Origin of the sequence: Anaerococcus senegalensis JC48 (genome assembly GCF_000321005.1) — a bacterium.
In the GTDB taxonomy this organism is placed as follows: Bacteria; Bacillota; Clostridia; order Tissierellales; family Peptoniphilaceae; genus Anaerococcus; species Anaerococcus senegalensis.
Map to the genome: position 1 here is coordinate 1,281,072 of NZ_HE578907.1, position 86,670 is coordinate 1,367,741.

General features: G+C 29.4%; 80 protein-coding genes and 1 riboswitch (1 of these 81 cut by a window edge). Of the genes, 31 read left to right on the forward strand and 49 right to left on the reverse strand.

The annotated features are described in order from the left end of the window. Positions 1-1,139 carry the 5' portion of a threonine--tRNA ligase gene (thrS, locus tag ASHG_RS06140; protein ID WP_040398224.1) on the reverse strand. Its footprint begins 787 nt before the window's first position, so 1,139 of the gene's 1,926 nt are visible here — the first part of the coding sequence; the start codon lies at positions 1,137-1,139; the stop codon falls past the left edge of the window. Between the two features lie 338 nt (positions 1,140-1,477). Next, positions 1,478-1,717, reverse strand: a complete 240-nt coding sequence (locus ASHG_RS06145) for a hypothetical protein (protein WP_040398225.1) — start codon at positions 1,715-1,717, stop codon at positions 1,478-1,480. Positions 1,718-1,967: 250 nt separating this feature from the next. Here ASHG_RS06145 and ASHG_RS06150 point away from each other — a divergent pair, with 250 nt between their 5' ends. The 5 genes from ASHG_RS06150 to ASHG_RS06170 all read left to right on the forward strand — a co-directional run bounded on the left by ASHG_RS06150 (position 1,968) and on the right by ASHG_RS06170 (position 5,839). After that, positions 1,968-3,518: an AbgT family transporter gene (locus ASHG_RS06150; RefSeq protein ID WP_040398226.1), complete on the forward strand. Its 1,551-nt coding sequence runs from the start codon at positions 1,968-1,970 to the stop codon at positions 3,516-3,518. Positions 3,519-3,590: 72 nt separating this feature from the next. After that, complete coding sequence (locus ASHG_RS06155; RefSeq protein WP_004817502.1) at positions 3,591-3,842, forward strand: type II toxin-antitoxin system Phd/YefM family antitoxin; 252 nt, start codon at positions 3,591-3,593, stop codon at positions 3,840-3,842. 60 nt (positions 3,843-3,902) lie between these two features. Beyond that, the gene (locus ASHG_RS06160) at positions 3,903-4,850 is read left to right on the forward strand and encodes a 2-keto-3-deoxygluconate permease (RefSeq protein ID WP_040398228.1); all 948 of its coding nucleotides are present in this window, start codon (positions 3,903-3,905) and stop codon (positions 4,848-4,850) included. Positions 4,851-4,944: 94 nt separating this feature from the next. Further along, positions 4,945-5,025: riboswitch (THF riboswitch) on the forward strand. 40 nt (positions 5,026-5,065) lie between these two features. Then, on the forward strand, positions 5,066-5,614 hold the full coding sequence (locus tag ASHG_RS06165; RefSeq protein WP_040398230.1) for a folate family ECF transporter S component: 549 nt from the start codon (positions 5,066-5,068) through the stop codon (positions 5,612-5,614). A 9-nt stretch (positions 5,615-5,623) separates the two neighbouring features. Then, the gene (locus ASHG_RS06170) at positions 5,624-5,839 is read left to right on the forward strand and encodes a hypothetical protein (RefSeq protein ID WP_040398231.1); all 216 of its coding nucleotides are present in this window, start codon (positions 5,624-5,626) and stop codon (positions 5,837-5,839) included. 387 nt (positions 5,840-6,226) lie between these two features. On the opposite strand, the gene ASHG_RS06175 is transcribed toward ASHG_RS06170, so the two are convergent. The 5 genes from ASHG_RS06175 to ASHG_RS06190 all read right to left on the reverse strand — a co-directional run bounded on the left by ASHG_RS06175 (position 6,227) and on the right by ASHG_RS06190 (position 9,818). Next, positions 6,227-6,904, reverse strand: coding sequence for a PepSY domain-containing protein (locus ASHG_RS06175; RefSeq protein WP_040398233.1), 678 nt, complete (start codon positions 6,902-6,904; stop codon positions 6,227-6,229). A 137-nt stretch (positions 6,905-7,041) separates the two neighbouring features. After that, the gene (locus ASHG_RS06180) at positions 7,042-7,812 is read right to left on the reverse strand and encodes an AIM24 family protein (RefSeq protein WP_040398234.1); all 771 of its coding nucleotides are present in this window, start codon (positions 7,810-7,812) and stop codon (positions 7,042-7,044) included. Further along, complete coding sequence (gene nagA, locus ASHG_RS06185; RefSeq protein WP_244264262.1) at positions 7,805-8,743, reverse strand: N-acetylglucosamine-6-phosphate deacetylase; 939 nt, start codon at positions 8,741-8,743, stop codon at positions 7,805-7,807. Before nagA ends, ASHG_RS06180 begins: the two co-directional genes overlap by 8 nt. Further along, positions 8,697-8,933, reverse strand: a complete 237-nt coding sequence (locus ASHG_RS09390; protein WP_244264263.1) for a hypothetical protein — start codon at positions 8,931-8,933, stop codon at positions 8,697-8,699. Before ASHG_RS09390 ends, nagA begins: the two co-directional genes overlap by 47 nt. A 171-nt stretch (positions 8,934-9,104) precedes the next feature. Then, positions 9,105-9,818, reverse strand: a complete 714-nt coding sequence (locus ASHG_RS06190; protein ID WP_040398235.1) for a putative ABC transporter permease — start codon at positions 9,816-9,818, stop codon at positions 9,105-9,107. A 142-nt stretch (positions 9,819-9,960) separates the two neighbouring features. On the opposite strand from ASHG_RS06190, the gene ASHG_RS06195 reads away from it, so the two are divergent. Continuing rightward, positions 9,961-11,613: an FAD-dependent oxidoreductase gene (locus tag ASHG_RS06195; protein ID WP_040398237.1), complete on the forward strand. Its 1,653-nt coding sequence runs from the start codon at positions 9,961-9,963 to the stop codon at positions 11,611-11,613. A gap of 20 nt (positions 11,614-11,633) precedes the next feature. On the opposite strand, the gene ASHG_RS06200 is transcribed toward ASHG_RS06195, so the two are convergent. From ASHG_RS06200 to glpX, 11 genes are all read right to left on the reverse strand, one after another. Next, positions 11,634-13,004, reverse strand: a complete 1,371-nt coding sequence (locus ASHG_RS06200) for a hemolysin family protein (protein WP_040398239.1) — start codon at positions 13,002-13,004, stop codon at positions 11,634-11,636. Positions 13,005-13,097: 93 nt separating this feature from the next. Continuing rightward, positions 13,098-13,739 (reverse strand): V-type ATP synthase subunit D, encoded by a 642-nt coding sequence (locus ASHG_RS06205; RefSeq protein WP_040398241.1) that lies wholly within the window; start codon positions 13,737-13,739, stop codon positions 13,098-13,100. Between the two features lie 3 nt (positions 13,740-13,742). Continuing rightward, positions 13,743-15,134, reverse strand: coding sequence for a V-type ATP synthase subunit B (locus tag ASHG_RS06210; protein ID WP_040398242.1), 1,392 nt, complete (start codon positions 15,132-15,134; stop codon positions 13,743-13,745). Beyond that, entirely contained in the window at positions 15,134-16,900 is a 1,767-nt protein-coding gene (locus ASHG_RS06215) for a V-type ATP synthase subunit A (RefSeq protein ID WP_040398243.1), read from the reverse strand. The genes ASHG_RS06210 and ASHG_RS06215 overlap by 1 nt, the downstream gene beginning before the upstream one ends. A 13-nt stretch (positions 16,901-16,913) precedes the next feature. Further along, positions 16,914-17,225 (reverse strand): V-type ATP synthase subunit F, encoded by a 312-nt coding sequence (locus tag ASHG_RS06220; protein WP_040398244.1) that lies wholly within the window; start codon positions 17,223-17,225, stop codon positions 16,914-16,916. Further along, positions 17,218-18,213: a V-type ATP synthase subunit C gene (locus ASHG_RS06225; RefSeq protein WP_040398246.1), complete on the reverse strand. Its 996-nt coding sequence runs from the start codon at positions 18,211-18,213 to the stop codon at positions 17,218-17,220. Before ASHG_RS06225 ends, ASHG_RS06220 begins: the two co-directional genes overlap by 8 nt. Before the next feature lie 10 nt (positions 18,214-18,223). After that, positions 18,224-18,775, reverse strand: coding sequence for a V-type ATP synthase subunit E (locus ASHG_RS06230; protein WP_040398248.1), 552 nt, complete (start codon positions 18,773-18,775; stop codon positions 18,224-18,226). Between the two features lie 9 nt (positions 18,776-18,784). After that, positions 18,785-19,252 carry a V-type ATP synthase subunit K gene (locus ASHG_RS06235; protein ID WP_040398250.1) on the reverse strand — a complete coding sequence of 156 codons (468 nt, stop codon included), beginning with the start codon at positions 19,250-19,252 and terminating at the stop codon, positions 18,785-18,787. After that, positions 19,245-21,185, reverse strand: coding sequence for a V-type ATP synthase subunit I (locus tag ASHG_RS06240; RefSeq protein WP_040398251.1), 1,941 nt, complete (start codon positions 21,183-21,185; stop codon positions 19,245-19,247). The genes ASHG_RS06235 and ASHG_RS06240 overlap by 8 nt, the downstream gene beginning before the upstream one ends. Continuing rightward, positions 21,172-21,495 (reverse strand): ATP synthase subunit G, encoded by a 324-nt coding sequence (locus ASHG_RS06245; RefSeq protein ID WP_040398428.1) that lies wholly within the window; start codon positions 21,493-21,495, stop codon positions 21,172-21,174. Before ASHG_RS06245 ends, ASHG_RS06240 begins: the two co-directional genes overlap by 14 nt. Before the next feature lie 283 nt (positions 21,496-21,778). Continuing rightward, the gene (glpX, locus tag ASHG_RS06250; RefSeq protein WP_040398252.1) at positions 21,779-22,741 is read right to left on the reverse strand and encodes a class II fructose-bisphosphatase; all 963 of its coding nucleotides are present in this window, start codon (positions 22,739-22,741) and stop codon (positions 21,779-21,781) included. A gap of 187 nt (positions 22,742-22,928) precedes the next feature. Between glpX and ASHG_RS06255 the strand changes: the two genes are divergently transcribed. From ASHG_RS06255 to ASHG_RS06270, 4 genes are all read left to right on the forward strand, one after another. After that, complete coding sequence (locus tag ASHG_RS06255) at positions 22,929-24,155, forward strand: hypothetical protein (protein WP_040398254.1); 1,227 nt, start codon at positions 22,929-22,931, stop codon at positions 24,153-24,155. Between the two features lie 708 nt (positions 24,156-24,863). Beyond that, on the forward strand, positions 24,864-25,649 hold the full coding sequence (locus tag ASHG_RS06260; protein WP_040398257.1) for an ABC transporter permease: 786 nt from the start codon (positions 24,864-24,866) through the stop codon (positions 25,647-25,649). Beyond that, positions 25,627-26,313, forward strand: coding sequence for an ABC transporter ATP-binding protein (locus ASHG_RS06265; protein ID WP_040398259.1), 687 nt, complete (start codon positions 25,627-25,629; stop codon positions 26,311-26,313). Before ASHG_RS06260 ends, ASHG_RS06265 begins: the two co-directional genes overlap by 23 nt. Beyond that, on the forward strand, positions 26,303-27,292 hold the full coding sequence (locus ASHG_RS06270; protein ID WP_040398260.1) for an ABC transporter substrate-binding protein: 990 nt from the start codon (positions 26,303-26,305) through the stop codon (positions 27,290-27,292). The genes ASHG_RS06265 and ASHG_RS06270 overlap by 11 nt, the downstream gene beginning before the upstream one ends. Before the next feature lie 937 nt (positions 27,293-28,229). On the opposite strand, the gene ASHG_RS06275 is transcribed toward ASHG_RS06270, so the two are convergent. The 25 genes from ASHG_RS06275 to rpmH form a co-directional block, all read right to left on the reverse strand. Then, positions 28,230-29,288 (reverse strand): ribonucleotide-diphosphate reductase subunit beta, encoded by a 1,059-nt coding sequence (locus ASHG_RS06275; protein WP_040398261.1) that lies wholly within the window; start codon positions 29,286-29,288, stop codon positions 28,230-28,232. Between the two features lie 417 nt (positions 29,289-29,705). Further along, complete coding sequence (locus ASHG_RS06280) at positions 29,706-32,234, reverse strand: ribonucleoside-diphosphate reductase subunit alpha (protein ID WP_040398262.1); 2,529 nt, start codon at positions 32,232-32,234, stop codon at positions 29,706-29,708. 554 nt (positions 32,235-32,788) lie between these two features. Continuing rightward, positions 32,789-33,283 (reverse strand): RDD family protein, encoded by a 495-nt coding sequence (locus tag ASHG_RS06285; protein WP_040398263.1) that lies wholly within the window; start codon positions 33,281-33,283, stop codon positions 32,789-32,791. Between the two features lie 8 nt (positions 33,284-33,291). Next, entirely contained in the window at positions 33,292-34,293 is a 1,002-nt protein-coding gene (gene sppA, locus ASHG_RS06290) for a signal peptide peptidase SppA (RefSeq protein WP_040398265.1), read from the reverse strand. A 337-nt stretch (positions 34,294-34,630) separates the two neighbouring features. Beyond that, positions 34,631-34,939 (reverse strand): hypothetical protein, encoded by a 309-nt coding sequence (locus ASHG_RS06295; RefSeq protein ID WP_040398266.1) that lies wholly within the window; start codon positions 34,937-34,939, stop codon positions 34,631-34,633. Between the two features lie 43 nt (positions 34,940-34,982). Next, positions 34,983-37,043: an ATP-dependent zinc metalloprotease FtsH gene (gene ftsH / locus ASHG_RS06300; RefSeq protein WP_040398268.1), complete on the reverse strand. Its 2,061-nt coding sequence runs from the start codon at positions 37,041-37,043 to the stop codon at positions 34,983-34,985. Further along, on the reverse strand, positions 37,044-37,511 hold the full coding sequence (locus tag ASHG_RS06305) for a MarR family winged helix-turn-helix transcriptional regulator (protein ID WP_040398269.1): 468 nt from the start codon (positions 37,509-37,511) through the stop codon (positions 37,044-37,046). A 229-nt stretch (positions 37,512-37,740) separates the two neighbouring features. After that, positions 37,741-38,592 carry an NAD(P)/FAD-dependent oxidoreductase gene (locus ASHG_RS06310; RefSeq protein WP_040398270.1) on the reverse strand — a complete coding sequence of 284 codons (852 nt, stop codon included), beginning with the start codon at positions 38,590-38,592 and terminating at the stop codon, positions 37,741-37,743. After that, a complete protein-coding gene (locus ASHG_RS06315; protein WP_040398271.1) occupies positions 38,592-38,894 on the reverse strand; it encodes a thioredoxin family protein in 303 nt (100 codons plus the stop codon). Before ASHG_RS06315 ends, ASHG_RS06310 begins: the two co-directional genes overlap by 1 nt. Positions 38,895-38,927: 33 nt before the next feature. After that, a complete protein-coding gene (locus ASHG_RS09545) occupies positions 38,928-39,215 on the reverse strand; it encodes a P-II family nitrogen regulator (RefSeq protein WP_316244690.1) in 288 nt (95 codons plus the stop codon). Between the two features lie 119 nt (positions 39,216-39,334). Continuing rightward, positions 39,335-39,724, reverse strand: coding sequence for a DUF1538 family protein (locus ASHG_RS06325; protein WP_040398429.1), 390 nt, complete (start codon positions 39,722-39,724; stop codon positions 39,335-39,337). 111 nt (positions 39,725-39,835) lie between these two features. Next, entirely contained in the window at positions 39,836-40,822 is a 987-nt protein-coding gene (gene pta / locus ASHG_RS06330; protein WP_040398272.1) for a phosphate acetyltransferase, read from the reverse strand. 65 nt (positions 40,823-40,887) lie between these two features. Further along, positions 40,888-41,358 carry a DUF4446 family protein gene (locus ASHG_RS06335; RefSeq protein WP_040398273.1) on the reverse strand — a complete coding sequence of 157 codons (471 nt, stop codon included), beginning with the start codon at positions 41,356-41,358 and terminating at the stop codon, positions 40,888-40,890. Then, complete coding sequence (locus ASHG_RS06340) at positions 41,346-41,951, reverse strand: cyclodeaminase/cyclohydrolase family protein (protein WP_040398275.1); 606 nt, start codon at positions 41,949-41,951, stop codon at positions 41,346-41,348. Before ASHG_RS06340 ends, ASHG_RS06335 begins: the two co-directional genes overlap by 13 nt. Continuing rightward, a complete protein-coding gene (locus ASHG_RS06345) occupies positions 41,938-42,783 on the reverse strand; it encodes a ParB/RepB/Spo0J family partition protein (protein WP_040398276.1) in 846 nt (281 codons plus the stop codon). The genes ASHG_RS06340 and ASHG_RS06345 overlap by 14 nt, the downstream gene beginning before the upstream one ends. A gap of 2 nt (positions 42,784-42,785) precedes the next feature. Next, entirely contained in the window at positions 42,786-43,829 is a 1,044-nt protein-coding gene (locus ASHG_RS06350; RefSeq protein WP_040398278.1) for a ParA family protein, read from the reverse strand. Then, on the reverse strand, positions 43,807-45,015 hold the full coding sequence (locus ASHG_RS06355; protein WP_040398280.1) for a CinA family nicotinamide mononucleotide deamidase-related protein: 1,209 nt from the start codon (positions 45,013-45,015) through the stop codon (positions 43,807-43,809). The genes ASHG_RS06350 and ASHG_RS06355 overlap by 23 nt, the downstream gene beginning before the upstream one ends. A gap of 53 nt (positions 45,016-45,068) precedes the next feature. Beyond that, positions 45,069-45,698, reverse strand: a complete 630-nt coding sequence (rsmG, locus tag ASHG_RS06360; protein ID WP_040398281.1) for a 16S rRNA (guanine(527)-N(7))-methyltransferase RsmG — start codon at positions 45,696-45,698, stop codon at positions 45,069-45,071. Further along, entirely contained in the window at positions 45,691-47,592 is a 1,902-nt protein-coding gene (gene mnmG / locus ASHG_RS06365; protein WP_148334119.1) for a tRNA uridine-5-carboxymethylaminomethyl(34) synthesis enzyme MnmG, read from the reverse strand. The genes rsmG and mnmG overlap by 8 nt, the downstream gene beginning before the upstream one ends. Next, positions 47,579-48,943 (reverse strand): tRNA uridine-5-carboxymethylaminomethyl(34) synthesis GTPase MnmE, encoded by a 1,365-nt coding sequence (mnmE, locus tag ASHG_RS06370; protein ID WP_040398284.1) that lies wholly within the window; start codon positions 48,941-48,943, stop codon positions 47,579-47,581. Before mnmE ends, mnmG begins: the two co-directional genes overlap by 14 nt. A 104-nt stretch (positions 48,944-49,047) precedes the next feature. Then, positions 49,048-49,896 carry an RNA-binding cell elongation regulator Jag/EloR gene (jag, locus tag ASHG_RS06375; RefSeq protein ID WP_040398285.1) on the reverse strand — a complete coding sequence of 283 codons (849 nt, stop codon included), beginning with the start codon at positions 49,894-49,896 and terminating at the stop codon, positions 49,048-49,050. Beyond that, positions 49,862-50,620 carry a YidC/Oxa1 family membrane protein insertase gene (locus ASHG_RS06380; RefSeq protein ID WP_040398286.1) on the reverse strand — a complete coding sequence of 253 codons (759 nt, stop codon included), beginning with the start codon at positions 50,618-50,620 and terminating at the stop codon, positions 49,862-49,864. Before ASHG_RS06380 ends, jag begins: the two co-directional genes overlap by 35 nt. Positions 50,621-50,661: 41 nt before the next feature. Then, a complete protein-coding gene (gene yidD, locus ASHG_RS06385; protein ID WP_004815749.1) occupies positions 50,662-50,874 on the reverse strand; it encodes a membrane protein insertion efficiency factor YidD in 213 nt (70 codons plus the stop codon). Beyond that, on the reverse strand, positions 50,864-51,214 hold the full coding sequence (gene rnpA, locus ASHG_RS06390; protein WP_040398288.1) for a ribonuclease P protein component: 351 nt from the start codon (positions 51,212-51,214) through the stop codon (positions 50,864-50,866). Before rnpA ends, yidD begins: the two co-directional genes overlap by 11 nt. Positions 51,215-51,265: 51 nt before the next feature. Beyond that, positions 51,266-51,400, reverse strand: a complete 135-nt coding sequence (gene rpmH, locus ASHG_RS06395) for a 50S ribosomal protein L34 (protein WP_004815746.1) — start codon at positions 51,398-51,400, stop codon at positions 51,266-51,268. A gap of 767 nt (positions 51,401-52,167) precedes the next feature. Between rpmH and dnaA the strand changes: the two genes are divergently transcribed. The 9 genes from dnaA to ASHG_RS06440 all read left to right on the forward strand — a co-directional run bounded on the left by dnaA (position 52,168) and on the right by ASHG_RS06440 (position 61,964). Continuing rightward, positions 52,168-53,544 (forward strand): chromosomal replication initiator protein DnaA, encoded by a 1,377-nt coding sequence (gene dnaA, locus ASHG_RS06400; protein WP_040398290.1) that lies wholly within the window; start codon positions 52,168-52,170, stop codon positions 53,542-53,544. A gap of 232 nt (positions 53,545-53,776) precedes the next feature. Continuing rightward, on the forward strand, positions 53,777-54,889 hold the full coding sequence (dnaN, locus tag ASHG_RS06405; RefSeq protein WP_040398291.1) for a DNA polymerase III subunit beta: 1,113 nt from the start codon (positions 53,777-53,779) through the stop codon (positions 54,887-54,889). Positions 54,890-54,897: 8 nt separating this feature from the next. Further along, positions 54,898-55,107 (forward strand): RNA-binding S4 domain-containing protein, encoded by a 210-nt coding sequence (locus ASHG_RS06410; protein WP_040398293.1) that lies wholly within the window; start codon positions 54,898-54,900, stop codon positions 55,105-55,107. Then, on the forward strand, positions 55,107-56,180 hold the full coding sequence (gene recF, locus ASHG_RS06415; protein WP_040398295.1) for a DNA replication/repair protein RecF: 1,074 nt from the start codon (positions 55,107-55,109) through the stop codon (positions 56,178-56,180). The genes ASHG_RS06410 and recF overlap by 1 nt, the downstream gene beginning before the upstream one ends. Before the next feature lie 14 nt (positions 56,181-56,194). After that, positions 56,195-58,099 (forward strand): DNA topoisomerase (ATP-hydrolyzing) subunit B, encoded by a 1,905-nt coding sequence (gyrB, locus tag ASHG_RS06420; protein WP_040398296.1) that lies wholly within the window; start codon positions 56,195-56,197, stop codon positions 58,097-58,099. An 8-nt stretch (positions 58,100-58,107) separates the two neighbouring features. Beyond that, on the forward strand, positions 58,108-60,549 hold the full coding sequence (gyrA, locus tag ASHG_RS06425) for a DNA gyrase subunit A (protein ID WP_040398298.1): 2,442 nt from the start codon (positions 58,108-58,110) through the stop codon (positions 60,547-60,549). Position 60,550: 1 nt separating this feature from the next. Next, the gene (locus ASHG_RS06430) at positions 60,551-60,859 is read left to right on the forward strand and encodes an STAS domain-containing protein (protein WP_040398300.1); all 309 of its coding nucleotides are present in this window, start codon (positions 60,551-60,553) and stop codon (positions 60,857-60,859) included. Next, the gene (locus ASHG_RS06435; protein WP_040398301.1) at positions 60,859-61,191 is read left to right on the forward strand and encodes an ATP-binding protein; all 333 of its coding nucleotides are present in this window, start codon (positions 60,859-60,861) and stop codon (positions 61,189-61,191) included. The genes ASHG_RS06430 and ASHG_RS06435 overlap by 1 nt, the downstream gene beginning before the upstream one ends. Positions 61,192-61,193: 2 nt before the next feature. After that, entirely contained in the window at positions 61,194-61,964 is a 771-nt protein-coding gene (locus ASHG_RS06440; protein WP_040398303.1) for a SigB/SigF/SigG family RNA polymerase sigma factor, read from the forward strand. 552 nt (positions 61,965-62,516) lie between these two features. On the opposite strand, the gene ASHG_RS06445 is transcribed toward ASHG_RS06440, so the two are convergent. Continuing rightward, on the reverse strand, positions 62,517-63,497 hold the full coding sequence (locus ASHG_RS06445) for a hypothetical protein (RefSeq protein WP_040398304.1): 981 nt from the start codon (positions 63,495-63,497) through the stop codon (positions 62,517-62,519). Positions 63,498-63,863: 366 nt separating this feature from the next. Here ASHG_RS06445 and ASHG_RS06450 point away from each other — a divergent pair, with 366 nt between their 5' ends. The 8 genes from ASHG_RS06450 to ASHG_RS06485 all read left to right on the forward strand — a co-directional run bounded on the left by ASHG_RS06450 (position 63,864) and on the right by ASHG_RS06485 (position 73,290). Continuing rightward, positions 63,864-65,993 carry an ABC transporter substrate-binding protein gene (locus tag ASHG_RS06450; RefSeq protein ID WP_040398305.1) on the forward strand — a complete coding sequence of 710 codons (2,130 nt, stop codon included), beginning with the start codon at positions 63,864-63,866 and terminating at the stop codon, positions 65,991-65,993. A gap of 884 nt (positions 65,994-66,877) precedes the next feature. Continuing rightward, a complete protein-coding gene (locus ASHG_RS06455; RefSeq protein ID WP_040398306.1) occupies positions 66,878-67,840 on the forward strand; it encodes an ABC transporter permease in 963 nt (320 codons plus the stop codon). Between the two features lies 1 nt (position 67,841). Further along, on the forward strand, positions 67,842-69,737 hold the full coding sequence (locus ASHG_RS06460; protein WP_040398308.1) for an ABC transporter permease subunit: 1,896 nt from the start codon (positions 67,842-67,844) through the stop codon (positions 69,735-69,737). 8 nt (positions 69,738-69,745) lie between these two features. Continuing rightward, positions 69,746-70,750, forward strand: coding sequence for an ABC transporter ATP-binding protein (locus ASHG_RS06465; RefSeq protein WP_040398309.1), 1,005 nt, complete (start codon positions 69,746-69,748; stop codon positions 70,748-70,750). Beyond that, the gene (locus ASHG_RS06470; protein ID WP_040398310.1) at positions 70,737-72,353 is read left to right on the forward strand and encodes an oligopeptide/dipeptide ABC transporter ATP-binding protein; all 1,617 of its coding nucleotides are present in this window, start codon (positions 70,737-70,739) and stop codon (positions 72,351-72,353) included. Before ASHG_RS06465 ends, ASHG_RS06470 begins: the two co-directional genes overlap by 14 nt. Beyond that, positions 72,350-72,538 carry a hypothetical protein gene (locus ASHG_RS06475; RefSeq protein WP_040398311.1) on the forward strand — a complete coding sequence of 63 codons (189 nt, stop codon included), beginning with the start codon at positions 72,350-72,352 and terminating at the stop codon, positions 72,536-72,538. Before ASHG_RS06470 ends, ASHG_RS06475 begins: the two co-directional genes overlap by 4 nt. A 72-nt stretch (positions 72,539-72,610) precedes the next feature. Next, the gene (locus ASHG_RS06480; RefSeq protein WP_040398313.1) at positions 72,611-72,856 is read left to right on the forward strand and encodes a glutaredoxin family protein; all 246 of its coding nucleotides are present in this window, start codon (positions 72,611-72,613) and stop codon (positions 72,854-72,856) included. A 47-nt stretch (positions 72,857-72,903) separates the two neighbouring features. Next, positions 72,904-73,290, forward strand: a complete 387-nt coding sequence (locus ASHG_RS06485) for a hypothetical protein (RefSeq protein WP_040398314.1) — start codon at positions 72,904-72,906, stop codon at positions 73,288-73,290. Positions 73,291-73,911: 621 nt separating this feature from the next. Here the strand turns inward: ASHG_RS06485 and ASHG_RS06490 are convergent. Next, the gene (locus tag ASHG_RS06490; protein WP_040398315.1) at positions 73,912-74,361 is read right to left on the reverse strand and encodes an NINE protein; all 450 of its coding nucleotides are present in this window, start codon (positions 74,359-74,361) and stop codon (positions 73,912-73,914) included. Positions 74,362-74,496: 135 nt separating this feature from the next. Between ASHG_RS06490 and ASHG_RS06495 the strand changes: the two genes are divergently transcribed. Further along, positions 74,497-75,003, forward strand: a complete 507-nt coding sequence (locus ASHG_RS06495; RefSeq protein WP_040398318.1) for a helix-turn-helix domain-containing protein — start codon at positions 74,497-74,499, stop codon at positions 75,001-75,003. Positions 75,004-75,068: 65 nt separating this feature from the next. On the opposite strand, the gene ASHG_RS06500 is transcribed toward ASHG_RS06495, so the two are convergent. The 4 genes from ASHG_RS06500 to ahpC all read right to left on the reverse strand — a co-directional run bounded on the left by ASHG_RS06500 (position 75,069) and on the right by ahpC (position 82,308). Continuing rightward, positions 75,069-78,032: a type III restriction-modification system endonuclease gene (locus ASHG_RS06500; RefSeq protein ID WP_040398319.1), complete on the reverse strand. Its 2,964-nt coding sequence runs from the start codon at positions 78,030-78,032 to the stop codon at positions 75,069-75,071. A gap of 2 nt (positions 78,033-78,034) precedes the next feature. After that, positions 78,035-80,050, reverse strand: a complete 2,016-nt coding sequence (locus ASHG_RS06505) for a site-specific DNA-methyltransferase (protein WP_040398321.1) — start codon at positions 80,048-80,050, stop codon at positions 78,035-78,037. Between the two features lie 162 nt (positions 80,051-80,212). Beyond that, positions 80,213-81,739 (reverse strand): alkyl hydroperoxide reductase subunit F, encoded by a 1,527-nt coding sequence (gene ahpF / locus ASHG_RS06510; protein ID WP_040398322.1) that lies wholly within the window; start codon positions 81,737-81,739, stop codon positions 80,213-80,215. Beyond that, positions 81,739-82,308 carry an alkyl hydroperoxide reductase subunit C gene (gene ahpC, locus ASHG_RS06515; RefSeq protein WP_040398323.1) on the reverse strand — a complete coding sequence of 190 codons (570 nt, stop codon included), beginning with the start codon at positions 82,306-82,308 and terminating at the stop codon, positions 81,739-81,741. The genes ahpF and ahpC overlap by 1 nt, the downstream gene beginning before the upstream one ends. 358 nt (positions 82,309-82,666) lie before the next feature. On the opposite strand from ahpC, the gene ASHG_RS06520 reads away from it, so the two are divergent. Genes ASHG_RS06520 through pepF form a run of 3 tightly spaced genes read left to right on the forward strand, consistent with a single transcriptional unit; the run spans position 82,667 to position 86,251 of the window. Further along, positions 82,667-83,779, forward strand: coding sequence for a glycerate kinase family protein (locus ASHG_RS06520; RefSeq protein WP_040398324.1), 1,113 nt, complete (start codon positions 82,667-82,669; stop codon positions 83,777-83,779). Between the two features lie 12 nt (positions 83,780-83,791). Further along, positions 83,792-84,457, forward strand: coding sequence for a rhomboid family intramembrane serine protease (locus ASHG_RS06525; protein WP_040398325.1), 666 nt, complete (start codon positions 83,792-83,794; stop codon positions 84,455-84,457). Positions 84,458-84,466: 9 nt separating this feature from the next. Continuing rightward, complete coding sequence (gene pepF / locus ASHG_RS06530; RefSeq protein ID WP_040398326.1) at positions 84,467-86,251, forward strand: oligoendopeptidase F; 1,785 nt, start codon at positions 84,467-84,469, stop codon at positions 86,249-86,251. Positions 86,252-86,670 lie beyond the last annotated feature (419 nt).

The following is an 86,670-nucleotide window of genomic DNA, read 5'->3' on the forward strand; positions in this document are numbered from 1 at the left end:
AATGTTCTTACTCTGAAAAGTCCGTGAAGGGCTCCTGATAATTCGTGTCTGTGAACTTGACCGTATTCTGCAAGTCTAATTGGAAGATCTCTGTATGAATGTGGTTCTTCACCATAAACTAAAACAGATCCAGGGCAGTTCATTGGTTTTACTGCATAATTTTCACCATCAATTTTTGTAAAATACATGTTTTCTTTGTAATGATCCCAGTGACCTGATCTATGCCACAATTCTTCGTTCATTATAAGTGGAGTTTGGATTTCACCATAACCATTTTTAGCTAAAACATCAGTCCACCAATTTAAAAGCTCATGTCTTAAAATCATTCCGTTTTCTTTAAAAAATGGGAATCCTGGAGCTTCTTCGTGGAAGGAGAATAAGTTCATTTCTTTACCAATTTTTCTGTGATCACGTCTTTTAGCTTCTTCTTGAAGTTTTATATATTCATCTAATTGTTTTTTCTTTTCAAAACTTATTCCATAAATTCTTTGAAGCATTTTTCTATCAGAATCGCCTCTCCAATAAGCTCCTGCTATAGAATTTAATTTTACAGCTTTTATAGATTTTGTTGAAAGAAGATGAGGACCCTTGCAAAGATCAATAAATACATCATCACCCATTTCATAAAGAGTGATTAATTCATCTTCTGGTAGATCTTCAATTAATTCAACCTTATATTCTTGGTTTTCCTTTTTGAAATATTCTAAAGCATCAGCTCTTGAAATTTCTTTTCTTACCATTTTCAAATCTTTTTTTGCAATTTCTTTCATTTTTGCTTCGATTTTTGGAAGATCTTCTGGAACAAATCTATGTTCAAGATCTATATCATAATAAAATCCACCATCAATTGCAGGTCCAATTGCAAATTTTGCTTCAGGCCACATTTCTTTAATTGCAGCTGCCATAACATGGCTTGATGTATGCCAGAAAATTTCTTTTCCTTCTTTATCTTCAAATTTTACAACCTTAAAATCTGAATCTTCATTTATAGGTTCAGCATAACCCATAACTTTTCCATTAACAACAGCTCCAACAGCTGATCTAAATAAGCCTTCAGAAATATCTTTTGTAACATCCCCAACGCTTACACCTTTTTCGTATTCTTTTACACTTTCGTCAGGTAATTTAATTTTAATCATCATTTACTCCTTATAATTTTTTCTATTAGTAACATTTTTTTAAATAAAAAAGACACACCATCCCAAAGGACGATGTGTCGTGGTTCCACCTTAATTTTTACTCATTGATGTTTTAAGGCAGGTCATGCCTTTCGTATTAACGAAAATATCAGGGGTGGTCTTGGGGATAATCTTTAATAAAAGCTCTCAGCTAACACTTTTTCTCTGTAAAAAAAGTAAAATCCTTACTCTTCCCGTCATCTAAAACTATTTTTCTTATAGAATTATATTACTTGCAAAATATTTTTTTGCAAATAATTTTTTAAAAAATTTATTTTATAAATTTCTTTATATTAAAATTAAGCTTTTTTTGCAAAAAATTCCATTATTTCCTTTTCTTCTTTTAGGTTTGTCCACCTATTTTCATCTTCATTCACTAGAAAATATTCATTAGGCCCTATTAGGGCAGCCTTATTTTCTACAACTGGTTCGTAGACATTATAATCTTTCCAAACGCCCAATTTTTTTATATCCTTATAAGAATCATATCTTCTTGTAACTATAGCTAAAGCTTTTTGGTATTCCTTATTATTTTCCATAATTTCTCCTTTTTATTCTTTTTCTATTGAAATTTATTATAAAGCTAATTTTCGTTTTGTCAAATTAAAGTAATAAATATTTTTACAAAATACTTTTTTCTGTCTTTTAAATTTATAGTTTGAAAATCATTGATTTTTTTATAGTAATCTTTAAAGTAACCTTATAATTTATAACAATTAACTTGCAATAATTATTTGTTTTATGGTATAATTATAAAGTATTTTTTAACATAAATTAAAAGGAGGTTTTATGTCGAAAAAAGATAAAAAAGTTAGAGATGCCAATGACGTTGGCGGATTTTTAAAATCTGTAGAAAAAATTGGTAACAAGATGCCTCATCCTGCTATTATATTTTTATTTTTAAGTATTTTAGTTGTTATTATTTCTCATTTTGCAGCAAAAGCAGGTCTTAGCGTTACTTATTTTGATGCAAAGGAAGGAGAAGAAGTTACAAAAAAAGCTATTTCTCTTCTAAATCTTGAAGGTTTAAGATATATTTTTAATTCTGCAACTGATAATTTTATGGGGTTTGCTCCTATTGGAACTGTTTTGGTTGCTATGCTTGGAGTTGGAGTTGCTGAAAACAGCGGACTTTTCGCTGCAACTTTAAAAAATTTACTTTCTGATGTTTCCCCAACTCTTTTAACTATTGCTGTAATTTTTGCAGGGATTATGTCAAATATTGCATCTGATGCGGGATATGTTGTAGTTGTTCCTTTGGGTGCTATGATTTTTGCAGCTGCTGGTAGAAATCCATTAGCTGGAATTGCTGCAGCTTTTGCTGGTGTTTCTGGTGGATTTTCTGCAAATTTACTTTTAGGAACAACTGATCCACTTTTGACAAATATTACTAACGAAGCTTTAAAGGCTGTAGGAATGGATCTTAAAATTGCTGTAACTTGCAATTATTATTTTCTTTTTGCTTCAACATTTTTAATTACTGCTGTTGGTACTTTGGTTACTACAAAAATCGTAGAAAAAAACCTTGGAGAATACAAAGGAACTTATAAGGCAGATCATAAGCCTTTAACAGATCTTGAAAAAAAAGGACTTAGAAATGCCCTTATTTCTTTAATTATTTTTGTTATTATAATGGCCCTTATGATGTTTCCTAAAAATGCTCCTTTAAAGAGTATTGATGAAAAAACTGGTCTTTTAAATTTGAATAAATTTTTGGAATATGGACTTATTCCTGCCATGATGCTTTTATTTTTAATCCCAGGAATTGTCTACGGAAAAACTGTAGGAACAATTAAATCTAGTCATGACTTGATTGATGCTATGACAAAGTCAATGGCGAGTATGGGTGGATTTTTGGTTCTAGCCTTTTTTGCAGCTCAATTTGTTGAATATTTTTCAAAGACAAATCTAGCCTTAATTTTAGCTAAAAACGGTGCAGAATTTTTACAATCAATCCACTTAAAAGGACTTCCACTTTTATTAATGTTTATTTTATTAACAGCATTTTTAAATTTATTTATGGGATCAGCCTCAGCAAAATGGGCAATTATGGCTCCAATTTTTGTTCCAATGATGGCAGAGCTTGGACTTTCTCCTGCCCTTACTCAAGTTGCTTATAGAATTGGTGATTCTTCAACAAATATCATAACCCCACTTATGTCTTATTTTGCAATGATTGTTGTATTTATGCAAAAATATGACAAGGACGCTGGCCTTGGAACCCTTACTTCAATGATGCTTCCATATTCTCTTGCATTTTTGATATCTTGGTCAGGACTTATGATTGTTTGGTATCTATTAGGACTTCCACTAGGACCAGGGGCTCCTTTGATGCTTTAGTTTTAAAAGACCCAGACGGGTCTTTTGTTTTAATTTTTTTGAAAATGGCTATAAATAGGATAGGAGGCTATGATGAAAATTGATGGTGATAATTTAGTTTCTATATCCGAGGCTAATAAAAATTTTTCAAAAATTGCAAGGATGGCTGATAAAAAAGGATCGGCTGTTATTTTAAAGAATAACAAGATTTCTTATGTGCTTTTACCATATAAGGAAATTGAAAAAGAGGAAATTTTTCCTGATGAAAATATGGAAGAGATAGCCCAAAGGCTTATTGAAAAAATCAAGGATGAATATAATATTCAATTGAAATTGGACCTTTAATTTTTTCTCACCCCAAGGGGTGTTTTTTTATGGGTATAATTATAAAAAGGAGATGGTTATATGTTAAAATTTATGAAAAAAATCCCTGGAGGGCTTTTGTTAATTCCCATGTTAATTTCTGCGCTTTTTGCAACATTCGCACCAAATTTTTTTAAGGTAGCGGGAATTACAGAGGCTCTTTTTACAACAAAAGGGATTAATTATATAGTAGGACTCATTTGTTTTTTATCATCTACAGCCCTAGATTTTAAAAAGTTAAAAAAGGTTATTAGAAAACAAGGATCTATTCTTTTGCTAAAGGTTATTCTTTGTTTTGGATTTGGAATTTTATTTATAAAAATATTTGGTCTAGGTGGAGTTTTTGGCATTTCTGCCCTAACTTTTATCACAGCCATTTGTTCTTTAAATCCCTCACTTTATCTTGCCCTATCCCACGATTATGGGTCAGAAGATGATGAGGCAGCCTTTGGACTTACAGGAATTTTGTGTGTGCCTGCCTTTCCAATTTTAGTATATTCAATTGCAAAAGCATCAAAAATTGATTGGACACCTGTAATTTCTGTTTTGATTCCAATAATTCTTGGAATAATTATTGGGAATTTAGATAAGGATATGGCAGGATTTTTTGGACCTGCTGTAACCATCCTAACTCCTTTTATGGGTTGGGCCTTTGGGGCAGGAATTAATATAATTGATGCGGTAAAAGCTGGTTTTCAAGGAATAATTTTAACCCTTATTTTTTACCTATTAATGTTTCCAATAATATTTTTCTTCGAAAGAAAAATATTAAAAGAAAACGGGATTACGACTTTTGGAATTTCATCCATAGCTGGACTTTCAGTTTCAGTACCAGCAATAATAGCAAATTCAGACCCTTCTGTTGCAGCAATGTCCCAAACAGCAATAGCCCAAATAGCCCTAGGAGTTGTCCTTACCAGTATAATAACACCAATACTTACAGGAATTTATACAAAAAAAATGGGGATAGAAAAAAATAAAAGAGCTTAATTAGCTCTTTTTTTATTTTTTTCAATTCTTTTTATAAATTTTTAATTTCTACTTTCTTCCAACAGATGATATAATTATAAGGTAAAATTTAATAGGTAGAGTAGGGCTAAGGCGTTAAGTGCTGGAAAATGGGATGTTGTTTTCAGACGAAAGATTTTAGTCCGCATCCGCTACATCATTTCCTATGATGGCAGACTACCAAATAGGAGGAAAAAATGAAAAATTTAAAAAACATCAGAACCTTGATTTTGCTATCATTTTTTATAGCATTATCCATTGTAGTTTCAAGATTTTTTTCTATAACTACAGTAAGCAGAAAAATCGGTCTAGGATTTATAGTAACAGCAGCTATGTGTTCAATTTTTAACCCATCTCTTGCTGTTCTTGCATCAATAATTATTGATGTGGTATCAAATCTTATATTTCCAACAGCTGGAGGATTTTATTTTCCCTTTATCACAACAAAAATTGCAGCTGCTTTGATTTATACTTACTTTTTTTATAGAAAGGAAATTACAAGAAAAAATATTGTATTTTGTACTATTTTAAATTCACTTGTCACAAGTTTATTTTTAAACACCCTATGGACAAGCCAGCTTACTGGCAATCCTTTTATGGCACAATTTATGCTAAGAGTTCCAACAATGGCAATAAATTTTGTATTTCATACCATAGTTTTGATAGTAATCCTTCCAAAACTTGCAAAGATTTTAAGGATTGAAATCAAAAAATTAGGAGCCCAACCAGAAAACGCTCCTTACTAGGAGAATTTTATGAAATTATTAAAAATAATAAGTTTAATTTTAGCCCTTGCCTTTATATTTTTCGGCTACAATATCTATTTTAGGGAAAAATATAAGCTAATAAATAACTTTGAAAAAGATTATAAAAATGGATTAAAGGATGAAAATTATGCAAAAAAAGTGGGTATGGTTGAATTAATACTCGGTATTTTATTCTTTCTAATTTTTTTAAAAATTTCTTTATGATAAAATATACTTGATATTTTGCAAACATCTCTATACCTTGTGTAGGGAGGTGATAAAAATGCATATAGAAGACTTGTTAACTACTATTGCTCTTAATATAATGGCAAATGCAATTTATGATTGCATTAAGATTCTAATTGAAGTTAAGAGTAGAGCAAAACATTAAGAAAAAAGACAGGAGTTGCAGCTCCTGTCTTTTTAAATGCATATAACTTGTTAACTTCTATACACTTTCATTATACAAGCTAAAATTTTAAAATCAATATTTAAAAATAAACAAACAAAAAGCAGGAGTTATCCTGCCTTTTGCCAATGTAATAGCATATCATATAAATATTATATACTAATTTTTTTAAAAAATCAATAACTTTATAAATATTTATAAAATTATTTTTGAATTATATCTAGTGTCTCAGCGTCAAGCTCTACATCATCTCCGCCAACTACGTCGATTTCGTAAACTGTTTTGCCTTGATCGTTTACATCTAATTCATAAGATTTTACAAAACCTTTGTTGTTTTCTAAGGCTTTTGCTATTGCTTCTTTTGGAGCTTTAACTTTTGTAAAGTCAATTGCCTTATCTTCTTGGTCATCGTCTTTATCTTGTTCTTTTGATATAACTTCTCCACTTTCAGCATCTATTTTTGCTTCAAATTCTTCATTACCTTTGAATCCACTGATGTCATAAGAATATTTATCGTTATCTTTGTCAAATTCTACTGATGAAACTTCAATTCCGTCAACTTTAAAAGCTTCTTTGAATTTATTTACAGCATCATCAAGAGATATAGCAAATTCTTTTTCTTCTATTCCTGTTGTAGCTTGGTCAACTTTTTCTTCAGCTTCATCTTTTTTGTTAGAAACATCGCTTTTTATTTCTTCTTTTTTATCTTCAGCTTTTTCTTTTGTTGAAGCAACTTCTTCAGATACAGCTGCCTTTGCATTGCTTGCTGCGTCTTTTGCATCTTCTTTTGCTTGTTTAGCATTTTCTCCAGAACATGCTGAAAGTAAAAGAGCAAGAGCTAGTGCTGATGCACCATATTTTAAATTTTTTTTCAATTTCATAATTCCCTCCGATTATTTTAAATCTTTACAATTTAAATATACTACTTTTATTAAATTAAACAAGTATTGATATTTTTTAAATAATATTCACTTTTGCATTAAGTTTGTTTATTAATTTTAAATTAATAAATATTCCTTTATTTTTCCATATAATTTAAAGGAGCAAGTAAAATTTTCCCACTTCCCTTATATACATTTACAAATCCTTCTTCAGTCATAGCTGATGATACTAGGGATTTGGATGCTTTTTTCACTGAAAAATCTAGGCTATCTGACCAAGCTATGGCGTAAGATCCGTCAATTTTAATTTGGTCATTTTCAAGTTCTATTTCTATCAAGTCATCTTTTGCTATGGGACTTTCTAAGGCAAGGATTCCCTCTCCTTCTAATTTTAAATTAAATATGCCCTCGTTTCCCATCAAGGACGATGAGAGGTTAGTCCTTGTTTTTATTTTTTGTTTTAAATTTGATGTACATGCTAAAAAATATCCATCTTCTAGGACAATGGAATTATTCCACTCAGCTAAATCTATTAAGATTATATGCTTGTAGGTAGGTTCTAAAATAACCCTTCCACTTCCCCTGTATTCTGGTTTTACGGCACTTTCTTTTGTCACAGATCCTTTGATAGATTTTGAAAAGAAATCTCCTATTCCTTTTATACCACTTGTTAATTCTACATCTCCAACCATCCATTGCATGGCACCTGTTTGGCTTGTCACAGGTGAAATTGATAGGTCACAGGATAATTGTCTTTTTCTAATTTGCATTTTTGATGAAAAATATTCGCTCATGGCAAAATTTTTGTCGACTGAGAGATTTTTTTGGTATTCTAAAACCTTAAAGGGTCCTTTTTCTTCTTTGATTTCTATATTTGGGTTGTCATAAAAATTATTTATTTTAAACACTGTATTTCTCCTGTCCATTTAAAAATGTTTTTAGTAAGTTTAAATCATAGTCTAATAAAATAAAGTCAGCATCGTATCCTACTTTTATTTTCCCACAAAGATTGTCTATTCCTACAGATTTTGCAGGGATTAAAGATGCCATTTGAACTGCTTCAAATATATCTGCTATATCCCAATCAACCACATTTTTGACAGCTTCTTTTAATTTTAAAATTGATCCTGCAAGATTTCCAGACTCAAGCCTTGCTGTCCCATCTTTAACTTCTACTGGAAAATCTCCCAATTTATAGGCCCCATTAGGCATTCCTCCTGCCATCATGCAATCGGTAATTAGGGCGATTTTTTGGTAGCCTTTTTTATTTATTAAAATTTCACAAGCGATAGGATTTACATGGTGGCCATCACAAATTAATTCTGAAATTGCATCAGAATTCATGGCAGCTCCTACCATACCAGGATTTCTATGATGAAGGCCACTCATAGCATTAAAGGTGTGGACAAATATATTTGCTCCATCATCTACTGCTTTTATCGCCTGGTCATAAGATGCATCAGAATGGCCAAGGGCCACATAAACTCCCATGGCATTTGCTTTTTTAATAAATTCTTCTGTATTTTTTCTTTCTGGTGCTATGGCAATTTTATTTACCAAACCCTTTGACAATTCTTTCCATTTTTTTAATTTTTCTATATCGGGATCGGACATATATTTTTCGTTTTGGGCCCCCTTGTATTTTTCTGTAAAAAATGGACCTTCCAAAAATATTCCCCTAACTTTTGCACCCTTTACATCTTTATATTCTTCTCCAACTACTTCTACTGCCTTATTTAATCTATCGGTTGAATCTGTAAGAGTTGTTGGTAAAAATGATGTTACTCCTGTTTCAAGTAAACCCCTTGAAATTATATCCAAAGCTCCTTTTTTTGGCATTCATTATATCCTCATTTTTATATCCGTGAATATGGGTGTCCACAAGTCCTGGAGCTAAAATTCCTTCTAAGTATTCAAATTCTTCTGGCTCATTTTTAGAAAATGATTTTACTTTTCCATCTTCCACTTCTACAAATAAATCCTTTTCAATTTTATCTTCTAATATTACATAATCTGCTTTGTAAATCATAGATTCTCCTTTTCTTTTCTACTTTTTACAATACCGAATTAAAGATATTTTTTCAATATATTTTTGGTGAAAAAATATTTTAGAATCTAGTTTCAATCTAGGTCTTAATATAAATTAAAAGAGACGGGAAATATCCCGCCTTCTTACATTTTATAGTCTTGATTTTCTTTTCTATCTGCTTCTATTTTTTCTATTTTTTTCAATTATCTTCTTGGCAATTTTATTTCTTCTTTCACTCATCTTAAATGATACTACACTTCTTAGTAACTTTGGATTGAAGGATTTCTTCTTTTTATAAAAATTATCCACTCTTTGAGTCATTCTTTCTTGAAAGTTTTCTTCAATTTCATCTAGTTCTTTTTGGAAATTAGTTAAGTTTATTACTGTGAGTGTTAAATCTGATGAATGAATTCCTATCAAAATAAAAGGTAGAATTATAACTAAAATTTCTGGCAAAAGAAAATACAAATCCTCTGCCATAGGAATTAAATAATTCATAACTAAAATTGCCGCAAGTCCAAATCCAATAGAAGTTGGAACTGATGTTCTCCCATTTAAATTTAAGGGAACATCTGTATAATCCCACCATCTTGAATGAAATAGTTTTTCAAGAATATATGATGTAGGATATTCCAAAATCATGGAAACTATAAAACCAACAATAAAAATTTGTAACGAAGAAAGTCTTTCAAGTATTCCTTCATTTACTAAATCATAAGCAAAAAGAGCAAAAATAGAACCAAAACCATAAATTGGACAAAGTGGCCCGTACAAAAATCCTCGATTTTGCCATTTTTGATTTTGAGCTGTGCAATAAATACTTTCCCAAACCCATCCCAAAAGAGCAAAGAAAAAATAAAAAATTATATATCTATTAATTATCATAAATCACCTATTTCTAAATTTTTAATTCTTTTACTAATATTATAAGCTATTTTAATAAATAATAAAAATTTATGAGTGATTTTCCTCAAAATTTTAAAACACTAATTATTATCATTTGGGTAAAAGTATAAGGAGGTGAATTATGAAAATAGTTATAATAGGAGCAGTTGCAGCAGGAGCAACTTGCGCAACTAATTTAAGAAAACTTTCAGATGAAAACGAAATAATTTTACTTGAAAAAGGTAGGGACACTTCTTTTAAAAATTGCGAAATTCCATATTATCTTTCCTACATGGTAGAAGATAAGGAAGATTTGATAGCAAGAAGACCAAAAGAATTTAAGAAAAAAAACAATATAGATGCTAGAAATTTTTCAGAAGTTGTAAAAATAAATAGAAACGAGAAATTTGTAGAAGTTAAAGATTTAAAGAAAAATGAAATATACAAAGAAAAATACGACAAATTAGTCATAGCAACAGGAGCATCTCCTTTTATTCCAGATTCTATTAAAGGCTTGGATAAAGAAAGAAAAAATGTCTTTAAGGTTGAAAATGTAGTAGACGTTGAAAATATTAGAAAATATATTAAAGAAAATAAGGCAAAAAAAGTCATTGTAAATGGTGCAGGTTTTATAGGAATTGAAAGTGCAGAAAACTTAAATGAACTTGACCTTGATATATCTCTTGTTGTAAGAACTAGAGTTTTGGGAAATATTGATGAAGAATTGGCTGGATTTGTAGAAGAAAATATTTCTAAACATATAAATTTAATAAAAAACGATGAAATTGTAGAAGTAAAAGACCAAAAACTAATATTTAAAAGCGGAAAAGAACAATCTTACGACGTTTTGATAAACGCAATTGGTGTAAGACCAAATTCAAAACTTGCAGAAGAAGCTGGTCTTAAACTTACAAAATCTCATGCAATAGAAACCGACAGAAATTTAAAAACAAATGACCCAGATATTTATGCCATTGGCGATGTAATAGAAGTTTATAATAAAATTACAAGAACAAAATCAAAATTAAATCTAGCATGGCCAGCTCACAGACAGGCAAAATTCGTAGCAAAACATATAATGGGAAAAGCCAAAAAATCCCCATCATTTATAGGATCATTTGCTCTAAGATCATTCGATATGAATATTGGCTCAACAGGACTTAGCAAAAAACAATTAGATACGGCAAAAATCCCTTACAAATCAACCCTAATAACCCATAACGATTCAGTAAATATCCTTCCATATTCAAAGCCTATGAATATGAAAATTTCCTTCGATCCTTACACAGGGAAAATTTATGGTTTTCAAGCAGTAGGACCTGGAGATGTAGTAAAAAGAGTCGACATTGTAGCAGGATTAATTGGAATGGGAGCTGATATTTATGATCTTTATAATACAGAAATATCCTATCAACCAATATTTTCTACCCCAGAAGATGCTCTAAACACCCTTGCAAGTCAAGCTATAGATGTTTTTGAAGAGAAAATAAAAAACATAGAAATACCAGAATTAGAAAATAAAAAAGATGAATTTATTATAGTTGATATTAGAGAAAAAGAAAAATATGACAAATCTCATATAAAAAACGCCATAAATATTCCTACAAATCAAATAACCCCCCATGATTTTAAAAATAAAAACAAATACCTAATCTATTGTCAAAGTGGAATAATGGCAAAATCTGTTGTAAATAAATTACAAAAACAAGGACTAAATAATATTTACTACCTAGAAGGATCAATGAATTACCTTGAAAAATACCAAAAAACTATGGGGGTAGATATTTTAGAATAAATAAAAAACACTACTATGTATTAATTAGTAGTGTTTTTTTCTGTCTTTTTTTTATTCTCATCCAAATTTTTTTCGGACTTATTTATTTTTTTAACTCTTACAATTTTTATCCTAGTTTCTTCTATATAAAGGATTTTAAATTCATAATCCTTATAAATTACAGCTTGGTCGCAATCATCATCTGGTATAAAGCCTAACTTATCAATTATAAATCCACCAACTGTATCGTATTGGACATTTTCTTCATCAATATCTAGTCCCAAAATATCATTTAAATCTTTTATTGAAGTTGAACCCTTTACTATATAAGAACCTTTTGTTGAAGTTCTAATATCTGGAAGGTCCTTGTCGAATGTGTCGTCCATATCTCCAACAATTTCTTCTACCAAATCTTCCATGGTAACAATACCTGAAAATCCACCATACTCATCAATCAAAATCGCCATATGTGTATGGTCTTTTTGCATTTGGGAAAATAATTTATCAGTTTCAATTTTTTCTGGTACAAAAAATGCTGGTTTTATCAATTTTCTTATATCAACACTTGCTATTCCAACATCTATGGCCTCTAAAAGATAATCTTTTGTATAAATTATTCCAAGAATATTATCGACTTCATCATCATAGACCGGAATTCTTGAATGTTTTAATTTAATAAATTCATCCAAATATTTCCTATCCCTATCTTTTATGTCAATCATAAATACTTCAGGCCTTGCTGTCATTATTTCTTCAGCCCACACATCATCAAATTCCATAATCGAATTTATCATTTTTGATTCCAAAGGTCTCAAAACTCCTTGGTCTTCTCCGACTTGGACAATTGATTTTATTTGTTCAGCTGTAACTTCTTTTTCAATAGCCTTAGATTCTATTCCAAAAATATTCATTATAAGATTTGTACTTTTGTTGACAAAGCTTACAAAAGGTTTTGTCAAAAACAAGATAAATTTTGCAAATCCAGCTGTTTTTTTGGAAATTATATAGGGATTTCTTATTCCAATTCTTTGTGGAATCATATTTGCGAAAATTCTTTTTATAATTACAAATACAATTATCATAAAAATAATTATAAGAATTTGCATAAAATCTGATTCTCTATTTAAAAATCTCCTTAATGACTCTTGTATATTTAATAAAAGATAAGCCATTGTAAAAATTGACAAAACTGCATCTTGAAAATTTTGACTTAACATTAGCCTTTGTTGATCTTGGGATATTTTTAATACATCTTTTGCTTTTTCATCTCCATTTTCTACCATATCTCTTAATTTTTGATGATTTAGGGAAGTTAAAGATGAAAATATCATATTTATAAGAGCATTTAAAATAATAAGTGCCAAAACTATTAAAAAAATTGTTAATTTCGCGTAGGGTCCTTCCGTATCCATTCATTTCTCCTTTAAAATTTATGTATTAAAAGGACGCTTAACACGTCCCTTTTTCCTTTATTACTAAACTATGAATTTTTCTATTTTCAAGACTTAAGCTTCGGATATAATATCTTTGACTTTCATTAATCTTGAAATAGTTGCTCTTTCATTTTCTTCTAGCTTAGCTCTAATATATTTTATTGTTTCTTCCAAATCTGGAATTGTCCTATATTCTAGGGCATTTACCCTTCTTCTTGTTCCTTCAATTTCATCTGCCATAAGTTGAGTTGATTTTTCAAGTTCTGCCAAGGTTAGAAGTTTATCCATCACCTTATTTAATCCATTAATGGCAAGATCCAAATCAGCTGATGTTTGGGCAAGTCCATAAGGATACATAGAGGCATTTTCATTTCCTCCCTTGTCAATTTTAAATTCCATTTTAGGAATTCTAACACTCATGACATTTTTAACTTTTATATCTACCCCAATTTTTTGAGTTGGAAAACTTACAGCTTCTTCCAAAAATTCTGGGCTCATAAAAGATGATGCCATCAAAAATCCTTTTGAAGAATCTTTCAAATCAGTCTCAACTTCTTCACGAAGTCTTTTATTTTCCCTAATTTTTTCAAGAAATTGTCTCATTAGCTCATCTTGCTTATCTTTTAAAAGTTTATATCCTCTTTTTGATGTAGCAAGTCTTTTCTTTAGGGTATTTAAATTCATCCTGGTTGGAGTTACATTAAGCCTTGCCATAGCCTAAGACTCCTTTTTGTTTTCGTCTTTATCCAAATATTTATCGATTAATTCGTCATCGATTCTCTTAAGTTCAGATTTTGGTATGATTTTTAATAATTCCCAACCAAGATTTAGGGTATCTTCTATGGTTCTATTTGTGTAGAAACCTTGATTTATATATTCTTCTTCAAATCTTTTTGCAAATTCTGCAAAGGCAAGGTCTGCTTTTGATAGGGCAGAATCTCCAAGGATTTTTTGAAGCTCTCTTGCATCAACTCCTGATGCGTATGCTGCATAAATTTGGTTCATTGTATCAGCATGATCTTCTCTTGTTTTTCCCTCACCAATTCCCTTATCTTTAAGTCTTGATAGGGATGGAAGAATTGAAACTGGTGGTTGAACACCTTGGTTATACAATTCATTTGAAAGAATAATTTGTCCTTCTGTAATATATCCTGTCAAATCTGGAATTGGGTGAGTTATATCATTTTCTGGCATGGTTAAAATTGGAATTTGGGTAATGGTACCTGGTTTTCCTTTTAATTTTCCAGCTCTTTCATATAAAGTAGCAAGGTCTGTATAAAGATATCCTGGATATCCACGACGACCTGGAACTTCTTTTCTTGCTGCTGAAACTTCACGAAGGGCTTCTGCGTAGTTTGTCATATCTGTCATTATAACCAAAACTTGCATATTCTTTTCAAACGCCAAATATTCTGCTGCTGTAAGAGCCATTTTTGGTGTTGATAAACGTTCGATTGCAGGGTCATCTGCAAGGTTTATAAACATTACTGACCTGTCCAAAGCTCCTGTTTTTTCAAAATCTTGTCTAAAAAATTGAGCTTCTTCAAAGGTGATTCCTATAGCTGCAAAAACTACAGCAAAGTCTTCGCTATCGTTTAATACTTTTGCTTGTCTTGCAATTTGAGCTGCAAATTTGTTATGTGGAAGTCCTGAGCCTGAAAATATTGGAAGTTTTTGTCCACGAACAAGGGTATTTAATCCGTCGATTGTTGATACACCTGTTTGAATAAATTCTGATGGATAATCACGGCTTACAGGATTTATTGCAACTCCGTTTACATCTCTTTTTTCTTCAGGAATTATTGATGGACCATCATCAATTGGTCTTCCAAGTCCATCAAAAGTTCTTCCAATCATATCTTCGCTTACGCCAAGTTCTAGTGGTCTACCTAAAAATCTTACTGCAGTGGATTTTAAGTTAATTCCAGAAGAACCTTCGAAAAGTTGGACAACAGCGTTATTTTCATCAACTTCTATAACTCTTCCTCTTCTTCTTTCTCCTGTTTGAAGTTCTATATCTACTAGTTCTTCAAAGTTAACTCCACTAACATCTTCTACAAGCATTAGGGGTCCAACTACTTCTGATACGCTTTTATATTCTTTTAGCATTATTCATCCTCCCCCTTTGCTACAGCTTCTTTACATTCCCTGTCTATTTGTTCTTTAACTTGGTCAAATTCTTCCAAGTTTTCATCCTTTATCAATTTTAATCTTGTGATTTTTTCTTTAACTTCAAGTTCTTCAAGTTCGTCAAGATTTGCCCCATCTGATAGAGCCTCTAGACTTTTGTCATAGAAGTAGAGTATTGTATCAAGCATTAAATCTTGTTTTTCCATTGGACAGAAAGCGTCTGTTTCATGGAAGGCATTTTGTTGTAAGAAATCTTCTCTTAGTGATTTTGTTACATCAAGTTTTAATTTATCATCATCACTTAAGCCATCACGACCAATTAATCTTACAATTTCTTGTAGAGATGATTCTTGTTGAAGCAGACTCATTGCTCTCATTCTATTTTTTGAGAATTTTTCATCTACAGTTTTATCTATATATGAATCCATCTTGTCTTGGTAAAGTGAGTATGAATTTAACCAATTTATAGCTGGGAAGTGTCTTTGGTAAGACAAATCATAATCAAGTCCCCAGAATACTTTTACTATACGAAGAGTTGATTGGGTAACAGGTTCTGATAAATCTCCACCTGGAGGAGAAACTGCTCCTATTACAGAAAGTGATCCTTCTTTTTCTACTTGTCCATTTACTATAACTTTTCCACTTCTTTCGTAAAAATCTGCTATACGACTTGCAAGATATGCTGGGAATCCTTCGTCTCCTGGCATTTCTTCCAAACGTCCACTCATTTCACGAAGGGCCTCTGCCCATCTTGATGTAGAATCTGCCATTAGGGCAACTGAATATCCCATATCTCTGTAATATTCTGCCAAGGTGATTCCTGTATAAACACTGGCTTCTCTGGCTGCTACTGGCATATTTGATGTGTTCGCTATAAGTACAGTTCTTTTCATGATTGATTCGCCAGTTTTTGGATCGATTAATTCTGGGAATTCATCAAGTACGTCAGTCATTTCGTTTCCACGTTCTCCACATCCTACATAAATTACAACGTCAGCATCAGCATATTTTGCAATTTGGTGTTGAATAACTGTCTTTCCTGAACCAAATGGTCCTGGTATTGATGCAGCTCCTCCTTTTGCAACTGGGAAGAAAGTATCAATAACTCTTTGTCCTGTTATAAGTGGAGTATCTGGGTCAAGTTTTCTATTAAATGGTCTTGGAGTTCTTACTGGCCATTTTTGAATCATATTTATTTCTTTATCGCCATTTTCTGTTTCAATTACAGCAACTGTTTGATCTACTGTAAATTCACCATCCTTTATTTCTTTAACTTTTCCTTTTATTCCATTTGGCACCATAATTTTATGGTTAATTACTGAAGTTTCATCAACACTTCCTAAAATATCTCCAGGAATTACTTGGTCTCCAACTTCTTTTTCTTTATTAAATTCCCATTTTTTTTCTCTATTTAGTGGTGGAGCTGTAACTCCTCTTTTAAGGAATTCTCCTGCCAATAATTCAAGTTTTTCTAGTGGTCTTTGGATTCCATCATACATTCTTTCAAGTAGTCCTGGTCCAAGTTCAACTGAAAGTGGGCTTCCTGTAGAAACTACTTCATCTCCAGGTCCTATTCCAGTTGTTTCTTCGTAAACTTGAATATTTGCAACATCCCCTCTCATCTCAATGATTTCTCCGATGAGCTTATCTTTTGAAACTTCGACCACATCATAGATATTTGCATCAGATAGTCCCTTTGCTTCTACAAGTGGACCTGATACTTTTGTGATTTTACCTTTATTCAAATTTGGTCTCCTTTTAGTTCAAAATGTTAGCTCCAACAGCTTTTTCTACACTCTTGTTTATATCTGCCATTCCAAGTCCAAGATCTTCTTTGTTGGATGGTATAAGTATAATTGCTGGAGTCATTTCTTCTCTGTATTTGTCTATAGTATCTTGGATTTTTGCTGCAAAATCTTCTGTAATAAATATTATGCCTACATTTTCTTTAGCAAGTTTATTTACAAGTTTCTTTGCAACATCTCCATCTACTGCTGTATATACGTCAACCCCCAATGCTTTAAACATTAGGACTGAATCTTTATCTCCTATTACGGCTACCCTATGCATATAGATCACGCAACCTTTCTTCCATAAATTCACGAGATAGTGAATTTAATTTGGCTGTTAGGATAATTCTTAGATTTTTAATTTCCATTTCACGACTTATAAGATAACCCATAATAACTTCTGGACCATAGCTTACTTTTTTACTTTCTTTGGCAAAGTCCATCAAGTGATTATCTATTACTTTTTCAAGATTTTGCATAGATTTATTCAAATCACTTTCTTCCATAGATTTTTTTACTTGTGGGTAACTTTTTTCTTTGAAAAATAGGTTTGAATAGGAATTTTTGTCGGCATTTAGTGAATCTCTAAAGAGATTTTTGTCGATATTTCCTCCATCTATTAGGGCTTTTTCCAATAAGTCCACACTTTGTCCTTGACCTTTTATTCTTAAAAGTGTTTTTAAGTTTGTAAGATCAATTCTTTCTTTGGTGAAATTTATCAAACTTTCATAGTCTAGATTTTCGCTATCTTCTAGAAGTTTTTCATAAAAATCTTTGTCTAAGGATAGGTCTATATCTTGAGGATCCTTATTTTCTTTATATAAATCTAAGGCTTTTTTGGCATAGGATAAATACCTATCATCATCAATTAAATCTTCTTTTAGATTTCTTTTGATCTTTACAAGGTCAATTTTTCCTATGTCTATATAAATTGAGCTATAGTCAGCATCTTGAATTAGTTCTTTTACTAGAACTTTTAAATTATGAAAATTATATTTTTCTTCCAAATAATGCACCAAATTTTCATCAGGGCTAATTTTTATCATAGCCTTGTATGAATCTAAAAGCATTTGAGATAAGACTTTTTCATAATCTTCAGGTCTGTCTATTTTTTGTATAAGTTCACCATATTTTGTATCGTTTAATGATGATAAGGCCTCTTCTAGATTGTCTGTATCTATTATCCTTTTTAAGTTTTCTGAAGTAAGGAGATTTTTTTCATATACTCTTGTTGTAATGGATGCTCGAATAAATTTTTCTCTATCCACTTAAATCACCTCACTTAAATATTTCATCAACTATTATTTTTTCTAAAGAATCTTTTTCGAAATTTACCAAGGATTTATAGGTATTATCGTAAGAAATTTTCCCATCTTTTACTATAAATCCACCATCTACGAATTCATCTGATATTTTAAGGCCGTTAAAATCATCTTCTTTAAAATGATATTTCATATCTTTTTGTAAAAGAATCTCTCCTTTTTCTATTTTTGAATCTTTTAATCTGTTCAAAACAAAGGATTTGTATGAGTTTGGACCTAGTTTTTCTAATTTTTCTACTAATTTTTCCAAAATATCTTCTACAACTTGATTTTTTGCTTCAATTTTTATATCTCTAGCTTGTCTATTTGCAGTAACTTTTGAATTATCTTTTATTCTTCCTGCTTCTTTTTGAGCATTTTTTATAATATTTGAAGCTTCTTTTTCGGCCTTTTCTTCTGATTCTTTTATTATTTCTTCTTTTCTTTTTTGACCATTAGATAGGATATGATCGGCTTCTTTTTGCCCATCTTTTCTTATTCTATCTAACAATAAATCAAGATTGTTCATAATAAGGCCTTATATATTGTTTACTAGAAGTAGGGAAATTACAAATCCTAAGATTGCATATAACTCAACCATTACTGAATAAACTATACCTTGTACGAAATTATCTTCGTTTTTAGCTAAAATATTCATACCTGATACAGCAACTTTTGCTTGAGCTACTGCTGAGAAATATCCAACTACTCCGATTGGAAGTGCTGCAAATATATAATAAAGTCCTTGTTGGAAGTTAAGGTCTCCACCTAATTTTCCTAAAATCATAAATCCAATTACAAATCCGTAAAGTCCTTGTGTACCTGGTAAAAGTTGTAGTACAAGTGCTTTACCAAATTTTGCTGGTTCTTCTACAGTAAGTCCTGCAGCTGCTTCTCCTGTCATTCCTGTTCCTTTTGCAGATCCCATACCTGATAAGAATACTGCTATAGCAACAGCTACTGCTCCCATTATGTTTCCACCATTTTCAACTAAAAAATCAACCATTGTATCCTCCTGTGATTATATTTATAAATTTACTATTTTCTATCATTTGTCTAAATTTCTTACCGCCACCTTCATAGAACTTGTTAAACATTTCTACATAAACAAGTCTTAGAGAGTGAACATATGCTGATAGGGTTGATAGGAATAGGTTAAATAATTGGAAAATTACAAAAACTATAATAGCTCCTATCTTTCCTAAAATTCCTGCAGGCCATAACATTCCTACAATCAAGTTTACTGAATAAGCTACAAATCCTCCTGAAAGAACAAGGGCCATGAGTCTTAAAAATGATACAAAATCTCCAATCCAAGAACTCATACCATATAAAGAATATAAACCACCAGCAGCTTTTCCACCGATTGATTTATTTTCACGTCCTCCAGTAAGAACAATTCCTACCATTGCAACTATCATAATAATTTTCGCAATGTTTTTTTGAGGTTCATCTAATAATATTAAAGCTATAGCTCCACCTACAGCCATATACCAGAATAATACATCAAATATTGCCCCTATTGGATCACCATCACGAATTAGCATATAGGCTTTTACGCCCAAAGCTGTAAATAATGAAATTCCACCGATTATAAGTGAAATAACCATTAGGGTGTTGAAATCTTTTTGTGTATCAATTAATCCTGGTAGAGGAATTATTCCTCCAAAAAATGAACCAAATATTAATCCAAACACACAACCTGAAAGTCCTACTCTTGTAAAAAGTCTTACCATCTTGTCAGTTGACTCTGGTAAATCTTTGAATTTTCTAAGTAAAATTGTTCCAATAAAAAGTATTAATCCATAACCCAAATCTCCAAGCATAAAACCTGTAAATATTGTATAAAAAATTGAAACTAATAATGTTGGATCAATTTCGTTATATTTTGGTAGAGAATAAGTTTCTACTACTGATTCATAAGGTTCAATAAGCTTGTTATTATCAAGAATTATCGGAACATTTGGATCATCTTTATCTGCTTCATCTACATCAAGTACAAATTCTTCTCCTAAAACTTCCTTCAAATCACTATTAAATTTATCTTTTAAATTGTGAGGAATATAGCCTTCTATAAAGTCTAATCTTTTTGTTTTTAGGAAATATTCGCTACTTGCTTCTTTTCTTCTTAAATTTTCTAGATAAGCTTGGTAAAGGTAAAAATCTTTTAAGAATTTTTTATTTTCTTTGATTTTTTCTTCGCTTTCTTCTAGATTTTTCTCGTATTTTTCAATCTCTTCTAAATTTAAGGCTATTTTTTCACTAACTTTCTTTTTGGTCTTGATATTGGCTTTTGAAAAACCATGATCTCTTAGAAATTCTCTAAATTCATCTTTTTTTTCAAGACTTGAAATAGCTATAACATAATTTAAGCTATCTTTTTTGTTAAGATCTATAATCATTGCAGTTTTAAAGTCTTTTTTTACAAAATCTGTATCAAAATCATTATAAAACTGGTCAGCTATTGATCCTACTTCTACGAAAAATCTGTGAGAATTTTCTATAGATTCAATATCTAAATCCAAACCTTTAAAAACTTCTAACTCATCATTTGAAGCCTTTAAATTTTTGATTTTTTCTTGACTTTTTTCCCTCAAATCTATTTGTTTCTTTAATTGAGGATAAATTTCGTCAAATCTGAAATTCTCGCCTTCTTTGTATAAAAGATCAAGGCTCATATCCTTTTTTTCTATAGAATTTAGTTCATCTTCTTCTAAAAACTTTTCTATAGAATTAATAGCATATTCAAGTTTTGACCTTTCTTCATCAATTCTTGCGAGTTTTTCTTGATTTTTTACCTTTTTTACATAATCTTCCTTATCATCGACCTCAAGATTGTTAAAATGAACATAGTTAAACTTTTGTAAAATATCTAGAAGGCTAGCTCTATCATTTTCAAAAGAGAAAAGATTAAACTTATCCATTTTAACTATCGCCATTATTTACAATCCTTTCTGTTAAAGAAGATAGAAGTGATTCAATTTTTCCACCATCTTGGTTTGAAATTTTCTTACTTTCTTCTTTTGCCTTGTCAATAACTGGAATTTTTTCATCATTTGCTTCTTGTTTTGCTTTTTCAATTAAATCTTGGCTTTCTTTTTTTGCCTTTTCAATTTTTTCTTTATAGGTATTTGAAGCTTCGATTTTTGATGACTCAATTATTTCTTTGGCTTTCTTTTTGGCATCGTCTACAAGTTTATCTGCAGCAATTTCTGCATCTTTAACTTGGTTAATTACATCACTTGCCATCATTCACCTCCTACTGTATACAGTTTATTATAACATATTGACCGTATAATTATATTTTACCCAATTTGATCAATATTTATAGAGATTTTGAAAAGATAATTATTTTTATTAAAAAGATTTTAATTAAAAATATTTAAACTTTCATTTTTTTATTTTATTTTAAAATTTTATTATTTTTATGTAATACTTAATAAACTTTGTTTATTTTTTTGGGGATTATAAGTTTATATTTTTATAAACTTTAATAATCCCCGAAATTTATTTTAAAATTTTATATTAATTTTTATTTTTGATCTAATTTTTGATCAAGTTTGTGAACTGAGTCAATGTATCTGATTGTTCCTGATGGTAGCCTTAATAAAAGGGATTGTGTTTTTGCCATATTATTTTTGGTATAGGATACTCCTTTTAGAAATGTTCCGTCAGTTATTCCTGTTGCTGCAAATATAACATCTTCACCTTTTACCAAATCATCTATTGTATAAACTTTATCAAAATCTACTCCCATTTTTAGGCATCTTTTTACTTGTTTTGAATCTGATGGGGCAAATACTCCTTGGAAATCTCCACCCAAACATTTTAAAGCTGCGGCTGCTATTACACCTTCTGGAGCTCCACCTATTCCCATTATAAGATCAATTTTTCCATCGGATAATTCTGTTGCTATGGCTGTTAGGACATCTCCATCTTCTACCATAGAAATTCTTGCTCCAGCATCCCTTATTTCTTCAACTAATTTTTCGTGTCTTGGTCTGTGCAAAACAGAAACTGTTATGTCTGAAACTTTTTTGTTTAAAGCCTTTGCAACATTTTCAATATTTTCTTTAGCAGATTTTTTTATATCTATTACTCCTTTTGCCTTGCTACCTGTGGCAATTTTATTCATATAAACATCTGGAGCATTTAACAAACAACCTTCAGGTGCAACAGCAATTACTGAAATTGAATTACTTGTTCCATTTGCAAGTGATGCTGTTCCGTCTATTGGGTCAACTGCAATATCTACTACATCATCTTGGTTCATATCTCCAATTTCTTCACCAATGTATAACATAGGTGCTTCATCAATTTCACCTTCTCCAATAACAACTCTTCCGTTTATTCCCAAATAATTAAACATTGCTCTCATTTGATCTACAGCGATATTATCAGAATCGTTTTTCTTTCCTTTTCCTAAATATTTTCCACTAGCAAGTGCTGCTGCTTCAGTAACTCTACATAAGTTAATACCTAAATCTCTATTCATTTTTTCTCCTTTAAATAAATTCATTTAAAACGAAATGATAAAACCATTTCCTACATTTTTATAATACCAAGAAGTGAGCAATTTTTAAAGACTTTTTTATAGTTTCATAAGTTACTTTATATATGCATTTAAATTTTAATGATTTATGATATAATCAATAGGTAAAATAATTATTTTGGAGATTTTTATGAAAAAGTTTTTGATTTTTTTGTTTATTTTAATTTTTTCATCATGCAATAATAATGAAGATAGTAAAATAAATAGCGAAAATTTAAGTATAAAAGAAAATAAAATATCAAGTGAAAGTATTTCTAATGAAAATGAAAAGAAAAAAAGATTAGAATACAAACATGATAATATGGAAGGTTTTATTAGGGATGATTCCTTGCTTGTAGATAGAATGCTTGGAGATTATCCAGCAAATATTTCTAGTGATTCAAACGACCCTTACAAGAAAAACGAGTTGAAAAATCTTGACTATGATAAAAATCTTTCTATTTCAGCATTTAATATTAGGATTCCTAATAGATGTATGGTTTATAAAAAAGATGATAATTATCTTATAGATTTTCCAAAAAATGACCAATATGATCTTGAAATTAATATAAAAAAATTATTCAAAGATGGCGAAAAATCTGAAGGTGAAATTAAGGATGAACTTTATAATATAGCCGATAAAGAAACTTATAATTCTTCAATTAAAAATGCAAATGTTATTCAAAAACCTGTAATTATCGATAGCGATTATAAAAAGTCAGCATACTCAATAATTGAAGATAATAAATTTTCCTACACAAATATATTTATGGCTACCCCTAGCAATGTACTTTCTTTTCAAATTGTTGAAAATAAAGAAAAATCATCTGCATCTGAGTATATAATGGCAGATTTACTATCAACAACTTATCCAGAAAGTGAAGATTTTGATATGGTAGCAAAATCATTTAAATCTTTTAACAAAAATATGGATCTTTACGCTACAGAAAAAGTTGATATGGGAGATTTTTCTTTTAATATTCCAAAAAACATGAAAAAAACTCAAGATGGTGAAGCACTCACTGTTTATGAGAGTCAAATTTCAGGAAAAACTATAAACCAAGTTTTAATTTCAAAAACCAAAAAAGACAAAGACCTAGATTTAAACAAAGCTTTCACTCAAAGCCAAGGCACAAAAATTCCACCAGCATTTATAAGCCCAATGGGAGAAATTAGAGAAGAAATGGTTCACGATAAATTATTTATGAAATCAAAAGTAAGAATTTACACAGAACAATTTACAAATGAAGGTGAGAAAATAGCTTTTGAAACTAAAGATTATTATGTAAATATGATTCTTACAGGGCCTTTAAAAAACACAAATAAAACTGAGCTTTTAAATGAAAATATTATAAATTCCTTGAAATTTAACCAATAAAATCTATAGCAAAAGGCAGGTATAATTCCTGTCTTTTTTAATTGTAGAAATTGAAAGATCTAAGAAAATAGACTAATTGAAAAATCTAGAAATAACTTTAATTCTATATAAATTTAATAAAAGAGATCTCTCCATGCACTCACCTCGTTCACTAAAACACGTTTCTTAGCAAACTTTTTCGTGCTTATGAAAACTCATTTACTAGGTAAATTCTTCTGTGCTCTCGCACTAGTTTTCATGATTTATAACCGAAATCAACGGTTATAAATCTGCACTCAGTTTTAGGGATGATTGTGCCAAATCAAGGCACAATCATCTAGTCGAGATTGGTAGAAGACTTATTTATTTAATAGCAAAAGTTATATAATTTTTATATTTTAAGAAACTAAGTTTTCCATTAGCCATTGGAAAAATATAAATTTAATCTATCTCGAGTTTGCCGATAGACCTCTTGAATTTATTTTAAACTTATATTTTTAACAAATGAGCATTCTTCACACATTACACTTTCTTTTCCTTTAGTTATCAGAAAAATATATACTTACCCCATCTCGAGCTAAGTCGAGAGATCTCTTCATTTACTTTGCTTTTATAGCTAGTTCCTTCCTTGATATAAAAACTAGCTTAAATTTATTTAGAAATTGTAATTTTATTTTACAAATAATTGATAAACCTTCTCATTTTCTGATAGAATGTTAGGGGGTTTTTATGAAAAAATTTAGCTTTACTTACAAATTGTGGAAAAATTTTCTAGTTTTTTTCGCAATTCTTATTATTTGGCAAATCATTTATAAAATGGGGATTTTTTCGCCAATTTACCTACCTGGACCCTACAAGGTTTTACAAACTTTCCTTGCTATGGTTTATGATGGGTCGATTTTTGAAAATATTTTCGCTTCCCTTTATAGGGTTTTAGTGGGATATTTTTTGGCTTTTGCCCTTTCCTTTCTTTTGGCTTTGATTTTTTATTTAAAAGCTGATATTTTCCCATATTTTTCAAATATTTTAGATTTTTTAAAAAATATTCCTCCCCTAGGTCTAGTTCCACTTTTGATTTTATGGGTTGGGATTGGTGAATTTAGCAAAATCTCCATAGTTTTTATGGCTTCTTTTTTCCCGATTTTTTTGAATATTCAAAAAGGTTTTATGGAGGCTGATAAGGATATGGTAGAAATGGGCAGGGCCTTTTCTTATAATGATAAGGAAATTTTTACAAAAATCGTACTTCCTTCAAGCTTAAAGGATATTTTTGTGGGAGCAAGGATTGGTCTTGGTTATGCCTATAGATCAATTATTGCCGCAGAAATGCTTGCTGCATCCAAGGGATTAGGATATTTGATTAATTTTTCAAGGCTTATGTCAAGAACCGACAAGGTCATTGTTGGAATTTTAATAATTGGATTTATAGGTATGATTTCTGATAAAATTTTTGTAAAAATTGCAAGCTTATTTTTGAAAGGAGATTTGAAAAATGACTGGTATAAATCTATCTAATCTTTCAAAAATCTATGAAATCAACGGCAAAAAAATCAAAGCCCTGAATAATTTAAGCCTAAATCTTGATATTAAAAAAAGAAATGTCTTGATTGGCCCTTCAGGCTGTGGAAAATCTACCCTGCTTAGGACAATTGGAGGACTTTTGGAAATTAACCAGGGAGAAATTTTAAAAGATAAGGTTAAAACTTCCTTTGTTTTTCAAAATCCAAGACTTTTAGCCTGGAAAAATGTTGAAGAAAATATAAAATTTTCAAATAATGACCCAAAACTTTGCCAAAAATGGATAAAAATAATGGGCCTTGAAGGATTTGAAAAAGCCTATCCTTCCCAACTATCTGGAGGAATGAAGGCAAGAGTATCCCTTGCCCGCGCCCTAATTTTTCCAAATAATTTTATGCTTTTAGATGAACCTTTTGCCTCTTTGGATGAAATTACAAAGGAAAAATTGGAAGTAGAGTTAATTAATTATATGAAAATCAAAAATTCTGGCTTTTTATTTGTAAGTCATGACCTAGAAGAAGCCCTCAATGTGGGCCAAAGACTTATAATTATGAAAAAAGGAAAAATAGTTTATGATTTTGACCTTGAAGATAAAAAAATCTCCAAGGAAATTTTGAGAAATAAATTTAAAAAAATAATAGGAGAAGAAAATGAAAAATAAATTATTAAAAATTTTATCACTTTTTGCCCTAGTTTTTGCAATTACTGCTTGCTCAAACAAGGATAATAAAGAAAATAATTCAAATGAAAATATTTCAAATCAAACATCACAAAGTAATGAAAAATTATCAATCGACGAATTAAACATAACATACGTAACAGCACCCTTAAATGTTCCATCAATAATTGAAAAAAACAAGGAAATTTTCAAAAAACACCTACCAGGTGTAAAAATCAATTACAAGGAAATAACTAGTGGAGCTGACCAAACTGCTGCTCTTGCAAGTGGGGATGTTGATATTTTATATGCTTTAGGAGGATCTTCTGCAATTCTTGCAAAAGCAAACGGCCAAGACATAAAAGTTTTAAATATGTATTCAAGAGCACCAAAAGCTTTCTCACTTTTTTCTAAAGATGATTCGATAAAAAGTCCTAAAGATTTAAAGGGCAAAAAAATTGGAGGCCCTGCAGGAACAAACCTTCACCAAGAACTTTTAGCATATTTAGATAAAGAAAATTTGACAGAAAAGGATGTAGAATTTTCAAATATGTCAATTCCAGACGCAGCAACTGCCCTTGATTCTGGAAATTTAGATGTAGCTCTTTTGGGAGGCCCTGCTGCTTATAAGGCAAAAGAAGCAGGACTTTATGAAGTTACAAATGGAGAAAATTTGATAGATGCCATAATTTGTGTGGCAAGTTCAGAAAAATATTCCAAAGATCATCCAGACGTAATAAAAGCCCTAAATGATGCCCAAGCTGAAATTTCTAAATTTATGGAAGATGATAAAGACCAAACAAAAGAAATTGTAAAAAAAGAACTAGACCTTGATGATAAGGCCTATGATTATATGTTCCCAATGTATGATTTTTCAACAAAAATCACAGATAAAGACAAAGAAGGATTTGAAAGAACTAAGAAATTTATGTTAGATAACAAAATGATAGAAAAAGATTTTGATATCAATCTTTTATTTTAATAAATTCTAATTTAAAACCAGCTCAATTAAGAGCTGGTTTTTAAATTTGTATAATAATTTTAGATTTAATATTTTTGCTTATTAGTCTTTTCTTAGCATATACTATTCAACGAGATCTCTCCACAAGGTCGAGATGGGTAATTATCTAATTATTTTCATTGCTAAAGTATAGTTTTATTTTCTATATTTTAGAATTCTTTATAATTTTTTAAGTTTTTTCTTTAGTCTTAGAAAAATATATATTTAACAAAATCTCGAGCTTTACGAGAGATCTCGTGAATTAATTTTAACCCTATATAAACTTAGTAAAAGAGATCTCTCCATGCGTTCGTTTCGCCCACACTAAAACACATTTACTTCGTAAACTTCTTGGTGCTTATGAAAACTCATTTACTAGGTAAATTCTTCCGTGCTCTCGCACTAGTTTTCAGGATTTATAACCGAAATCAACGGTTATAAATCTGCACTCAGTTTTAGGGATGATTGTGCCAAATCAAGGCACAATCATCTAGTCGAGATGGGTGATTTTTGAATTGACATTAATTTCTAAAGTTTATGGTGTTTTTATTTTTATGATTTTATAAGATTAAATTTCTTCTTTAGTATTAACAAATTATAGAATTAACCCCATCTCGAGCCTGTCGAGAGATCTCTTAAATTGATTTTGATCATTTATATAATAAATATTTGAGATCTCTCCACGCACTTTACTTTGTTACGTTTGGTCGAGATGGGTGATCTATTTATTTAATAGCTAAAGTTTTATAGTTTTTATATTTTTAAATTTATTTTCTTCTTTAAGTAATAAGAGAAATACAGAATTAACCCATCTCGAGCTTTCCGAGAGATTTCTTTAATTTTCCAAGCTTTATAAAATCTTATCTTTTGTTTTTTTAAATTTACCCACAAAAAAATCAGAGTCTTTAAACTCTGATTTTTATAGGTCATCCTCAATAACTGAAGATTTGGAATAAGCTGAAACTTTTCCTTCAAAGAAGTCTGTTTTTACTTGGTTTGGATCAGAATATTCGCTAACCCATTTCATTGATTGGGGTTCGTCTTCATATCCTTCATAAATTATTCCAAGTCCAAGGCCTTTTGCTCTAAGATTTCCCAGATATTTTATATAATCTTCAATCATTTGTGCATTTAATCCTTGGATTTCATCTCCAATGGCATATTTTCCCCAGGCAATTTCTTGTTCTACTCCTTCTTTTAATAGTGATAAGTAGAATTCTTTTAATTCATCAGTAAATAAGTCTGGTCTTTCTTCTTTTAAATCATTTATCATTGACCTAAATAGCCACAAGTGGGTGTTTTCATCCCTATTAATATATCTAATTTCTTGGACAGTTCCTGGCATTTTTCCGTTTCTTCCAAGATTGTAGAAAAATGAAAATCCTGAATAGAAATAAATTCCTTCAAGTATATAATTTGCAATCAAAACTCTCATCAAATTAAATTCACTATCATCTTTTATAAATTCATTGTATTGGTCGCCGATAAATTTATTCCTTTTTAAAAGATGTTCGTCTTCCTTCCACAAATACAAAATTCTTGTCCTCTCATCAGGAGAGCAGATTGTATCTAGTATGTAGGAATAAGATTGGGAGTGGATTGCCTCTTGGTAGGTTTGGATTGCAAGGCAAAGATTTATTTCATTTGCTGTTATATAGGTTTGAAGATTTGGCAAATTTGCTGTTTGAATTGAATCAAGATAGGTTAGAAATGACAAAATCCTATCATAGGCCTTTTTTTCAGCCTTATTTAAATTTCTATAATCTTTTATATCTTGGTTTAAATTAATTTCTTCAGGAATCCAGAAGTTATTCATAGCTTGACGGTACCAATCATTTGTCCATGTATATTTTACATTGTTAAAATCATTAAGATTTGTTGTATTTCCATTTATTATTCTTCTTTTAGAAAGGTCAATATCCCCATCTTCATTAAAAATTCCTCTTTTAGAAACTTCTTCATTATATTTTTTTTCCATGTATTATTGCCTCCTATCTTATGGGAAATAATTTTTTTAAACTAACATTTTTATTTTTATACCCTATTTTTAATATTGAACTTATTCTTTTACCTTTAGAGAATTAAAATATTTAAATTCATTTTTATTATCTAAATATTTTATCTCAATTAATATAATACTTCGTTAAGTTAGGGCGGAGGAAATGGGGGAGTTTCGAATTCTCCCCCTTTTTCCTCCCCCTAACAACCCCTACTTTTTTACCCCCCTACAAACGACCGCTGCGCGGGCTAAATTTGTAAGAAGCTTCGCTTCTTTCAAATTTTTATAAGGGTGATAAATTATCATGCAAAGAATATGCTACGGAAAAAATTGTTTTAATTTAAAATCTTCCCCCAAATCCGAAGTAATTAATTTTATATTATTTTAAAAATAAATTTATGACGCACATGAATCACAATCTTCTACTTCAAGAGATTTTCCTCTTACATAATATAGGGATTTTACTCCTGCTTCCCATGCTGTTAGGTAAATATTTAAAATTTGTCTCATTGTGTATTCTGTTGTTATATAAACATTTACTGATTGGGCTTGGTCGATGTGTCTTTGCCTTACTCCGCATGCTCTCATTGAAATATTTTGGTCAATATTGTAGGCATTTTCATATAACCAGAAGGTTTTTGTATTGAGTCCTGGGGCAACTCTTGGTACTATTGCTCCTTTTTTTTCTTCTAGGAAATATTTGTTCATTATTGGGTCTACTCCTGCAGATGTTCCTGAAATTATTGAGGTTGATCCTGTTGGAGCAATTGCCAATAAATATCCGTTTCTAAGCCCATTTTTGTGAACTTGGTCTTTTAATTTTTTCCATCTTTCGCTTTCATATCCTCTTTGTGTGAAATAATTACCATTATCCCAATCACTTCCTTCAAAGCAAGAATATGATCCTTTTTCCTTGGCTATCTCATTTGATGCCTTGATGGCAAAATAGTTTATATCTTCATAAACCTTGTCCACAAAATCAAGATGGGCCTCTTCTTCTGACCATTTTATATCATTTTTTACAAGCATATGGTGATAGCCACTTGTTCCAAGGCCGATTGCCCTGTATTTTTTGTTGGTTACTTTTGCATATGGAGTTGGGTAATAATTTAAGTCTATTACATTATCCAAAGCTCTTACTATTGTTGATACAACTTCTTCTAGTTCTTCTTTGTCATTTACATCAATATTTCCAAGAGTTAGGCTTGCTAGATTACATTCTACAAAATCTCCAGGTTTTGTTGTATTTACAATTACAGTTTCTCCATCAATAGTTTTTATCTCTTCGCTAACTGTCTCTGATGGGCCCATATTTTGGGCAATTTCTGTACAAAGATTTGAGGAATATATAATTCCCTTGTGTTTGTTTGGATTTGCCCTGTTTACTGCATCTCTATTAAATACAAAAGGTGTTCCTGTTTCTGTCCATGATTTTATCAATAGTCTAATTAAATCTTTGATTGCAATTACTCTTTTTGAAATTTCTTTGTCATTTACAAGTTTTTGATAAAATTCTTCAAATTCTTTCCCGTAGGTATCTTCGATTGATCTTCCATATTTTACCAAAACTTCATGAGGATCAAACATATACCAATCTCCACCAATATTATCCCTACATTCTTTCCAGAATAAATCTGGCATACAAACTGCTGGGAAAATATCGTGGGCTTTCATCCTGTCATCGCCGTTATTTGTTTTTAAAGATAAAAATTCTGGTATATCCTTGTGCCAAATATCCAAATAGCAAGCCACAGCCCCTTGTCTAACCCCTAATTGGTCAACGGCAACTGCAGTGTCATTTGCAAGTTTTATCCATCTTATAACTCCACCTGCTACGTTTTTTATTCCCCTAATATCAGAACCTTGGGCCCTAACTTTTCCAAAATAAAGTCCCATTCCACCACCGTGTTTTGAAACTTGGGCAAAGTTTGTAATTGAGCGGTAGATTCCTTTTAAAGTATCTGGAACTGTATCTATAAAACATGAAGAAAGTTGATTGAAAGGCTTTCTCGCATTAGTCATGGTTGGAGTTGCCATAGTTGCCTTTAATTGGGATAAGATATCATATAATTTTTTGGCAAAAGATACCTTATCTTTTTCACCAATAGCAAGGTGCATTGAAATTCCCATAAACATTTCTTGGACGCTTTCAATGTATTCACCTTCAAAAGTTTTTATTAAATATCTTTTTGCAACTAAATCAAGACCTGAATAGGTAAATAATTTATTTCTTTCTTCTTTTAAATAAGCTCCCAATTCTTCTAAGTCTTTGTTATTATAATTTTCTAAAATATATTCTCCATAAAGACCAGCTGAAGTTAGATATTGGATTTTTGATCTAAAATCAACAATTTCATATTTTTCTTCGCTAAGGCTAATTTTCAAATTAATCAAATGAATCATAAATCTTGCAGCAATAAATTCCCAATCTGGAGCTTCCTTACTTGTAAGCTCACTTGCAGCCTTGATAAGGGCGTTTAGCAAGGCTTCTTTGGTCATATTTGCCTTTGTAAATGATTCAAACTTTAAATACAAAGACTCGATTGGATATCTTTGATTATCATATTCATCGTTAATATCCCTTATAATAGAAAGGGTGTATTCATCATCAATAAAGGCTTCAAAATCTGTTAAGACTTTCCTATCCATATTGTGTTTTGCCCTATAAAGAATATAAGATTTTACCTCCTTATAGTAATTATTTTCAATTAATTCAAGCTCAACCAAGTCTTGAATTTCCTCAACTGTAACCACATGATCTTTGGGATATCTTTCTCTAATTGTATCTTCTATATTATGGGAAATTTTATCCAAATTTTCTTCACTAATTACAGAATCTACAGACCTAAAAGATTTAAAGATTGCACGATTTATCTTTTCTCTTTCAAAGTCAACAACTTTTCCGTCTCTTTTTTTAACTTCCATGTTCACCCCTAAATATTGTTATTTTTATATCTAATACACAACATATTGTGTTAATCTGAAAAATTCTACCTAACAATCATACCACAAGATAGGTATTTTAAAAAGTATAAAATACTTATAATTTTTGAAAATATAATAATATTTTAAAACAAATATTTTCAAAATTTCCACAAAAAAAGATATATCTTGAAAAATCAAAATATATCTATATATTTCATGCTGTTGATAAAATTTACAAACCTTCATGCTAAGAATATCATACGGAAAAAATTGTATTGATTCCAAATTTAAAAATTCGTGAAAAAATTGCACTCTAAAATTTAAAGCTATGATAATTTATTAAATAAATTAAATTCAATTAGATTTTAATTCTTCGTTTTATTCCGAGGGATAAATATTAAAATCGTGCCGCTGGCACAATTTTAAGCTATTTATCTGTCATCGCGTAAGCGAGTTTACGATTTTAGAATTTTGAGATTTAGAAATCAACAATTTTTGAAGTCCGATATTCGTGACTTTGGATTTGTATAAATATAATATTTCTTAATTATTATTTAATTTTCAAAAAGATAATCTACAACATCATCTTTTATTACTACAGTATCCACAAGCATATCTGCCAAAGATTGTTTGTTTGGGCTAAATCCTACTATTAAATACAAAATTTTTATGAAATTTTGTATATATCTTGCAAAAACTTCTCTTACCAAACAATCAAAAAAACTAAGTTTTTCATCGTTTAAAGAAATGACCCTAATTCCTACAGCCATTTTTCCTAGGGTTTGACCATTATTCAAATATGTTAGGATTAAAAAATATAATAGGCAAATTCCTGTTTCTATCAGTGGATTTAATTCTATACTCATAAAAGTTAAATCTGGACTTATTTGAAAAATTTTCAAAATGATATTTGAAAATGAATAAGCAACTATAGAATCTATAGTAAAGGCTACAAGTCTTAGGAAAAAACCTGCATAGGCAAATTTGGGTATGGATATTGTTTTTTGATTATTTAAAGTATTATTTTCAATTACTTCCATATTTTCCATTTTATCACCTATTTTCCGTAATAATACATTGGTAGTGGGGAATCTTTTTCCATCAATTCTTTCAAAACCCTAAGATCAGACGATGAATTTTTATCTAATAAATTTTCTGCTTTTGAGAAAAATCTTGTAAAATTACTTGATTCATCATCATATTCATAAACTTCAGGATTATCAATTTTGAAATCTTTTTTCATATCTTCTAATGCCAAATCCATGTCACCAATTTTATCTACTAATCCATTGCTTTTGGCTTGAGATCCGTCATAAACTCTACCATCTGCAAGTTTTCTTACCTTATCTTCTTTCATAGATCTTCCTTGAGATACGACTTTTATAAATCTATCAAATGATGAGTTTATAAGATCTTGGAAATATTTTTTTTGTTCATCACTCATATCTTTTCCAATAGATCCTGCATCTTTCATTTTTCCTGTTGTTATATTTTGTTCTTTGATTCCATATTTTTCAAACAAACCTTGGAAAGATTTTGATGACATAATTACACCTATTGAACCAGTTAGGGTTTCATTTGATGCATAAATTCTATCAGTTGGTGCTGAAATATAATATCCCCCACTTGCTGCCATTGTTTTCATAACTGTAAATACTGGGATTTTTTTATCTTTTTGAATTTTTTTGATTTTGTTTGCAATTTGTTCAGAGTTATATACAGCTCCACCAGGAGAATTTACTTGCATAATTACTCCTTTTACTGAATCATCATCATAAACATCATCAAGTCGAGCCATAAAATCATCATAAACTTGTCCGTCTCCGATTGCGCCCTCATAAGATAAAACAGCTATTTTATTTTTGCTATCTCCTTTTTCTAATGTTTTTTTATTTGCAGTTGGTGAAAAAAGATTAAATTGTTCAAAATATTGATTTTTCAATTCTTCACTCTTCTCTTCACTCTTAGTTTCATCCTTATTTGATACAATAGTAGATGCCACAAATAAAAGTAAAGCAATAGCCACAGCTATCCATCTTTTGCTATTGTTCTTTTTCATATTTACTCCTTTAATTTTTATTTTATTAATAATAAATTATCCTAATATTAATACTATATTATTCTAAATTTAAAGATTCAAGGAATTTACAAATTTCTTTTGATTTTTTTTCTCAATTGAGTACAATGTAAAAGCAAGACAATTATCGTTAACACTAGAGAAATTGTTTTTGTATAGTCTCTTTACTGAGACTATTTACATAAAGGATTTTTACCATAAAGCTTAAATGGGCAGGTGAAAATCCATTTTTTGTATAAATTTTTTTTAAAAAAACAAGAAATTTTAAAAATTAATTTTACTTAATTTAAAAAATCTCTTGCTTTAAATTTTTATATTTTTATTTCTTATTTTTAATACCTAGATTTTTTCTCGTTTCATTCAAATTCATAAGTATAAGAGCTATAAATACCCCAAAAAAATTCTTAGAAACTTTTCCAATAATAAAATGATTAATCAAAATTACAAGTAAAATTGGAATAAAAACCCATACTAAATTTGATAAATAAGGATGGTTTTTCTTAAAATTTGTAAATTTTTCAATAATAACAACTTGAAAAACCAAAGTAATCAAAAGCACCACAAAAACTTGCAAAATCAAAAATACCATCCTATAATTTTGGTATAAATTTCTAAAAAATTCAATCATATAAAACTCCCAATAATAAAAAGAGCCAATTAGGCTCTTTTTATTATTTATCTTCTTGATTTGATTTTTCACTTGAGCCTAAGGCTATTGAATCATCTGAATTATCATTAGAAGAATTTTGATCATTTTCTTTTAATGTTTCTTCCAAGTCTTTTTTCAAATCCTCATTTGTATTATCTGAAGAATTATCTTTATTATCATCTGATGATTTTATTTCATCATCAATTGCTTTTTCTTCTACAAGATTTCTTTTATTTTCTACAGGCTTTTTATTTAATATTTCCATAAATTGTTCGCCTGTAATTGTTTCTTCTTTTAAAAGGAAATCAGAAATTTCATGAAGTTTATCAAGATTATCTTTTAAAATTTCTATTGCTCTCATATGAGCTTGAGCTATAATTTTTCCTACCTTTTGGTCAATTTTATCTCCAGTTCCATTTGAAACTATCATTGATCTTTGTCCACCAAGATATTTTCCTTGAATTTGTTCAAGTTGCATGAAATCAAAGTCATCATCCATACCATAAATTGTTACCATATTTCTTGCTATGGCAGTAGCTTTTTCTATATCATTACTTGCTCCAGTAGTTTTTGCATTAAAGATTAATTCTTCTGAACTTCTTCCACCTGCCAAGGTTACTATTTCATCGAACAATTCTTGTTTTGTCATGATGAATTTTTCGTCTTTGTCGACTGTCATAGTATAACCCAAAGCACCACCAGTTCTTGGAACAATTGTGATTTTTGTAACCGGTGTTTTTTGTGTTTGAATTGCTGCAACTAAAGCGTGTCCTACTTCATGATAAGCAATAATTTTCTTTTGATCATCTGAAATAACTGCATTTTTCTTTTGAGCTCCTGCTATAACTGTTTCGATTGATTCTTCAAGATCTATTTGAGTAAGTTTGTTACGTCCTTCTCTTACAGCCCTCAAAGCTCCTTCATTAACAATATTTGCAAGGTCAGCACCAGAAGTTCCTGCAGTTCTTTTTGCTATTTCTTCATAATCAATTTCATCTTCACGTTTAATTTTTTTTGCGTGAACTTTTAATATATCTTCACGACCCTTTAGGTCTGGTAATTCTACTTGAACTCTTCTATCAAAACGTCCTGGTCTTGTTAGAGCTGGGTCTAGAATTTCTGGTCTATTTGTTGCAGATAATAAAACTACTCCTTCAGTAGCATCAAATCCGTCCATTTCGTTTAGCAATTGGTTTAAAGTTTGTTCACGTTCATCATTTCCAGAATATCCAGAAACATCACGTTTTTTACCGATAGCATCTATCTCATCGATAAATACAATACAAGGTGCTTTTTCTTTAGCTTGTTTGAAAAGATCACGAACCTTGCTAGCTCCCATTCCTACAAACATTTCTACAAATTCAGAACCTGAAATTGAGAAAAATGGAACATTGGCTTCCCCTGCAACTGCTTTTGCAAGAAGAGTTTTACCTGTTCCTGGAGGGCCTACAAGTAGTACTCCTTTTGGTAAAACCGCACCGATTTCCTTATATTTTTGAGGTCCATGCAAGAAATCTACAACCTCATTTAAGCTATCTTTTGCTTCTTCTTGACCTGCTACATCAGCAAAAGTTTTTCCAGTTTTGTTTTCCATATAAATTTTGGCATTTGATTTTCCAAAATTCATAAAGTCTCCGCCACCACGGCCTCCCATGGTTTTTGATAGGGACCTATTTGCCATATAAAAAATTAAAAACAAAAATAAAAGTGGAAGTATGCTTGTAATAAAAAGTGTAAGCCATGGGCTCATTTTTGTTTCAACTTCCTTTGTAAAGGTTAAATTTTTGTGTTTTTTACTAGCTTCTAATAATCTTTCAGTAAGATCTGTATCTGGCCACAAACCTGTAATGAAGTTTTGCTTATCTCCATCAACTACTGCTGTAAATGTATAGTTGTAATCGTCTTTTTTAACTTCTCTAACTTGTCCATTATCAATCATTGAAACAAATTGAGAATATGTTATTTCTTTTGGTTTTCCTTCTGCTCTTATTGGTTGCAAAATTTGCTGAATAACCAAAAAGGCAACAATGGCAATTATCCAATAGTAAACTAAAGGTCTTTTACCTTTTTTAAATGATGGCATCTATAAACCACTCCTAACAATATAATCATCTAATAAATTATCTAATGAACTTAATTCGTCTATAATAGTTTTTAAATTAGTGTTGATATTTTTTTCATCAACTTCTGGTTTTATTTTATCGAAATACTTGCTAACTTTATCAGCTGCATCATTTCCTTTTTGAGTTAATTTAACATTAACTACTCTTTCATCTTCATCAGACCTATTTCTATCTACAAAACCTTGTTTTTCTAATTTTTTACAAATATTAGAAATATTTCCACCATTAACGCCAATGGATTTTCCAAGATTTCCAATAGATACTGAATCGTTTGAAGCAGATAAAGTCATAATCATCTTTAATTGAAGAGTTGTAACTCCTAACTCTTGAGCTGTTTCTTGTAAAAGTAAATCTATTTTATGTGATATTTCTCTAATCATTGAAAAAATAGAGTTATTAAATTCAAAAAAATCTATGTGTCTTGTCATATAAACCTCCTTAAAATTTATAGACTTTAGTAATAGATATATAATCTACTTAAATATTATTCTACATATATTATTTCAATTTTCAAGTAAAAAGAAAGAATATTTTTGATAATTAATTTTAATTATGTATTAATTATGTCTTTAATAATTTTTACAAATAATATTGTTAATTTTCAAAAAATAATGTCATACCAGTTGGTATGACATTATGTGTTTCACGTGAAACATTTTAATTATTTTTACTAATATAGCTTGCTGCATTTAAACCTGCAACTTGTCCTTGACCTACTGCCTTATTTATTTGATAAGGTCTCCCAACTATATCTCCACAAGCAAATAAACCTTTCATATTTGTTTTCATATCTAAATCAACTTTAATGTGATTTCCTTCCATCTTTACTGATGGAACTAAACTTTCTGGTTTTGAAGAATTTTTTATAACAAAAAATCCATCTGCCTCAATTTTTTCTCCATCATCTAAAATTAAACATGATGCTTTCATATTTCCAGTAAATTCTTTTGGTTTTTTGTTTATAATTTTAATTTCTTGATCAAGTTTTATATCTTTATTTTTTGGATTTATAAAAATAGTTTCTTTGGCAACTTTATTTATAAAATTTGCTTCTTCTATTGCTTCATCATTTAAACCAATCAAGACAACTTTTTTTCCTTTATATAAGCTTGCATCACAAGTTGCACAATATGAAATTCCTTTGGAAAAAAATTTATCTTCACCTTGGATAGATTTTCCCATATCAATACCTGCGGCTATTACGCAAGCTTTTGATGTGATCATTTCTTCTCCAAGGTCTACTGAAAAATATTCGCCCATGGCATATACCGCCTTTATTTTTCTATCCATTATATCTATAGGATAGTTTTTTATGTGGTCAATAAATTTTTTATATAAATCTTTACCTTCTATATCAGTAAAGCCCAAATAATTTTTTATTGAAGGACTCTTTTCTATAGCTTTTGATTTTTTTCCAATTATTAAAACTTTTTTCTTTCTTATACTTGCATTTAGTCCTGCAGCTATTCCTGCTGGACCAAATCCAACAATTATTAGATCGTAATCCATTATTTAAGCTTTTCTACTTCTTCAAGTATAACTTCTTTTGCTTGGAAACCTACAAGGGTATTTTTTAATACTCCACCTTTAAAAAACATCAATGATGGTACTGCATTTACATTATATCTTCCTGCAAGTTCTGGACTTTCGTCTACATCTACTGAATATATTTCTAATTCATCTTCCAATTCTTCAAGAACTGGTTTTTGCATCTTACATGGTCCACACCAAGTTGCTGAAAAGTCTACTAAAACTATTCCGTCATTTTCTAAAACTTTTGTATCAAATTCAACTGTATTTATTTCTTTCATAATATCCTCCATTTATCTTATAATTATACCTTCTTACATTTGCTCAACAAGTCCACGAACGTCTGAAACAGGTAAAGAAAAAATTATACCTTGAGAGTTTTCATCTAATTTCATACTTTCATAATTTGCAGATTTTACATCTTCAGATATTTCTTTTTTTATTAACATTATTACTATGTCTTTTTCAGGCTCAATTGTCATATTTAAAAAGACAGATTTTTTTTGTATACCTGATCCTCTTCCATGAACAACGGTTGCTCCCTTTGCTCCTTTAGCTTGAGATATTTCTATTACCTTATCTGCATTTTCTTTATTAACTATTACATATAAAGCTTAGTACTCCATATTGATTTCTCCTTTAAAATCTACTGGTGTTGTAAAAATAATAGATGAATTTTTCTTATCAAATTTATTTTCTAAATCATCTAGTAATCCATTTACTAAATCATAAGTCCAAATCCTAATGAAATTATTGCAACTATTATTAAGGAAGGAAGTCCAATTGCACTTCTTACTTGATTTGCTAAAATTAAAAGCTCTGGTTCTGCAATGGAAATAATAAAGCCAATAAATATTCCAAATATTATTACCTTTAAAAGATTTTCTGATTTTGCTATAAAATCTCCCATAAAGTATCCAATTTTTGAAATAGAAAGATCAACTCCAGTTAAAAATATAGAAAGTCCAAAAATAACTCCTATACATCCTATAAGGAAATTCACTATCAATTTATTATCTACTGGTCTAAATAAATTGAGTACCAAAACTAAAACAGCTATAGTAATTACTGCCTTAGAGTTTTGTTTTGTTTCTTCTTTAAATATATTCATAAATCTATTTATTGTAATTTAATATCTATATGTTTTATATATTATTTTTTTGTATAACAAAAGAGGCAATCAATTGACTGTCTCTTTTGTTTATTTTAATTTATAAATTTATTAATCTCTAACTTGATTTGCTGTTAGAATTGTTAATTTATATACGTCTTCTTCGTTACATCCTCTTGAAAGGTCGTTAACTGGTTTATTTAATCCTTGAAGTATTGGTCCTAAAGCTTCGTAACCACCAAGTCTTTGGCCAATTTTGTATCCTATATTTGCAGCTTGTAGGTCTGGGAATATAAATACTTTAGCTTTTCCAGCTACATCTGAATTAGGAATTTTCTTTCTAGCTACTTGTGGTGATATAGCTGCATCAAATTGCATTTCTCCATCAACTTTAAGATTTGGATCCATTTCTTTAGCAAGTTTTGTAGCTTCTTCTACTTTTCTTGCAAGTTCATGTTTTGCAGATCCCTTTGTTGAGAATGATAACATAGCAACTATTGGATCAATTCCGAATTCTTCAGCTGTTTTTGCAGCTTCAACTGCAACTTCTGCAAGTTCATTTGATTGAAGAGTAATATTTATTGCTGTATCTGCAAATAATAATTTTTCTCCGTTAGGTCCAAGCATAATCATAACACCAGATACCCTATTAACACCTTTTCTTGTTTTAATAAGTTGTAGAGCTGGTCTTACAGTATCTCCTGTCGGATTTGATGCACCTGATACCATTCCGTCTGCTTTCCCTGTTTGAACAAGCATTGTTCCAAAATAGTTGTTATCTTTTTTTAGTATATATTCACCATCTTCTCTGGTGTTTTTACCTTTTCTTAATTCAACATATTTATCAACTAATTCATCAAGTAGTTCGCTTTCTCTTGGGTTTATTATTTGTATATCACCTAATTTTACCCCTTCATCGTCTGCTACTTTTTGAATTTCTTCTTTGTCACCAAGTAGTATTGGAACTATAAGTCCATCATTATTATGTCTAATAGCTGCTCTTAATACTCTTGAATCATTGCCTTCTGGAAATACTATTCTACGATTTTTCCCTTTAATATTTTCAGTAGCAAGTTCCATAACTCCATCGTTTGCCATAATAACCTCCTAGTTATAATTCGATTTTAGCATTACTATTATACCCTATTTAAAGAAATTTTCTTCTATAATTTTGCTTTTTCTAAGCATTCCTTTTCCCTATCTGATAATTCAATTTCACTATCACCATTTACTATCTCTTTTAAGTAGGTATTTGAGCCATCTTGAGAATAAAGATTTGTTAGGATGATTCCATTATGGTAGGAATCAAGAAGTGTTAAGGAAAAAGAATTTCTTCCTCTTTGACTATTAAATGCATCATAATGAACTACAGCCATCTTACTTACAGCACCCATAGAGGTATTTTTTGTATCAGATGCTCTTTGATCAAGTGATTTAATTTCTCTATTTGACTCTTCTATTTGAGCATTTAATTCAAGAATTAATTCTTCCATATTAATATCAGGATTTTTTCCTCTAAGTAAATGATCGTATCTTCTTTTTTGTCTTTTTAATTTGTTATTATTAGCCTTAATCATTGAATATTCAAATATTACAAGAATAAAAAGTATAACTATGGCAATTATTTGTCCCATTTCTTTTCCCTCTCTTTGATAATTTTTATATTTTCATTATATAATTTATCACAAAATTTTATAATAGATTCATAATTAGTTTTTTCAATATTTTTATCTAATAAATCATCTTCATTCATAGTAAGATTAATAAAAGAAGAATGAATGGCTTCTTTAACAAGTCTAAGTCCTATTTCACCATCACTTATAGCTTCTATTTTTCCATATTTTAAAATAAAATCACAATCTTGTAAAATAATAATCATAAGTTCAATTGTTCTTTTAGGAGCTATGTTAGCCTTTATTATTAAATCATCATAATCTTTAACTTGATCATTTTTATAAGCTCTAAGCAGATTGTTAACATTATTAATATCTTCTTGCATTAATTCTTCTAATTCTTTAGAATATTTTTTGAATTTTTCTTCAATCTTTTTTGATTTTTTATTTAATTTTTCATCACCATAGTCTTTTTTTGCCATCATCAAAATAAGATTTAAGCCAAGATTTCCAACTAGACTAGTAATAGCTCCACCACCAGGATTTGCTGTTTTTTTTCTGGTATTTTCTATAAGATTTCCAACAGTAAAATCTATCATTTTATTCTTTTCCATTTTTTATTCTCCAATATAAACTTTCTATATCATCGATAGAAAAACAATCAATACTTACCTTATATCCTTCATTGTTTTTCTTGATTTCTACTTTTGAATTTAAAAGATCAATAAATTTTTCTTCAAAATCTTCAAATAATATTTTATCTAAATTATTATCATTATTAATATTATTATTAGGTTTTATTTTTCTCGATTTTTTTTCAACTTTTCTTATATTTGTTTTTTTATTTTTAAGGTCATCTAATGATTTCTTTCTATCTTCCTCGTCTTTTATTGAAAGAAGAGTTCTAGCTTGAGAAGAAGAAATATTTCCTTCTTGAAGTTCCTTTTTTGAATTTTCATCAAGTTTTAATAACCTTAGAGTGTTTGCTATATATGATCTTGATTTACCAACAGTTTTTGCAATCTCATCTTGAGTCATATTGTAATTTTTACACAACTCATTATAAGCATTAGCTTCCTCAAGACCTGTCAAATCTTCTCTTTGAACGTTTTCTATAATTGAAAGTATATCTATATTTTTATTATCAACATTTTTAATAATTGCATCAATTTCTGTAAGTCCCAAAAGTTTACTAGCTCTATATCTTCTTTCACCAGCAATTATTTCATATTTAATGCCATTTTTTCTAAGGACAATAGGATTTAACAAACCATATCTTTCTATAGATTCACTAAGACCTAGAAGAGATTTGTCGTCAAAACTTTTTCTAGGCTGATCATCTCTTGTATATATTTTTTCCATAGGAATTCTTACTATGGACTTATTTCTCTTATTATTTTCTGGTATTAGAGATCCTAGACCTCTTCCCAAAGATTTTTTTGTCATAGCTAATCCCTCTTTTCGTTATTTTGTAGTTTGTTATCGTTAAAAGAAAATTTATTCTTATGAATTAAGCTTTCTTCAGATTTTTTTGAATTATTTTGGATATTCTTTTCTTCTTTTTCTTTTTTCAAATCTTTACTTTTTTCTTCTTCAATTTTTTTAGATTTTAAATCTTCATCTTCATTTTTACTTAAAGAATTATTTTGTGAAACATTTTCTGTTTTGGATTCATTATTTGAATCTGATACTTCTTCTCTTAATTTTTTTTCATTTAAATCCTCGGTAGGCTTTTCTAGATTTTCAATAAGTTCTTTTGCAAGATCAATATAGGCTCTAGCTCCTTTTGAATTTTCATCATAAACTATAGCACTTTTTCCAAAAGAAGGTGCCTCGGCGAGTTTTATATTTCTTGGAATCATTGTAGCAAAAACTTTATCATTAAAATAGGACTTGACTTCTTCTACTACTTCGTAAGATAAGTTTGTATCTTTATCAAACATACATAATAAAACTCCCTCAATTTCTAAATCATCTTTTATAGAATTTTTGATAGAATTATAAGTTTTTAATAATTCACTTACTCCCTCCAAAGCATAATATTCAGTTTGTATGGGAATTATTATTGAATCACTTGCAACAAGAGCATTTAAAGATAAAAGTCCTAAAGAAGGAGGACAATCAATTAAAATAATATCAAAATCTGATTTTATTTCATCAATTATTTCTTGTAACATTTTTAGTCTTTCCTCTTCGTCTAAACTTACAAGCTCGACTTCAAGTCCAGATAAAGCATTTTCGCTTACAATCAAATAAGGTCCATCATCTGTTTTTATTATGTAATCCTTATAATCTTCTTCATAAAACATTTTATAAATTGATTTTTCTACCTTGTTTCTATCTAAACCCAATCCTGTTGTAGTATTAGCTTGAGGATCAAAATCTATTACAAGGACTTTTTTATCTAATTTAGAAAGTGCAACAGCAAGATTAACAACGCTAGTTGTTTTTCCTACCCCACCTTTTTGATTAAATATCGATATCGTCTTCATACTTACCTCTCATAATTAAAATAGCAAGATCCATAGCTCTATTTTTTGCAAAAAGTCTTGCCTTATTCCTATCAGCCGAAAATTTGAATTCTTTAATTACTTTTTTCTTTCCATATTTAATTCCTAAGAATATTTCCCCTTTATTAGCATATCCTGTAGAAACTATACAAAGATTAGAATTTGTAATATCATACAAACCATCAAGCATTTCTAAAGCACATTCATAGCTAACAGCTCCATATTGTTCTAAAGTTTCACGTGAAACATTTAGAGTTTTCTCTTTTACTCTATCAGAATATGTTATAAACGATTCTTCTATTACTTCACTTGCACCTGATATATCAATAATAGATGAAGCAATTAAGCCACCAGTAACAGATTCTGCAGTAGAAATTTTTTCATCTCTTTCTTTTAATAAATTTATTAGTGTTTCTTCTTTTCTAAGACTATCATCAGAAATTAAAAGACTTTTGAAAACTTCTTTTACTTCTTTTTCTTTTTTATCTAAAAGACGATCTGCTTCTTCATGACTTTTTGCCTTAGCTGTTATTCTTAAATATCCACCTTGATTATCAAAATATGGGGATATTGTTGGATTTTTGGATGTCAAATCAATTCTATTTGCCATATCCCATTCACCTAATAAAGCAATTTTTAAATTTCTAGATTTTATTACAGAATTATAGTTTAAGTGTTTTACAAGTTTATTTTCAAACATATAATTCATCTCTCTAGGCGGACCAGGCAGAAGAATTATTTTATTTTTTAAAATACAACCTGGTGCAGTACCTCTATCATTATCCAAAATTATTGCATCTTTTGGAAACATAGCTTGTTTTATATTTACATTCATTGCCTTTTTTTTATTAGAAAAATTAGATTCAAGTCTTTGTTTTGATCTTTGATCTACACAAACTTGATCTTCTTGTCTCAAGACTTTTATTGCTATTTCTTTTGTAATATCATCTTCTGTTGGTCCAAGCCCACCTGTTGTAAAAACATAATCGACTTCTTTCACTGCTTCTTTCATAGCCTTAAATAATCTATCAGGATTATCTCCAACAGTAGTCATTTTAAAAACATCTATGCCTAATTCGGTAAGCTTATTTGCTAAATATTTAGAATTAGTATCTGTAATATTTCCTAATAAAATTTCTGTTCCTACAGAAATAATTTGTGCTTTCATAAAACCTCTTTTCTATAAGATTCAATAAAAAAATGTTTCATGTGAAACATTTTTTATAATGGTTTTTTCTTTGGTAAGTTTTTATCTCTTGGATATTTCTTTTTTGTAGATCTTACTTTTTTTATCAAAATATTTTTTCTTGTATTTCCATAAAGATCTAAAGAATCTATATTAATTAATTCTCCACCTAAAATCTTCAATGCATTTTGAGCATATTCATATTCTTCTTCTGCCTTCGGACCTTTCATAGCTATAAATATTCCACCAACTTTCAAAAATGGAAGTGCATACTCAGAAAGTGTTGATAGATTTGCTACTGCTCTTGATACTACCATATCAAATTCTTCTCTGTGCTCTTTTGCGTAATCTTCTGCTCTTACATGAATTGCTCTAGCATTTTTTAGATTTAACTGATCTATAACTTGATTCATAAAATTAACTTTTTTATTAACTGAATCTATTAAGGTTAAGTCAAATTCTTTTTCTATTCTTAGAGGAATACCTGGAAATCCAGCACCAGAACCTATATCCAAAACTTTCATTCCATCATTAATATATGATTTTATGGTCAAAGAATCTTCAAAATGTTTAATTCTTATTTCCTCTGGATCATCTATACTTGTTAAATTAAATTTTTTGTTAGTTTCTATAAGCATTTGCTCATATTTTTCAAACTTATCCATTTATATCTCCTGCTTTTAATCTAATAAGCAAGACATTAATGTCCGCTGGTGAAACTCCAGAAATTCTTGAAGCTTGTCCTATTGAATCTGGTTTTATTTTATTTAATTTCTCTGCAGATTCTTTTTTAAGTCCTTTTATCTTACTATAGTCGATGTCATGGTCAAGCCTTTTATTTTCAAGCTTTTTAAACTTACCAATATCTGCCATTTGTTTTTTAATATATCCTTGATATTTTATTTCAGTTTGCACTTGAATTTGTTGGAATTTTGGAAGATTTGGTCTATCTGGATCTAAGATTTCTAGTTTTTCATATGTTAATTCTGGTCTTTTTATAAGATCAAATAAACTATAACCAGTCTTTAATGGGCTAGATCCAATTTCTTCCATAATTTTATTATTTTCTTCATTTGGACTTATCATTACCTTTTGAAGTCTTTGTATCTCATTTTCTATGTTTTGTCTTTTTTCGATCATTTTTTCAAAACGTTCATCTGTAACTAAGCCTATTTCGTGTGCTTTTTCTGTAAGTCTAAAGTCAGCATTATCTTGCCTCATTGTAAGTCTATATTCACATCTTGATGTCATCATCCTGTATGGTTCATTAGTTCCTTTTGTTACCAAATCATCAATCAAAACTCCTATATAAGCATCAGACCTGTCTAAAATTAATGGATCATCTCCTCTTAATTTTAGTGCTGCATTAATTCCTGCAATAAGTCCTTGACCTGCTGCTTCTTCGTATCCGCTTGAACCATTAATTTGTCCAGCAAAAAATAAATTTTCAATTTCTTTTGACTCTAAGCTTCTTTTTAGATTAGTAGAATCCAAGCAATCATATTCAATTCCATATGCAGGTCTTATAATTTTACAATCTTCAAGTCCTTTTATAGTTTTATAAAATTCCTTTTGAATTTCTTGAGGAAGAGTTGATGATACTCCTTGAATATACATCTCATCAGTTGAAAGACTTTCAGGTTCAATGAAAACTTGGTGGATATCCCTATCAGGAAATCTTACCATTTTATCTTCTATTGATGGACAATATCTTGGTCCAATTCCTTTTACAAGGCCACCATACATAGGAGATCTATCCAAATTATCCATAATAATTTCTTTAGTTTTTTCAGTAGTATAAGTCAAGTAACAAGCTTCTTGTTTTTTATCAGAAAAATCTTCGCCTTCATTTAAAAATGAAAAAGCTACAATATTTTCATCACCTTTTTGAATTTCAGTTTTTGAAAGATCTAGACTTTTTTTGTCAACCCTAGCAGGAGTACCAGTTTTAAAACGTCTAAGTGAAAAACCCAAGTCTTCTAAACTATCTGAAAGATGGGTTGCTGCTGAAAGTCCATGAGGACCTGATGTTTTTTGAAAATCTCCCATCAAAATTTTCCCATTTAAGTATGTTCCTGTACAAACTACGCAAGCTTTAGTTGGAAAAATTGCTCCTTGAACAGTTTCAACACTTTTTACTTTTCCATCCTCTACATTAATCTTATCTACCTCTTGTTCAAACAAATCTAAATTTTCTTGATTTTCAAGAGTTTTTTTCATCTCTTGGTGGTACTTTACTTTATCAGCTTGTACTCTAAGAGAATGAACTGCAGGGCCTTTAGATGTATTTAACATCCTTGATTGAATAAAGGTCTTATCAATATTTATTGCCATCTGTCCACCAAGAGCATCAATTTCTCTAACTATGTGTCCTTTTCCTGTTCCACCAATATTTGGATTACAAGGCATATCAGCCACAGATTCCATACTTGTTGTTAAAACCAAAGTTTTAAATCCAAGCCTAGCACTACTTAAAGCTGCCTCACATCCTGCATGACCTGCTCCTATAACTACAATGTCATAAGATTCATCTATATATTTTTTATTATTTTCCAACACAAAACTCCCTAAATACTTTATCCATTATTTCATCTGAAACTGTATCTCCTATTATTAGACCCAAATCATCATAAGAAGATCTCAAATCAACTTCTACACAATCTATAGGAACAAAAGATTTTATATCACTTAATGAAGATTGTAATTTTTTCTTTGAGGAATTTAAGAGTCTTTCATGTCTTAAATTTGTAATCATCAAGGACTCTTTATTTAATTCTTTAGAATCAAAAATTTCAAAAATTGCCCCTTCTAGTTTATCAATTCCATCTCTAGAAATCATAGAGGTTTCTATTATTTTAAAATCTTTACTAAAATCTTCTTTTGAAATTTTAGAATCTAGATCTATCTTATTTAAAATAATAATGGCATTTTTCCCCTTTAATAAATCAAGAATAATCTTATCTTCATCATCAAGCTCTCTTGATCTATCAAAGATAGCAATAATCAAATCAGCACCTTGAGCCAATTCTTTTGATCTTTTAACGCCAATTTTTTCAACTTCATCGTGTGTTTCTCTAATACCTGCTGTATCATTTATTTTTAAAGTTAAGTTACCAAGATTTATATATTCGGTTATAGAATCTCTAGTAGTTCCTGGTATATCTGTAACAATTGCTCTATTTTCATTCAATAAAACATTTAATAGTGAAGATTTACCTACATTAGGTTTTCCAATAATTGTAGTTTCTATTCCACCTTTTACCAACTTTCCCTTATTAGCAGTTGATAAAAGCTTTGTGATTTCATCATTTGCCTTGTCCATATAGTCAATAATATCATCAAGAGGAAGGTCTTCTCCATCTTCTGTAAAATTGATTGAATATTCTATTCTTGATAAGGCCTCTAGTTCAATTTTTCTGATTTGTTCAATTTTTTCTCTTAGCATACCAGATAATTGCTTTAGACCTTGTTTTTGTGAAATTTCATTAGTTGAATTTATAATGTCAAGAACAGCCTCTGCTTGGGAAAGATCAATCCTTCCATTTAGAAATGCTCTTTTTGTAAATTCACCTCTATCTGCAAGTTCACACCCTAAATCTAAGAGTAAGTTTAAAATATCTCTTACAGAAATCATAGATCCATGACAATTTATTTCGCAAATATCTTCTCTAGTATAAGTATATGGTCCCTTCATAAAATTAACCATTACTTCATCATAAATACGTCCATCTTTTTCTATATGACCATATCTCATCATCCTATTATCTTTTTCTATATCTAAAGCTTTATTGTTAATTGGCTTAAAAATCTTTTTAATAATGTCAAAAGATTTACTGCCACTCATACGAACTATAGATATACCGCCAGTTCCTTGCGGAGTAGAAATTGCTGCTATTGTAGATTCACTCATAATTCATCCTTTCTTAAATGACTGTTTACCTTTGACATAAACATTCTTTCAATATTATACATTAATTTTACCAATAAAAAAAGATGTTTCACGTGAAACATCTCTTATTTATAATCAACTACTACAAATCTTTTTGGTTCAACACCCTCTGAATGAGAATCAAGTTTATCATATTTTGCAATTTGTTCGTGGGCAAGTCTTCTTTCATATGAATTCATATATTTTAAATTCCAACTTTTTCTGGTTTTTAAAACTTTTTTACAAGCCTTATCTGCAAGCATTACTATCTTTTCATCTCTTCTTTTTTTGTAGTTATTTATATCAATATTAAGCTTAACTTTATTTGATCTAGCTTTAATAATTTTTCTTATAACAGTTTCGATAGCATCAAGTGTTTTTCCACCTTTACCAATTACTATTCCTGTATCTTTTGGATCAATCTTTGCATCAAGCTTAATTATATTATCTTCAAGATTTCCTATTACTTTAACATCTTCAAAGTGCATTTCTATAAGAATTTTTTCTAAAAGATCTTTTGCTTTATAATAAAGACTAACTTCATCTTCTTTTTGTTCATCATCAATCAATGACTCCAAAGATTCTTCTTGATCACTATTTTCTAAAACTTCTTGGTTTTCAATAATTTCTGATTCATGATTGATATTTTCTTCCTCAATTTTTTCTGAAATTTCTTCGACATCAAATTCTTTTTCAAGATTTTTTTTGCTATCTTCTTCGATTTCTTTAATTAAAGAATCAATACCTTCATTTATATCTTCTTCATAAGATACTTTTACAACAGCATCTTTTTGACCAATTAGTCCTAAAAAACCTGTTGATTCTTCTTCTAGAACATCAACTTGAACTTCATCTATTGATTTATTAACCTCTTTTAAAGCTTCTTTTATAGCTTCATCTTTAGTTTTTGCTGTTTTTACTATTGATCTTTTCATTTTCTTCCTCTTTATCTCTTTTGCTTAGACCAATTATATATTGACCACCTAATATTATAAGCCTTGCAAGTGAACTTGTTGTCCAATAAAGTGGCAAACCTGCTGGTAGGTTTCTAAATACAAAATAATAAATAATTGGCATAATCATAAGCATATTATTCATAGAACCCATGCCTGGTGTATTTTGAGCCTGACTTTGTGGTGAAGTTTTCATAGTAAAAACTTGAACCACTAATTGACTTATACTTGTTAAAAGTGGCAAACCATAAAATAAAGGATCTGCTTTTGAAAGGGTTGGTACCCATAAAAAATTATCCTTTACTTGATGCATTGATCCTGAAAAAATATACTTATCAGGACTTTGTATAACCCTATATAAGGATAATAGTATCAATAATTGAAAAATCATTACAAGACATGAAGAAAGTCCTGGTCCAACTCCTTCTTCTTTATACAATTTTTGCATTTTTTGTTGCATAATTTGAGGATCATAAGCATATTTTTTCTTTATTTCTTCAATTTTCGGTTGAATTTCCCCACTTTTTGCAGCTTGTTTTTGTTGATTCATAGTCATTGGTATAGTAATTAAAGATACCAATATTGTCATTAAAATAATTGAAATAGCATAAAAACTTATATTAGATGGTTCAGCAAAATTATTTACTAAAGAATCATAAATAAATTTCATCAAGCTACCCAATAATTGTGCTATAAAATTTAACATTATTTCTCCTAATCTCTAGTGTAATTTAAAAAAATCAATTGTTAGGCTGGATCATATCCTCCTTTAGAAAAAGGATTGCACCTTAAAATTCTCCAACTAGCCTTAAAAAAGGCCTTAAAAAAATTATACTTTTTAAAACAGTCAATAGCATATTGGCTACAAGTAGGATAATATTTACATTTTCCAGAGCCTAAGAGTGGAGAAATAAACAATTGATAAAATCTAATAATTATTAGAAAAAGTTTATTTAACATATCTAATTTTCTTGTCCTTAAAGGCTTTACTAAGTACATGGCCTAAAGAAGATTTAAGTTTTTGGTAAGTGAAATCTGTAGTGTGTTTTTTTGGAATTATAATTATATCAACATTATTAATATTTCTATAATTTTCATAAACTATTGACCTAAGTCTTCTTTTAAGTTTGTTTCTTTGATTTGCCTTTCCTACCTTTTTTGAAATAGAAAAGCCAAACCTTGGCCTATTAACACCGTTATTTTTAATAAAAACGGTAAAATCTCTATTGTAGTAGTGCTTAGATTTTCTATAAACCCTTTCAAAGTCTACATTCTTTCTTAAACTAAATTGTTTTTCCATAAGAATAAAACCTAACTTTATCTACAATATAAAAAAGCCGCAGCTTTTTTATTATGCAGATAATTTCTTTCTTCCCTTTTGTCTTCTGGATTTTAAAACTCTTCTTCCAGCGGGAGTTGACATTCTTTTTCTAAAGCCATGGTCTTTTTTTCTTTTTCTTCTATTTGGTTGATAAGTTCTCTTCATGTTATCACCTCCTATTATTTTACGCTGTCTTTTATTATATTTAAATAATGGTAGAAAGTCAAGGTTTTATATATAAATTTATAAAAAAAATGACTAATTTAAAATTTAAAAAATAATGTTTAAAATTTCCTTAATTTTCTACAAATTTAAAATAGTAAAAAATAATAATAAATATAAATAGATGCAAATATAAAATTCAAAATAATATACAAATATTCATTGATTTTAAATTTTTATTTATATGTATATAAGTTTTTTTATTTATATTTTATACACATAAGTAATTGATAACTTTTTGTATGTATATTTTTTAAATTTTTTGTAAATTATTTTTTAATTACTCGTAAAATTGCAAATGTAAATATTAAAATATTAAAAAAATTTAATATTTTACCAACTTATCCACAAAATCCACATAGATTTAATATTACTAAATTTTTTATTTTTAATCTTATCCCAAAATTATCAACAATTTGTGGATAACTTTACAAGATGGCTATATTAGTGTATAATCTCTTGTGTAAAAGATGAAGATAAGTCAAATTTTAAATAATTTTTTGATTAATATTGTGGATAATTTTTTTTAATACTGTTATTTTTTTAAGATTTTTTCAAAATTTATTTAAATTTCAGTATTTATTATATCCACACTAAACTTATCCACAACTTATCCAAATTTTGGGGATAAGTCATAAAACTTATGTAACCTCTTGTAATTTACTTATTTTTTATTTGTGGATAATATTTTATGAAAGTGAGCCAATAAGATGAATCTAGAATACATAACTAATGAATTAAAAGAAAAAATGAAAATGAATGTTCCAGATCTTCAACAATATGAAACTTGGATTGGTATTTTAAAACCTTTAAATAAGTACGATAATACAATTTATTTAGAAATACCTAAAAATGATACCAAATTTATTTTTGACCAAATATGGGTTCCCCAATTGCAAAGTATCTTAAATGATATTAATCAAAGGGAAAACACTACTTATAAAATTGAAATTGTTGCAAAAGATGGGCCTAATTATGAGGATATTTTAACCCTTGGTAGAAATGTTGACGATAATGGACAATTAAGGCTTAATAATGTAAATAAGTATCCTAAACCACTTTTGGAAAAAAATAATATTTTTGAAAATTTTGTCCAAGGTAAATCTAATCAATTAGCCCTTGCAGCTAGCCAATCTGTTGCTGAAAATATGGCAAACTACAAGGTATCAAGAGTTTATAATCCTCTTTTTATTTATGGATCTAGTGGGCTTGGTAAAACTCATTTAATGCAAGCTATAGCACATGAAATTCTAAAAAAAAGAGATGACTGTTATGTGATGTATCTTTCTAGTGAGAAATTTACTAATGAAATGATTTCAGCTGTTAGAAATAATACAAATGAGGAATTTAGAAAAAAATATCGTTCTGTAGATATGCTTTTGATTGATGATATTCAATTTATAGCAAATAAAACTGGTACACAAGAAGAATTTTTCCACACTTTTGAAGATTTATATAATCAGGGAAAACAAATTGTGATTTCTTCTGATAGACCCCCAAAAGAGATAAAACACTTAGAAGAAAGACTTGTTTCCAGGTTTGGTTGGGGAATTATCGTTGATATTTCAAAACCTGATTTTGAGACAAGGGTTGCAATTTTGCAAAAAAAACAAGATGAGCTTGGAGCTGTTGTTGATTATAAAATTTTGGAATATATAGCAGAAAATATTGAAACAAATATTAGAGATCTAGAAGGAGCCCTTGCAACTTCTATTGCTTGCGCTAAATCAAATAATAGATCTTACGTAAGTCTTGATGATGCAAGACTTGGTGTTAGATCTAGAGTTCATAAAGATAGCAAAAAAATTACAGCTGAAGATATTCAAAAAAAGGTTGCAGAAAGGTATCATGTAAAATTAACAGATCTTAGAGGTAAATCTAGAAAAAAAGAAATAGTTATGCCTAGACAAATTTCAATGTATCTTTGCAGACACCTACTTTCTATATCTCTAGTAAGCCTTGCAAATGAATTTAACAGAGACCATACAACAATTATGCATGGTCACGATAAAATTGAAGCAATGATAGAAGAAGATCAAGATTTTAGACAAGAAATAGAAGAAATAATAAAAGAAATAAAATCTTAGTTATCCACAAAATGTGTATAAGTTTGAGGATAAGCTTGTTTATAAGATTAACATTTAAAAATCTTTATTTTATCTTGTGGATTATGTGTAAAAGTGGATTACTTATAAAAAAATATCCACATTTTATCATTTAAATTTTTTGTTCAAATATAAATATAAAAAAGACTTATCCACATATCCTTGTCACCTATTACTAATACTACTAAGTTTATATAATATGTTAGGAGCAAACATGAAAATAGAAATTCAACAAAAAGACTTATCAAATAAAATCTCCATAGCACTTAAAGCTGTGTCAAGAAAAACCAATATACAAATTCATGAATTAATATACTTTGAAGCCAAAAATGATACCCTTAGTCTAACATCATCTGATGGAGAAATATCTATTCTTACAAAAGTTTCTTGTAATGTAATAGAAGAAGGTGAAATGGCAATAAATGCTAATATCATTTCAAATATAGTAAGAAAATTACCAGATGAATTAATAAAAATAGAAGTAGACGATGCAAAAATAAAAATAACATGTAATGGATCTAAATTTAATATTTTAGCTTTTGATTATTATGAGAAAAAAGATTTGAAGGTTCCAGATGTAGATTATTTGGAAATTCAAAATGATAAATTAAAAAGATCTATTTCTCAAACAGAATTTGCAACAAGTATGGATGAAACAAAGCTTGCCCTTACAGGAATCTTGTTTGAATTAATGGATGGATATATGAATTTTGTTGCCCTTGATGGATACAGAGTAGCTCTCAAAAAATTAAAATTATCCTATCCTTCATCAATGGATAAATCTAGGCTAATAATTCCAAGAAAATCTATATCAGAATGGACTAGAATAATTGACGATGAAAAAATTACAAAAATTTATAAAGATGATAAGGATATAATTTTTGAATCTGGTGATACTACAATGTATTGCAAGGTAATAGATAAAAATTATATTGACTATACAAATATAATTTCAGATATTTCTACAACAAGTCTTGTAGTTGATAGGCAAGAGTTAATAAATTCTTTGGAAAGAGCCCAATTATTAAACAATACTCAAAGAGCAAATCTTATAAAAATTAATATAGAAGATGATAGATGTCTAATAGAATCAAATTCTGAAATTGGAGATTTAAAAGAGACAATACAAGTTCAAAAAGAAGGAGAAGATGTAAAGATAGCCTTTAATGCTAGGTATTTAATAGAGGGAGTAAAGGCTTGTGATACAAAATCTATAAAAATGAACTTAAAATCTTCATTAAATCCTTGCTTAATTTATCCAAACGAATCAAAATATGAGGACGAAGAATTTACTTATCTTGCCCTACCAGTTAGACTTGCAGAATAGGAGTTGTTATGGAAAAAATAGAATTTAAAACTGAAATGATTCTTGCAAAAGATTTATTAAAAGCGACAGATATTGCTCAAAGTGGGGGCGAGGCCAAACATTTGATAAAAGAATATGGAATTATTGTAAACGGAGATGAAATCTTTCAAGCTGGTAAAAAACTTTATAAGGGTGATCTTATAGAATTTAACAATCAATTTGAAATAAGTCTTGTATAATGTGGATTCAAAGTTTAAAACTAAATAAATTTAGGAATTATCTTTCTCAAAATATAGAATTTAATGAAAATATAAATATATTTTTGGGAGATAATGCTCAAGGTAAAACAAATTTACTTGAAAGTATATATTATTTGGCAAATGCAAAAAGTTTTAAGTCTTTTAGAGACAAAGATATTATCATGTTTAATGAAAAAGAAATGTCCCTTGATGGGATTATAAGAAAAAATGAAGCCTTCAAAAATGTTAAGATAAAAGTTAATGAAAATAATAAAGAAATTTTTGTAAATGACATAAAATATAACAAAAATAAGGATTTAAAATCACTTTTCAAATTAGTTTTATTTACTCCAGAAGACTTAACTATAATAAAAGATGGTCCAAATTTTAGAAGAAAGTTAATTGATGATATAATAATTAGTGTTAACTTTAGTTATAAGGCTTTGAAAAAAGATTTTGACAAGATTCTTAGTCAAAGAAATAAATTACTTAAAAATCAAAGGTCAAAATATTTTAAAACTGAACTTATGGCCTTTGACCAGCAAATTATAAGGCTAAATTATAAAATTTATAGGTATAGGGAAAAATATATTTCCCTAATAAATACCTATGCTAATAAAAATCACCTAAATCTTACAGAAAATAAAGAAAATTTGTCTATAATATATAGGCCAGATGTTGTGGCAAAAGATATAGAAGAATATAGGGAAAAATTTTCAAAAAATTTATCTGATGACTTAAAATATTATAGGACTACATCAGGCAGTCAAAGAGATGAGATAGACATTTTTATAAATGGAAAAGATACCAAAAAATTTGGATCACAGGGTCAACAAAGGTCTGCTATTTTAAATATAAAACTTGCAAATGTTAATTTAATTGAAAATACTAGCCAAGATAAGGCTATAATTTTATTTGACGATGTTTTTTCAGAACTTGATGAAAAAAGATCTAATTTTTTGTTGGAAAATTTAGGAAGATTTCAAACAATAATTACAGCTACAAATACAAAAAGTTTGGATAAAGTAGATAAATCTAAAATTAGAAAAATAAAAGATGGCCATATAAACTAATAGAAAGGAATTTTATGGAAAATACACAATATAATGCTTCGAACATTAGGGTCTTAAAGGGTCTTGAACCAGTTAGACTTAGACCGGGAATGTATATAGGATCAACAAGTGAAAGAGGACTCCATCATTTAGTTTACGAAGTTGTTGATAACTCAGTAGATGAGGCTCTTGCAGGTCGTTGTGACTACATAAAAATAAGTATTGACGAAAATAATATAGTAACAGTAGAAGATGATGGATCAGGAATACCAATTGAAAAGCATCCACAAACAGGAAAATCAACTTTAGAAACTGTTCTTACGGTTTTGCACGCTGGAGGAAAGTTTGATGATAAGGCCTACAAAGTATCAGGTGGTCTTCACGGTGTAGGAGTATCTGTCGTAAATGCTCTAAGTGAATATCTAATTGCAGAAGTAAAAAGAGAAGGTCATATTCATAGAATGACTTTTGAAAGAGGAAAACCTACAAGTGATTTGGAAATAATTGGAGATACAAAAGAAACTGGTACAAAAATTATTTTTAAAGCAGATCCTGAAATTTTTGATGTAACTGTTTATAACAAAAAAACTCTAGAAGATAGATTTAGAGAAATGGCCTTTTTAAATAAGGGTGTAAGATTAATATTTGAAGACAAAAGAGATGAATCTGAAGTTGAATTTAAATTTGATGGAGGAATTAAAGAATTTGTTGAATACTTAAATAGAAATAAAACTCCAATTTTTAAAGAAGTTCCATATTTTGAAGGGCGCCAAGAATCTACAGAAATTGAAATATCTTTTCAATACACAGATGGATATAGCGAAAATATCCTAACATTTGCAAATAATATTTATACTGTAGAAGGAGGAACTCATTTATCAGGATTTAGGTCAGCCCTAACAAGAAGTGTAAATGATTATGCTAGAAAATATAATCTTTTAAAAGAAAATGAAGATAATCTTCAAGGTGATGATGCCAGAGAAGGAATTACTGCAATTATTTCTGTAAAAATTTCAAATCCTCAATTTGAAGGACAAACAAAGGGAAAACTTGGAAATAGCGAAGTAAGAGGAGCGGTAGATGCCTTTTTCTCAGAGCATATGGGAAATTTCTTAGAAGAAAATCCAAAAATCGCTAAATCAATAATTCAAAAAGCCCTAGCGTCAAGAAGAGCAAGAGAAGCTGCAAGAAAGGCAAGAGATTTAACAAGAAAAAGATCAATTCTTGACTCAACAACTCTTCCTGGAAAACTTGCTGATTGCCAATCTCAAGATATAGGAGAAAATGAAATCTTCATAGTCGAGGGTAATTCAGCTGGTGGATCTGCAAAAGGTGGACGTGATAATAGAATTCAAGCTATTCTTCCTCTAAGAGGAAAAATAATGAATGTAGAAAAGGCAAATCTTGATAGGATTTTAAATTATGAAGAAATAAAATCAATGATTACAGCTTTTGGTACAGGAATTGGCCAAGAATTTGATATAAATAAACTTCGTTATGGAAAAATAATAATCATGACCGATGCCGATGTAGACGGAGCTCATATTAGAACCTTGCTTTTAACATTTTTCTATAGATACATGAAACCACTTGTAGATAATGGTCATATTTATATAGCTCAACCACCACTTTACAAAGTTTCAAGTGGAAAAAAAGAAAGATATTGTTACACAGATAAAGAGTTAGACGAAATTGTAAAAGAATGGAAAGCAGATAAATACAAAATTTCTAGATACAAGGGTCTTGGAGAAATGAATGCAGAACAATTGTGGGAGACAACCATGGATCCAGAAAATAGGGTTTTACTTCAAGTATATGAAAAAGAAGATTCCCAAATGTCAACTGACGCAACATTTTCAATGCTAATGGGTGAGAAGGTAGAACCTAGAAGAGAATTTATTGAAGAAAACGCCCAATATGTTGAAAATTTAGATGTCTAGGAGGATAAATGACAGAAGAAAATTATCAAAACATCATAGAGGTAGAACTCGAAAATCAAATGAAAACTGCTTACTTGGAATACTCCATGTCAGTTATTGTTTCAAGAGCTCTACCAGATGTACGTGATGGATTAAAACCAGTTCATAGAAGAATTTTATACGGAATGGAAGGACTTGGACTTGATCCAAATAAACCAACCAGAAAATCAGCCAGAGTTGTTGGTGAGGTTATGGGTAAATTCCACCCTCATGGAGACTCTGCAATCTACGATGCTCTTGTAAGACTTGCCCAAGATTTTTCAACTAGATATCCTTTGGCAAACGGTCAAGGTAACTTTGGTTCAATAGATGGAGATGACGCAGCAGCAATGCGTTATACAGAAGTTAAAATGAGTAAAATTGCCAAAGAAATGCTTAGAGATATCAACAAAGATACAGTTGACTTTATGCCAAACTTTGACGAAGAAGAAAAAGAACCAACAGTTCTTCCATCAAGATTTCCAAATCTTTTGGTAAATGGATCAAATGGTATAGCAGTAGGAATGGCAACAAATATGGCTCCTCATAATTTAAGAGATTCAATTGATGCTTGTATTGCCTATATGAATAATCCAGAAATTTCCATAAAAGAATTGGCAGATATTATAAAAGGACCAGATTTTCCAACAGGAGCCCAAATTCTAGGAAAAGCTGGAATCAAAAAAGCCTACAAAACTGGACGTGGAAAATTAAAACTTCGTGCAGTTGCAAGAATTGAACCTTTCAAAAAAAATAGGGAAAGAATAATAGTTACAGAAATTCCTTATCAAGTAAATAAGGCAAACTTGATCAAAAAAATTGCTGAATATGTAAAAGATAAAAAACTTGAAGGAATTTCAGATATTAGAGATGAATCCGATAGAAAGGGAATGAGAATTGTAATTGAGGTAAAAAGAGATGCTAATGCAAATATAGTCCTAAATAATCTCTACAAACAAACTCAACTTGAAACAACCTTCGGAATTATAAACCTTGCCCTTGTTGACGGGGTTCCAAAAGTTCTTGATTTAAAAGAATTAATAAAATATTATGTAAAACACCAAAAAGATGTAGTAAGAAGAAGAACAAAATTCGACCTTGATAAGGCTCAAAAGAGAAAACACATAGTTGAAGGTTTAATTATTGCCATTGATAATATCGATGAAATTATAAAAATAATTAGATCATCCTATGATAATGACCAAATCAAAAAAATATTTAATGAAAGGTTTGGCCTAACAGATCCTCAATCTCAAGCTATTCTTGACATGCAATTAAAAAGACTATCAGGTCTTGAAATTGAAAAATTGCAAGCTGAAGATAAGGAACTTGCTGAAAAAATTGAATATTTCACATCAATATTAAATGATGAAGAAAAATTAATTGGCGTTATCGAAGAAGAAATTCTAGAAATAAAAGAAAAATATGCTGATGACAGAAGAACAAAAATTGTTCCGGATGAGGGAGAATTTGATATAGAAGAATTAATCGAAAAAGAAGATGTATTAATTTCACTAACTCATGATGGATATATAAAAAGACTTCCAATAAATACTTATAAGGTACAAAATAGAGGTGGCAAGGGAATTTCTGCTGGAAATACAAAAGAAAATGACTTTATTCAAAAAATTCTTACAACAAATACTCACGAATCTTTACTTTGTTTTACAAACTTTGGAAGAGTTTATTCATTAAAATGTTATGAAATTCCAGAAGCAAGCAGACAATCAAGAGGACAAGCTATCATTAATTTAATTTCCCTTGCAAGTGATGAAAAAATTACTGATATTATGGAATTATCAGAATTAAATGAAAAAAGCCAATTGGTATTTCAAACAGCAAATGGAAAAATCAAAAAAACTGATGCAGAATTATTTACAAATATCCAAAGAAATGGAATTATAGCAATTTCACTTGAAGATGGGGACAGACTTGTATCAATTAGGCAAATAGATAAATCTTGTGATATAATTGTAACAACCAAAAAAGGAATGGCAATTAAATTTGCCTCATCAGACATTAGGTCTATGGGCAGAAATGCCAGAGGAGTAAGGGCTATTAGACTTGGTGAAGATGATAAGGTTGTGTCAATGAATATTGTTGAGGATGAAGTTTATTTGGTAGTTGTAACTGCAAATGGTTTTGGTAAAAAAACATCCTTCAATAATTTCAATAACCAAAATAGGGGAGGAAAAGGAGTAAGATGCCACAAAATTACAGAAAAAACTAAAGATGTGGTAGCTACTCTTCCTGCTAATTTGGATGATGACATAATGATGGTTTCCTTAAAAGGTGATATGATAAGAATATCTACAAGAGATATTTCAACTACAGGTAGAAATACTCTAGGTGTTAAATTAAAAAATCTTGAAAATACCGAAGATTTTATCGTTTCTGTAACCAAATATTATGAAGAAACTAGTGAGGAATAAGATGTTTAAGGCAAATATAGAAGAAAAAAATGATCACTTATTGGTAAAACTTATCGGTGATTTAGACGTTTATTCAAAAGAAAATTTTTCAAAATTTTGCGATGAGTCACTAAAAGATAAAAATGAAAATTTGATAATAGATCTTGAAAAACTTGATTATATAGATTCTACAGGACTTGGTATGTTTATAAATATATATAAAGACCAAAAAGAAAAAAACAAGACTGTAAAAATAATAAATGCCAAAGAAAATATCAAAAAATTATTTAAAATAACTGATATAAGTGATTTATTTGAGATGGAGGAATAATGGATACAATAAGTTTAACAATTCCACCAAATACAGTTTACCTAAAATCTATGAGACTTTTGGCAGCAAGTCTTGCAAGTGATATGGGCTTTGATATAGAAGAAGTTGAAGATATTAGAGTTGTTGTTTCAGAAGCAATAAATTATAAAATGAGCGATGAAGACATAAAAATAAATTTCTATATAAAAGAAAAGCTAATGAAAGTAGAAGTAATAGGAAAAGATAGGGAAATTGAAGAGGAAAATCTAAAAATTAAACAAATTATCCTTGAGCAATTGGCAGATAGGGTAGAAGTTGTTGAAGATAAGATTATACTTACAAAAGAGAAATAATTATGGCAAAAACAAAAGCTTCTCTTGAAAGAAAAAAAGAGATCAAAGAAAAATTTGAACAATTTTATAAAACAAGGGACAAGGACCTAAGAAATGAGCTAATAGAAGATCATATGTATATAGTCGATATTCTTTCTAATAAATACATTGGAAAAGGAATAGAAAAAGATGACCTTTATCAAGTGGCATCTCTTGGCCTAATCTATGCCATTGATAGGTATGATCCGTCAAAAGGATACGAATTTTCATCCTTTGCAACCCCAACAATAATGGGAGAGCTCAAAAGATACTTTAGGGACAAAGGTTGGGTTATAAGAGTTCCAAGAAGAATTCAAAATTTGTATAAAAAAATAAATGTAGCAAAAAAAATTCTCCCCCAAGAACTCCAAAGAACCCCAACAATAAAAGATATTGCAGCCTATCTTGGAGAAGATGAAGAAACAATTCTAGAAACAATAGAAGCAAGTAAGGTCTATACTCCTCAAAGTTTGGATATGAAATACCAAGTTCAAAAAGGGGAAAACTCTGTGGATTTATCCGATATGATTGGAGAAGATGATAAAAATTTTGATTCCATAGAATTAAAAGATTTGATAGAAAAATCTACAGAAAGACTAAATGATTTGGAAAAACAAATTTTAGAATTAAGATACTATGAAGGAAGAACCCAAATAGATATAGCAAATAAACTCTCAATCTCACAAATGACAGTATCTAGAATTGAGAAAAAAATTCTTCAAAAATTCACATTAGAAATGCAAAAAATGCAATAAATTAAAATCACCTATTGAAATAAATAGGTGATTTTTTTATAAAAATAAATTTATTATAAAAAAAATAGTAAATATAAAAATCTATCAGACTGTTGACAAACTAAAAATTATCCCATTTCGACCAGATAAATAACCGTTGATTTCGGTTGTTTATACCGATTCATCGTGTGCAAGAAGCGAAGAAATCTCATGAGATCTCTCCGTGCGTTCGTTTCACTCACACTAAAACATGTTTGCTTTGCAAACTTCTTCATGATTTCTCACTTAGTTTTAGGGATGATTGTGCCAAATTAAGGCACAATCATCTAGTCGAGATGGGCTGTAGCGTAATTTTATTTTTAAATTAACAATGAATAACTAAACTGACTTTGTCTACGCTCTGATCTATTTTTTAGTTTTAAATTGATAGAATTTAAAATTAACTAATTAATCAATATAAATATAAAAATTAAAAATAAAAGCTAAAAAATAAATTGCACTCATAATATAGAAAATGTATGGATTTTATTTATTTTATACCAAAAAATCCCCCTTATTTTTAGGGGGATAATATTATTTGTCATCTCCTGGATACATTGATGATGAACCTGGATACATTTTTGCAATTTCTTTTATAACAAGTTCAATATCATCTAAACTTTTTTCATCTAATTTCTTTTGAGCTCTTAGATAAGCTAAGTCAATATCGTTGTTTGTAATTTTTTCAATAGATTTTTTTGAAAATTTATATTTATTTTTTAGTTCTTTTCTAAAAGAATCATATTCTTCTTTATTTTCAGAAAATTTATCTATTGGTCTATTTTTGATATCTATACTTGTTTGTTCTTTAGAATTTTCTTGTGTATATTTTTTTTCATTATTTTCATTATTTTGGTTTTCTTCATATCCATTTGGATATTTTTCCTTTAATTTTTGGCTAGCTTTTACAATATTTTCGTTATATGTTGCGTATTTATCATCGTTATATATTTCAAAAAATATATTTTTGAGCTCTTTATTTGGAACTTGTGATGCATCAAAACCATTTTGACCAATATAAGTTCTAGCATTTGTGTAATGATCAACTCCTTCATCATTACTGTAAATCCAATTATTTACAACATCTTCTACAGTAGTTTCTGGATAGAACTTACTAGTGTTTGGATTTTCTCTAGCAATTTGATTAAACATTAAGGTTAGTTTATTCCAAAATCCAGTTTTTTCGCTTAAATCATTTGCATCCTTTTGATATTTTTTAATATCTTCATCACTTAATCCATCAACAAAACTTTGATCAAATCCTCCTAAATCTATCATAGCCTTTTTTATGTCATCTATAGATAATTGGTTAGAAGAATCTATATTACTTGTATTTGATGATGACAAATTATTAGATTTGTAATCAACACTCTCGCCAATTAGTAAATTGTTTTTGTTATTAGATTCACTACTAACACTACTATTTGATGAATTACTTTTATTATCTTTGTCAAAAATACCACATGATGTTAAAACAAGTGATAAACAAAGAACAAGTCCTATTTTCTTTTTCATAAATCCTCCATATTTTTCTTGTTATTTATACTTTACCCTTTTTATATAAAATTTTAATATATTTCTTATGTATAAGTATTTTAAATAAAAAAATTTCATAATTTATAACTTTATCCTATTAGTATGCAAATAGTAAAAACCTTATCATTCCAACATTAATCTAAGATATTCATTAAAAAATAAATTATAAAAAGTGGAAATTTCTGGTAATAAATGTATAAATATAAAATTAGAAAAAATATTATTTCTCAAAAAAATCTATTGTTGTTGAAGTTTTAAGAAATAAATAAGAATTGACAAAAATATAAATATAAATTATAATGAATCCATATAAATCAAAAAATAAAAAGAAAAGAGGAGAGAAGGATGAATGTAAAAAAAGTTTTCTCACAAGCTTTTGCTCTTGGATTGGCTTTGACACTTACAGCTTGTGGCGGTAATAATGACAAAGACAATAACGGATCAAATGCCGGAGCAGACAATAATGCTAGTAACGAACAAGCTAAGGGTGAAGAATTTAAAAAGCAAACTAATGATGATACCCTTGTAGTAGGGGTTGATTCACTTGGTGGAGAATTCATCCAAGGTTTTAATAACAGCCAAAACGACGTAAGAGCTAGAGAATTTATGGGAATTCAAGGTGCTGTTGGTTATGACACTTATGTTAAAGATAGAAGTGGAAAATATGTAATCAACAAAACTGTTCTTGATGGTGAACCTCAATCAAAAGAAAATTCTGATGGATCAAAGACTGTTACTTTTAAAATTAAAAAAGATTTAAAATGGTCTGATGGTAAACCTGTAACTGCTGATGATTATTTATTTACAGCACTTTTACACTCACCACAAGATTATTCTCTTATAACAGGATCTACTGAAATTGGTGGAGATTCTCTAAAAGGTTACAACGAATTTAGAGAAGGAAAAACAGAAGAATTTGAAGGTGTTAAAAAAATTGACGACCAAACATTTGAAATAACAATTTCAAATGATTTCTTACCATACTTTGAAGAGGAATCTCTAAAAGCAATGAACCCAAGACCAATTCATTATATAGCTCCAAACTTAACAGTTGATGGATCTAAATTTGCTCTTAAAGATGGCTATAAATTATCAGATGATGACAAAAAATCTTTTATTGAATCACTTGATAAGCAAATTGAAACAGAAAAATCTTCTTATGATGAAGAAGTAAAAGAAGCTGGAGAAGAAGATCCAGAATACAAAAAAGAACATGAAGAAAAATTAAAAACTCTTGAAGATAAGAAAAAATCTGCAGAAAGCGGAAATGATATAGATCCTACAGAAATGCTTGTAGAACAAGCTATGCTTTTTGATGCAAATGACTACAGAAAAGCACCAAAAGTTACTTGTGGACCTTACAAATTTGTTTCATTTGAAAATAATATGGTTAAAATGGAACTTAATGACCAATATGCTGGAGATTTTGAAGGAAACAAAGCCACAATTCCAAATGTTATTATACAAGTTATAAATCCAGAAATATCTGTAGACTTAGTTAAAAATGGGGATATAGATGTATTCGAAGAAGAAATGAATGGTTCAAGAATTGACCAAATAAGAAAAGCTGCTGACGAAAAGAAATTACAATATGTAGCTTATGACAGAAATGGTTATGGATGTTTATCATTCTTAGACGATAGAGGACCTACTCAATATAAAGAAGTTAGACAAGCTATAGCATTCTTGATGGATAGAAACGACTTCGTACAAAACTATGCAGGTGGATACGCAGTAGTAACAAACGGAATGTATGGTTCAAGTCAATGGATGTATAAAGAAAGAGGAGCTGACGTAGAAGCTAAACTTACAAACTATACATTAAATATTGACGAAGCTAATAAGAGATTAGATAATTCTCCATACAAATTTGAAAAAGACGGAAAAACAGCTTGGGATGCTAATAAAGCAGCTGAACAATATAAAAATAATGCTGACAAATTTGATTATTACAGATACGATGAAAATGGTAAAAAATTACAAGTTAACCAATTTGGTGCAAAAGAATCTGAAATTACAACACTTCTTTCAAACCAATTACCAGACAATGCTAAACAAGCAGGGCTTGAATACAACGTTCAAGCAGGTGACTTTAATACCCTTCTAAACTACAGAGAAAATCCAAAAGAAGGAGATAAGGCAGAATATACAGCATTTAACATGGGACTTAGCTTTGGATCACCATTTGATCCTTTCTACCAATATAATAGTAAAGGATTTGACAATAAAACAAAAACAAATGACCCACAAGCTGACAAAATAACAGAAGAATTAAGGAGAGTAAAACCAGGTGAAAAAGAAGCTTACCTAGATAAATGGGAAGAATTCCAAAAATGGTACAATGATTACCTACCAGAAATTCCACTTTATTCTAACCAAATCCACTCATCAGCATCATCAAGAGTTAAAGGATTTGATGGCTTAACACCAGAATGGGCAACATCTTGTCAAATAAACCAAATGAGTCTTAAATAATAAAATTTTTAAAAAGAAGTCATACTAAGTGTGGCTTCTTTTTTATATGAAAAATTACTTTTTAACAAAATATATTTTTCAATATATTCAAACCTAGCTAAGCCCATCTCGAGCGGATGCAATGAGTCGAGAGATCTCTTTCTTATATTTAGATAATAATTTATTTTTCCCTTGGTTTTTACATAGATTTTTTTTACCTACTTTATTTCTAGATTTGCTTAATCCATGAGATCTCTTGACTTAGCTTGAGATTGGAGTTTTCTACATTAAATTTCAAACTAAAGAATTATTTTTTATTTTAAATTAAGATTTTTTAAAAAAAGTGAAAATTTAAATAAATTTGAAGAAACAAATAAAGGATAAATTCCTAGTCATTTCTAGCTTGTCGTAAAATCTCTTTGTTAACCTTGGCGTAAAATTTGTTTTATTACTAATTAATAGTGAATTTATTTTTTTGTATTTCTAGTTAGAATATGGTTTTCTTTATTTTCTTTTTTTATAAATTCATTATTTTTTATTTTTATTAATTTTTAAAAAATTGTGTAAATGTTATAAACATTAGAGTGTTAATGTACTATAGAATGAATATTCTATTAATATTCATAGAAGTGATTTATTTCTCATTATTAATGAATCTTTAAAAATAATTATCAATCTTTATAAATTTAAGAAAAATTTTACATTGACAAATTGTTGATATTATATTATTATTATGACTATGATATGATAAGTTTATTCTATGCTGATTTTTTATATTTATTTATAAAATTTTATAGTTAATGTTTTCCTTTGTATAATTTATGGGAAATTATTTCATATTTATCAAATTAAAGTGAAAAATAAGTAAATGAGTAAATTTAAAAACATTTAAGGAAGGGATGAAAATGTTAAAATACATAATAAAGAGAATCATTAATTTGATTCCAGTAGCCATAATTATTTCTATCTTGGTTTTTGTACTTTCTAAATCTATGCCTGGCGATCCTGTTTTGGCAATGATGCCAAAGGATGGAAGAATGACCAAGGCTCAACAAGAACAAATGTATAAAAATCTTGAAAAACGTTATGGTTATGACAAATCGTTGCCAGAACAATATTTTATGTGGATGGGAAGAAGTTTGAAGGGGGATTTTGGTGAATCTACCCAAGTTAAAAGACCTGTTAAGGAATATCTTTCTGAACCACTTAAAAATACTATTTTACTTAATATTGGTTCAACCCTAGTTTCTTTTATACTTTCGGTTTTAATAGGAATAAGGTCAGCTGTACATAAGGGTGGGCCTTTTGATAAATTCTTCCAGGTATTTACCTTGGTTGGTATTTCCTTGCCTACATTTTTTATAGGTTTATTTTTGATATTTTTATTTGCCTTTAAGTTAGGATGGTTTCCAGCAAATGGTATGCCTAGAAACAATAATTTTGGTGAATGGTTAAAATATTTAATTTTACCAACTTTAACTTTAACTTTTGGATCTATGGCTTCTATTTCTAGGTATGTTAGAAATTCAATGCTAGATTCACTTAATGAAGATTATATTAGAACTGCAAGAGCAAAGGGATTAAAAGAAAAAACTGTAATTTATTCTCATGCTTTTAGAAATGCTCTTATCCCAGTTGTAACTGCTATGACTTGGGCAATTCTTTCTATGTTTTCAGGTTCAGCTATAACTGAAACTATTTTTGCATATAGGGGAATTGGAAATATTCTTATAAAATCTGTTTTGGCTCAAGATTATAATGTTATTCTTGCTTTAACTATGTTTTATGCAATTTTGACACTTCTTGGAAACTTGATTATGGATATTGCTTATGCACTTGTTGATCCTAGAGTAAAATTGGAGGCTTAGTATGAAAGATGAATTAAAAAAATCATTTAAATCTTTTGGGAAATTAGTTCTTTCTTTATTTACTTTTGGAACAAATGCAAATGAAAGTGAAGAAGTTTTGGCAGATGTTAATCCTAAAAATGAAAATGAAGCTTTGAAAGAAGATGCTATTACATCTCCTGGAAAAATGGCTGTAAAAAATTATTTTAGAAACCCACTTGGAGTTATAGGTCTTGTATTACTTCTTGGAATTATTCTTGTCGTTTTTATTGGATCAGCAATAATTCCTTTTAATCCTTATCAATCTGAAGGTAATCTTATAAATGTATCTCCAGGTTCTGGGTATATGGATTTTCCTTCTGAAATGCAAAAAGAAGGCGTTGAGAAAGTTTCTGTAGGAAATACTTTTGGTGTTGGTCTAACTAAGGAGAAAAATTATTATATCTGGGGAAAAAATAACGAAGATAATGTTATGAAAATTCCAGAAGATATTAAAGAAAAACTAGATGGTAAAAAAATAAAAGATGTTGCAGCTGGAGATAGACACATTCTTGTTGCAACTGAAGATGATGAAGTTTATGGTTGGGGTAATGATTCCTTCCAACAAACAAAACTTCCACCAATGCAAGAAAGTCAAATAAAAGAAGAAGGAATTAAAAAACTTGGTGGTGGAGTTCAATATTCTGTAGTTTTAACAGAAAAAAATAATATATTTGTTTGGGGTTCTACAATGAACTCAAGGCTTGATCTTATTCCAAAAGAAGTTCAAGGAAAAGTTGTAGATTTTGATACAAGTGGTTCAAATATTTTGGCTGTATTAAAAGATGGATCTACAAAACTACTTGGTGTAAGAGGAGCTGAAATTGATGTTGGAGCTCCTGATGAAATTAAAAATGATAAGCTTAAAATTAAAAAAGTTGCCCTAACTACAAATTCTGCAGCAGCCCTTGATAAAGATGGAAAACTTTATGTATGGGGTCCTTCTAGAGATAATTTATCTGGAAAAAATGTTCCTGAATTTAAAGGAAAAGTTAAAGATATAGTTGGAGGCACAAACCATTTTACAGCCCTTGATGAAAATGGAAAACTTTATTCTTGGGGAAATAATAATTATGGTGAAGCTTCTTGTCCTAATGGAAAATATGAAAAAATATTTTCAGGATATTTTAACAACTATGCTGTAAATAAAGATAATAAAATAGATACTTGGGGACTAAAAGGATTTAAATTTGGTTCTGATGATCAAGGTCGTGATATCTTTACAAGATTAATTCACGGTGGAAAGATGACTATAATAATTTCTTTCGTATCAGTTATTATCCAAGTTGTTCTTGGTGTAATTATAGGTATGGTATCAGGTTATGCTGGAGGAAAAGTCGACAATGTTCTTATGAGAATTACAGAAATTGTTCAGTCTTTCCCATTCTATCCATTAATTATTACACTTTCTGCCCTACTTCCTGTAAATACAAGTCAAAACACAAGACTAATGATGATTATGGTTTTACTTGGAGTTATTGGATGGACAGGAATAGCAAGGCTTGTTCGTGGACAAATTTTAGCTGAAAGAGAAAGAGATTATGTAATAGCGGCAAAAGCTTTGGGTGTTACAAATTCATCAATTCTTGTTAGACACATACTTCCAAATATTCTTTCAATAATAATTGTAAATGCTACTCTTGGTTTTGCTGGAAACCTCCTTACAGAAGCAGGACTTTCTTTCTTAGGTTTTGGTGTCCAAGAACCAATGCCATCTTGGGGAAATATGATGACAAGTGCCCAATCATCTGATGTAATTAATATTTATTGGTGGAGATGGGTAATACCAGCACTTGCAGTATTTTTGGCAGCATTTTCAGTAAACTTAATTGGAGATGCCCTAAGAGATGCAATAGATCCAAGATCAAATGAGAGATAGGTGTAAAAATGAAAAATTTACTTGAAATAAACAAACTCCATACCTACTTTAAAACAAGACGTGGTCTTATAAAAGCTGTAAATGGAGTATCATGTACAATTGAAGAAGGGAAAACTTTGGGCCTTGTTGGAGAAAGTGGATCAGGAAAAAGCCAAACTGCTATGAGTATTTTGCAACTTTTTGAACCAAACCAAAAAATCTATAGTGGAGAAATTATTTTTGATGGCAAAAAAATTTCTGACTTTAATAGGTCTCAAATGGAAAAAATAAGGGGAAATGATATTTCCATGATTTTCCAAGAGCCTATGAGTTCACTAAACCCAGTTTTTACAGTTGAAAAACAAATTTCAGAAGTTTTAATTCTTCATAAACATATGAATAAAAAAGAGGCTGCAAAAAGAGTGGAGGAATTACTTGCTCAAGTTAAAATTCCTAATCCACATGTTGTTGCCAAACAATATCCTTTCGAGCTTTCTGGTGGAATGAATCAAAGGGTTATGATTGCCATGGCCCTTGCTTGTGAACCAAAATTATTAATAGCAGATGAGCCAACAACAGCTCTTGACGTAACAATCCAAGCTCAAATTCTAAAATTAATGAATGAATTAAAGGAAAAGAAAAATACATCAATTTTATTTATAACTCACGATTTGGGAGTAATAAATCAAATGGCAGATGAAGTTGCTGTAATGTATTGTGGACAAATTGTAGAACAATCTCCAGTCGATTATATTTTTAAACACGACATAACAGATTATAACCACCCATATACAGTTGCTTTATTAAATTCTATTCCTGCAATTACAAGTGATAGAGATGAAAGACTAGATATAATCCCAGGTTCTGTTCCACATCCACTTAATCTTCCAGACGGATGTAAATTTGCAGATAGGTGTAAATATGCAACTGACAAATGTAGGTCTGAAATGCCAGAGCTTGTAGCAATAAATGAAAATCAAAAAATAAGATGCCACTACCCAAATAGAAAGGAGAGAGAAGATGGAGAAGAATAATAAAAAAGTCTTATTTAAAATAAGAAATCTTAAAAAATATTTTCCAATCAAGAAAAAATCTATCTTTTCTAGGGGAGCAAATGAATACGTTCATGCAAACGAAAATATTTCCATAGATATATTTGAAGGTGAAACATTTGGTTTGGTTGGAGAAAGTGGTTGTGGAAAATCTACCTTTGGTAGGACAATTCTTCAAATTTATGAACAAACAGAAGGAACAACCCTTTATTATGGAACAACTCTAGATAGACTTGCCCCATCTTATATGGGAAAAGATATACTTGATATACCAAAGAAGTTCCCTAGCTATGACAAAGAAGTTGAAACTCTTCATATAATTTATGATGGACTAGAAAGAACAGATGATGAGGAGAAAATAGCTGAACTAAACGAAGCTGCTATGCATCAAAGAAGACTTCTACAAGAAGAATATGAAAATATGATGAGAATTGCAGGAGGTCTTCTTGCTAGTGACAATTTAGAAGAAATTACAAGTATTCTAGATGACTATTATAAAAAAATTAAAGAAAGATCAAAAATTTTACTTCAAATCAAAAAAATTAAAGAAAAAGATGAAGTAAGGATTAGAGATAAAAAAGAATTAAAAAATGCTATCCTAAACGATCCAAAATATAAGGAGCTTTTAAATAAAAAAGAAGTTCTTGATAAGGAAGTTTTAGAAAAAGAAAAAGTTATATCTTCTAAAAAAGAAGAGTTAAAATCAAAAGAACTTTTTGAAAAATTCGAAAGTTTTGTTGATGATGGAATAGATTTATCAAGACTAACAAATGAAGAAATGAGAGAGCTTAGAAAAGATCTTCAAATAATTTTCCAAGATCCTTATGGTTCTTTAGATACAAAAATGACAGTTGGAAATATAATTGGAGAAGGTGTCTTGGGTCATGGACTTTTTAAATCTAGAAAAGAAGCGGGCTATAACGAATACATTCAAGATGTAATGAATCAATGTGGGCTTGCTCCATATTTCATTCACAGATATCCTCACCAATTTTCGGGAGGACAAAGACAAAGAATAGGAATAGCTAGAGCTCTTGCTTTAAATCCAACCTTTATAGTTTGTGATGAAGCTGTATCAGCACTTGACGTTTCAATTCAATCTCAAATTATAAATTTATTGCAAGATTTAAAAACAGACTTAAACCTTACCTATCTTTTCATAACTCACGATCTTTCAGTAGTAAAATATATATCTGATAGAATCGGGGTAATGTATTTGGGAGTTATGGTTGAACTATCTGATTCAGATAGAATTTTTAAAAATCCACAACATCCTTATACAAAAGCACTTTTACAAGCAATTCCAAGAACAGATGTTGATAAAGGACAAGAATTGCAAACTATAGATGGAGATATACCATCAGCCGTTAAACCACCAAAAGGATGTAGATTCCATACAAGATGTAAATATTGCATGGATATATGCAAACAATTTGAACCAGAATTAAAAGAAGTAGAAGAAGGTCATTTTGTAGCTTGTCACTTGATGGATGTATCAGAAAAAACAAAACAAGAAGCCTTCGAAAAAAACGAAGAAAAAAGGCTTAAAGAAGAACATGAATTAGCTAAGGAAGCTAATCTATGAAAAGACCAGTAGATCCTTTCAAAGGAAAAACTAAAGAAGAAATCTATGAAAAAGAAGAACTTTTAGAAAAAGATAATCTGGAAAAACACGACAGATTTGCCATGTTTTTGGCAGCTATGAAAGTCTTTATGCCACCAGTATTATTAATACTTCTACTTTTTACATCCTTAATATTTTTCTTTTAAGTTTATAAAACAAAATTAAGGGTAATAAACTAAAAGAGGAAATAGACGAATGAAACTAGGAAAGGAAGTATTATGAGTAAATTTGAATTATATTTTAAACCAGATTGTCCATATAGTTTAAAAGTTTTAAATTATATGAAAGATAATAAAATATTAGATTTTACATCTTATAATATAGAAGATGGAAGATGTGGAGAAGAAAATAAAAAAGCCCTTGAAGAAATAGGTGGCAAAGTCCAAGTTCCATTTATGGTTTTTGGTGATGAAAAAATGTATGAATCTGATGATATAATAGAATATCTAAAAGAAAATTATTAAAATTATGCCAGCGGCTTATACTGCTGGCTTTTTTATTGGAGAAAAAAATGAAAAAATTAATATATAGAGATGACAAAATTTTTGAAAATGAAAGAATGACTTATAAATTGGATGGCAAGTACAATGTATTGTGTCCTAGTGGTAAATTAGTTGCAAGATTTAAAATAAAAAATTTATTTAGCCTAAGAGGAAAAAAACAAGCTGTAATAGGAAACTTAAAAATAGAAAAAATGAAAGATGAACCTATAAGTGAGGCTAAAATTATAAATAGACAAATGAAGTTAATAAATCATGAAAATGAAATTTCCCTAATAAAAGACGATGAATTTCTAGGAAGTTACGATTTTGAAAATAACACAATAGAAGTATCAGAAGACGAAGGACTTGTAGTAAGCGTGTTTTTTGCCCTTAAAAAATTGGAGGAAAATAGATAAATTAAAAAAATAGAGATAAAAACTTTAGCAATAAAATAAGTCTCACCCTCACCCATCTCGACTAAATGAGCGAAGCGAGTGCATGGAGATATCTCATGGATTAAGTAAATATTGAGAAAATATTAAAACCAAGAGATCTCTCGACTACGCTCGAGATGGGTTTAGCTACGTTTTAATATTAGAAATTAATTATTAAATCAAATAAAAGAAAGAATAAATTCTAATATATCTAAATTTTCTAGTGTAAATAAAAAAATAGAAATAAAAACTTTAGCAATAAAACAAGTCATACCCTCACCCATCTCGACCAGATGATTGTGCCTTGATTTGGCACAATCATCCCTAAAACTAAGTGCAGATTTATAACCGTTGATTTAGGGTATAAATCCTGAAAACTAGTGCGAGAACACGGAAGAATTTACCTAGTAAATGAGTTTTTATAAGCACGAGAAAGTTTGCCTAAAAAACGGGTTTTAGTATGAGCAAAGCGAATGAGTGGAGAGATCTCATGGATTACATAAAAATAGATAAAATATCAAAACAAAGAAATCTATACATTTTAAAGAAATAAAAAATCGATTAGGAAAATTTTAAGTTTTTCTAGTCGATTTTTTTATTTTTTTATAAATATATATTTCCAAATTTATCAGCAGGTTTTGTAAGACCTATTATGAATTCAATAAAAGCTATAATTCCTGGTATAAATGTCCAGCAGAAAATTAAATAAACTATTCCAGCACCAGTTTTACCTGCATAAAACTTGTGAGCTCCAATTCCACCTAGGAAAAATGCCAACAATACATAAGCTAATTTGTTTACAGGTCTTCCTTGATTATAATAATTATTAGTTACATTACCATTTCCATCCATAGTTATAGCTCCAATCATATTATCTTGTGTTTTATCTTCTTTTAATTTACTAACTAAGTATCCGTTTTCGTCCTTAAAGGTTCTTACCTTATCTCCTATTTCAGGAATAAAATCTACATCTGAAAGATTTACTCTTACAACGGAACCATCATTAAGGCCTACAACAACACTATCAGCTTCGATTTTGATTATTTCGCCCATAATTCCCCCTTATTTTCTATAATTATATCATTATTTACAAGAAAAAATAAGAATAAATGAAAAAATCCCCCAAGTTGCCCTATAGTTGCTAGCTTTTTTTGAAAAAATCTTTAAAATAATAGAAAAGGAGGAAATATGATTGGAGAAAAAATTAAAAATAAAAGAAAAGAATTAAATTTAACCCAAGAATATTTGGCAAAAGAATTAAATATTTCAAGACAAGCCGTATCGAAATGGGAAAAAGGAACAAGCGAGCCTTCCATGGAAAATCTTGTGAAATTATCTGGAATTTTTGGAGTAGATATAAAATATTTTAAAAATAATGATGATAAAGAAAATGAATCTCTTATTTCAAAAATTTTTTGGAATTTTTTATATGCAGCTATAGGCCTTGTTTTTTATTTAATATATTATTTTGGAATAATGGAGGGGGTCTTAAATAAAGATCCAAAACAAATGCCCTTTTTAATACTTACAATTTTTCTAGCATTTTCAGTAATAGCCTTTCCTCAAGCTATTAAAAATATGGGAGATAGATTAGAAAAAATAGATTATTTTACATTTTCAAAATTAGTCTTGCCAGTAATTTTTATAATTTCACCCCTTATTGTTTTTTATTATATTTTTAAAAATGAAGAATAAACTTTAATTTTTAAATTTAAAAGGCGATTGCAAAATTATTATCACATTTTGCAATCGCCAAAATCTTACCTATCTAATTCATTAATCATAGCTACAATATCATCATTTTTTAATTGCTTTTTAAAGACAACATTGATTCCATTTTCTTTCATTGTTTCAAAAAATTTTTCAGCCGATTTTATACGGATTTTTTCATCATATCTTAAAGATTTCTCGTCTTTCATATCCTTAGTTTCCACAATAAAATTAATTTGTTTTGCCCCATCCTTTGAATCAATCACATACATAAAATCTGGACTTGTTGTTCCTCCATTAAATAAAGGAATTTGAATTGATCTTCTAGGAATTTTCCCAAAAACTCTGACTTTTTCAATATCACTTTTAATAAGAGTTTCTTTTTCTTTATCACTGTCATAAATAACAGCATCATAAAGAAATCTTTTTGGAACATCAACATTTTCGTCCCTATAAACTCCCAAAACTCCCTGAACCAATTCGTCCAAAACATTTCCATTTCTATCTGTCAAGCTTGTTTCCTTAACATCAATATTAAGAGCCCTATAAGAAAAATTCTTTATAAGCTTTTTATCAAGCCAAATATTAAATTCATTTCCTATCGAATTAATAGCAACTTTTGAAAATAATCTATCATCAATAAAGCCCTTATCTTGATTAATCTTGCACAAAACTTTGTGAATTGTTTTTATACTCAAGCCTGTTTTCTTATTGACCTCTTTTAAAAATTCATTATAAGGAAGTTTATCATTAGTGACAAAATAATTTGCCATATTTTCTCTCAAAACAATCCTATCATCTTCTTTTTCAGTTCTTTTTGAAATTATTTCAACATTAGTATCTCTGTAAATATCTTTTTCTAAAATTTTATAAAAAGCATCTTCTAATTCATTTTCTGGAATTTCTTCAAACTTTAAAAAGTATTTTTGATTAACCGTCTTCCACAAGCTTTTAATTTCTGAAAATTTATCCTTGCGAATTTTTACATAGGCTTTCTTCTTGTTACCATCTATAAGCTTGTTAGGCTTCAAGTTATTAATAGCCTCAGGATAATCTTCATATAACTTAGATAAATTTTCAAGATTTATCTCGCCCTTACGGTTGATGTATTTTTTAGATAACATATCAATAAAAATATCATCTTCAGAAATTGCTCTCAACTTTGAAATTTTTGGAAGAATTGAATTGATATTAGAAATTTTATTTGGCGTATCATTATTTATTTCCCCAAGCAATTTATTAGCAAAATCTTTTTCAGAATAATCAATTAAGTATCTCAAATAAAATTGATCATCAGAAATCCTATAACCATTTTCATTTACAGGAAGCCTTAGGCCCCTGCCGACTTCTTGAAGTTTGCTAGTTTCTGAACCCGAAGATCTTAATTTTACAATTTGAAAGACATTTGGATTGTCCCAACCTTCTTTTAAAGTCCATTTTGAAAAAATAAAACGCATTGTATTCCAATTTTCATTCTCATCCTTAAAATTTAAAAGAAATTCCTTGTCCCTCAAAATCTTATCAACTTCATTTTTAATATCTTCTTCAGAAGTAGAATTATCCTCGCTAAAATAACCACCACTTGTCTTGGAAATATCACAAAGAGAACTTTCCAAAAAAGATTTATATTCCAAAAGTCCCTCATCACTATCGTCATTGATATTTTGAATTTCTTTTTTAATATGGTCTTCTAGTATTTTTTCAAATTTAAGTCTTAAATGTCCGGATTTTCCATTTTCATCACGAAAAGATCGAACGGAATCAATAAAAAATAAGGATAGAGTTTTTATCTTGTCTTTTCTTAAAAAATTTTTCTTTTCAGTTTCAAAATGGTTGATGATAGCTTGCTTTAACATCATTTCCTGATAAGTTTCAGTATAAATTCCCCCATAAATAATATCGCCCTTAGATAAAACTTGACCATTAGACAAAGTTACACCACGATTAATATTTTCATCATTAGTTTTTCCAATTTCTTCAACAAAAATACCAGAAAATTCCTCACCCAAAACAGAAAGACTATCTAATTTTGCAAGCTCCTCTACTTTTTTTGTTTTTTCATCACGAATATAGCAAAGCTTTGGATTTTGTTTGAAATCCATTAGCTTAAATTTTGTATCATTTTCCTTTTCAGCATCAATCATAAAAGTTTCCACGCCCTTAACCAAATTTTGATTAAAAGCTTGGCTAGAACCCAAATTAAAAATTAAATTATTAAAGTCTTTTTCCTTTGATTTTTTCTTTTCAGGAAAAGTTGCACCAAAACGAATAATACATTGAGGATTAATTTCCTTAATTAAAGTTTTGTAAGCCTTATTTTCTTTTTTAAACCTGTGAGGCTCGTCAATAATTACAATAGGCCTAGTAGCTTTAATTGCCCTATAAGGTTGGGTAAAATTTCCCATCAAAGTTTGATCATAATCGTCTTTGCTCATGGTTGCCTTTGATAAAAGCATGCCAGAGCTTAATAATAAAACAGAAAACCTATTTTTTTGCAGATTTGTTCCACGCACATATTCAGATACAGCATAAGGAAAATTTTTTCGGCCACTCTTTCTTTTTTGCGCCTCCAAAACAGAAAGATCCAAAGATTTGTTAGGATAAAGATCCGAAAAATGTTTTTTGCTATAATCAGCCGACAAAAAACTTTTTGCCCCCTCTCTAATAGGAGTAGAAGGAACAAGGACAATAAATTTATTAAAACCATACCTTTGATTTAGCTCATACATCATCCTCGTATAACAATAAGTTTTTCCAGTACCAGTTTCCATTCGAATATCAAGACCCAAATAATTTTCATCATCAGACCCCTTCCATTTACTTGGAATAGCCTGTAAATTTTCATAACCTTGCCATAAATTTTCAATATTTTCCCTGATTTTTTCATCAGCCAAATCAATCAGAGGATTAGAATAAGGATCTTTGCTGTCAAAAATCCTAATACCATCAAAAGCTTTTACAATAGCCTTCAAAAAATCTTCTTGGTGGGGAAGAATAGTAAGTTCAATACCCATAACTAAAACCTCTCAATCAAGCTTACATTTTTGTTGTTTCTAAGAACAGATAGATTCGTTCTAAGCTCTTGAAGAACACTAAAATCAATAGAATGAAGATAAACAACAATCCTATTTATAAGAAGACTATCATCTTCTATCCTTCTAATAAGCTCCATTACGTCACTTGAACCCAAACCGGAATCAATAATATAAAGAGATTTTCCAATCAAATTCGCCCTATATTCATCCAAAACATATTCATCAGAAGATTGAGATAAACCATACCCATCCTCATTTAGCCAAGTAGACAAAATATTTTCCTTGCCACTTGCATGGTCATTATCAAAAATTGAAACCATATCATCCAGTGGAAATTTAATTTGTGGAGAAAATTCCTCCAACTTGTCCAAAGTTTTTTCCTTAGGTTTTTCAAGATAGAAAAGCTTAAAACCATAATCAATATTCGCACCAGTTTCATTTTTAATTTTTTTGCCGGCCCTTTTGATTCTTTCCCTTCCGATTTCATCAATAGTTTTATATCCAGACTTAAAAGCAGGCTTCTTTTTATCAATTTTTTCAGGAATTTGAACCATAATATATTTACGCTTTCCACCATCTTCAGCATTTAATTGCATAAGAGCATCAGCAGTTGTGGCGGAGCCGGAGAAGAAGTCTAATATAATATCATTATTATTTAATGATATATTTATAAAGTCTTCAATAAGTTTAATAGGTTTTGGATTATCAAATAATCTTTCAATACCAAATAGATTTTTTACTTCATTTGTTCCGTTCCCACTTGAATATTCAGGCTTATATAATAATGTTTTAACTTTTTTACTAGGCAAATCTGACAATTCGGGTCTTTGTTTTTTATTCAATGAAATTCCATTTTTTGTTTTGGTTATTATCACTTCGTCAAGTTGGCTTTGGAGTTTGGAATAACTCCAACGCCAACTTGCCTTTTTTTTATTAACAAAAGGCAATATGGGTAGATATCCTTCTGATTTTTTATCATCTATATATTTTTCCAAATAAGAATCATTAAACACTTTTTTTTCTGAATCATATAAAGAATTTAAAATATGTTTTTCGGGTAACTTTAAATTTCCATTTTTATAAAAAATAGGAAACCGTAGTTTAGGTCTATGGTCTCTAGGTGCATTTTGACCTGTAGAAATCAGTGATGCTCCTTTTTTATAATATCCAATATCGTCAATCATCCAATCTGAAATTATTTCATCATCATCAATTTTTAATCCTTTAATAATTAAATTTTCTTTATGTTTAGCGTATACTATCGTATATTCATGAGTTCCTGCAAAAGCAAATTCATCTTGATTTCCTTTTAAATTCATGATGGTTGGCAAATTACCTACTTTATTCTCTTCCCCAAAAATCTCATCACAAATTAATTTTAAATTAGCCTGTTCATTATCATCAATAGAAATAAAAATAACCCCATCATCAGCTAATAAGTCCCTTGCCAATAAAAGCCTAGGATAGATAAAAGTAAGCCAAGCCGAATGGGTACTTTTTCCAGAAAGATTCAAAATTCTTTCTGCCTCTTCTTCTGTAATTCCAATAGTTCTTGCAAGTTCCTCGCTATTAAAATTAAAATTATCAGGATAAACAAAACCGTCAGAGCCTGTATTGTATGGAGGATCGATATAAATACATTTTATTTTCCCACTATATGATCCTAACAAATGTTTTAGGGCGTCTATATTATCCCCAACTATATAGAGATTTTCACTGTTTTTATTTTCATCCTTTTCGTTATGTTTTAAATCTGGAGAAATATAAGTTTCGCTTTCCAAAGAACTCAAGTATTTAGCATAAGATTTTCCCAAAAATTCAAGGCCATAGCCTTCCTTTGAAAGTTCGATTTCTTCTTCTTTCAAAAAATCTTTGAAATTATCAATTTTAAATTCACCGTCCTTGGTAAAAAATTGTGGAAATTCTTTTTTTAATTTTTCCATCTCCCTGCTATTGGGTTTTTTATCTTGATTACTTTTAAGATTTTGACCAATCATTTACTCCTCCATTTAATTTTTATATATAAAATTTAATAATTTTCTTTATTTTATTATAACGTATTTGCATTTTTCTTGTTGGTATTTTTTATTTTTCCCTATTATTTTAAATTTAAGTAAAAAAAAATAATGTGCAAATTTTCATTATGCACATTATTATTATTATTTTCTTATTAAATAGTTAAAGGCTGATAGGGCTGCTGTTGCTCCTGAGCCTGCTGCTATTATTATTTGTTTATAAAGGGAATTTATTGCATCGCCTGCTGCAAATATTCCTTCTATATTTGTTGAACCATCTTTTTCTACTTCGATTTCGCCCCTATCTGTGAGTTTTATTTTTCCTTCTAGCCATTCTGTATTTGGAATTTGACCGATTTGGATGAAAACTCCGTCAAGATCAATTGTTTTTTCTTCTTTTGTATTTCTATCTATATATTTAAGACCTGTTAGTTTTTTATCGCCAAGGAGTTTTGTTGTTTGGGCAGAGCTTATAACTTTTACGTTTTGAAAGGATTCTAATTTTGTTTGTAATATTTTATCTGCCTTTAATTCTGGTAAAAATTCAAGAACTGTAACGGTTTTTGCTATTGATGCAAGGTCTATTGCCGCTTCTATTCCTGAGTTTCCTCCTCCTATAACTGCCACGTCTTTTCCTTTAAATAGGGGTCCGTCGCAATGGGTGCAAAAAGCTACGCCCTTATTTTTGAATTTTTCTTCTCCATCTATTCCAAGAAGTCTCCATCTTGTACCTGTTGCAAAAATTAGGCTTTTACTATTTATTTTTGCTCCATCTTCTAGGATTATGTTAAATTCATCGTCTTTTTTTTCGAAATCGACAGCTTTTACTCCCTCTATTATGTCTACGCCAAGATTTTCTACTTGGTTTTTGACTGATAGCATATATTTAGGTCCTTCTGTTTTTAGGATTCCTGTTATATTTTCTATATCGAGAGTTTCGTTTACTTGTCCACCAAATTCGTCTGCAACTATTGCAACTTTTAGTCCTTTTCTTGCTCCATAAATTGCAGCCGTAGTACTACTTGGACCTGCTCCGACTATTAATATATCGTAATCTTTGAAATTGGATAAATCTTTTTGGACTTTTTCTGCTACAAGGTCTAAAAGACTTGCCATAGTTTTTTTGCCCCCGTCAAGAAATTCTCCATCTTCAAAAATTGCTGGTACTGCCATAACATCTCTTTTATCACATATATCTTGGTTTATTGAACCTTCAATCATTGTGTGAGAAATATTTTTGTTTAAAACTGCCATGATATTGAATGCTTGCACAACTTCAGGGCAGTTGTGGCAGGAAAGAGAAACTATTGTTTCAAAATTTCTTTTTTCCTTTATAGACCTTATTCTTTCTTTTTCTTCGTTGGATATTTTTGGTTCAATTCCACCAACTTGTAAAAGTGCAAGAACAAATGATTCGAACTCGTGTCCTAAAGGAATTCCTGCAAAAACAATTTTTCCGTGTTCAAATTCTCCATTTAGGCTAAAAGCAGGAGTGAAATTTAAAATTTCTTCTTCTATTTTTATCTTATCAGATAAAGACTCCACTTCTTCTATAAAAGATTTTAATTTTTTTGAATTTTCATCTTCATTTAGAGAAAGTCCAATTGTTACATTGGACTTTAGCATTTTAAGATAAGCCTTTAGCTGATCTTTTAATTTATTGTCTAACATTAGATTTTTCCAACAAGGTCAAGTCCTGGTGTTAGTGTATCATCTTCTTCAGAATTCCATTTAGCAGGACATACTTGGTCTGGATGTTTTCTTACATATTGACCAGCTTTAACTTTGTAGATATTATTTTCTGCTTTTCTTCCTATTCCACCCGCATTTATTTCTAGTGCTTGGATAACATTATCAGGGTCTATAACAAAAGTTGCTCTGTCAGCTTTTCCATCTTCTGTTAAAATATCTAAAGCTTTTGTAAGTTCTTTGTTTGAATCGCCAATCATTTTGTATTGGATTTTTCCTATAGCTTCACTTTCATCATGCCAAGCCTTGTGAACAAAATGTGTGTCAACGCTTACAGAATAAACTTCTGCACCCATCTCTTTTAATTGCCCATATTTTTCTTGCAAATCTTCAAGCTCTGTAGGGCACACAAAGGTAAAGTCTGCTGGATAAAACATCAAAACTTTCCATTCACCTTCAAGGTCCTTATCACTTATCTTTACAAATTCATTTGTTTTTGGATCATAAGCATCCAAATTAAATTCAGGTAATTTTTTTCCTATTAGTGACATAATATCCTCCATATTTTTAAAAAATTACTTCATTTTAAATAAAAAACAAAGTATATGATAATTATACTCATTATAAATTTTGAATCAATATCACAAATTTTCAAAATAAAAAAATGCCTTCCAAAATTTATGGAAAGGCATTTTAAAAAGCCACTTATAAGTTTTTAAGTGGCTCTTTGATGGGCGAAATCTTTTTTAAAAGATTTCCATGAGTTAAACAGTAAAAGTTTATTTTATAAACTTTCCACTTAATTATATCATTGAATTTGCAATTGGTAAAGATAATTAATGATTTATTCGTGAAACATATTTAATAATTTGCCCACATAGTTTGGGTATAATTTAATTGAGGTGAATTATGAATATATTACTTGCTTTAGATTCAATTAAAGATTTTGAAAATTCTATCGAAATTGGAAATTATTTTAAAGAAGAGTTAGAAAGTGAAAATAAAAATACTAAGGTTTCTATTCTTCCATTTTTGGACGGGGGACTTGGGACTGTTGAAAGTCTTAAGGAAGTTATTGGTGGAGATTTTTCTTATGTAAATGTCCATGATCCTATAGGCGAGGCTTCGACTGCAAGATATATTATCAAAAAAAATTTATGTGCTATGGAGATGGCCCAAGCTTGTGGTCTTAGGCTTTTGTATAAGGATAATTTAAATGTTATGGAATCTTCTTCAATTGGTCTTGGCGAGATGATTGTCGATGGTTTGAATAACGGCTGTGAGGATTTTTTTATTGGAATTGGAGATACGGCCACAAATGATATGGGCATGGGCATGCTCTATGCTTTGGGAGTTAGATTTTTTGATAAAAATCTTAATTCTTTAAATCCAGTTGCAAAAAATATGATTAAGGTCGATTCTATTGACACTTCTGATCTTGATAGGAGGGTTTTGAATGCAAATTTTGAAATTGCTACAAGTCTTCCCCTTACTCTTTTCCAAAAAAATTCTTTTTTGGAGAAAAGACCGATAAGAAAAGGAGCAAGTCCAGATGAAATTTTGGAACTTGAGAAAGCTTGCAGGCACTTTTCTAAAAAAGTTTCTGATTTTTTGGGGGCAAGCGAGATAGATTTTCCTTATCTTGGTGCAGGAGGAGGAGTAGCTTGGGCTCTTTATATATTTTTTAAGGCAAAAATTTCTAATTCTATGGAACTTGTTTTGTCTCTTGTTGATTTTGAAAAAGAGGTAAAGGACAAAGACCTTTTAATTATTAGTGAAAATGTCGATGAGTTTAATGGGGAAAATTCTATTAATCTTTCTAAATTTGCCAAAAGGTATAATGAGAATATAAAAATAATTTTCTTGCAAGATGAAGATCATCAAAGTTTGAGGGATAATCCTTATATAGATGAAGTTTATAAATTTAAAATTAAAGCAAATCTTGAGAGGGGAGATTATAAGAGGGAAATAAAATCTATTGCAAGAAATTTTATTTCTGATAATCTTTCTATAAAAATTTAAGAAAGAGGAGTTATGGCGAAGGGAAAAATGACTAGAATATTAATGGCGATTAATGTCATAGTTTTTATTTTTATGACTGTCACAGGCGGCAGCGAAAATATTGAAAATCTTTTGAGATTTAATGCTATGAGCAAAATTCACGTTTATCAGGGCGAGTGGTGGAGATTATTTTGCCCGATTTTTATCCACATTGGAGTTTTTCATCTTTTGATGAATATGTATTTTTTAAATAGTGTTGGTGATACTTTTGAATCCCTTTATGGATCAAAAAATTTCTTAATTATTTATTTACTAACAGGGGTTATGGGAAATTTATTTACCTATGCCTTTGGAGAAATGACAAGCGTGTCAGCAGGAGCATCTACGTCTCTTTATGGACTTTTTGGACTTGCTCTTGGAATAATGTTTAACTATAGAGACAATGAATTTTTAAGACAATTCGGATCAAGCTTTATAGGAATTGTGGCTATAAATATTATTTATTCTTTTATGGTTCCAGGAATTGGAATAACGGGACATATTGGTGGACTTTTGGGAGGCTTTATCCTTGCAGGATTTTTCCCAATAATGAATATGACCCTACCAACCAGCACAAAAATTATTGCAATAATTGCCTTCGGCTTAATAGCTATGGGCTTTATATATATAGGAAACAAATCAGTTGCACAAGCTTTATAAGGAGAAAAAATGGACAGAAAAGATATAGGCAAGTCCCTAAAATGGGACACAGAAAAAATTTATAAGACAGACGATGACTTTTATAAAGAAGTAGAAGAAGTAAAAAATCTAATAGAAAAAACTAAGACATATAAAGGAAGGATTTTAGAATCAGCTGACAGTCTTTACGATTTTTTAAAGACAGATGAAAAATTAGAAAGAAAATTTTTAAAACTTGGCGTATATTCTTCATTAAAATCTGACGAAGATACAAGAGTTGCCAAATACCAAGAAATGTCAAAAATAGCAGATAATTTATTTGCAAATCTTGCCCAAGAACTTTCTTTTATAACACCAGAAATCTTATCAGAAGATTATAAAAAAGTACAAACATATATAGATCAAAAAGAAGAGCTAAAAATTTACGATCATTACTTTGAAGATTTATTTAGAAATAAAGACCACACCTTGACAGAAAATGAGGAAAAAATAATAGCATCATTTTCAAAACTTTCCCAAAACCCACAAAATACCTATATGATATTTTCAAACGCTGACCTAAAATTTCCAAAAGTAAAAAAAGATGGGAAAGATTTACAAATCACAGATGCAAACTTCACAAACCTAGAATTAGATTCAAATCGTGAATTTAGAAAAGAAGTCTACGAAAAATATTATACAGTTTACAAGCAATTTGAAAATACAGCAGCATCTCTTTTAGATGGAGAGATGACAGCAAATAATACCATAGCGAAATTGAAAAAATTTGATTCGGCAAGAAAGATGAGTCTGTTTGCAAACAACATTGACGAGAAAGTTTACGATAATCTAATAGAAGTAATTCACGATAATATAGAAATTCACAGAGATTACACAAGTCTAAGAAAAAAAGTACTAGGACTAGATGATTTAGGCTTTGAAGACATATATTTACCATTAGTAGAAGATTATAACAAAACATATACATTTGACGAGGCAAAAGAATTAATACTAAAAGCCTTAGCCCCACTTGGAGAAGACTACATCAAAAAAGCAAGAGAAGGCTTTGGTGATAGGTGGTTTGATGTAATGGAAAATGAAGGAAAAAGATCAGGAGGGTATTCATCAGGTTCTTATGATACAGAACCATATATCTTATTAAACTATAATGATTCCCTAGATTCTCTATTTACAACAGCTCACGAGTTGGGACATTCAATGCATTCATACTATACAAGAAAAACCCAACCATATATCTACGGAGACTATTCAATATTTTTAGCAGAAATAGCATCAACAACCAATGAACTACTGTTATTAAACTATATGATAGACCATGCAGAAGATGAAAAAGAAAAAGCCTACCTATTAAACCACTATGTAAACTCATTCAAATCTACAGTCTTTAGACAAACACTGTTTGCAGAATTTGAACTAGAGGCAAATAAGCTAGTAGAAAATTCAATGCCAGTAACAGCAGAAAAATTAAACCAAATATATCATGACCTAAACGTTGACTATTTTGGAGATGATATAGAAGTAGATAAATATATATCAACAGAATGGGCAAGAATCCCACATTTTTATATGTTCTACTATGTCTTCCAATACGCAACAGGCTTTTCATCAGCAGTAAGCCTATCAGAAAAAATCTTAAAGGGTAATAAAGAAGATTTAGAAAAATACCTTAACTTCCTAAAAGCAGGAAAAAGCAAATACCCACTACAAGTATTAAAAGATGCTGGGGTAGATATGAGCAAAAAAGACTCACTCCAAAAGGCTATGGATGTATGCAAAGAAAAACTAGAAGAATTAAAAAAATCATTAGAAAAATAAAAAAATAAAAAAATTTTTAAAAAAAGAGCCCTCCAAGCAAAAAAATAAAGTAGAAAAGCTTGAAAATAAGGGCTCTCTTTAAATTTCAAAAAAATTTCAAAAAAATTTGACAAAGACAAAAAATCCTAGTATTATATAAAGGCACTGTTAAAGAAGCGGTCAGGCAAGAAAAAATTAAAAAATAAAATTTTTAAAAAAACTTGACAAGCTAAAAAAGACAGTATATAATGCATATGATATCACTTCAGAGAAACATCTCGGAAAGTAAAGATTTAATAAAAAAATTAAAAAAATACTTGACAAGATAAAATGAGCGTGGTATTATATAATAGTCGTTACGAGATAACGACATTGAACCTCAAAAAAATATATAGAAAACTACAATAAAAGTAAAGTGAATTACTTTGAGTAAACCAAAA

Bases quoted from the DNA above. Each gene is read 5' to 3' on its own strand.
- ASHG_RS06145 (WP_040398225.1), bottom strand. From the start codon at position 1,717: ATGGAAAATAATAAGGAATACCAAAAAGCTTTAGCTATAGTTACAAGA.
- ASHG_RS06150 (WP_040398226.1), top strand. From the start codon at position 1,968: ATGTCGAAAAAAGATAAAAAAGTTAGAGATGCCAATGACGTTGGCGGA.
- ASHG_RS06155 (WP_004817502.1), top strand. From the start codon at position 3,591: ATGAAAATTGATGGTGATAATTTAGTTTCTATATCCGAGGCTAATAAA.
- ASHG_RS06160 (WP_040398228.1), top strand. From the start codon at position 3,903: ATGTTAAAATTTATGAAAAAAATCCCTGGAGGGCTTTTGTTAATTCCC.
- ASHG_RS06165 (WP_040398230.1), top strand. From the start codon at position 5,066: ATGAAAAATTTAAAAAACATCAGAACCTTGATTTTGCTATCATTTTTT.
- ASHG_RS06170 (WP_040398231.1), top strand. From the start codon at position 5,624: ATGAAATTATTAAAAATAATAAGTTTAATTTTAGCCCTTGCCTTTATA.
- ASHG_RS06175 (WP_040398233.1), bottom strand. From the start codon at position 6,904: ATGAAATTGAAAAAAAATTTAAAATATGGTGCATCAGCACTAGCTCTT.
- nagA (WP_244264262.1), bottom strand. From the start codon at position 8,743: ATGCCAAAAAAAGGAGCTTTGGATATAATTTCAAGGGGTTTACTTGAA.
- ASHG_RS09390 (WP_244264263.1), bottom strand. From the start codon at position 8,933: ATGATTTACAAAGCAGATTATGTAATATTAGAAGATAAAATTGAAAAG.
- ASHG_RS06190 (WP_040398235.1), bottom strand. From the start codon at position 9,818: ATGATAATTAATAGATATATAATTTTTTATTTTTTCTTTGCTCTTTTG.
- ASHG_RS06195 (WP_040398237.1), top strand. From the start codon at position 9,961: ATGAAAATAGTTATAATAGGAGCAGTTGCAGCAGGAGCAACTTGCGCA.
- ASHG_RS06200 (WP_040398239.1), bottom strand. From the start codon at position 13,004: ATGGATACGGAAGGACCCTACGCGAAATTAACAATTTTTTTAATAGTT.
- ASHG_RS06205 (WP_040398241.1), bottom strand. From the start codon at position 13,739: ATGGCAAGGCTTAATGTAACTCCAACCAGGATGAATTTAAATACCCTA.
- ASHG_RS06210 (WP_040398242.1), bottom strand. From the start codon at position 15,134: ATGCTAAAAGAATATAAAAGCGTATCAGAAGTAGTTGGACCCCTAATG.
- ASHG_RS06220 (WP_040398244.1), bottom strand. From the start codon at position 17,225: ATGCATAGGGTAGCCGTAATAGGAGATAAAGATTCAGTCCTAATGTTT.
- ASHG_RS06230 (WP_040398248.1), bottom strand. From the start codon at position 18,775: ATGAACAATCTTGATTTATTGTTAGATAGAATAAGAAAAGATGGGCAA.
- ASHG_RS06235 (WP_040398250.1), bottom strand. From the start codon at position 19,252: ATGGTTGATTTTTTAGTTGAAAATGGTGGAAACATAATGGGAGCAGTA.
- ASHG_RS06240 (WP_040398251.1), bottom strand. From the start codon at position 21,185: ATGGCGATAGTTAAAATGGATAAGTTTAATCTTTTCTCTTTTGAAAAT.
- ASHG_RS06245 (WP_040398428.1), bottom strand. From the start codon at position 21,495: ATGGCAAGTGATGTAATTAACCAAGTTAAAGATGCAGAAATTGCTGCA.
- glpX (WP_040398252.1), bottom strand. From the start codon at position 22,741: ATGAATAGAGATTTAGGTATTAACTTATGTAGAGTTACTGAAGCAGCA.
- ASHG_RS06255 (WP_040398254.1), top strand. From the start codon at position 22,929: ATGAAAAAGTTTTTGATTTTTTTGTTTATTTTAATTTTTTCATCATGC.
- ASHG_RS06260 (WP_040398257.1), top strand. From the start codon at position 24,864: ATGAAAAAATTTAGCTTTACTTACAAATTGTGGAAAAATTTTCTAGTT.
- ASHG_RS06265 (WP_040398259.1), top strand. From the start codon at position 25,627: ATGACTGGTATAAATCTATCTAATCTTTCAAAAATCTATGAAATCAAC.
- ASHG_RS06270 (WP_040398260.1), top strand. From the start codon at position 26,303: ATGAAAAATAAATTATTAAAAATTTTATCACTTTTTGCCCTAGTTTTT.
- ASHG_RS06275 (WP_040398261.1), bottom strand. From the start codon at position 29,288: ATGGAAAAAAAATATAATGAAGAAGTTTCTAAAAGAGGAATTTTTAAT.
- ASHG_RS06280 (WP_040398262.1), bottom strand. From the start codon at position 32,234: ATGGAAGTTAAAAAAAGAGACGGAAAAGTTGTTGACTTTGAAAGAGAA.
- ASHG_RS06285 (WP_040398263.1), bottom strand. From the start codon at position 33,283: ATGGAAAATATGGAAGTAATTGAAAATAATACTTTAAATAATCAAAAA.
- sppA (WP_040398265.1), bottom strand. From the start codon at position 34,293: ATGAAAAAGAACAATAGCAAAAGATGGATAGCTGTGGCTATTGCTTTA.
- ASHG_RS06295 (WP_040398266.1), bottom strand. From the start codon at position 34,939: ATGATTGAATTTTTTAGAAATTTATACCAAAATTATAGGATGGTATTT.
- ftsH (WP_040398268.1), bottom strand. From the start codon at position 37,043: ATGCCATCATTTAAAAAAGGTAAAAGACCTTTAGTTTACTATTGGATA.
- ASHG_RS06305 (WP_040398269.1), bottom strand. From the start codon at position 37,511: ATGACAAGACACATAGATTTTTTTGAATTTAATAACTCTATTTTTTCA.
- ASHG_RS06310 (WP_040398270.1), bottom strand. From the start codon at position 38,592: ATGGATTACGATCTAATAATTGTTGGATTTGGTCCAGCAGGAATAGCT.
- ASHG_RS06315 (WP_040398271.1), bottom strand. From the start codon at position 38,894: ATGAAAGAAATAAATACAGTTGAATTTGATACAAAAGTTTTAGAAAAT.
- ASHG_RS06325 (WP_040398429.1), bottom strand. From the start codon at position 39,724: ATGAATATATTTAAAGAAGAAACAAAACAAAACTCTAAGGCAGTAATT.
- pta (WP_040398272.1), bottom strand. From the start codon at position 40,822: ATGGCAAACGATGGAGTTATGGAACTTGCTACTGAAAATATTAAAGGG.
- ASHG_RS06335 (WP_040398273.1), bottom strand. From the start codon at position 41,358: ATGGGACAAATAATTGCCATAGTTATACTTTTTATTCTTGTAATATTT.
- ASHG_RS06340 (WP_040398275.1), bottom strand. From the start codon at position 41,951: ATGGAAAAGAATAAAATGATAGATTTTACTGTTGGAAATCTTATAGAA.
- ASHG_RS06345 (WP_040398276.1), bottom strand. From the start codon at position 42,783: ATGACAAAAAAATCTTTGGGAAGAGGTCTAGGATCTCTAATACCAGAA.
- ASHG_RS06350 (WP_040398278.1), bottom strand. From the start codon at position 43,829: ATGAAGACGATATCGATATTTAATCAAAAAGGTGGGGTAGGAAAAACA.
- ASHG_RS06355 (WP_040398280.1), bottom strand. From the start codon at position 45,015: ATGAAAGCACAAATTATTTCTGTAGGAACAGAAATTTTATTAGGAAAT.
- rsmG (WP_040398281.1), bottom strand. From the start codon at position 45,698: ATGGATAAGTTTGAAAAATATGAGCAAATGCTTATAGAAACTAACAAA.
- mnmE (WP_040398284.1), bottom strand. From the start codon at position 48,943: ATGAGTGAATCTACAATAGCAGCAATTTCTACTCCGCAAGGAACTGGC.
- jag (WP_040398285.1), bottom strand. From the start codon at position 49,896: ATGAAAAGATCAATAGTAAAAACAGCAAAAACTAAAGATGAAGCTATA.
- ASHG_RS06380 (WP_040398286.1), bottom strand. From the start codon at position 50,620: ATGTTAAATTTTATAGCACAATTATTGGGTAGCTTGATGAAATTTATT.
- yidD (WP_004815749.1), bottom strand. From the start codon at position 50,874: ATGTTAAATAAACTTTTTCTAATAATTATTAGATTTTATCAATTGTTT.
- rnpA (WP_040398288.1), bottom strand. From the start codon at position 51,214: ATGGAAAAACAATTTAGTTTAAGAAAGAATGTAGACTTTGAAAGGGTT.
- rpmH (WP_004815746.1), bottom strand. From the start codon at position 51,400: ATGAAGAGAACTTATCAACCAAATAGAAGAAAAAGAAAAAAAGACCAT.
- dnaA (WP_040398290.1), top strand. From the start codon at position 52,168: ATGAATCTAGAATACATAACTAATGAATTAAAAGAAAAAATGAAAATG.
- dnaN (WP_040398291.1), top strand. From the start codon at position 53,777: ATGAAAATAGAAATTCAACAAAAAGACTTATCAAATAAAATCTCCATA.
- ASHG_RS06410 (WP_040398293.1), top strand. From the start codon at position 54,898: ATGGAAAAAATAGAATTTAAAACTGAAATGATTCTTGCAAAAGATTTA.
- recF (WP_040398295.1), top strand. From the start codon at position 55,107: ATGTGGATTCAAAGTTTAAAACTAAATAAATTTAGGAATTATCTTTCT.
- gyrB (WP_040398296.1), top strand. From the start codon at position 56,195: ATGGAAAATACACAATATAATGCTTCGAACATTAGGGTCTTAAAGGGT.
- gyrA (WP_040398298.1), top strand. From the start codon at position 58,108: ATGACAGAAGAAAATTATCAAAACATCATAGAGGTAGAACTCGAAAAT.
- ASHG_RS06430 (WP_040398300.1), top strand. From the start codon at position 60,551: ATGTTTAAGGCAAATATAGAAGAAAAAAATGATCACTTATTGGTAAAA.
- ASHG_RS06435 (WP_040398301.1), top strand. From the start codon at position 60,859: ATGGATACAATAAGTTTAACAATTCCACCAAATACAGTTTACCTAAAA.
- ASHG_RS06440 (WP_040398303.1), top strand. From the start codon at position 61,194: ATGGCAAAAACAAAAGCTTCTCTTGAAAGAAAAAAAGAGATCAAAGAA.
- ASHG_RS06445 (WP_040398304.1), bottom strand. From the start codon at position 63,497: ATGAAAAAGAAAATAGGACTTGTTCTTTGTTTATCACTTGTTTTAACA.
- ASHG_RS06450 (WP_040398305.1), top strand. From the start codon at position 63,864: ATGAATGTAAAAAAAGTTTTCTCACAAGCTTTTGCTCTTGGATTGGCT.
- ASHG_RS06455 (WP_040398306.1), top strand. From the start codon at position 66,878: ATGTTAAAATACATAATAAAGAGAATCATTAATTTGATTCCAGTAGCC.
- ASHG_RS06460 (WP_040398308.1), top strand. From the start codon at position 67,842: ATGAAAGATGAATTAAAAAAATCATTTAAATCTTTTGGGAAATTAGTT.
- ASHG_RS06465 (WP_040398309.1), top strand. From the start codon at position 69,746: ATGAAAAATTTACTTGAAATAAACAAACTCCATACCTACTTTAAAACA.
- ASHG_RS06470 (WP_040398310.1), top strand. From the start codon at position 70,737: ATGGAGAAGAATAATAAAAAAGTCTTATTTAAAATAAGAAATCTTAAA.
- ASHG_RS06475 (WP_040398311.1), top strand. From the start codon at position 72,350: ATGAAAAGACCAGTAGATCCTTTCAAAGGAAAAACTAAAGAAGAAATC.
- ASHG_RS06480 (WP_040398313.1), top strand. From the start codon at position 72,611: ATGAGTAAATTTGAATTATATTTTAAACCAGATTGTCCATATAGTTTA.
- ASHG_RS06485 (WP_040398314.1), top strand. From the start codon at position 72,904: ATGAAAAAATTAATATATAGAGATGACAAAATTTTTGAAAATGAAAGA.
- ASHG_RS06490 (WP_040398315.1), bottom strand. From the start codon at position 74,361: ATGGGCGAAATAATCAAAATCGAAGCTGATAGTGTTGTTGTAGGCCTT.
- ASHG_RS06495 (WP_040398318.1), top strand. From the start codon at position 74,497: ATGATTGGAGAAAAAATTAAAAATAAAAGAAAAGAATTAAATTTAACC.
- ASHG_RS06500 (WP_040398319.1), bottom strand. From the start codon at position 78,032: ATGGGTATTGAACTTACTATTCTTCCCCACCAAGAAGATTTTTTGAAG.
- ASHG_RS06505 (WP_040398321.1), bottom strand. From the start codon at position 80,050: ATGATTGGTCAAAATCTTAAAAGTAATCAAGATAAAAAACCCAATAGC.
- ahpF (WP_040398322.1), bottom strand. From the start codon at position 81,739: ATGTTAGACAATAAATTAAAAGATCAGCTAAAGGCTTATCTTAAAATG.
- ahpC (WP_040398323.1), bottom strand. From the start codon at position 82,308: ATGTCACTAATAGGAAAAAAATTACCTGAATTTAATTTGGATGCTTAT.
- ASHG_RS06520 (WP_040398324.1), top strand. From the start codon at position 82,667: ATGAATATATTACTTGCTTTAGATTCAATTAAAGATTTTGAAAATTCT.
- ASHG_RS06525 (WP_040398325.1), top strand. From the start codon at position 83,792: ATGGCGAAGGGAAAAATGACTAGAATATTAATGGCGATTAATGTCATA.
- pepF (WP_040398326.1), top strand. From the start codon at position 84,467: ATGGACAGAAAAGATATAGGCAAGTCCCTAAAATGGGACACAGAAAAA.